Source organism: Bacillus sp. ISL-41, assembly GCF_018613235.1.
Classification (GTDB): domain Bacteria; phylum Bacillota; class Bacilli; order Bacillales; family Cytobacillaceae; genus Mesobacillus.
This window is the reverse complement of the sequence record NZ_JAGGQP010000003.1, coordinates 115,344-230,686: the sequence shown is the minus strand read 5'-3', so window position 1 is coordinate 230,686 and position 115,343 is coordinate 115,344. Positions and strand designations below refer to the sequence as shown.

Below are 115,343 nucleotides of genomic sequence, written 5' to 3'. Positions count from 1 at the left end.
GCTGATAAAGGGAAGAGTAGTAATTAGTTGATAAACATAATGAAAGGTCTGAGACCATTGAAACATATATTTAATGAAAAAAGATGGAAATGGTATGATTTCCAACAGAAAGATGAGGAGAAGATAAAGGAGCTTATCTCACAAAGTCCCGCTAGACGAGAATGGTTAGAAAATATAAAAGACCGCAAAGCAAATCTCCTTGACCTGAATACCGAGACTAAGGGAGATGAGTACATTTGGGGCTCTCTTATTTATCAGCAGGATATCGAGGAGAAAGGAGAGAAAAACATTTTTCATTTTTACATCTGCGAAGACTTCTTTATAACGGTGGATTTTGACTTTTCCATACTTGATGTTAGTGATATTGGTGTTCACAAACAGATGGAACAGGCCGAAAATGCGGTTGAAGGCTTTTTCATTCTCCTGGGTAAAATTTTAGCGAGCTATTTGCAAAAGATCGATGCCTATGAAGAACGACTTCATGAATTATTATGGGAAATGAAGGAACAGAACAACCTTGAAATCCTCGAGAGAATCTATGAAAATCGCCATGAGCTTCTGATATGGAAAAATCTAGTTATTCCGATTGTTGAGTTAAAATTCATCGCAGAAGAGGCATATGGAAAAGGCGTCCACGAACAGGCAGAATTCAACCGCGTTGAAACCCGTGTAGAGCGCATCAGGATGTTATTGACAGAATACCAGGAGGCAATCGATACAATGATCAGATTAGAAGAAGTCGTCTCGACCCATCGCGGAAATGAAATCTTTAAGACCCTGACTGTCATAACAATCCTGTTTACGCCAGTAACAGCTTGGGGAGCGGTGTGGGGAATGAACTTCAAGTTCATGCCGGAGCTTGAATGGAAATTCGGCTATGTATTTGCCGGTGTGTTAATATTCGCTACAACAGCAGGCCTATACTATTATTTGAAGAAAAAAGGCTGGATTGGAGATATCCTGAAAGTGAAAAAGAAGAACAGATTCTTTGGATGACGTTCGATAAACTGCTTCCTAGTGTTTAGAAAAATAAAAGCATGGACAGAAAAATCGCCCGGAGAGCGGGCGATTCTTTTATTCAGCCAATTTTACAAGCATATGTGCAAGAGCATGCTGTTGTTCTTTTGTGCCAACCTTCCAAAGCTCCTGCAGCAGCTGCTCCTCTTTGTTTCGCGGTGTGACATTATCAGAAAGGTAATCGGCAACCTTTTCCGCCGTTTTCGCAAGCTGCTCTTCATCAAGCCCCGCTGTTTTGCCAAGCTTGATCCGTTTGCTTAAATAAGTCCTGAACTCATTGAAATCCCCAAGGATCTCATCCGCCTGCTGCGTATCCATCCGTTCCAGGGTCTCATCCACCTTGCTAGTATCGACTTCGCCATCTTTATGAATCATATGGTCTTTTTCCATGTAAAAAACCTCCTTGTGAAAGATATATATTAAATACCCTGATGGCCGAATCTAGTAAACCTGGAGGAGCACATTCAGAACTAGATAAAAAAGGGAAAATACTAGAGATAAATTTTTCCTGGCGCGAATATCTGATGAGGGGTGATACTTTGGGGCTCTTTTCGCTTATGATAAAGTAATTTTCACTAATCTTAATAGACATCAAAAAGAAAAAATTCCAGGTGCCGAATTTTTTTTGTTTTGTAATTCATTTTTTGTTGAAAAGAGCTTTAATCAAAAAAGGTGCGGGCCGCTGGGCCTGCACCTTTTTTGAGTCCGACATACGGACGATGGGAGGAGTAATTCTGTTGTTGCTATTCAATTTGCGCTCTGGGGTAAATCGATTTTAAATGTATCGATTTAAGACCAGCGTGCCTTGAGACAGCAGCGCGAATCTTCCTCCGCTTGCATAGCCAATGACGTATTCCGAAGTCGCCGTAAAGTCTTTCAACTTAACCAGTCCCTTCATAACCAGTATTGGCGTTGCTCATATCCTGCGGACTTACTTAGAGGAGTGTCCTGCTCAAGCTATTCAAAAAATTGCGGTCCATCGATGTTAAGTCCATCGATTCAAGACCAGCGTTCCTTGAGATAGCAACGCAAATCTTCCTCCGGGTGCTAAGCCAATGACGTATTCCGAAGTCGCCGTAAAGTTTTGCACTTTAACCAGTCCCTTCTAGGTTTTGTATTGGCCTTGCACTATACATATACCCGCGTGAAATCACAGAAAACTTAATAAACTCAATTAAAAGTTGGCATTAAATCCAATAATAGGAAGATTAGATTTGTTTTTGTTCCTTCAGAAGATCGCGGATTTCTTTTAAAAGCTCTTCTTTTACATCAGGAACAGGAGCTGCAGGCTTGGCCGCTTCTTTTTTTCGATAGTGGTTGATGATTCTCACAAAGATGAAAATGGCAAAGGCGGTGATGAAAAAGTTGACGACGGCCTGAAGAAACGAACCATATGCTATTACTTTGTATTTAAGATCAGAAAAGTCAGCGCCAAAAGTAGCCAGTCCTACAATCGGCATGATAATGTCATCGACAAGCGATGAAACGATTTTTCCAAATGCGGCCCCGATAATGACTCCGACAGCGAGATCCAGCACATTGCCTTTAAAGGCGAATTTCTTGAATTCATTCCACATCCTAATGTTCCCCCTAAGGTTTATATCTCTTATATTCTGCGAGATTGTGAGGCAAAAAGCAATAGGGCCTGCTCCCATCAGGGGAGCAGGCCCGAGTTTTACTGAATCAACCTCATTTTCAACGCTTTGACGGCTGCATCGGTCCGGTTTTTCGCATCGAGTTTTTGGATGATGGCTGAAATATAGTCACGCACAGTGTAGGAACTGAGGTGGAGTGCGTCAGCAGCTTCATTGATGGAAGCACCTTCGGCAATCAGCTTGAGCACCTCTCGTTCACGGATAGTCAGTACGGCACGCTGGACGCCGAAAAGCTGGACGGCATCCTCATAGTACTGGTTCAACAATTCACCGCCATATTGTCCGAATTTGATAAGAGCGGTCAGGGTCTGGTTGTTGACGGTAAATGATTTGTGTTCTCCGCGGTCAAGCAGTGCAAGACCAATCAGTTTATTTTCAGCAGGCACATAGATTGGCAGGACAACCAATGATTTCAGGCAATAATCATGGACGTATTTTACAGGCAAAATTTCAGCTGCATCTTCGATAAAAATTGGTTTGGAATGGCTGAACTGCTTCAAGTATTTCGTAAGCAGCGGAAATTCGGCAATACTCTCCTTGATGTGCTGCACAGAGCCTGTATTGACGTTATAGGCATGAACGCCGACTCCGCTGTGCTCCCCGGGGGAATAGATGAACAGGGCGCAGCGTGAAAATGGCAGGTAATCAACCAAGCCCTGGGTAATCATTTTAACAGCTTCCGAAGCGCTTTGGGAACGGATCAGCCGCTGCTGGAACAGAAGGGTAGCATCCTTCCACTCAAGTTCACTTTCCAGGTGATTCAGCTTCATTTGTTTCAGATACATTTTTCGAAAAGTTTCCTTTTGCGCCTCTGTCACAGTCTCCGCTTTATCTTTCACGCAGATTAACAGTGTTTCCGTCAGGCATGGTACCGTGATAATTTGAGGATGTTCCTCTCCTGGTGACAACAATCTGGAAAGCGCCACTGACAGGTCTGATGCATGCTCAGCTTGAAGCCCCTCGCATATGGTGACCAGCTGTTCATTTACCAAAAGGTCATCGGCGCAAACGATTTTGTTTACTTTGCATTGGGATTTTTCATTGCGGATGACCGCAAGCCAGTTACTAGGAACTGCACGCAGGCTCAACATCATCTTCAGCCATTTATCATCCTGGTATTCCAGCTGCTGCGTCCGCAGGACCTTGTCGAGAATTCTCGTAAAAAAGACCTGTACCGCCTGGTGCTCGAGGAATCCAGCATTCCTTTTCTTTAAGACTTTATGAAATAAGTTCTCAACTGCGCTGATCAGAAAGATGGCGTCAAAATCATCGACGAATTCAGGGTGGCGTTTTTGCCACCTTAGGACTAATAACTGGATGAAATCATTTGAAGATTCAAAAGTGGTCCGTGAAAGGTTGTTGAAGCCATAGACAATCATGCTCTCAAATTCAGATACAAGATTATTTTGCCAGGCTTTCATGTCCTTCTTTAAATGTAGCCATTCTTTAAGAAACGGTTTCTCGCATTCTTTTAAAAGAAATAAACCTCTAATGGCCAAATCCTCAATCTTATGTTCCATCAGGCAACCTCACTCTCAAATTCTGGTAAAATAACATTCGTTTAAAAATTCAGAATTATGTCCGTCGCTTCTTTATACCCCGACACTTAACGGGGTTACCACGTTGTTAACGATTTTTTTCGGAGTTGTAGGCTTGATTTTTCGGGGATATGTTATTAACAAGAATTAATTTTGAATTTTAAAAATATTTTAATGGAGGTGGCTTCCTTGAACGGAGCTGTCGTAATGGAAAGCAAGACGAATAAGAAGGTTTTTTGGGGTGCGCTGGCAGCTGGACTTCTTGCGCTTGGAATCTTACTGGTGTCGTTCGGTGTATCAGGTGTAGCATATGCAGTCCCGATTGCGGGTGTAGGAGATTTTTATGTTGAGTTCGATAAGCTTGAAGGTGAAGGCTACAAGTTCTACCCAAAACTTGGTGAAACGAGCAGTTCAGACGCCGCGCCACAAGGTACAAATATCATTAAAACCCTGACTATCGACAATCTGCAATTATACAAGGATTTTCAGGTTGGCGGAGACTGGATCCGCGTTAAAATCCAGGCATCGAAACCTGTACAGATTTCAGGACTTCAGCATGATGCTGGCTTGATTGAAGCAAATGCCAAGTTCCAAAACCTTGTGCTAGAAGAAAATAACAGCACGGACTGGACAAAGCAATTCCAGCAAACATCGAGCACCATTATCCTGGAAAATGCCAAATTGAAGACTCATTACTTATTCCAGGAAACGATCAATATGGCTGGCATGAAATTGACGGTGGAAAAAATCGATAAGAAATAATCGAGGTGACAGGCATGGTTTTTAAAAAATGGAGGCACACGAGGCCTTTTTTTGGAGCAATTTTGACCGTGTTAAGCGGACTGATGATTTTATGGGTACCATTGAATCTTTATCTAAGCACCTTTCTTCCAGGATCGGTAGCCGTCATCGGCTTGTTGTTTGGCGGCCTGATCACACTGATGGGACTGATGTCCTTCTTTTTGCCGAGTGCCTCTAAAGCGCTGGGCATCATCGTCATCTTTTTATCCATACTATCGGTCATCGGCGCTCTGGGCGGCTTCCTTTTTGGAACGATATTCGGTATCATCGGCGGGGCCTTGCTGACAGCATGGCGGATGGTGCCTGCGGAAGAGTCGGCAGGAGCACCTGTCGCGAATGCCGCTGCGCAGCCAGCCAAAACGGGATAAAGGGGAGAAGAAATGAAGAATCGTATATTTTTAGTAGTGATGTGCCTTCAGCTAGCTACATTGTCCTTCTTCCCTTTTATTGAAAAAACGAATGCAGCAGGCACTGATGCAGAGGGATTTATAATCCAGGCTGACCGAGTTGTTGGCGAAAATATGAAAGCGATGATTATCGTCGGCGAGACCTCCGGCTCAAGTGCCAGGCCAATGCTGCGGATCACCTACGACTCAGCAAAGATTTACGGCATGAGGCTGACAAAACAGTTCAAGACTTCGGGAGGGACGGTTAGCCTCACAATGAAAGCAAGCGGCCCTGTTCATATTAAAGGGATGCAGGTCGATGCCAGCGCCATTTCATTCCAGGGAGCATGCGTGCACGCGGCAAAAATCATTCCGAATGCGGCTCTTGAAGGCGTGACGATGGTCGCCCATTCCATGAATGCAGCAAACAGCAGCCTCGACCAGTTAAAACTCCAAACAGTAAATGGTGATGGCGAAGTACAGAAGCCAGGCAAATTGGAAATTTTACAGGAGCTTGGGGCAATGCCTTTTGGACAGATGAAGAAGGAAATCGAGAAAATCACCAGCGGCCAGCTTCCGCTAACTTGCGAAGGTGCTACTGAGGATGAAGTGGAGGAAATGATAGGGGGGGTTACCGAGCCAGTCGATGACTTGCTTGATGAAGTAACGGATCCGCTTGATGAAACAATCGGGAAAGTGACGGACCCGATTGATGGATTAATCGGCAAAGTGACGGATCCACTTGATGACACAATTGGCAAAGTGACCGATCCCCTCAAGGATACAATCGGAAAGGTGACAGACCCGATAAAAGGGGTGAGCGATCCACTGAAAGACACAGTTGATAAGGTAGTAACTCCTGTTGAAGAGACAGTCGGCAAAGTGACCGAACCTGTAAATGAGATCGCCAAGGATACGACGGACACGGCAAAAAAAGTGACAGAGCCTGTGGCTGAGCCGGTGAAGGAGACCGTGGATGAAACAGCCAAAACAGCGTGCGAAAAGCTGGAGGAGGCAAATGGCGAGATCACAAAAGAGCTGGCCCTGGAATTGATCGATAAGGCGCTGGCCGAAAACAAAATGCTAGATGAATTATGCCCGACAGACGCAACGTTGACAGATCAGCTTGAAAAATGGACAGAAGGGCTTCTCGATTCTCTCGGACTTCTGTCACTTCTCGGATTGAAGCCAAGCGAGGAAGAACAGCTGAAGAAGATGAGGGAGGCTATTTTAAAAGAGCCTGATGGTTCTATAATTGATTTCTAACTTTTACACACAGCAAAGGCAGAGGATGGCTCCTCTGCCTTTTTAATATTTTATTGCGAATGACTTATAGGTTTCGGTTTTTTCTGTTTCGTTCACTTCAATATGGTCAACAGTGGAGAAAGGATTGCCCCTCCGTACTTCATCGATGAACTTTTCAAGGTCAGGTCTTGAACCAGAAGCAAGGATTTCAACGCCGCCCTCTTGCAGGTTCTTCACCCAGCCAGTAATGCCAAACTGGATCGCCTTCATTTGAGTATAATACCGATACCCCACACCCTGAACCTCACCCGTCACAATAATTTGTAATTGGATCAAGACGTCGCCCCCAGATAAACAAATAGGTTAACAATATATCTAATGTTATATGTAATGATTGCTTGGTAACTTCATTATAGCACAGTGATATCTGGTGCATAAGGGAAAAGGAAGTTTATATTTTGGTTAATGTAGTTTCGAAACGAACTAGCAGGCAGCAGAAACTGGGCAAGTAAGGAGAAGGGGTGGACATGGTGGCAGAGTTAATTCTGGACTAAAACAGGTTTGGTTGCTAAAGCAGAAAAGCTGTCAAGAAAACGAAGGAATTAAGACAGGTTTGAGTACGAAAGCAGAAAAGCTGTCAAAATAACGCCTGAATTAAGACAGGTTTGAGGAGGTTAGAGTAAAAGTTGTCAGAAGTAAAGCCAAGTTCGGACGGGTTGGAGAGGAAAAGAGCAAGAACTGTCAGGAGCAGGTCTCACTTCTGTAATTGAGATTTCCCGAACACGTAAAAAAACAGCCGAACAGAGTGAAATGTCCGGCTGTTTGCTTATACATTTCCAATCTTACAAAGCCCAGTCTCCATTGCGGAACACTGGCTCAGCAGATCCATCTGCTGTGATGCCGTCGATGTCCATTTTATCGGAACCGATCATGAAGTCTACGTGCGTGATGCTTTCGTTCAGGCCGTTTTCAGCCAGTTCTTCTGAAGACATCGTCTTGCCGCCTTCTACGCAGAATGCGTAAGCACTTCCGATTGCGAAGTGGTTTGACGCGTTTTCATCAAACAATGTGTTGAAGAATAATACATTTGATTGAGAAATCGGCGAGTTGAATGGTACAAGGGCAACCTCACCAAGATAGTGTGAACCTTCATCAGTCGCCACGAGCTGCTTCAGGATTTCTTCGCCTTCTTCTGCTTCAACGCCGACGATTTTTCCATTTTCAAAAGTGAGCTTAAAGTTGTCGATGATGTTTCCCCCGTAGCTAAGCGGCTTAGTGCTTGAAACATACCCGTTCACGCCAGTTTTCAACGGAACTGAGAAGACTTCTTCAGTCGGCATATTTGCCATGAACTCGTGTCCTTGCTCGTTCACGCTGCCAGCGCCAACCCAAATGTGCTTCTCAGGAAGCTCGACTGTCAGGTCTGTACCTGGTGCTTTATAGTGAAGCTTCTTGTAACGCTTGCTGTTCAGGTAATCAACCTTTTTATGAAGAGAAGCATCATGATCTTTCCATGCAGCAACCGGATCTTGTGTATCCACACGGACTGCTTTGAAAATTGCATCCCAAAGCTTCTGCACAGCTGTTTCCGCAGTTTCCTCAGGGAACACCATTTTTGCCCATCCTTCAGAAGGAGCGGCAATGACTGTCCAGCTTACTTTATCGGACTGTATGTATTTACGGTATTTTGAAAGTGCGGTACCAGCGGCTTTTTGGAAGTTGGCGATGCGCTCAGACTTCACACCTTTCAATAAGTCAGGACTAGAAGAAACGATTGACATGAAAGCAGCGCCGTTCTCTGCAAGGTCTTCTACTTCGCGTGCGCGCCATTCAGGATATTCCGCAAACGCCTCATCTGGTGCAAGGTCGTACTTCGTCCTGTTCACAACATCATCATTCCAGTTTACTACAACATTTTTAGCGCCGGCTTCGTACGCTTTTTTCACAACAAGACGGACAAACTCTGCAGAGTCAATCGTTGTATTGATGACAAGCGTTTGGTCCTTCTGGATGTTAACGCCAACCTTGACAGCAAGGTCCGCATATTTTTCTAAATTGGTTTGAAAGTCACTCATTTATTTCGCTCCTTTTCTGAATCTTCTTTTACATTGTAACTATTTTATAGGAAAAAAGAAACTTAAGTCATTCGACTTAACTAGACATTATAGCGCCGGAAATGGACGCTCTTTACCTGTCTAAAATTGCTAGCCTATCAAACTAGCATCAAGGCAGCAGCGTAGGGTAAAATAGAGCGGTATAAAAAGGGGTATAGGAGGTTACTAAGAGATGAAATTTGATGTAGTTTTATTGCGGTTATCAGCGATCTATGCTTTCATTGGGGCATTCCTCGGTTCGCATATGGCTGGTGCCGGCAGTTATGCCATCCGCCCGGTCCATGCACATATACTGGTTGTTGGCTGGCTTAGTCTGTTTGCTTTCTCAAGTTACTACCGTTCTTATGTCGTGCCCAGAACTTCAAAACTAGCATTATTTCATGTCTGGACAGCAATCATTGGGAGCTTCGGCTTGACTCTGGGCATGTGGCTTTATAACGTGAAACCATTCCCGCTGCCAGAAACTTTCACCATGGTGTTTTATATCGTCGGCGGATCAACTTTGCTTCTCAGCTTCCTGCTATTTGTGTTCATGACCTTTAAATATAGCGAGGCAAAGGTGAAATAATAAATAAAAATCCATGCAGAATCCGCTTCTGCATGGATTTTTTATGTGTTTGGAATTTTTAATAGACTTCATCATACTATGTTTGTACTTTCTAATTAATATATTGGCTAAAATCCAAATATATCGACCACTTTTTGCGATATATCAGCGAAAATCCAAATATATCGACCACATTTTGAAATATATCGACCAACTTACTAATTCATTCATACTAAAATCCGTATTTCAATTTAATAATTTCGCTCAAACACCGGCAGCCTTCTTACTGTCATACATCCGGAACATCACCCAGAACAGTACCGCGCTCAAAATGGCGAGAATGCTGAGGATGGTGAACGTCCAGCCGTAACCGATCCAGACAGTGAGCGGGATGCTGATCGGTGCAATCGTCCTGCCTATCGTATATCGCAATGAAGCGGCGGCAAAATACTGGCCGCGCATTTGTTCAGGTGCCAGGTTGGAAATGAAGGTTTGCTGCAGCCCGGCTGTCATCAGCTCAGCCAACGTGAACACAGCCATTGCTGCAATTAAGCCCCAAATCCAATTTGTCGCACCGAACATCAAAATCGCCACAGCATAAATGAGCGAAGACAATACAAACACGTTTCGTTCGCGGAAACGGGTCACCCATCTTGTTACAACGACAGTAAAGAGGGCTACCAGCAAGCCATTTTCAGAAAGAATCAATCCGAAAGCCTGCTCGCCATTGACGGTGAATACCTTGCTGCCAAGTTCAAGCACGGTTTGATTATGCACTGTATCCTTTGTGTAAACAGGGAATAGCAAATCAAGCTGCATGAATGTTTGCGCCGCTAAAATCCCTGCGATAATGAACATGAGAAAAACCTTATCCTGGATAATGACCTTGTAATCAGCGATCTGCTCTTTAAGGAAGTCATACCATTTCCCATTTTCCGCACGTGCCTGCCTTGCTGAAGCAGGTACTGTTTCACGCGTCCATTTTGCGAGGACTAGCGCAAGCAGGATGGAGATGATTGCGACCGCTATCATCAATTCAAACCGGTACTTGACATAAAAAATGGCTCCGAGAATCGGGCCGACAACAACAGCAATATTGATCTGCGTATAAAAAATCGCGAATACACTGCTGCGGTCTTTTTCAGGGACCACGTCCGCAACCATCGCCTGGCTGGCCGGCCAGTAAATAGAGCCGAACATCCCGACGAGCGTAAAGCAGATGAACCCGAGCAGCGGCGAGGTGAACCATGGTGAAACCGCATAGGCAAAAACAAGAAAGGCAATTCCCTGGCCAAAAGCTGAAATCACCATCATCCGTTTGCGCCCGAACCGGTCGGCGGTATACCCGCCCATCAAATTGGCGAATACCGAAAAGACCTGGGATAAGACGAGCAGGAAGCCCGCGTTGCCCTTCCCGAAACTTTCCGCAAAATAAATCGTTAAAAACGGGAAAAACATCCAAAATGTTATATTCATTAAAGCCTCGCCAAACAAGCGAATCTTCAAGTTTCGATCCCAATCCCTAATCCTCATGATGTTACTCCTTTTATCTAAAAGCTGTTTTCGCATTGAGTGTTGCTTTTCGTACATATACTAAAATCTCGCTAAAAAAGGTGTCGGGGCTCTTTCCGAGGAGACCTCTGAATCAAGATTGCTTTAGTACTCGTAAAAACCAGATGCCGGTTTTTACTTTTGGTTGAGAGAGCAACAAGGTTTGCGAAAAGAGCCTATATCTTTGAATGACAACCAACGAATATCATACTACTCCCAAGGAATTTTTTACAAGTTTAATCTTCAATAGTTTGCGTTTAACATGCTATCGATTAAAAAAAGCGGCACGAGGGCCGCTTTAGGTATTACTATAGAGTTTTAATCTTTATCTTCCATTGCTGCCTTCAGCAAGTCTCCGAGGCTGGTGCCGAAGTTTTCCTGGGATGGCGAGTATTTTTCCTTCAGCTTGCGTTCCTCACGCTTGGATACGCCTTTATTCTTTCTATCCTCTGCCTTTTCAACGACATTGCAGCGGCGGCACTGGAAGTAGGCGCCTGCCTTGCCGTTGTGGATTTCCATTCGTTTATGGCACTGAGGACAGCGTCTTTGTGAAAGCTTTGGATCCTTATGCTTGCGGAAGCCGCACTCGGGGCTTGAGCAGACAAGGATGCGTCCTTCCTTTGTCTTGCGTTCCTTCATGAATTCACCGCACTCAGGACATTTCGAGCCTGTCAGGTTATGGGCGCGGTAGGTTTTATCGCTCGTCTTGATTTCGGAAACAAGGCGCGCCGTCTGTTCACGGATCCGTTTCTTGAACGCCTTCGGATCGCCTTTTCCGCGGGCGATTTCTTCAAGCTCCTTTTCCCATTTTGCCGTCAGTTCAGGAGAAGTCAGTTCATCATTCACCAGGTCGATGAGTTGCTTGCCTTTTTTCGTTGGATACAGGCGGCCGTTCTGTCTTTCCACGACCTCTGACGATATGATACGCTCAATGATCTCCGCACGCGTTGCCGGAGTGCCGAGCCCGAATTTCTCCATTTTTGCCAGGATATCCGATTCTGACAATCGAAGCGGCGGTTCGGTCATTTTTTTATTCATGCTAATCTGGCCAACTGAGTAGCTCTTGCCTTTTTCAAGATGGCCCAAAGATTGTGTACCTGCATCATCCTCGTCTTTCCCGAGTACCTTTTTAAAGCCGATTTCCATGATGTTCGTTTCCCGAGCTGACAGTGATTCCCCTTCGACATCGAAATTAGCATGGATTACTTCATACTGATAAGCCGGGTAAAATAAAGCCAGGAATCGGCGGACGATCAAATCATACAGCTTCCGTTCATCCGGTGATAAATCGGCAAGGTGAAGCCGCTCCTCTGTCGGAATGATCGCATGGTGGTCGGTTACTTTTTCATTATTGAATACCCGGCGCGCCTGAACTTTTCCTTTTTGGGCAAGGGCAGGCTTCGCTTCGTCACGATAGCCGGACATGATTCCCTGCAGGCGGTCCGCCATTGTCGCTTCCATATCGGTCGTCAAATAGCGCGAGTCCGTACGCGGATAGGTGACGAGCTTATGCTGTTCATACAATCCCTGCAGGACATTGGATGTTTTCTTTGCCGAAAAGCCAAAACGCTTATTGGCGTCACGCTGCAGTTCCGTCAGGTCATAAGGAAGCGGCTGAGGTTCTGATTTTTGTTTGCGGTCCAGCGATTGCAGCAAAGCCTTCTTATTGGTTAGCTTCTTTTGAATTTGTTCTGCTTTTTCCTTTGAAAATATCCGTTTTTCGCCATTATGCTCCCATTCAGCATTCAAAGAGCCGACCTTCGCCTGGAGTGTCCAGTATTCCTTAGGCACGAACTTATTGATTTCATCCTCGCGCTCCAGAACCATGGCGAGTGTTGGTGTCTGGACACGGCCAGCAGATAAAGGGTCCTTGAATTTCGTTGTCAATGCCCTTGAAACATTCAAACCAATCAGCCAGTCAGCCTCTGCACGGCAGACAGCAGATTCATACAAATCCTCATACTGCTTGCCAGGCTTGAGGTTTTTAAAACCGTCCTTGATGGCGCGGTCCGTCTGTGAGGAAATCCACAATCGCTTGATTGGTTTCTTCCAGTTGATGCGCTGGAGAATCCACCTGGCGACCAGCTCACCCTCACGACCGGCGTCGGTTGCGATAATGAATTCACCGACATCCTTGCGTTCAGCAAGGTGTTCAATGGCTTTGTATTGGTGGCTCGTCTGCTTGATCACCTTCAATCCCATTTTATCCGGGATGATCGGCAGCTCCTCAAGCTTCCAAACCTTATATTTTGGGTCGTAATTCTCAGGCATTTTCAATTCAATCAAATGGCCGAGCGCCCAGGTGACGATATATTGATTTCCTTCGAAATAGCTTTTATGACTTTTATTGCAGCCAAGTACACGCGCGAGTTCACGGGCAACACTTGGTTTTTCTGCAAGTACTAATGATTTCATGATTGCTCCTTTCAAAACACAACAATTTTACGTATGCTTTACTTAGTATAAATGAAATAGGAGATTTTTTGTAATGGGGGAGACCATGAGCGACTATATTAAAGAAATCCGCGCACTTATTGGCAGCAGGCCTCTCATTCTGGTCGGTTCCGCTGTGCTTGTTTTCAATAGGGAATATGAAGTATTGCTGCAGCTAAGGACTGATACAGGCAGGTGGGGAATTCCGGGAGGGGCGATGGAGCCTGGAGAAAGCTTTCAGGAAACGGCACGCAGGGAATTACTCGAGGAAACAGGTCTGCATTTAAAAAGGCTGAAATTTTTAGAAATGGTTGCCGGGGAAGAATACTATTTCCGATATCCTAATGGCGATGAGATATATAATGCGATCGCTTTGTATGCCTGCGAGTATTGGGAAGGCGAGCTGAAGATGAATGATGGGGAGAGCAAGGACCTGCGCTTTTTCCCGTTAAACAGCCTGCCTTCGTTAACAGAAAGGCAAAAGCTGATTATAAACAAAATAAAAGACAGCGGATTCTTGCCTGAATTCAGGCATATCAATCTTAATGTTATTATGGAGTGTGCCGAGGTGCTGGAGCTGCAGAGAAAATCATACAAAATAGAAGCAGATCTAATCGGCACAGATGAAATCCCGCCGTTAAAGGAAACATTCGAGCAGCTTCAGGATTGTGGAGAAACCTTCATTGGCTATTATATGGAAGGCAGGCTTGCTGGGGCGCTCTCTTTTAAGAAAGAAGGGAAAGTTATCGATATCCATCGGATGATGGTTCACCCTGACTTTTTCCGCAGAGGTATTGCCAAAAAGCTGATTTTTCAATTAGAACAGATTGGATACTCAGAGATGCTCGTTTCAACAGGTGCAGACAACAAGCCGGCAACAAAGCTTTATGAAAAACTAGGCTTCAAGCGGCAGAATGACTCAGTTGTAGGCAACGGACTTGTACTTGCCCATTTTAAAAAACGACAAGGTTAATTCAAAGCATGAAGAAGGGCCTGGCACTCTGCCTGGCCCTTAACCTTTTATTCTTTAATATAAACCGCAGTACCTGTAGCGATGCACATCATCATGCCTTCCCGCAATGTTTCAAAATCGAGGTCGACACCAATTATGGCGTTTGCACCCAGGCGGCGGGCTTTATCTTCCATTTCTCGAATCGCAATTTCGCGGCCCTCGGCAAGCTTGTTCTCATAGGCCGAACTTCTGCCGCCAATCACATCGGTAACACTTGCAAGGAAGTCGCGCACGACATTGGCTCCCATAATTGCTTCCCCAGAAACTATCCCTAGATATTTCTCAATTTCCCTGTCCTGCAAAGTCGAAGTTGTAGTTACGATCATATTATTTCCTCCTCCAAATCTTGTTTTTCTGTTAAAAAACTGTGAATAACTACTTATACGATTCCCTCTGGAAAAAGTTTCAATAAAAAAAGAACCCGGCTATTATTTGCCAGGTCCAGCCATTATTTATGCTTCGTCTTCCTCTACACGGTTTTTGAACGCCTCCTGGACGACTAGGAATTCCTCATCTTCCTGCGCCTCTGTTTCAGGACGCTTTGGTTTTAAGGCGCCTGAGGGCAGGTCTCCTGGATGGCCTTTTTTCTTGTGGTTGAACCCTTTGCCTCTGCTCATTCATGAACCCTCCTTTCTTGTTCAATCTAGTTTTTCCTGTTGGAACCTGAAATATAAGAAATCAGCTGCATATGATTGTATAGATACAAATTTAAATAAAGGAGGGCGGCTGCAATGGAGGAAAAATTGTACGCTGAGGATTTGGTTGAATGTCCGACTGTTTTTTGTGCGAACCGGGATGACCAGGCCCCGCTTTTTACAGCTGATGCATTGATCAATGGTGACATAAAGAAGATTAACCTTGAGGATTATCGGGGAAAGTGGGTCATCTTATTTTTCTACCCAAGTAATTTTACCTTTGTTTGACCGACAGAGCTGGCGGCGGTCGCCGCTGTATACCCTTATATAAAAGCGCTGGGTGCTGAATTGCTGGCAATCAGCACTGACAGTGTTTATTCACACAAGGCTTTTAAAGAGACTTCTCCTTCTTTGAAAAATGTTACGTATCCAATGGTAAGCGACAGGACGCAGGTAATCAGCCGTGCATATAGAATCCTGGATGAAACAACAGGGGCCTGCTTCAGGACTTCAGTTTTCATCGACCCCGGTGGCATTATCAGAGCGAAGCTTACTTATCCCGGAAATGTCGGCCGCAACCTTCCTGAGCACGTAAGGATGCTGCAGGCTTTCGAGTATGCAAAACAAACAGGAAAAGGTGTGCCGGCGAACTGGGTGCCGGGCCAGCAAGGAGTCAGTACAGACCCATCAAATATAGGAAATATTTAATGCGTGCAGGTCCTGATAATCAGGGCCTGTTTTTATGTCAAGCTCCAGCGCTTGTCGGGACTGACCAAGGCGATACGTTATTCTTGTTTGTCTGTGACCAGCATCACAATTGATGGATAAAAATGTCACAATTTCTCAACAAAAATCTTCGATATCACTCACAAAGTTTTTTTAAAATAGAATTGAGATTATGTTAAAAAATTCACAAACAATAAATAAGGAGGTATCAAAGATGGATGAGGTCCTGATATTAAGCCGGATCCAGTTTGCTGTGACTGTTTTTTATCATTTTTTATTTGTCCCATTAACGATTGGTTTAGTCATTCTCGTTGCCATCATGGAGACAAAGTATGCACGCACCCTGGACCAGACATATAAGCGAATGGCGGATTATTGGGGAAAACTGTTCGCGATCAACTTTGTGCTTGGTGTGATTACCGGCATTACGATGGAATTTCAGTTTGGCACGAACTGTTCAGAATACTCGAAGTATATGGGCGATATTTTCGGGTCGCCGCTCGCGATTGAAGCTCTGGTCGCCTTTTTCCTTGAATCCACCTTCATGGGCATCTGGCTGTTCGGAAAGGATAAGTTTACACCAAAACTGCGGGCATTTTCGATCTGGATGGTCGCTCTCGGTACGAATATTTCCGCTCTCTGGATCATTACTGCCAATGGCTTCATGCAAAACCCGGTCGGCTATGTCCTTAACAATGGCCGAGTCGAATTGAACAGCTTCCGGGAGCTCGTCACTAATCCTTATGCCTGGTATATGTTTGTACACACTGTTGTAAGTGCCTATATTGTGGGGGCGTTTTTCATGATGGCCATCAGTGCTTACCACCTGCTCAGGAAAAACGAAACGGCATTTTATAAAAAGTCATTCAAGTACGGTCTTGCCATGGCCTTGTTTTCTGCGACTCTCACACCAATCATCGGGCACCAGTCCGGTGTTTTCGCTGCTAAAATGCAGCCGGCAAAAGGAGCGGCTATGGAGGCAGTCTGGGAGACACAAAAGGACATGCCATTCCATCTTATCCAGATTCCCGATCAGGAAAACGAGCGCAATGCTTTTGAGGCAATCAGCATTCCGAAATTGGGTAGCTTCTTCTACACCAACTCCTTTGATGGGAAAGTCACTGGTTTGAAAGACATTCCCAAGGATGAACGGCCTAACGTGGAACTGGTCTTTTACGCGTTCAGGGTAATGGTCGCTCTAGGAGTCTTTTTCCTGGCTGTTTCCTGGTACGGCTTGTACCTTTATCGGAAAAACAAACTGGAGAACTCACCAAAATACTTGAAACTGGTCCTATATTCTGTACTGCTGCCGTATCTGGCGATTAATGCCGGCTGGATGGTAGCAGAGGCGGGACGACAGCCATGGGTTGTGTACGGATTGATGAAGACATCTGAGGGTGTGTCGCCAATCGCGTTGTCCCAGGTGATCTTCTCCTTGGCAGCTCTCGTCATTTTTTACACAGTTTTATTGATAGCAGATGTCTATTTGATCATCAAGTATGCGAAAAAAGGTCCGGAATCAGAGGTTAAATATGGCCTTGGAGGAGGCGTGAAACATGTCTCATGATACACTTGCAATCATTTGGTTTGGTTTGTGGGGATTGATTTGGACGGTTTATTTTATCCTCGATGGATACACCCTTGGGACCGGGATGCTGTTCCCGTTCATCGCTAAAAACCGCCAGGAGCGTAACCAGCTCCAGGAGGCGGTCGGACCTTTCTGGGGCGGGAATGAGGTCTGGCTGATAACAGCTGGAGGAGCGACATTTGCGGCCTTCCCGGCTGTCTACGCGGACATGTTCAGCTTTTTGTATACGCCGTTGTTCCTGGTGCTGATTGCTTTGTTCATTCGGGCCATCGGACTTGAATTCATGCATAAGGACGACAACCCGCTATGGCAGGCAGCGTGTAAATGGGGCTTCTTCACCGGCAGCTTTTTGATCGCCTTCTTATTCGGTGTCACCTTCGCCAATCTGTACCGTGGATTATTGATCGGTGCCAATGGCTATGAAGGCAATTTGTTCAGCTTGTTGAATGGTTATGGCATTTTGGGAGGATTGCTGTTTGTCTCATTGTTCCTTCTGTCTGGTTCATTATGGATTCAGCTGAAGACAGCAGGGCAAACCGCAGTCCGAGCATACAAAATATCACGGATAATGGCTGGCATGGCTCCGGCGATGCTGTCGCTGTTCTTTCTGGCGACAGTGAACAGGACGCCATTGCTGGATAATTACTCACAGCAACCGATCCTCTGGACTGTGCCGGTAATCGCACTGGCTGCGATGCTCGCGGCAGTCTACTTTATTTTTAAAAAGAAAATCGGCTATGCCTTTACCGCTGTCTGCTTGACGATTTTCACAAAAATGGCCTTCGGCTTCGTAGGGATGTTCCCGAACATGCTGCCATCAAGAATAGACAATGCCTACAGCGTGACACTTTTTGATGCTGCAGGCAGCAAGCTCAACCTGACCATTATGTTCGTCGTTGCAGTCATTTTCGTGCCAATTATCATTGCCTACCAGTCCTGGAGCTACACACTTTTCAAGGATAAAATATTAAAGGAAAGCGCAAAGGGATATCAATAAGGAAAGGCGTCTGGGTGACCAGACGCTTATTAATTATGTGGAACGGGTTGCCAGCGGGGAGAGTTTCAAGATGGCAAATAAGAAGTGGATAATAGACATTTCCAGAGCCTCGAGATCTTATAATGTCTATTGGAAAGGATTTAAATAGACATTTCAGGCAAGGAGCAGCCTCGAAATGTCTAATAAAAGAGGTTTAATGGACATTTCAGGTAAGGAAAGGCTACGAAATGTCTATTAGCTATTCTCCCCGGGTTTAATACGAATTGACCTGCTTAAATAATAGAGACCTACCAGCACAATGATAGGTCTCAAAATACAAATTAATACTCTGTGGTGGTCGGTTTAAGCTTGGGTCTGTCCAATGCTTTTCCCTTGTTTGCTTTAATCGGATTTTCTGTCATGAGATAGCCGGCATAAGCTTTGTTCCATTTTTTGATTGCCAGATAAGATAGTAAGGCTGTAATCGCAAGTATACCAGAGATGATTGGCCAAAATGCTGCAGAAACATAACCCCCATCGTACGCTAATCCAATTGGCGAGAAGACGACATACAAGATTGCAACAAGCGCCAGCAGGACAACAGATACAGGCAACGAATATTTCCATGGTACCATGTCGACTGCTGCCTCGGAGCGGAAAGTATATGGCTTTGCTGTTGGTTTCCACAATCCGATAGCGATCATGATTGCCACTTCAACGACAAACAAGATTGCGTAAATGTGGATAAAATGAATTGGTACAGCAAAATCGAACAGATGCTGCGTACCCCAAACGAGCATATAGTAAGTGATTACATGGAAGATGATTACGACTTTGGCTGCAAGTGCTGGTACTCTTTTTGTGAAAATCCCGACAAGCAAGATGACGATGATTGGTATATTGAAAAAGCCTGTGAACCTTCTGATTAAATCCCATAATCCTTCCGGTGCGTTCATCAGCAGCGGGGCGATACATAGGGAAACAACTGCGAGAAGTGTACCGGCGATTTTGCTGATAGAAATCAATTTTTGATCATCTGCTTCAGGGTTGAAGCGTGCTTTATAAATATCAAGTGCGAACATCGTTGCTGCACTGTTTAATAATGAGTTGAATGAACTTAATACTGCGCCAAGCAGGACAGCCAGGAAGAAGCCGGACATCCAGGTTGGCAATACATCAGAAATCAACGCTGGATAAGCCAGGTCTACTGACTTCAGTCCATCTCCGTACATATGGAAGGCAATGACCCCGGGAATCATCATCGTCAGCGGCACTAGCAGTTTATAGAATCCGGAAATCAAAACGCCTTTTTGGCCTTCTGCCAGGTTTTTTGCCCCAAGTGTACGCTGGATGACATATTGGTTTGAAGCCCAGTAGAATAAGTTAGCAAAAATCATCCCGGTAAAAATGGTGCCGAATGGAACGGAATCCTGCTTTGTTCCAATCGAGTTCATTTTTTCAGGGTTCGTGGTTGCGATTTGCTTCATCCCATCTCCGATATTGCCATCGCCAAGTGCAATCAGGCCCAGTATTGGGACAAGAAGGCCAATGATAATCAGGCCAATCCCATTCAATGTATCTGAAATCGCAACAGCCTTGAGTCCGCCGAAAATCGCATAGATGGCACCGATAATCCCAATGAGCCAGATGACAATCCAGACAGATGCTTCATAAGAGATGCCGAACAGCTCAGGAAAGTTGAAAAGCTGCAATACGGCAAGCGCTCCTGAATAGAGCATTGAAGGCGCGGTAACAAGAATGTATCCAAGCATAAACAGAAGAACACTGTACTGTCGGACACCTTCATCATATCGCTTGCTCAGAAATTCCGGCAGTGTTGTGAAATTGCCGCGAAGATACTTTGGCAGCAAATAGATGGCCATGATGATGATGGCAAAAGCAGCTGTCACTTCCCATGCCATGTTGGAAAGATTGGTACGGTAGGCTTGTCCATTCAGCCCGACCAATTGTTCTGCCGAAAGATTCGTGAGAAGAAGGGAACCGGCAATGAATCCGCCTGTCAAACCGCGGCCGGCAAGGAAATATCCAGCTGAATCGCTGACTTCTCCTTTCGTCTTTACATATGAATACCATGCGACCAGCCCCATGAAAAAGGCGGCAGTAATAAGAGTAAATCCTATACCCCCAAAAATCATCTTGTCGACACCCCTTGATGTGTAATTATTTTACATACTAAATAACCTGCTTGCTAACTCTTTAAACCTTTAGCGTGATAAAATAATCTCTTTTACCAAATTTTAAAATTAGAAAAAAATGGATTAAAATAATATAATGATAGTAGAAATACTAAAATTGGAGTACTGGAGTGGTTCAGGTGGATTTTTCCATGGTGGTGTCGGAGGATCGAATCAAGCGTGCATATAAGGACGGAGAGTTTGAAAACTTGCCTGGTTTCGGCAAGCCTTTGAATCTGGAAGATATGTCAGCTGTGCCAGAGGATCTGAGAATGGCCTACAAGATGCTGAAAAATGCCGGATTCTCTCCGGAAGAACAGAGGCTCAGGCAGGAAGTGATGTCCATCGAGGACCTGATTCGCAACTGTGAAAATCCTGATGAGAAAAACAAACTGAACCAGGAACTTAGTCAGAAGCTTCTAAGGTACAATAAAATCATGTCCAGCCGGGGAGCTAAAACAAATTCCTCCCTGTTTAAAAATTACGAGCGGAAGATTGAAAAGAAATTACTATAAAAAAGGGGCCAGGCGGAGAAATCCAGCCTGGCCCTTTTGTTATTAGGCGTCTGTGTCCGTTGAAATGGACAAGACGCTTAGGCGCCTAGTGATTTAATTTTTTCAGCAGCGGTTGCTGTTTGGCTGACATAAGCAGCGATTGTCTGATTATCGTCGTTCAAAGTTTCAATTGTTGCGTTCATTTCTTCCAGGCCTGCTGTTGCCTGTTCGATGATGGCCGCAAGTTCACGTGTTGAGGCTTCGACATCGCCTGTCTGGTTTTTAACATCACTGACAGTCAATTCAAATTGGCTGAATTGGTTCGTCAGTTCACGAAGGGTGCTGCTGACTTCTGTGAAGAAACCGGAAACCTCTCCGACTGCGGAACGGCTCTCTGCCAGCTTTTCGCTGCTGTCGTTCATTTTTTCCAGAGCGGCTGAGTTTGTTTCATTAACAGAAGTAAGGTTTTCGGTAATCTGGATTGCTGTTTCTTTCGTCATTTCCGCCAGCTTGCGGATTTCGTTGGCAACAACCGAGAAGCCTTTGCCTGCCTCACCGGCGCGAGCAGCTTCAATCGATGCATTGAGCGCAAGCAGATTCGTTTGCTCTGTTATGTTGCGGATGTTGACGATGAATCCGTTCGTTTCCTCTATCTTCTTCGTGAGCATGGAGAATGTCTGGCTGAGTTCGGAGATTGAAGCAGCCAGCTCTTTCATGTCGCCCTGGAGCTCGGTGAGTTTCACGGAGCCGCTCTCGGATGCTTTAGCAGCCTGCAAAGTATTGTCAGAGAGCAGGACGGACATATCGGACATTTCATCCATTCTTTGCTTTGTCAGTTCTGCATTTTCGGAAATTTGGTTGATCTGTTCCGTCTGAACCTGGCTTCCGGCAGAAATTTCATTTACAGCGATTTTCATTTCTGTTTGCGAAGACAGATGGGTCTGGATTTGTTCATTAATCTTACCAAGGCTTTCAGTAACGACAAGAAGTTCACCATGGAGCAAAGCGCTGTGCTGTTCTTTACGGACCTTTTCGTTTTCAGAATCAGCAAGGAAGGTCTCCAACGATTTAAAGGCATTCCTGTTCAAGCGGATCAAGACGAACAGCACGACGCCAATCAAAATATAACAAAGTAAAATCGCCGTGAAGGTGCTGCTTAAAAAATCCTGGTTTTCTGTCGCCAGCATGGTATTCATTACAACTGCAACAAGGCCGAGGGTGAATCCGGTAACAAAGATTTTTATATCAAAATGGATGGCTGAAAAGACCGCCAGGAACAGCAGGACGAGCAAAAATGCACCGTTGCCTCCAAACATTCCGATATAAAAGAAGTGATGGATGAAGATCGCAGCAAAAGCGGCATAAGGGAACAAGGACTCCTTCTTAAGCCATAGCTGGAATATCAGGAAAAACAAGACGAAAAATACTAATTCACTTACATAAACCGCTGTTTTTAAAAATATTTCTTTTTCGATAATGGTGTATGCTGCGGTCGCAATCAAGGATACCGAATAAGTGCTGAGCATCAAGATGTTCTTCTTTTTCGTATCCTGCCTGCGGAGATTTTGAATAGCCTCCACGTAAAAGCCTCCTTAGATGTTCTTAGTTCTTTCTTATACTATATCGGCATAAGAAATATGAATCTTTATTGTTCATGAAAAAATTATTTTTACAGGCCATCACTTAAGATTTTTTGAAATATGTCGAAATAAAAAGAGATATTATGACAGTTTAAGAGCTTAAGACAGAAATAGAAGTAAAGCAGACAGGGGAGTCGTACATGGATAAGTCGTCGATCATTGGTGTCATATTAGCGATCATTGCGGTAGGAGTCGGGATGGTGTTCAAAGGCGTAAGTGTGACCGCCCTTGCTAATCCAGCAGCGATCTTAATCATAATAGTGGGTACTGTCGCAGCGGTAACAATTGCCTTTCCTGCAAAAGAGTTGAAGAAAGTGCCCAAACTTTTCAAGATTTTATTCAAAGAACAGGAAAGTGCTGATTTACCATCACTGATCCGTTTATTTTCAGAATGGGCGCAGCTGGCACGGAAAGAGGGTTTGCTTGCACTTGAAGCGAAAACAAGTGAAATTGATGATGAATTTCTCAAGAATGGCCTTTCACTTGCGGTAGACGGCCAGAGCGCTGATTATATCAGGGATGTTTTAACAGAAGAAGTGGAAGCGATGGAAGAACGCCACCTTTCAGGAGCGGCTATTTTTACCCAGGCTGGCACATATGCCCCGACACTAGGTGTTCTTGGAGCGGTAGTTGGTTTGATTGCGGCGCTGAGTCATATGGACAATACGGAAGAGTTAGGTAAAGCGATCAGTGCGGCTTTCGTTGCGACATTATTGGGGATTTTCACTGGTTATGTTTTATGGCATCCATTCGCCAATAAGTTGAAGAGGAAATCAAAGCAAGAGGCTCAAGTAAAATACATGATGATAGAAGGAATCCTCTCAATCCTAGAAGGGGAAGCACCCAGAGTGATTGAACAAAAACTTGCTTCTTATTTGCCTGCAGGCGAACGGAAACTGATCCTTGAGGAAAGCGGCGTGGCGAAGGATGAGTAGGAAAAGGAAGAAAAAGCATCACGAAGAGCATATGGACGAGTCCTGGCTGATTCCGTATGCGGATTTGCTCACCCTCCTTCTGGCACTATTCATCGTTTTGTTTGCGATGAGCTCGGTTGATGCCGTCAAATTCCAGCAGCTGTCAAAGGCATTCAATGATGTATTCGCCGGGGGGACAGGGGTATTCGAGTTCCAGAGTCCGATGCCTGAAGGTCAGATGGAATCGCCGGACGTGCGCAAGGAAGATGTAGAAAAGAATGATCAGGATGAAATCGCCAAGGATCAAATGGAGCTTCTGGCCATCCAGCAGAAGGTCAACTCTTATATTAAAGAGAAAAGGCTGACAGATAAATTGGATACGAAGCTGACAGATGAGGGACTGCTGCTGACGATCCGTGACAATGTCCTGTTTGAATCGGGACGGGCAGAGGTCCGTACTACCGACATAAATATCGCCAACGAAATCGCGGACTTGCTGGTCATGGAGCCTCCACGCAATATCATTATCAGTGGTCACACGGATAATGTACCAATCAGGACAGCCAGATATGAATCGAACTGGGAACTCAGCGTCATGCGTGCTGTCGAATTCATGAAGATCATTTTGAAAAATGAACAGCTTGACCCGCGCTGGTTCAGCGCCAAGGGTTTCGGTGAGTTCCAGCCAGTCGCCACGAATGACACAGCAGAAGGCAAAGCAAGAAACAGACGGGTAGAAATTTTAATCCTTCCGCGGACAAGCAATAATCCGGGACAATAAGACGAAGAACCGCTGCCATGTTACTTGGCGGCGGTTTTTATTTTTCAAAAGGTATTTTCATAAATTTGGATATTTGCTATGATTTAGGAATCCAAATTTACGAGGTAAAAAGAGATGAATAAACTTAATAACTATTATCGGCAATTCCACCCGATTGTCTGGGTGCTGCTGAGCGGGACTGTTCTCGCAAGGGGTTCAGCGTTTGCCACACTGCCGTTCCTTGCTATCTACCTTTCAAGGAATCTTGATTTGCACCCTGTATTGATCGGGATCACGATTGGTATCAGTCCGTTATCAGGTGTAATTGGCGGCTTTCTGGGCGGCCACTTATCAGACAGATACGGCCGCAAGCCAGTCATGATAGGTTCCTTGTTTTCAATGTCGCTAGTTTATTTTGGCTTCATGGTTGCTGATACACCAGGCTGGTTCATTATCCTTAATGCATTGAATGGTTTGAGCGGGTCATTTTTCGAACCAACCGGCCAGGCGCTGATTGCCGACCTGACGGAGAAAAGCAAGCGGATGAGAGCATTCTCTCTGAGGTATACGGCTATCAATATTGGAGCTTCGGTCGGACCCTTGCTGGGGGCCTATCTCGCAGTGGTTTCAGCAAAATCGGCTTTCATGGTAACAGGAATCATGTATTTCATATATGTTTTGATTCTGGCGCTGATGATGAAAAAATACAATCTGGGAAATCCGGCAGGCGGAGGAGCCTCTAAAGTCACGATTGCCAGCTCCCTGAAGATCATTGGCAAAGATAAGGCGTTAAGGTATTTAATATTAGGAACCATCATCATTAATTTTGGATATTCACAAATGGAGTCGAATGTTCCTCAATATCTTGAGTCTTCGATTGCGAACGGAGTATTCGTTTATTCCGTGATGTTGTCCATCAATGCGATCATGGTCGTGTTGCTGCAGATGCCGATCAGCCACTTTGCAGAAAAATTCAAGACGATGCAGGTGATGATGGCAGGAGCAGTCTTCCTGTCGGCGGGCATGCTGGCATTTGGGTTTGTAACAGGTTGGTATACAGGCATATTGGCAATTGTCTTCATCACAATAGGGGAAATCTTGATTTTCCCCTCAAGCAGTTATCTTGTCGATCAGCTCGCAACAGATGAACTTCGGGGAACCTATTTCGGAGCAGCACAGTTCCGGAGAATCGGCCATTTCCTTGGTCCGATTGCGGGAGGTTACTTATTGAATGAAGCAGGAGGAACCGTTTTATTCTCGTTCATCGCCCTGGCAGTCCTCGGAAGTATCATCTTTTTCATTCAGGGGAACAAGATTTTTGTGAAAGCAGCAACAGTCTTTAAGGGATGATAAAAAGCAAGATTCCTTGTGGAATCTTGCTTTTTTGTGGTGCAGATTAGCCTGAATTCAGGAATTATTGCCTTGAAAAATTAAGTTGAAAGGGTAGTTTTTATAGTGGAAAAAGTTTTTATAGCGACTTTTTCAATTATATAGCGATTTTCCCGGTAATATAGCGAATTTTTTATTTATATAGCGAAAAATTCTTTTATTTAGCGAAATGGTAATTACCTGTCTTATTTACCATCTTTCTGTAAAAAAGCCGATATCATTACTCGGCTTCCTGTTCTGGTGTATCCGGCTGGCACATTTTATCGATACCGACACCGATCACGAGCATCATCGCAATCGGAATGGAGAAGTTTAAAATATGAACGATGGTCATGTCCAAGTCCTCCCTTAACCTTAATAAAGTTTGCATATTAATAACATTATATTGTATTTGTCACAAAATAGACACAATTACTTTTGACTATTCTGAAAACTTCACGAATTTAACGAGATAACTCCTGTTTTCACTGTAAATCTCGTTTTTAACTTCAACGATTCCCAACAAATATTTCAAGGTTTCATCACATTTATTTGCTAGTTTTAAAAAGAGAATAATGCCGGGAGGAGGCAGCTGTATGTGGAGGCTGAAAAAGCTATTTACAATCAATTTCTTTTTGCTTCTTTTGCTCATCCCTATTAGTGCCTTTGCTGAAGAGTTCAAAGTGGAGGACGGCGAATCGATCCAGAGAGCTGTACAAGATGCCGAGAGTGGGGATACCATCCTTGTCTCTCCTGGAGTATATAAAGAAAGTCTGCTGATCAATAAGGAAGTCTCGTTAAAAGGTGAAGAAGGGACCATCATTGATGGCGGCGGAAAAGGGAATGTCATCACCATCACAGCCTCAAATGTGGTTCTTGAAGGACTCACGATCCAGAATAGCGGTACTGGTCAGGAAGACAGCGGAATCTACATTAAAAAAGCCCATCACAATGTCATCAATAACAATACATTGAAAAATGTCCATAATGGAATTTATATAGCGAACAGCAATGAAAACAAGCTGCTTGGTAATAGTATTGCAAGCAATGAATCTCATTTCTCTGAGCGTGGGAACGGAATCCATATGTTTAAGGGAGGCGGCCATTTGCTGAAAGAGAATGAGATTGCCAAGGTTCAGGATGGAATATATTTTGATTTTACGAAAGGCATCAAGCTGCAAGGTAATCACATTAGTGAATCCCGCTATGGCATGCATTTTATGTTCAGCGAAGGCATACTGGCGGAAAGAAACCATGTGGAAAAAAATGTGACCGGCCTCATGGTGATGGACTCAGCACGCATTGATTTTATTGAAAACAAGGTGACCGACCACTTTCACTTCCGCGGCTATGGAATCCTGATTTATGAAACAAAAGATGTCCTCGTTGAGGGCAATGAAATTCTTCGGAACAGCACAGGACTGTCCCTGGAATATGGGGTCGATACCTTGATCAACAGAAATCAGATTGCCGCCAATCAAGTTGGCCTTGAATTCATGGGCAAGAATGAAAATAACACTTTTTCCGAAAACAATTTTATCGGAAATGTCGTCCAATCAAAGATTTCTGGGGAAGATATGAGGCTCGATGATGGAGTGAAGGGTAATTACTGGGATGATTACAGCAGTTTTGACCTTTCAGGTGATGGTGTGGGAGAAGAAGCATACAAGGCAGGGTCACTATACGATCGCCTTTTGGGCAAACAGCCTTACTGGCAATTCTTTTTTGAAAGTCCATCGATCAAGCTGTGGACCAAGGCGGAAGCTTTGTTTCCTTCGTTTGGATCGGCAGATGTGTATGATTCCCGCCCGCTGATCGAACCAGTTACCATGCTACAGGAAACCGAACAGAACAGTATAGACCGGAGAATCCCCGGAATTATAGGGATACTGTTTATTTTGTTCTCGATACTTGTCATTGTGAAAGGAAGGAAACTGCGATGAACAAAAAGCTTGGAGTTTTATTGATAATGTCGGCAGCGGTAATATCGGGCTGCAATAACAGCACGATGGAACCAGAGGAAATCAACCCGGAGATTGATGTATGCGAAGTGTGCAATATGGGTCTTGCCCATGAGCACTATGCTACCGAGGTCGTCACTGCTGACGGTGAAGTGTATAAATTCGATGATATAGGATGTATGGATGAATTCATGGAGATGGAGGCACATCTCAAGGAAGAAAATGCTGCAAAACAATATGTGCGTGATGTAGACACAGGGGAATGGGTCGAGCTTGAAAAAGCCTTCCATGCGTACCACCCTGAGTTCTGGACGCCAATGGCGAATGGTGTTGTCAGTTTCAAGGATAAACAGGGCGCTGAAGACTATGTTAATGAACAGGGAATGGGCGAAGTGCTGGATTATGAGACATTAAAGAAACATGAGTGGAGTTGGGAGCAATGAGGTACATCGCGAGGCAGCAAATGACCTTGATGATGAGAAGCCATTGGCTTGCCGGCTTTGGCTTATTGTTCTCATCCCTGGCTGTGATGGTCGCATTTCTTGGCAACACCGGCGGGACTGGGTTTGATGGTTTTAACCGGATGACGGCCAGTTTGCTGAATATCAACTTACTGCTGATTCCCTTGCTGTCTTTACTGATCGGCAGTCTGTTCCTGTCAGGTGAAAAGGAAGACCGTGGGCTGATGCTGCTGCTGACATATCCGATTTCGCCGTGGGCAGTTATCCTTGGGAAGTATGCAGGACTATTCGTTTCCGTCTGGTCCGTTTTGACGTTTGGATATGGTGCAGCCTTGCTCGTCATCTTCTTCGCTGGCGGAGGAGTCTCTGTTTCCTTGCTGATATTATTTTATCTGTATTCAATCATGTTGGCGGCTATCTTTCTGTCGCTGGCAATGATGATTGGCATAATCGCCAATACGCGATTCCAGGCACTGGGGATAAGTCTGATTGTCTGGGCTTTCCTTGTGCTTTTCTATGAATTTATCATTATGGGATTAAGCATGTTCATGATGAAGCAGTGGCTGCTGCCAATGCTGACTGTGTCCATCTTTCTGAATCCGGTGGAGTTGATCCGTGTCCAGTCAATTTTGTCGCTGGACGGAGCATCAGTATTCGGGCCGCGCCTATATGACCTAACTATCTGGGCAGATGGATGGATTGGGAAAACGTTGTTTGTACTTGCCGTTTTGCTCTGGACGGTACTGCCTGTCCTATACACAGTGTACAGGACGAAACGGGGGGTTAGTGATGAATAGCAGCGAATGGATCAGGATTGAAGGACTGGCAAAACATTATAGTGAGACGAAAAAGATTACCGACATTTACTTGACCATCAACAAGCCTGAAGTCTTTGCGTTATGCGGCGGAAATGGAGCGGGTAAAAGTACGTTGATCAAAATGCTTACAGGGATGATGAAACCAACTGCCGGAAAAATTCTGATGGAAGGTAAGGTAATCGACCCGCAAAAACAAGAATTCAAAAAACTATTTTCATATATGCCGGATGAAATGCTCTTTCCCCGCCAGCTGACAGGTTTGGAGGTTTTGACCTTTTTTGCGAGGTTAAGAGGAATAAGTGATGAAAAAGTTATGGAAGCTCTTAACCAGGTTGGTTTATTTGAAGTACGGAATTTGCAGATTAAACAATATTCTAAAGGAATGCAGCAACGTCTTTCACTGGCGCAGGCGCTGTTGCCGGATGTTCCTCTTAGAGTCCTCGATGAACCTACCAATGGACTGGATCCATTGTGGGTGTTCCGCTTCAAGGAAATTATCCTGGAAGAGAAAAAACAGGGCAGGACGATTCTTTTTACTACTCACATCCTTAGTCTCGTTGAGGAATTGGCAGACAGGGCTGCGTTCATGCAGGAGGGGCGGCTGCAGTATTGTGATTCAGTAACATCACTTGTAGAAAATAACGGTGTCTATACGCCGCTTGAAAAAGTATTCTTTCATTAATTTATGAAAATCTTTTATACAATGAGAAAAATCCCGGTGCTGATTTCTGCACCGGGGTTTTATTTAAAATGCTTTTTGTGGCCTTTCGAGGTTCCACAAACTTAATGGCCGCTTTCCTCTTCACTTTCGCTATCCATATCATTGTCTTGATCCTGATCCATGCTATCGCCATTCATCTTCATTTTTTTCATATAGCGTTCGTTAGCGATTTGGTCGATTTGCTCCCATGTTGCCGTAGCGGGATTCTTGTCGCCGTTTTCTGAAATGAATTTCTCAGCGCTTTCATTGTCCTTGAAAAAAGCATAGCCATATTTCATGGGTGTTTTCAGATCTGCTTTTACAGGGATCGAGGAACCAGCATCAATCCACTCAGATGTGATGTAATCACGTACCCACTTTTCTTCAATTTCCACATCATCACGCCGTGTGATATTCAACAGACATCCCGAGTCGTCAAAGAATACATAATCTCCGTCTTTCGTTTTGGCCTGAGCTGTGAAAACACCCATTGGGTCAGCTTCCTCGTATACCTTCATATTACAGAAAGCACAAACATCATCGGCACCGGGTTCATGAGGGCCATCACCATGATCATCATCCTCGTGTTTCACTTCTGTTGCCGCAGTCTCCTGACCGTCTTTCTGCTCGTTTTCAGCTACTTCATCTCCGCAGGCAGAAACAATTATCATTAAAAAGAATGCTATCATGACAGCAAATAATTTCTTCATTTAATTCTCCTCCTTTGATCGATTTTAATCCTATCAAGGAGTTGTGATTAAAATGCGAAAAATCAATGAGGAAAACGTGAGAAGCTCACTGTTTTTATGACTATTTTGTGACAATGATTCCAACTTCGTATTATGGTTTGCCAGATCGCAGTAGCTAACGACTAATTATGTAATTTATAAGTTCAAAAAGGACTTCATATCCTGTTATGTTCGTGAAGCACAAATCAATGTGAAAATAGATGGTCTAAAGAGCGAGCTACCATTGTAATTTATATTAAAGCTTTACTATTTATCCTTTTTATTCATGCTTTTAAACTTTATGAAATCCAGATAGTAAGCAAAGTCTTCCTTGCTGATTCCATTTTTTATTGCCTCATCAACGAGTCCAGCCCATTCCTCATCAACAGGCATTACTTGCTGTCCCATCAAATACTCAACCGTGGTATCAAGATTGTCCGCCAGTCTGGAAAGCACCTGTAGAGAGGGGTTTCCCTGGATTCCCCTTTCGATGTAACTGAGATAGGATTTGGAAACATTCGCTTTTTCTGAGAGTTCGCTAATAGAATACTTTTTTCCAAGCCTTAAGCTTTTAATTTTCTCGCCTACGGTCATATGGGAATCTCCTTTAATCAACTATTAATTCATTATAACGAACAAAACAGTTCTTTTAAAAATACAAGAAACTGAGATAAACGGAGTATTTTCTTAAAAAAGAACGATTTTTGTTCTTTTTTAAGAAAATTAGCCATATTTTAGACTTTTTCAAAATTGGTACAAATGAACTATACTTCAATGGAATAATACAGCAAGTCACTTAAAAAAGGGGGCTGGATGGCAATGTACAGAAAAAATTGTGATCGATGCAATCGTCCTTCGTTTAGCAGCAGCGAGGTTGGAGAGTGGCTGTGCCCGATTTGCGGAAATGATTTAACAAGGTATCCTTTCTTTAATGCCATCACTCTTGATAAAGTGGCCATTTTATCAAACTGGAAAAAGCAAAGGTACAAAAAATCTACCCGCCCATAAGTTTATGGGGGTAAATAAATAAAAAGAGTTCAACAATTAAAGATATTATTTGACAAAATACATTGTTTAAATGGTTGCAATTTTCAGAAAAATACTATTTCTAGCTATGATTTTGTAATTGTTTGGAAGAAAAAAGAAAAAAACCTTTTAATGCTGGCGACAAATAGTTACATGTTAAATATATAGAACAAGGTACAATGACATTGGGAGTTCAGAAGTGAGTAAAAAGATACAGAAAAAGGCAAACTTGTTGAAAAACTAGGACGCAAAGTCACGGATCTAAGGTGCAATCTACTATGATGGCCGGACTGCCTGGAATACTAACTGTATTTTGGGGGGAAGAACTTGATTAAAGAGCAGGTAGTTTTCGAAGAACTGGATACAGAATGGATGCAGCTTATAATGGAAGCATTAGAAATGGGAATTAACAAAGAAGAAATCAGGGAATTTTTAATGAAGACAAAAAATAGCTAAGTGAATTATACATAGACAGTATGAGTGAGATCGAGCAGCTCTTATGGAGGTGCTTTTTATTTTTTGCATGAAAAAGGACAGCCATTAAAGCTGTCCTTAAAATTATTTATTGTTGAGTCTCCATTTATTGAATTCCAGGAAATCACGAAATTGGTCCTTTGTGATTCCTGAATCCATCGCCTCTTTTACAAGATTGACCCAGTCTGAATCCATGTTCTCTTTATCGGGCTGCTCATGAATGAGATGGTCCACCGGCACATTCAGTACTCCAGCTATCTTTTCTAGGAATTGGATTGAAGGATTTGTTTGGAGATTTCGCTCCAGGGAACTCAAATATGATTTGGCCACGCCAGCTTGTTCGGCCAATTCGGATAGGGACATTCTTTTCTCTTGTCGAAGTTTTTTGACGCGTTCACCGATCAATGTTATCCACACCTTATCAATTTATAGTTATATCATAACAAATCTGATAAAATAGTTCCATATTGAGAACAACTTATAGAACAATTATAACCAAACGCAAAGTATTTTTGGTCTGCTTTTTTAAAAAACATATTGGGAAAAAACTCGTTGCTTTTATATCGGCCATTACAGTGAACAGTTGTACTTCATTTTTCGAAGATTTTTTGAAAAGGCTCTGTTAAAGCTGAATTTGTTACTACATCCTGTTGATTGTAGTGGAAGGTGCAAGGATTGCTGCGGGATTAGCGAGTCATGGGAGACCCCACAGGCGCTTGAAGGGCCGAGGAGGATCCCAGACTGCCCGCGGAAAGCGAAGCGACTGGAACGGAAATCAACAGCTATATTAACAGAGCCTATGAAAACGATAAAACACAGTTGTCCATTGTATTCAAACTGGCCTAAAAAAGGTAAAATGGTAACAATCAGACAAGGTACGGTGATGTGTTATGCAGAAAAAGTATTTATTGATCTATGAAGAAATTTCGAAACAGATCCAGGAAGGAGCTTATCCTCCTAAAACGATCTTGCCTTCTGAAAATGAATTTGCAGATATGTATCAAACCTCCAGGGAAACCATCCGCAAAGCACTGAATCTGCTTGCTCAAAATGGATTCATCCAAAAAATCCGCGGCAAAGGTTCACTGGTGCTGGATTTGAAAAGACATCAGTTTCCGATAACCGGATTGATCAGCTTTAAAGAACTGGCGGAGAACATGGGCGGAAAAGCGAAAACTTCTGTGGAAGAATTCACTCTCGAGCTGGCTGGCCGGGAAATTGCCAGGGAATTGAATGTTGCCGATGATGAAAAAGTTTGGAAGGTAAAAAGAGTCCGGCATATTGATGAAGAACGTGTGATTCTCGATAAGGATTATCTCGTAGAAAGACATGTGCCAGGACTGTCGCGCGAGAAATGCGAAAACTCGATTTTTGAGTACATTGAAGTTCAGCTTGAGAAGAAAATCAGCTTTGCGAAGAAAGAATTCACGGTGGAGGAACCCAGCGAGGAGGACCGGAAGCTTCTTGATATGGAAGGATTCCAGGCAATCGTCATCGTGAAAAACTATATTTATTTTGATGATGCCACCCTGTTCCAATATACAGAATCAAGACACCGTCCCGACAAGTTCCGGTTCGTTGATTTTGCCAGACGGATGGATACCCAGACTCTATGAAAAAAAGAAGCTGCCATTGATGCCGGATTAACCAGGCAATCAAATGGCAGCTTTATTTTTTAGTAAGAATATAGAGACGTGCCCTGCTCCATGCATTCTTCTGATTAATGTTTCGGGTACTTCCCGACAAGATGGATGGCGCTAATGATTCTTTTATTGATCCAGGTTCTGTTTTCCTGGGTGTTAAGCTGTTCATAGACCATCTTCCGTCCGTCTTCTGTAGTGACATAGTGACTTGGAAGAGTGTTCAGACTGATGGCGATGATATCGTTCCGGCACTTCTGGCAATTGCAGAAAGTTTGGTAATCCGGGCTCATCATCAGCACATTGACAAGAGTCGAAACGACCTCTTCCATTACATTGACATAACTAAATTTCATGGTGCCTCTCTCCCTATTGATGTCCTAAGTTAAATTATAGTTGAATAACGGAAATATAAAATCTTTTTTTTATCTTTGCTATAAGATAGGTCTAATTACACTGAAATATATAAAAAAGTGGAAATTAAGCTGGATGTTTCATAGTTGGAGGACAGGGAATTTTAGATAGTGGAGAATTTTTTAAAAGGAGATGTTGAAGCTATGGGTAAAAAAATTGCCTGTGTCATAACAGATTTATTTGAAGATGTAGAATATCTGGAGCCTTCACGAGCTTTTACCGAAGCAGGGCATGAGGTTGTAACAATCGAAAAAGAAAAAGGGAAGACCGTAACAGGCAAGCAGGGCAAAGCCGAGGTAAAGATTGACGAGAGCATCGACAACGTCAAGCCTGAAGATTTCGATGCATTATTTATTCCTGGCGGCTTCTCTCCGGACCAGCTGCGCGAGGATGAGCGATTCGTGGAATTCGCCAAGTACTTCATGGATGAGAAGAAGCCAGTCTTCGCGATCTGCCATGGACCGCAGCTGCTGTTGACAGCTAAAACACTCGAAGGCAGAGGCGCGACAGGCTACAAGTCCATCCGCGTTGACATGGAATATGCCGGAGCAAAATACATGGACAAAGAAGTCGTCGTCTGCTGCAATCAGCTCGTGACAAGCAGGGAGCCGAAGGATATCCCGGCGTTCAATCGAGAAGCACTAAAAGTGTTGGAATAATATTGGTGAGGAACCCTTTTGCTTAGGCAGGAGGGTTTTTTAATGTGTGTGGAAACTGGAAAAAACCTGTGGAATTTCTAATTCGCTATAAAAACGAAAAAGTCGCTATAAAATTTAAATTATCGCTATAAAAAATTTTGCAGAGATTTGTTTATGATGTAATACCAAGAAAGCATGATTTAATTCAGTAAACTAAGGCCATTTTCATTTTACACTTCGGTAAACTGGTTCATTTTGCGAAATTATACGTATAAGATAATATAGAAGATGAAATGAATCAGGGAGATGAAGGAATGATTGTTTTAAAATCAGCACGTGAGATTGAAAATATGAAGGCAGCGGGCAAGCTGCTCGCTTCCGTGCATAAAGAATTGCGCAAACTCATCAAGCCGGGTATAACCACTTGGGAAATCGACCAGTTTGTTGAGGATTACTTGAAAAAGCATGGAGCCACTCCTCAGCAGAAGGGTTACCGTAACTATCAATATGCAACGTGCGCCAGCATCAATGATGAGGTTTGCCATGGCTTTCCTCGAAGAGAGGCGTTGAACGATGGAGATATCGTCACGATCGACATGGTCGTCAACTTGAATGGCGCCCTCGCTGATTCAGCCTGGAGCTATGCAGTCGGCAATATCAGCGAACAATCGCAAAGGCTGCTGGAGGTAACAAAAGAGGCATTATATCGCGGCATTGCTGCATCCGTACCAGGCAATCGGGTCGGCGATATCGGCCATGCGATCCAGTCATATGTGGAAGGTGAAGGCTTTTCTGTTGTGCGCGAATTCATCGGCCATGGCATAGGCTCTGTGATCCATGAAAAGCCTGATATTCCGCACTATGGCATTCCAGGCAAGGGGCCGAGGCTCAAGGAAGGCATGGTGTTCACGATTGAGCCGATGGTCAATATCGGTGAGTGGAAAACAAAGATGGACGATAATGGCTGGACAGCAAGAACAGTGGACGGAAAGCTGTCTGCCCAGTATGAGCATACCATTGCAATTACGAAGGACGGTCCTGTCATTTTGACAGAACAGGATTAACCAACTGCATCGGACTGAATCGAAGTTTTGCCCGGTCATTTTAACAGAAACAGGATTAACTATTTCATCGGGCTGAACCAAGTTTGGCCCGATTATTTTATTCGATATGAAAAAAATTTTCATCACTTGTAAATAATGATGAAAATTATTTGGTAAAATAAAATGGTCAGAAAAGGGGGCGGAAATATGGCCAGTGAACTGAATGGACAAAATGTCATCGTTAAAATAAATGCGATCTACTCATCTCTTTCTTCAAAGGAGAAAATGGTCGCAGATTATATATTAAATAATACTCAGGAAATCATCCATCTATCGATCACCGAATTTGCGGAGCAAGCCTCTGTTGCCGAAGCAACGATTTTCCGCTTTTGCAAAAGGCTTGGATTCAGAGGGTACCAGGCTTTCAAAATTGCCCTTGCTAGTGAACTTGTGGAACCGATCAAGAATATCCATGAAGAAATAAAGGAAGAAGATGAGGTCGTAACCCTTGCGCAAAAAGTTTTCGCAGGGCATATCGAAGCAATGAAAGAAACGCTGAATCTATTGGATGCTAACGTGCTTGAAAGCATAATCGGTGTTCTTGGTAAAGCTTCGAGAATCGATTTTTACGGATCAGGAGGGTCATCGGCCATTGCGCTTGATGCCTACCATAAATTTCTCCGGACAGGCATTCATTGCAATGCCCACAGTGATGGCCACCAGCAAATTATTTCCGCAGCGCTGCTCGGGCCCGGGCAGGCGGCGATCGGCATTTCGCATAGCGGCAGTAATAAAGATGTCATAGAAGCAGTGAAGATTGCAAAAGCTAACGGGGCGGCGACCATCGCGATCACAGGCCATTACAAGTCGCCTTTGTCGAAAGAAGCGGATTATGTACTGTATACCACATCACGAGAAACGCTTTTCAGGTCAGAAGCTTTGGCGTCAAGACTGGTTCAGTTGAGCCTGATTGACGTACTTCATGTCGCTGTATCTGTCCGCAGGCAGGAACAAACTCTAGGCAATCTGCAAAAAATTAGGGAAGCGATATCGATTAAGAGATATTAATGGTGAAAAATATTTTCATAAAATAGATATACATATGAAAAAATATTTGATACTATCAAATTATAACGAAGCTCTTTTCGGAATAACAGAGACTTGTCTGGAAATTCATTCGAAAAAAGAGCCTGACAAAAAGGAGTGCATCGCAGTGAAACTAGGAATGGTTGGACTTGGAAAAATGGGTTATAACTTGGTATTGAATTTAATGGAAAATGGCCATGAGGTTGTGGCGAATGATATAAATGAGGAAGCAATGCAGAACATCAAAGCAGAGGGTGCAGAAATTGCTGCTGATTATAAGACAATGGCAGACATGCTGCCAAAGCCGCGTGTTATCTGGCTGATGATTCCTGCAGGGGAATTGATCGACCAGGTGATCGAGAAGTTCACACCATACTTAGAGGAAGGCGATATCCTTATCGATGGAGGGAACTCAAACTATAAGGATACGTTAAGACGTGCTGAAAAGCTTTCTGCTTCAGGAATCCAGTTTATGGACGTAGGAACAAGCGGCGGAATGGAAGGCGCGCGCAATGGTGCCTGCACAATGATCGGCGGCGACGCAGAAGTTTTTGCCCATGTTGAACCAATCTTCAAGGACATTTCGATTGAAAAAGGCTACCTTTACACTGGAAAGGTCGGAAGCGGCCACTTCCTGAAAATGGTGCATAACGGAATCGAGTACGGAATGATGCAGGCAATCGCTGAAGGCTTTGAGATTCTTGAAAAAAGCCCATTCGATTACGACTATAAGGAAGTTTCACGTGTATGGAACCATGGTTCCGTCATCCGCAGCTGGCTGATGGAATTAATGGAAAACGCATTCGATAAAGAACCTAAGCTTGAAAGCATCAAAGGTGTCATGCATTCATCAGGCGAAGGAAAGTGGACGGTAGAAACTGCACTCGATCTTCAAACCGCTGCGCCGGTCATCGCACTGTCATTAATGATGAGATATCGCTCTCTGGAAGAAGATACTTTTACAGGAAAAGTGGTTGCCGCGCTAAGAAATGAGTTTGGCGGTCATGCGGTTGAAAGAAAAGAAAATTAATAACTAGGTTCTCCTCTATTTGAGGGGAACCTTTTTATGTTCATAAAATTATCCTTTTTATCAAGATGGCTACGTTGCTTTTTCCGTTATAGTGGAAGGGAATACTGGAAATGGGGGCGCAGACTGTGAAAACAAAGTGGTATTTCTTCTTTCTGACAACGATAGCCATTTCGGCTCTTTTATATGCTTTTCTTGGAATCAGGGGAGATAAGCCGGCAGAAGTTGGCGTCCTGATGATCGGCGAAAACCGCTATGAGAAATTCACTGGGCTGGAATCGGGATTGAAGGATCTGGGATATAGCGCCAAAGAAGTCCATTTTACGGTGAAAAATGCACATGACGATGAAGAGCTGATTGACAAGCAAATTGATCAGCTTCTAAAAGAAAATCCCGACCTGATCGTTACGCTCGGTGGAATTGAAACCCTTAGGCTAAAGGAAAAAATGGATGAGGCCAATATCGAGATTTCGGTTGTTTTTGCAGGACTTGCGGCACCGAAGGAACTTGGTTTGATCAAAGATTACAAGTCACCAGGAGGCCTTTTTACAGGAATTAATAACTATCATGCCAGTATCTCTGGCAAGCGTCTCGAGATGCTTACTTCACTGGTGCCCGCTATTGGCAGGGTGCATGTGATATATGACAGCAAGATTGATGTTAGCAAATTGAGCCTCGAAGAAACGAAGAGTGCAGCCAGGGAATTGGGTGTGGACATCGCGCCATGCGATGCTTCAAAACAATGTCTGGATACTCTATGGAAAACAGTGGGTGAAGGAGAGGCGATCCTTGTTCTTCCCAGTTTCAGGATTGAATCTCTGACAGAGGAGATTGTGAAGCTGACGGAGGAGAAAAAAATCCCGGCTATGGGATTGTATGATTTTGAAGCAGAGAAAGGGCTGCTGGCAAGCTACGGATCCAGCTTTTATTCCCAGGGCTACCAGGCTTCAAGGTTCGTCAGCCTGATACTTCAGGGTAACAAGCCGGGGGAGTTGCCTGTCGAACTGCCAGATGGGATTCGTTTTGTTGTCAACCAGCAGACGAAGGACGCGCTTGGAGTCTCCATTAATCAGGATTTGCTGCATATCGCCGAACTGATCCATCCTGAAGTTCAAGGAGGCAGGAAGCGATGAGAGTTTTGATTGATTTCATGCACTCGCAGACGATTCGCAACAAGGTCCTTGTTTTCGGAGTAGTGATGTCGACGATTCCGCTGCTGCTGATCAGTTTATATTACTATTCTTTTGTAAAAGCGGATTTGGAAACAAGAATCGTGGAAAAACAGCATCTGGTGCTCGAGAATCTGTCCCGTGAAATCGAGTATGAATTCAGCCAGACCTTTCAGAGGATCCATGTCCTTGCATCTCTTAATCTTTTAGATGAAAAACAAAGCGCATTATATGAGCTCCTGCAGCAAAGCGAATCAATCGAGGAGGTCATCATTGTGGATGGTCATGGCTTTGTAGAAAAAAGGGTGTCCCGCTACGAACTCAATATTACAGGGAATAACGAGCGCTGGTTCACGGATGATATGTGGTTCCAGCTGCAAACTCGCGACAGGGTGTATGGCCAGGTGGAGTTCAACCAGTATGGCCAGCCTGTCATGAAACTAGCGATTCCTTTTTACGAAGATGAGTCGAAAAAAGCAATTGGAGTCGTTGTCCAGCTGCAGAAGATCATCGGGAAAATCTCCTCGATGCGGCAGGATCATTCCTCATATATTTATTTAGTAGATGATAAAGACCGCGTTATTGCCCATCAGGATTACAGCAAGCTCTGGCAAAAACAGACATCTGGCAGCCAGGACGAGATTGGTGTAACGGCAGAAATTGCAGACTTAAACTGGGTGCTGGTGATGGAGCAGCCGAAAACAACAGCTTTTGCCCCAATCAACAGGATGCTGCAAAGCGGCATAGGCGCAGTCGCCTTGGTGATTTTAACTGTGAGCTTAATCAGCGTCTGGGCAGGGCTTTATTTTACAAGGCCAATAGTTTCAATTGACAGGGAAATGAACAATTTGAAGAAAGGCCGCAAAATCGAACCGGTGAAAATGAAACGGACCGATGAGCTGGGAAAGCTTGCTGATTCCTTCAATGATATGAGCAAGGAGTTGCTTGAAAAGTCAAGGCTGCTCGAGCAGGAGAAGGAAAGGCTTGATGTGGTTGTCAACGGGATTGGTGCCGGGCTGGCACTTGTGACAAAAGAATACCGGATCACCTGGATGAACCCGATTTTAAAAGGATGGCTGAAGGAGGACCGGTTGACGCTGCCTTGTTATGCTGTGATTGGCGGTGAGAATACGCCTTGCCTGAATTGTCCGATTACCTGTCCGGACCTTGATAAAATCGCCGACGAAGTCATGAAGTTCAAGGACGGCACAAATGGCGAGCGGATTTTCAGGCACAGAGTATTTCCGCTAAACCACGCGATCGAAGAAGAGGGAGAGTTCCTCGTCGTGCTCGAGGACATCACCGAGCAAAAACAAATGGAAGAAACGATGATCCAGACAGATAAACTGAGCGCGCTCGGGATCATGGCTTCGAGCTTCGCGCATGAGGTCAATAACCCGCTGGCGACGATCAATGTCTACGCAGAAGATTTGATTGACAGAATCCAGGGTGGTGACGAGGACCTGGATGAAAAGGAAATGGAGCATTATCTTCGTAAAATCAAGGAAAATACCGAGCGCTGCAAACGGATTACCGGAAACCTGCTTAATTTTTCCCGGAAGAATGATTGGACAGATGACCGGATTCGTGTGAAAGAAATCATTGAAAATAGTGTCAGCCTGGTTGAGCACCAGCTGAAAAAGCAGCGGATCCAGCTTGAAATTCATGTTGATGAAGGGCTGCCGGCTGTTAATGGTGACGGGCTTAAGCTGATGCAGGTCATCGTCAACCTGATCAATAACGCGGTTGATGCGATGGAAAGCGAAGGAAAACTGATTGTTTCCGCGTCATTCAGCAGCCAGGAAGCAGTTTCAATAAAAGTGACCGACAGCGGCCACGGAATTCCCGCCGAAGCAATGGATAAACTATTTGACCCATTCTTTACGACAAAGCCAGTCGGAAAAGGAACCGGACTTGGTTTGTCAGTATGCTACGGCATCATCCAGCAATTCGGCGGAAGCATCACCATTGACAGTAAACCATCAGAAGGAACGACGGTAGAAATCCAGCTGCCTGCAGGCCGTTCGATGAAGGCAGTACGGGATGTGGAGAATCAGCCAATAGAGATGGTTTATAATATCGGCAGTCGTGAAGAATCAGAAGTGGACCACAGTAACAGCAGTCGTGTATCAGAAGTAAGAACAGCAGTGGGGCGCGAAGAGAACGGCGAGCCGCCGGAACAAGAAACAATGGAGGTGGGCTGTGATGCCAGCAACAAGATTGCTAGTCGTTGACGATGAACAGGATTTGCTTGAGCTTTTGGTGAGGAGGCTGAAGCGTAAGGGATTTGACGTGGACAGCGCAGGCAAGGCAGAGGATGCCCTTGAACTTGTGGAAAAGAACGAATATGACATCGGTGTTTATGACATCCGCCTGCCAGGTATGGATGGCATCGAGCTGTTAAAAGAAACCAAGAAGGTCCAGCCTGATATCGAAGTTCTGATCCTGACAGGGCATGGGACGATCGATACCGCGATTGAAGCGATGAAGGTGGGCGCCTTCGATTATATCACCAAGCCTTATAATCTATCAGAATTGGAATTGACGATTGGCAAGGCTGCAGAAAATAAGGCGCTCAAAGAGAAGAATGCTTCGATGAAAAAGATCATCGCCCAGCATAATGAGTTCAACATCATCGGTGACAGTGGAAATTTTAAAGAAGTGCTTGAGATGACGCGGCGGATTGCCGACAGTGATGTGCCTGTCCTGATTGAGGGCGAAAGCGGCACCGGGAAGGAGTTGTTCGCGAAGGCCCTTCATTACTGGAGCAGCCGTGCTGATGAACCATTTGTGCCGGTGAACTCCGGTGCGCTCCCTGAGCATCTGTTGGAAAGTGAATTGTTCGGGCATGCCCGCGGTGCTTTTACCGGAGCGAGCCAGGACAAGAAAGGCCTTGTTGAAGCGGCAAAGGGCGGCACGCTGTTTTTGGATGAACTTGGCGAAATGCCGCTGGCACTTCAGGTAAAATTGCTGCGCTTCCTGGAAACGGGAGAATTCCGCCGGGTCGGCGACGTCAGGGAAAGGCATGTTACTGTCCGCGTCGTCGCAGCCACGAACCGCGACATGGAAAAAGAAGTCGCTGAAGGGCGTTTCCGCGAAGATTTGTATTACCGGTTGAATGTTGTGAAGCTGACGATTCCGCCGCTGCGAGAACGGAAGGGTGATTTGCCTGCGCTGATTGACCATTTCATCGGGAGAACGAAAGACCCGTCAAAGCGGCTATCGGAGGAAGCCCTGGCCGCGCTTGAAGAGTACGATTTTCCGGGCAATGTCCGCGAGCTCAGCCATCTGATCGAACGCGGCGTACTTCTATCGAAAGGAAGCATGATCCAAGGTGATGACTTGCTTTTGCCTCAGTCTGTAAAAACAAAGGCTAAGACAGAAGTTCAGCTATCTCCGCTTTGCTCATTGGAAGAAGTCGAAAAAGTGCACATCGAAAACGCGTTGAAACAGATGAAATGGAACAAAACAAAGGCTGCGGACGTGCTGGGGATCAGCGTGCGGAATCTTTATCGGAAGATTGATCAGTATGGGTTGAAAGAGTAGCTTGAGGTGGGCGGCGAACTGGAAAAAAACGCGTGGAATTTCCAGTTCGCTATAATATTTTTATTTTCGCTATAAAAAAGAAAAAATCGCTATAAAAATAAAAATTTCGCTATAAAAAGGAAAAAATCGCTATAAAAACTAAAATTTCGCTATAAAACTTTTAATGACCTGGTAAAAGGGATCTGAAGAATGAAAAGAGAATTATTATAGAGGAAAAATAAAAGGGAGTGATGTGCTTGATTGAAAAAAAACGGGATTTTCCAAGAGAAATTATTGTTTTGAAGACAATATTAAGGAGGTTCTCCTTAAATCCACAGCTGCAATCAGAACTTGAGAGCAAATTATCCAGAAAATTAGCAGGCTACAAAGGTGAAAAGGAACTAGACTACCATTTATCGCAATTTGACCACACAGGGTTCTATATTTTACATGATTTAAGGATCCCACATAATAATACCTACTTCCAGATTGATTCTCTCCTAATATCAAACACCTTCATTCTTGTCATTGACTCAAAAAATTACGTTGGCACTTTGGATTTCAATCCTGAATTCAATTATTTGCTTCAAACGTTGAATGGAATCGAAAGAGTTTACCCGGACCCGATCCTGCAAACAAGAACCCAGGCTTCGCAACTAAAATCCTTCCTAATAAAGAACCATTTTTCTCCACCCACAATCGAATATCTGGTTTCCATCAGTAATTCACAGGCTATCATCAGAAATCCAGGGAACAGCCAGGAGGTAAGAATGAGAGTTTTTAAGACTCCAGCTGTTGCCTATAAAATTCAGTCCTTTGATGACAAATATCATAACCAGGTTTTATCAACAAAAGAAATCAAAAAAATCACCAAGCTTTTATTGAAAAGTCATGAACCGTATATTCCGGATATTCTTTCAATGAACTTACCAATGGATCAAATCCACAAAGGAGTTCAATGTCCGGAATGCAGACGGATAGGCATGGAAAAGATTCATGGAAACTGGATTTGCAAAAAATGCGGACATTTATCAAAAGATGCTCATATTGATGCGCTTAGAGACTTCTTTATCATTTATGGTCCTGCTATTACGAGCAGACAATTCAGCGATTTCCTCAACATCCCCTCTATACACCAAGCCAAAAGGCTGCTTTCATCAATGGAACTGGATAGCATCGGCACTAAAAAAGGCAGAGTCTACAAACCTGGCAAAAGTTTTCCGTTATGGGATTAAGCGTCCAATCCCCATCCATGCCATTTCCACACACCATGCCAAAATGTCACATGCCAAAATTGCAGGACCATGCCAAAATGTCACATAACCAGTGGAGGAGATCGAGCCAAAAATTCGATCTCCTCCGTTTTTTCTCGTTCACAAAAGTGTCACGATTCCCCCGCGCCTTACTCCCGCAGGCACTCCACCATGCCGTAATCCCAAAAATCCACCATGCCAAAAAAGTTGGCACGCAGCTTGCATTATAAATAAGCAAAGAAAAAATTTTAAAAAAGGAAGTGGCATTATGCTATCCAATATCGGGATTCCTGGTTTGATTTTAATCCTCACTCTTGCGCTGATCATCTTCGGTCCGAAAAAGCTGCCTGAAATCGGCAGGGCGTTCGGACAGACGCTGAAGGAATTCAAGAAATCGACTCGAGAGCTGACAAATGATATTACCGATGATATCGCGGATGACATCAAGGAAATCAAAAAAGAAATCTAAACGCATAAAAAGAGGTGATTGGAAATGGGTCTTTTTTCAAATGAGAAAAAGGTAGATTACGATAAAATCGTCGACAAGATGCTTCCAGATGCTAAGAAGGAAATGGATGAATCACAGTATGATACAGAGCTTGGCCTGAACATGGCGCGCGATGCCAGAAAGGTCATCAACGGCAAACTGAAAATTGAAGACTTCCATAAAGTCTATTCTTCATCACTGACAAAGGAATTCGGCAACTACTACGCTTCAGCTGATGGACCTGATATCAGGAAGGGTGACGGTCCGAAATGGGCGATGGTCATCGACCTGAAGAAATGCGTCGGGTGCGATACTTGTACGGTCAGCTGCAAGGCTGAGAATAGGACGCCGCCGGGAATTTCCTACAATGTCGTCATGGAATCACTTGAAGGAGAATTCCCGAACATCAAGGCCGTCAACCTGCCAAGGCCGTGCATGCAGTGTGACAAACCGGCTTGTGCCCAGGTTTGTCCAACAAGAGCGACTTATAAAATGGAAAACGGAATTGTCGCAATCGACAATGACCGCTGCATCGGCTGCCGTTACTGCATCGTTGCCTGCCCTTATGGCGCGCGCTCCTTCGATTTCGGCGAAAGCTATGAACAGGAAATGCAAGGTGCGAATGATGTAACAAGCCCTGAATACGGCGTGGAACGCGGCACTCGTGAAAAAGGCAAGACGCCGATCGGCACAGTCCGTAAATGCAGCTTCTGCTTCCACCGCCTGCAAAGAGGCGAAGAGCCGGCATGCGTGGAAACGTGCATTGGCGATGCCCGCTTCTTCGGTGACATCAGCGATCCGAACAGTGTGGTATCGAAGCTTGCTGCAAGTCCAAGAGCATTCCGGCTGAAGGAAGAGCTTGGAACACATCCGAATGTCATTTATCTAAGATAGGAGGGACTGGCGATGGCCAATCTTGCTGTTGATTTAAAAGAGAAAAGCACGTCAAAATCAAAAATCAATGTGACCGTATCGAAAGCTTTTAAAATATGGATTTCAGCCCTAACTGTTGCCTTTTTGATCGGCGGTTACTTTATCGTAGAGCGCTTCATCACCGGACTGGCGGCTACGAATCTATCAAGTATCACCCCGTGGGGAGCATGGATCGCTTTTTACATCTTCTTCGTTGGTTTGAGTGCGGGATCGTTCCTGCTATCAACCTTGATCTACGTCTTCGGAATGGAAGAGTACGAGAGAGTCGGTAAGGCGGCGCTTTTCACCGCGATTGTCTGTATGATCGTCGCGCTGACCTTCGTCCTGATGGACCTTGGACGTCCGGAGCGCATGCTCAATGCGATCATCTACTGGAATGTCACTTCACCCCTTGCCTGGGAAGTCCACTTTTATTTAGTCTATATCGGACTTCTGGCAGTTGAGCTTTACATCGCGATGAGGGAAGACCTCGTCCGCGCTGCAAAAACGAATTCATTAAAAGGCTTTGTCGCAAAATTGATTACGTTCAAAAACGCAACCATTAATGCAGCTACGAAAAAGCGTGACCATATGTGGATGAAAATCCTCGGCACCATCGGGATTCCGCTGGCCATCCTCGGGGTACACGGAGGAACAGGAACCATTTTCGCTGTTGTAAAAGCAAGACCAGCATGGCATACAGCTCTTTTCCCGATCATCTTCGTCGTATCAGCAATGGTTTCGGGAACGGCTCTTCTTTTAGCCATGTATATCATCAAGAAAAAAGTGCAGAAACAGCCGATTGACCAGGGAATGGTTGTATCACTGGCAAAGCTGATGGTCGGCTTCCTGATCATCGACCTTGGCCTTCAATTCTATGAATATCTGATTGGCTGGTACGGCCTTGAGGCAGAACACCTTGACACGCTGGCAACGATGATGGCCAGTGAAAAAGCATGGTCTTTCTGGATAGTGCAAATGCTCATGGGAGCAGTCATACCGATCACCATTGTTTTCTGGAAAAAAACAAGCCAGAACGTCAATGCGCTGCTTGCAGCCGCAGTACTGATTGTTATCGGGATCATCGGCGTCCGCTTCAACATTGTTCTGCCGCCGCTTGTGGTGCCTGTGTTCCACGAACTGCCATGGGGCAATTACGTGCCAACGATCAAGGAATGGATGGTCAGCGTCGGCGTCGTCGCGATGGGGCTATTAATATACTCATTTGGCGAGCTGCTGCTGCCAATCGAAGAAACTTCTGACGAGGTGAGCCATAATGGAAAATAAACCAATGAAACGACGCGGGTTTTTAAAAGCGCTCGGAACGCTTGGAGCAGTCGCATTCGTCGGACCGGCATTCGTCGGGCCAATCAAGCAGGTCATGGGCGATGTCTGGATCGATTCACCGCACGGAACCGGCACGGATTATCAGGATTACACAGCCGAAAACGTCATTTTCACGTCATGCCAGCAGTGTAATGCTACATGTACGATCAAAACCTATATCACAGCCGGAGCGGCAGGCGGGGCGTACTCCTCCATCGTCCGCAAGATTGCCGGAAACCAGTACAGCCCGATCAATATGGTGCAAATCGGCCATATCAATTACGATACACCGGTATCGCAGGCGGTTAAAGGAACCGGGGATGTTGCTAAAATGGGTCGCGGACTCCGGGGCGGACGCACTTGCTTGAAAGGGCAGGCCGGAATCCAGACAAACTATGACACATTCAGGATCCAAAAGCCATTGAAGCGTGTAGGCGAACGCGGCAGCGGCGTCTGGAAAACGGTCAGCTGGGAAGAGGCCTACAAGGAAATCCTCGAGGGCAGCAAGGACCTTCGTACACCTGGGTTAAAAGAAATGTGGAAATACGTACCCGAAGCAGCGGTTATGGGTGACTGGGATAAAGTGAAGGCTGGCGAAATGACCAAAGCTGATTTCGATAAAAAATACAAGGATGTCCTGATTGATACAAATCATCCGGACCTTGGGCCAAAGGCAAACCAGATTGCCGTCATGGCAGGACACAGACGTGAATTCATCGAGCGTCTTGCAGCCAGCAGCCTAGGTACGGCCAACTACTATGACCACGGCGGCTATTGCGGAATCACAAGTGTTATGGGAAATGTCCGCTCACATGATTCTGAAAAAGCGAAGAAGCGGATGATTCCAGATTATGACAATGCGGAAATGGTCATCGTATGGGGAACAAACCCGATGGTAGCGAACCGTGGGCCAACCACATTCGCACCACAAATCACAAATGCAATCGACCGGGGCATGAAAATGGTCGTCATCGATCCGCGTTTCAGCAAGACAGCAGAAAAAGCGCATGTCTGGGTTCCGGTAAAACCGGGCGGGGACGGTGCGCTTGCGATGGGAATGTGCCGCTGGATCATCGAAAACAACCGACATGACGATATTTACCTTCGCAACCCGAACCAGGAAGCAGCGAATGAGGATGGCGAAACAACCTGGAGCGATGCCTCTTTCCTTGTCAATGTCGGCGAAAAGAAGCGTCCGTTCGTCCGTGCACAGGACCTTGGAATCGGCGGCGAGGAGTTTGTGGTCATCGAAAATGGCAAGCCAGTTTCACATGCCAAGGCAAGAAACGGCGAGCTTGATGTTGATACAACAATAAATGGCATTAAAGTAAAATCTGTCTTCCGGATTTTTAAAGACAGGGTTATGGAAAAATCGATCGAAGAATACGCGAAGCAGGCAGATGTGCCAGTCGACCAGATTGTCCAGATTGCCCGTGAATTCACATCCCATGGGAAAAAGGTCGGCATCCATTCTTACCGCGGACCGGCGATGCATACGAATGGCTACTATAGCGTACGCGCCATCAATATGCTGAACCACCTTGTCGGCAACCACGACTGGAAGGGCGGCGACACTGTCCTGGGAGCCAAGTACAAAGCAACCGAAGGACGATACGATCTTGCGACAGTACCGAATGCGAACAAAGGCTGGGGCATCCCGGTCACAAGACATAAAGTACCTTATGAAAAAACATCATTATTTGAAAAAGATGGCTATCCGGCAAAACGCCCGTGGTATCCATTTGGCAATAAACTGATCCATGATGTCCTTCCAAGTTCTGCTGAAGGCTATCCATACAAAATCAGGGCATTGCTCATCAACAGGACTTCACCTGTCATGTCTGCTCCAAGATCGGAAATGCAGGCAAAATTCATCAGGGATCCTAAGGTCGTGGAACTAGTCGTTGCTTCAGATGTGGTCATCGGCGAGACATCAAAATATGCAGACTTTATTTTACCGGACCTTGCGTACCTGGAAAGCTGGAACGCGGAAGATATCTTCCCGATCCTGAAGCATAAATTCGCCGGCGTCATCCAGCCGGTAACGAGAGTTGTACCTGACGCAAGGCCAACGGAACAAGTTTATATCGATTTACTAAAAGGTTTGGGCCTCCCAGGGGTCGGGGACAATGCATTGGCTGATGGATCTGCAATACACACACCAGAAGATTATTACTTAAAACGAATTGCGAATATCGCCTTTGACGGCAAGAAGCCGGTCAAGGACGCAAACGCTGAAGAGCTGGCGATTTTTGAAAAAGCAAGGCAAAAAGCGCTCGGCAAATATTTTGACATCCAGAAGCTAAAAAATGCCGTTAAACCGGATGAATGGAAGAAAGTTGTCTATGTATTGAATCGTGGCGGCCGCTTTGAGGCAGCAGGCGATGAATATATCGGCAACAAGCTCAAGTATCAATGGGCAAAACAGGTTTATTTTTACGATGAAAAAGCAGCAGGCTTCAAGAGTGCCTACACAGGCAAATTCTTTGAAGGTGTGCCGGTAGCAGAGGAAATCAAGACTTACGATGGCGAAGTTTACAAGCCAAACAAACCGCTGCAGTTCATCAACTGGAAATCAAGAAATATGGCAACGCACCGTACTGAAGGAAATGCCTGGCTCCGTGAAGTGAAGCCGGAAAACTATCTGTGGATCAACCCGATCGACGCGAAGAAAAAAGGCATCAAAACGGATGATGAAATCTACATTTCATCCAATAACTCAAAAGTTAAAGGCCGCGCGCTCGTTACACCGGGCATCAAGCCAGGCGTCGTTGGAGCGAACTTCAGTTTCGGCCATGATGCTTATGGCTCAAAAGCAGTCAAGGTTGACGGCAAAACAATCGAGCCAGCCGGCAAATACGGTCATACTGGCTATGAATTCAATAAACCGCTCCATGAAGAATCTGGCTACGCCAAACCGCGCGGACTGGGCTTCTCAGTCAATGCCTTATCAGACCGTGATGGCAGCTACTTCGAAGGCTATCTCGCAGACTTGCTGATCGGCGGCCCGGCCCAGCAGGACGTATTCGTGGACGTGGAAAAAGCGTAAAACAACATCGGGGGATGCCTGATGGGCACCCCTGAAATCTTGTTGAAAATGAAGGTGGAGACAATGATGGAAGAACGATATGGAAAGCTGGCGATTGCGAATATCATGACAAGCATCTGGCTGGGAGACTGGGACACCTACGAAGAATTCATGAAAGATGTCCCTGAAGGAATGCGGAAGGAGCTGTCATTTCACTCCTTATACAACCGGGATGAAGTGCAGCTCTGGTATGACAATCACTTTTTCATACCGGGAGATCATTTTGTCTCCCCTTACTTTTCATCTTATACGAAAAATAATGAAGATGAAGAAGCCCGCAGGCATGAATTGCTTTGCCTGATCGGCCTTTATGAAAAAACAGCCTTTTACTTCCCGCTGGAACAAGATCGGCTGCCAGACCATTTTGGCAGCATGACCGCGTTCATGAGTTCAATTTTACAGGGGGAAATCAAAGCCCTCCAGGAAGGTGACCGTAATCAACTGCAGCAGCTTGAAGAAATAGAGGAAGAGATGCTGGAAAGATTCATCAAGCCGGTCCTGAAACCATTGCTCGAGAACGCGGATGCAAAAATCAACCATCCATTCTTTAAAGAGTTCCTCAGCTTTTACACTGAAATGATGAGTGAAGACTGGGTGGAAGCAGCTTAAATGAAGAAACGGTCCTTAAAATGGGACCGTTTCATTTTGTTTATTTATTATGTTTAAACATATCGATGAACGCATGATAAAATTCTATACCCTGATAAAAAATAAAGCTCACCGCAGTCAGGGAAAAGAAACCAATCATCAGGAATCGAAACCACATATTCATTCCTCCTTGATTTTTTTTGGTCAAAAAATCAAAGAGTTCTGATCACGTAATTCGACTGGAAAAAGACTGCCGTAAGAAATAAAAATAAGCCTGAAATCTTATTTATTCGGAAAGTTTTTAACGTGATATATGCCGTTATTGTGATAAGGGATAAAGTGAATAGGACGAATGGGAATTTCTTATCATTCGAATCGGGACCGGGGATATCTTCCTGAACTTGATCTAAGGGCAGTATGATTTTCGACTGGCTGTAGTCGTCAGCATGGATTTTCTCAGCAGGAATCGTTCCATGGCTGAGCAAGAATAAGAAAAACAGGCAAAGTGAAGAAATTGTCAGCTTTTTAACGGTTCCTCACTCCCTTGAAGATTAGTAACCCTATCGTATAACAATATATGCATAGTGAAAACAAATAAGTTTTGACATTTTTCGAGCCATAAAAAAACAGGCACCTTATTTCAGTGCCTGCTGCAATTACTGCTTTCTTAAATTTCCGAGCTCTTCAGCGATCGCCTGCATTTCATTCGGACTGAAGTTATTTTTTCTCATGATCATATCATAGATTTCTTTTAACTCTTCGTACATATCACCGTCAAAGTGTGTTGATTTAATCGCGCCAAGGTTCATGAACTTCAATTTTTCCTTGATTTTTTCAATCATGAAGTCAACGTTTTCAGGGGAATTTTTAGTTAAGTCCACTCCGTTCATCCTTTCAATGTTTGTACAACCATCTTTCCACGTTCGTTTAAAAAAGTCAATTAGAAATCCGGCGCCATAAAGACGCCGGATTCTCTTAGGCATTGTACGTTTTTGCTTCGTTCTTTTCTTCCTTAATAGCATTCAGGATTTTCCTTGTTTCAACTACGACCACGCCCGACAAACCGAGCAGCCCGATCAGGTTCGGAAAGGCCATCAGCCCGTTCATTACATCGGCTATGCCCCATACGATTTCAAGCTGGGAGATTGCTCCAATGAATACAGCTGCGACAAACGCGATTCGATAGTAAAACACTACATTTTTGCTGAACAGATACGAGAAGCATTTTTCCCCGTAATAGGACCAGCCGATGATTGTCGATGATGCGAAAAATAGCAATCCAACTGCCACTATGACGGAGCCTGTCTGGCCAAGGAACTTGCCGAAGGTCGCTGAAGTAAGGTCGGCTGCAGTCGTATCACCTGTATACAGGCCGCCCATGACAATGGTAATTCCCGTGATTGAACAGATGACGATGGTATCAATGAATACCTGGGTCATCGATACAAGTGCCTGCCGTCCGGGCAGGTCCGTCTTGGCTGCCGCGGCAGCAATCGGTGCAGACCCAAGTCCTGCTTCATTGGAGAAAACGCCGCGGGCTACACCCATGCGGATTACTGTACCAAGTGCACCGCCGGCAACAGCCTCGCCTGTGAAGGCATCTGTAAAAATAAGTGCAACTGCCGCTGGTACGAGGTCAAAGTTCATGATCATCACAACGAGACCAGCAAGAAGGTAAAATGCTGCCATGACTGGCACAAATAAAGCAGTGACTTTTCCAATGCTCTTAATTCCGCCAATGAGGGCAAGTGCCGTAAAAATTGTCAATACAAGTCCCGTAACCCAGGCGGGCACTGAGAATGTAGATTGTACGACGCTTGCAACCGAATTTGATTGAACGAGATTGCCAATCCCGAAGGCCGCAATCGCGCCAAACAGCGCAAATAAAACACCAAGCCATTTTTGGCCAAGGCCACGTTCAAGATAATACATCGGTCCGCCGGACATCTCGCCATCCTTGTCCTCAACCCTGTATTTAACAGCTAAGACAGCTTCAGCGTATTTCGTCGCCATTCCAAAAAATGCCGTTACCCACATCCAGAACACTGCACCAGGTCCGCCTGTGAAAATTGCCGTAGCGACACCTGCGATATTACCGGTACCGACAGTTGCAGCCAGTGCGGTCATCAAAGCCTGGAAATGGGAAATATCACCTTCTGATTTTTTGTCCTGTTTCTTAGTAAATGCCAGCTTGAGTGAGTATGGCAGCAGCCTCATTTGCAAGAAGCCAATGCGGAAGGTCAGGTAGATTCCTGTCCCAACAAGCAGGATCAATAGAGGCGGTCCCCAAACCCAGCCACTTATTTTTCCAATCCATTCTTCAAATGTCATGATGCTCCCCCTTAGAAATTATATTCAGAAAATGTTCTTCAACAAGAATATTCTGATAATTAGTAGTAAGTCAAGCAATATCCATTAGGTAAAACTTAGGAGGGTAAGTGGAATTATACGTGAGTAGTTGTCGCAAAAGGGTTTTTCCTTATTTAAAATATTATTCAACTTTTAATAATTTATAGAGTTTTAATGCCGATTGAGGTATCGATATTTATAAAAAGTTGCAATATTTTTCTCAACACTTGCATGAAGTGATGGCAATCGTGGAAAATGTTAGGTAGGAGGCAGGCAAGCTGAAGCCTGCAAAATGAGAAGGAAGACTCTAGGAGGAGAAAACATGGGCAGTTCGAAAAAGTTTTGGATGGGCATGGTTTTAGGCGCGTTGGCCGGGGGAGCGGTTACTTTATTGGAAAAATCGACCCGGCAGGCTGTGAAAGAGGATTTCAGCAAGGTTTCCAGCGGTGTAGCATACGTGGTCAAAAATCCAAATGAATTCATTGATGACCTTAGGGAGACAGCGAATAAAGTGCGGACAACAGTGGAACAAGTAACAGAGGACGTGGCTTTTATCACTGAAAAAGTCGAAGAAATAAAGGATGTACCGCCTCAGGTTACGGAATTGGTCAAAGACACGAAAGAAACACTGAGGAAGATTGCGGCATCTGGTCAAACACAGCAGCATATAGATGAAAAAGAGTGATGATTGACAAGCCCCTGGCAGGACAAGGAAAGCATAAATGAGGTGAATCAATGGTTGATATATCATTTTTCAGGCATATGTGGCAGAGGATACAGGAGGACGATGTTCCGGCACTTGCCGCGCAGCTTGCATATTTCTTTTTGCTCTCCTTGTTTCCGCTGTTAATCTTCTTGGTCACATTGGTCCCTTATCTGCCAATTTCAGAATTGGATATTCTCGGTTTTTTTGATGATTATGCTCCAGGTGAGTCGATGGATCTGATCAAGAACAGCCTGGAGGATATCATGAAAAAAGACGGCAAATTGCTGAGCTTTGGATTGCTGGCGACAATTTGGTCAGCCTCGAACGGGATCAATGCAGTTGTCAGGGCATTTAACCGTGCGTACCGAGTTGAGGAAACAAGGTCGTTCATCGTAAGCAGGTTAATGGCGATCTTTTTGACATTTGCTATGATCTTTGTCTTTTTGGTTGCATTGATCCTGCCGGTGTTCGGCAAGGAAATTGGCAGCTGGCTTTTCGCGAATTTCGGGCTGAAGGAAGAATTCCTTTACGTTTGGAATATGCTTCGATGGGTGATCAGTATTTTGATTTTATTCATTGTTTTTCTAGGCCTGTACTGGATTGCACCGAACAAGAAGCTCACCTGTGTAAGCGGCATACCGGGATCGATATTCGCAACCGGTGGGTGGGTGCTCGTATCGCTCGGATTCTCTTACTATGTCAGCAACTTCGCTTCCTACACTGCTACTTACGGCAGCATCGGAGCAATTATCGTTCTGATGATCTGGCTTTATTTGTCTGCATACATCATCATCATCGGCGGAGAAATCAATGCCTATTACAGTGAAAAGAAAGCAGGCTGCTAACGCCATTATTTATCCTGAAATTACCTCAGGTAACGGCTGCTGTTTTAGCAGAAGATACTGTAGAGGCTTGCTCCTCACTTCTTATAATAAGTAAAGTCCGTGGCACTTAGATTAGTGTCCAGCACCAGCGCCTAGCCCCTCGAGACGTTTGTCTAGCTGCGGCTCCTAACTCCTCGAGATGCTTCGGTCCTGCCAATGAAGTCAAAGAACGACTTCATTGGCAGGCCCTCCAGCGCTTGTCGGAGTTGGGCAGTCGCCTCCGCATTTCGAATTCGGACCGCCCAATGAAGTCAAAGTGCGACTTCACAGGTCGGCCCTCCAACGCTTGTCGGGGCTGTACAAGGCGCTTGCGCTATTCTAATAATAGGGGGAATTCAGGATGGCAAAGAAGACGAAAAAAGACGGAAGCACGAAGCAGAAGGGCAAAAGCAACCACAGCCAAAAAACATCCGGTTCAGCTAACGGATCAAACGGATATCACTAATGAACAAGCGCCCCCAATCGGAGGGCGCTTTTCTGTTGTAGAAATACTTAATATAGGGAGATGACGGACAGATATGAGTGGAAGCTGAGGAAAAGTGTCCGTCATCAAGGCGATGACGGACAGAGATGAGGTGGGAGCAGAGACAAAGTGTCCGTCATCAAGGCGATGACGGACAGAAATGAGTGGGAGCAGAGACAAAGTGTCCGTCATCAAGGCGATGACGGACAGAAATGAGTGGAAGCAGAGACAAAGTGTCCGTCATCAAGGCGATGACGGACAGAAATGAGTGGCAGCAGAGACAAAGTGTCCGTCATCAAGGCGATGACGGACAGAAATGGGTGGAAGCAAAGGAAAAGTGTCCGTCATCAAGTACTTGACTGAATCCAGAGGAATAAAAAACTCCCGCTGGATATTCCCAGCGGGAGCAATATTCATTTCAATAGCCTTAGGCTATTTAAAATAACTAAAATCGTGCTGCCTTCGTGTCCAATGACGCCGTATGGCAGGTCGAGAAGCTGCAGGAAGTTGGAGGCGATAAGCACCATGATTACGAGAATCGAAAAAACGATGTTTTGTTTGACGATCCGGTTCATCCGGCGGGACAGGTTGATGGCTTCGGCGATCTTTGGAAGATCGTTTTTCATCAGCACGACGTCTGCTGTTTCCAAGGCGACATCGGATCCTTCGCCCATGGCGATTCCCACATTCGCAGTTGCGAGTGCCGGGGCATCGTTTATGCCATCTCCGACCATGGCAACCTGGCCATATTGTTCTTTCAATTTCTTCAATTCCTGTACCTTTGTTTCAGGCAGGCATTCAGCAATATACCCTTCCACATGGCTTTCGGCAGCGATGGCCTTACCTGTGTTTTGGCTGTCGCCTGTGAGCATGACGGTGTATATGCCTTCTGACTTCAAAAGGTCGATCGCCTGTTTCGTTTCTTCACGGACAACGTCTTTCAAAGCAATCAAGCCTGCCAGCTGACCATTCCGTTCGATAAAAACGATCGTCTTTCCTTGTGCTGCTAGCTTTACCGCTGCTCCGCCAGAAAATGCTTCAGCAGCGGACCTTCCGATAAAGTCGGCTTTTCCGATTTTCCAATCCTCATTTTCAAAGTGAGCCTTCACGCCCCAGCCTGATACATCCTCGATGCTTTCTGGGTGAACAAGCGCCTTGCCAAGCTTATCCTTTGAGTGTTTCACGATTGCGTTGGCCAAAGGGTGGTTGGAGTGGCTTTCAATCGATGCTGCTTTGAGAAGCACTTCATCAGGATTCAGTCCCTCAGCTACAATCACATCCGTCACTTCCGGCTTGCCCTTCGTCAGTGTTCCTGTTTTATCAAAAGCAATGGCCTTGAGATGGCTAAGGTTCTCAAGGTGGACGCCGCCTTTGAACAATATTCCGTGCTTCGCGCCATTCGAAATCGCCGACAAAGTAGCAGGCATGATCGAGGCAACTAGTGCACATGGTGAAGCGACGACAAGCAGGATCATCGCACGGTAAAATGTCTCCGTCCAGCTCCAGCCCAGCAGGTAATGCGGAACGAACATCATGAGCACAACCACTGCCAGAACAACTTTCACGTAAGTGCCCTCAAAACGTTCGATGAACAGCTGGGAAGGCGACTTTTCACTTTGCGCGTTCTGGACAAGCTGGATAATTTTTTGGAACAATGTTTCGTCGTTTCGTTTTGTGATTTCAACGGTAAGTGAACCGGTCAAGTTGACCGTACCGGCAAAAACATCGTCGCCGGAATCCTTTGAAACCGGAATCGATTCCCCGGTGATGGCAGCCTGGTCAATCGTCGTCTGCCCCCTGGCAACTTTTCCGTCAGATGGAATTCTTTCACCTGGTTTCACCAAGATTAAATCGCCAATTTCAAGTTCCGAAACATGCACTCTTTCCTCAACGCCATCAGTAATCCTCAATGCTTCCTCGGGCTGCAGTTCCATCAAAGAGGAAATTTCCTTATGGCTTTTGTTCATCGTATACGTTTCAAGCGCTCCGCTCATCGCAAAAATGAAAATCAAAATCGCGCCTTCTGTCCAGTAACCAATGATGGCCGAGCCGACCGCAGCAAAGATCATCAACATCTCGACGTTCAATTCTTTGTCTTCGATCGTGGCTTCAATACCTTCCTTCGCTTTAGCAAATCCTCCGATTACATAGGCCAGGATAAAAGCGATGACAGCTGCCGTCTGTGAATCACCCTTGCTTAAAATCCAGCCTAAAACGATCAGGATTCCGCTGATACCGGCGGCGATCAGTTCTGCGTGAGGCTGTGCTTTTTTCAAGAAGCTTACTTCAGGAACCGAGTTTCTCTTTGTTAATGCATTAGCTTCCTGTGCCATCCTTTTCTCCTCCTTTAAATCTCTAAATGATACTAATAATCACAATCATTACCCTTAAAAAACACGAAAGCTGCCACCAAGTTGGTGACAGCGAAAATCCGAGTCAAAAAATACATATTGTGTTCACTATTATGTTACCATACAATATATGCTTTTTGAAAGAATAATGCGTCTGTCTAAGGAGATAGTTTAATGACAACAAAAGACTTTTTTACCCATCCGCTTGGAATTGCTGTTTCGGCTGTCGGTGCGACTTTCCTATGGGGAAGTGCGTTTCCGTTCATAAAGCTGAGTTATAACAGCCTTGATATCAGGCCGGAAGAGATGGGTGAGCAAATGCTGTTCGCAGGATACCGTTTCCTGCTTGCCGGGCTGCTGATCCTGATCATGTTCCTCCTTTTGAAAAGGAATATGAAATTCAGGCCGGAAACGACCAAGTCTCTTCTGAAAATTGGCCTGTTCCAGACGTTTTTACAATATGTCCTGTTTTATATCGGACTCAGTTATTCTACCGGAATCCAGGGATCGATCATTGCCGGTACAACTTCGTTTTTCCAGATCCTGCTAGCTCATTTCCTGTACCCTGATGACAGGATGAGCCGTTTGAAGGTTGCTGGATTGATGGTTGGATTCACCGGTGCTATCTTCGCCAACTGGCCAAATGGTGCTTACGAAATCAGTTTTGGGATCGGTGAAATTCTGCTCATGGGTGCGATGATGGCTGGTGCATACGGAAATATTCTTGCCAAACAGGGAAGCGGGAAAATGGAGGTTATTTATTTAACAGCTTACCAGATGATTTTGGGGTCTCTTGGTTTGATTGCGATCGGCGCATTTTCAGTAGGACTTGCTCCATTCGATTTCGACCTTAAGTCTGGTTTGATGCTCCTCTATCTTGCGTTCCTATCAGCAGCGGGCTTTATTTTATGGAACAATGTCATGAAGTACAACCAGGTCGGGAAAGTGTCATTGTACCTGTTCCTAGTACCGGTCTTCGGGGTAATATTGTCAGCAGTTCTGCTTGCTGAACCAATACATTACTTTGTCATTGCCGGATTAATATTTGTGGTCGTCGGAATCGTTCTTGTCAACCGGCCCGCGCGAAAAAGAAACAGCCTCCCTGCGAAATAGGGAGGCTGTTTTGCATTGTTTTTTAGAAATCGAACATGGAGCCTGTGCTTTTTGGTTTAAGATAAGAAAGAAAAATTTTCACTTCAAGAATTGTCTAGCTCCAGCGCCTAGCCCCTCGAGTCGCTTGTCTAGCTGCGGCTCCTAACTCCTCGAGACGCTTGTCTAGTGTCGCCTCCTAGAAACTCCGAAACTTCAACTCCGCCGGCAGAAGCAAAAAGCGCTTCTTTGTCGGAGTCTCCAGTTTCTTCGTTTCTGGACAGTCGGCTATACTTTTCGTTTTCGATCTGCCCAATGAAGTCAAAGAACGACTTCACTGTTCGGCCCTCCAGCGCTTGTCGGGGCTGAACAAGGCGCTTGCGCTTTTCTAATTACACAGAGTTTGCCTGTTGTCTCGGACTATCATGCCGAACCGCCACAAGGGCAATGAAAATCAACAGCAGCATCGTGCTGATCACATAAAAGAAGCTGATGCCTTTCAGCCACTGTATCGCAAGTCCCCCAATGAACGGACCGCTTATGCTGCCAAAGCTGAAAAAGATCCCGCACATTAAATTGCCTGCGGGAAGCAGCTGTTTCGGCAGCAAATCTGCCATATAGCTGATGCCGAGAGAGAAAGTGGAACCTACCACCGTTCCCGCTATAAAGAAGCAAATAAGCAGACCAACTGTTGAATTCTCCAGCAAGCCAGCGGCGGTAAAGCTGATGAAACCGGCTAACGTGACGACGATCAACACATTCCTTCGGCCGAGTTTATCGCTCAATATGCCTAACGGCAGCTGGGAAAGGATCCCGCCGATTGCAAATGCCGGAAGCAGGAGTGCTACCGCATCAACGCCGATGCCAGATCTCATGGCGTAGACAGGGAAGTTGCCATTTAGACTGGCTTCCAAAAATCCATAGCCAAATGGAGGCAGGAATGCGACCCAGGCGTACTTAAATACTTTTCGAAACCTTTTCATGGTCCCAAAGAATGAACTGCTGTCAGTATCATGTTCGGGACGCTCGTTATTCAGCAGCCAGACGGTGAGCCAGGCGGCCAAGCTAATGGCAGACGATATAATGAATGGAAGGGCCGTGTTTATTTTTACAAAACCCGTCATCAATGGACCAGCAGCGAATCCTAGCCCAAAGAACAAACCGTAGAGCGAGATATTCCTTCCAAGCCTGTCTTTAGGCGAAAAAGAAGTAATCCAAGTCTGTGTTGCGAAATGAAGCATGTGATCGCCAATTCCAATTGCCAGCCTCAACAAAAACCAGAACCAGAATGATTTCCATAATGGAAACAGCGCAAGTGAGATAGCTACGGTAAAGCCGCCGATGAGAATGATGGGTTTGTATCCAAATCGGCGGAGCGGGGCCTCCATCAATGGCGAGGCAATCAATATTCCCAGATACAAGCCTGTGGCATGAAAGCCATTCATCGAGGATGACACGCCATCCTGCTCAAAAATAATTGCAATCAATGGAAGCAGCATTCCCTGTGAAAAACCTGAAATCGCAACAATGCTGACCAAAATCCAGAAACGAAGCTTAATACTTATATTCATATGATAAAATCTCCCTGAGTACTTAATACTCTTTAGATGTTAACGATATAAAATTTTATGTGCAACGGTTTTTGTTTTTAATTACGGAAAAAATAGTGTAATCTCATGGTAATAGTCAAATATAACTAGTTATCATAGGGAGAGAGTGACATGGAATTCAAAATGAAACCGGATGTTGGTTTTTTTACAGAAGCAGGCTTTGGCAGACTTGATGTGGCTGGTGATGATCAGTATGGTTTCAGGCCTTACCAGCTGCTCGTCTCATCAGTGGCGGTGTGCAGCGGCGGTGTCCTTCGCAAGGTACTCGAAAAAATGAGGATGGACATCAAGGATATCCATATCCAGGCTGATGCTGAACGTGTCGAGGAGGAAGCGAACAGGGTGAGCAAGATTACGGTCCATTTCCGCATTGCCGGCAACAATCTCGATGAAAAGAAAATAGAGAAGGCAATGGCTTTGACGAGAAAAAACTGCTCAATGGTTCAATCTGTAGTTGGCAGCATTGAGGTTGAGGAAACGTTTGAAATCGTTCAATAATACGCCAAAAATGCAAGTTACACCATTAATACAATATGCTATAATGAGTATTGGATTTTGTCTGTATTAATATAATAGAAACAATGAACTCTGTTCCGGGAGGACAGGGTTCTTTTTTCGCTGTATTGAACAAAATTCCAAAGAGCGATCCTATGTTTCATTCATGGATTCTGTTCAAATTAACAGTTAGATAAGAAGGAGAATATGTAATGGTTTTTGTATATCGCACTCTATTTTACATCATCGGGTTAAGCATTCTGTCTTTTGGAGTATCGATGACCATTAAAGCTGGATTGGGAACGGGCGCATGGGATGCACTTAATGTCGGCTTATCAAAAACTGTGGGACTTACACCTGGCAGCTGGGTTGTGATTGTTGGTATTGTCATGATTTTCGTCAATGCAGCTCTAGTAAAAAGACGACCGGATGTGGCTGCAATCATCACTCTGCTCATCACCGGTGTGCTGATTGACTTCTGGCTTCTGCGTGTGTTTGATGATCTGGTTGTAACCGGCTATGTAAAACAATTTGCCATCTTTCTATTAGGGATGGTCGCGCTAAGCTTTGGGCTGGCAGTATATCTGCAGCCGAAGTTCCCGTTGATACCAATAGACAATTTCATGATGGCGTTAAGGGAACGGTTTGGTCTTAACCTGATGGTAGCCAAAACGCTTGGTGAAGTATTTGCCTTGTCCGCTGCATTCATTTTCAAAGGACCCATCGGAATCGGTACATTGATTGTAACGTTCGCAATTGGCCCGCTGATCCAATTGTTCTACCCTTACTGTGAAAAACTTTATAATAAGCTGCTCACATCTGCACGATAATTTTTTGAGGCTCTGTCATGGACAGGGCCTTTCATTATGCCTGTATATCCACAAACTTTCCGAAAGCAGCCTAAACTTTGGATAAAGTTAATGAACTCCGAAAACACTATAAACAAACTTATAAGTTTCCTGTAGTGAAAGGAGAAAACAACACCAATGAAAAAAGCAGCAGCTATCCTTGTTATGACGATTGTTTTCATGATGTCCATTTTAGCGCCTGGGTTTGCTGAGGAAGGGAAAGGTAAAAAGACTCCGCAGCCTAAGCAGGCGGAAAAGGCCAAGTATACAATTCCGAATTCAGTTATGAATATCACAAAGGATAACACCTATCCGAACCCGACGGAGGATTTGCCTTTCCTTCAGCCAAGCGAGCTGACGAAGAATCTATTGAAAACGTCAAAAGTGAAGATTGAGAATCCTGATTTGATCCGGATGCTGAATGAAACTTCCATTAACAGCACTCCTTTTGCAATTGGATATCGCGCGATTGTTTATCTTGGGGAGTGGCCGTTGAATTATGTGTCGGCTGAAACTTCGCCGAACTGGGAGTTCCAGAAAATCAATACGAACTACTATGATAATCGCGGCGGGAATTCTATTTATCAAATCCATTATGTACAGGAACAGCAAAAGGTTGTGAAGGGCGGCTTGACCGCGAAAATCAAGAACGCTGAAGATGTGCAGAAGATGATGCTTTTAAAAGCAGCGAAGAAAACAGGATTGCCGCTTGCGTTTGAAACTATTGTCGGCGCCGGTACGAAAAAAGATCATATCTATAATATCCAGCCTAAGCGCCTCGGTTACCTTTATGCTTATGCCCCGGCAATCAATGAAAAGGGAAAGGTGACATATGGCGAGGTCTATTTAATGCTAAAAGGGAGCAAGAAATTCATCGTCGTCAAAAATGTTGTTTCCCAGGGGATTGGAGCATGGATCCCGGTACAGGATCATGTCAGCTTTGGTTTTGTTTCCAGTGAAAGACCAAGATAAATATCAAACAAGAGGCCTTATTCCTTTAAAAGGAGTAAGGTTCTTTTTTCTTGTTTGTAATAGGAAGATGTAAAATTTACACTTCGAGAATTGTCCAGCTCCAGCGCCTAGCCCCTCGAGTCGCTTGTCCTGCTGCGGCTCCTAACTCCTCGAGACGCTTCGGTCCTGCCAATGAAGTCAAAGAAGACTTCACTGGCCAGCCCTCCAGCGCTTTTCGGGGCTGATCAAGGCGCTTCCGCTTTTTGTTTAGTAATTTTTTCCTCTTGACAAAAGGTAGATATATCCTGTTTAACGGTTGTCCGAGCCGGGAAATAGATAGACATAACCAAATAAAACACTAAATATTAAAGGAGGAAATATATAATGGCTGACAACATCCTTGATAACAACCAAAACTCAATGGGCAACACATCGAATTCATACAATATGAACAACAACATGTACTCTTCTTCAACAGAAAATGCTTCATATGATACAACAACTGGAACTACAACATATGCAAGCACAACTTCAGGGGATTCGTATTCGAACAACAATTCAATGGGTGGCTACTCTAGCAGCTACGGAGTAAACAGCTCAAGTAGCTCTAGCTCATCAAACGGCAAGCTGATGAAGGGTGTGCTAATCGGCGCTGCAATTGGCGGTGCGATGGCAATGCTTGATTCGAACACTCGTACAAAGGTGAAGGATAAGGCAGTAAATGCCAAAGACACATCAATGAATGTGATCAGCGAAGTCAAAAACAATCCTACTGATGTAAAGGATCAAATGATGAGCAGCTTCAAGGAAGCTTCCAGCATTCTAAAGGAAGCGATCAGTGATGCTCAAAACCTTTACCAGCGCCTGAATGATGATGTATTCAGCAAGATGGGTGACGCTAAATCCATTTCTGGAGATGCGGTCTCTACTGTGATGAACGCGAAAGATGACTTGAAGGACGTTGGCTCAAAAGTGAAGGAGGCTGGTTCTGTCGCAATGGACAACCCAGTGGTTAACTCTGCATCTGAATCAAGCTCTTCAAACTCCGGTTCAGGTACAAACGGCGCAGCTGACGCATATGCTACAGGCATGGAAAGCAAGCCGTCTGATACAACAGGTTTAGGAAATACTTCAAATTCCTTCACTGTAACGCCGGAAAACCAGAAGAACGATAACAACCGATAATTGTATGTTAGGAAACCAGTCCTGAATTCCAGGACTGGTTTTTAATTGTCTCTTCTCCCATATATTTGTTTGTTTCTATATTTCGAAAAGGGGTAGTTATAAGTACAAGCAGAAATTTGGGAGGTCACAGCCAATGGACAAGGAATTTAAACCACGCTCGAACAAGTGTGATTATGATAGAGAAACAGCAACAGGTAAAATCGCGATGGCGGCTTCGGCTCATCCAATCGCAACGAATGCCGGGGAGAAAATCCTTCGTGAAGGCGGTAATGCGATTGATGCGGCTATCGCCATTCAGTTCGGACTGAATGTCGGGGAACCGATGATGACTGGAATCGGCGGCAGCGGCTTTTTTATGGTCTATCATGCCGAAAGCAAGACAACGAAAATCTTTGATGGCCATACAAGGGCACCGAAAGCGGCACACCCGGAGCTTTTTTTGGATGAAAAAGGTGAAGTCATCCCATTTAAAAAAAGGTCAACACATGCCACAGGAGTGGGTGTTCCTGGAATCCTGAAAGCAATGGAAGCGGCAAGAAAGGAATATGGGACAAAGCCGCTGGCTGAATTGATCGAGCCTGCTGCCCAGGCAGCTGAAGAAGGTGTGGAAGTAAACTGGGTGATGGAAGAAATCCTTAACACCTTTGATTATCGCCTTGGCGAGCATGCGAAGGAACTGTTTCAGCCCGGAGGCAAATCCCTTAAAGAAGGGGATGTCTACCAGAAGGAGCATCTTGCGAAAACATTCCGCATCCTCCAGCGTGATGGCATCGAAGCCTTCTATGAAGGCGAGATTGGGGAAGCACTTATCTCGACCCTAAAAGAACTTGGCGGGATCATGGAAATGTCTGATCTCAGAGATTATGAAATCTCGATTGATGAACCTGTCTGGGGAACCTACCGAGATTATAAGATAGCTTCGTCCAATATGCCTAGTGCCGGCGGAACAACGATGCTGCAAATTCTAAAATTGCTTGAAGGCTTTGATCTCAGTAAGTATAACGCAAAATCGTGGGAAAAATACTATCTGTTTACTGAAGCAATGAGGATTGCTTTTTCAGATAAAATCGCTTTTTCAGGAGACCCAGATTTTGGAGGTATCCCGTTAGAAGGGTTGCTTAGTGACGAGTATCTTGCAGACCGCCGCAAGCTAATTGATTTCGAACGAAGAAATGACGCAGTCGACTTTGGCAACCCATGGGCTTATACGGATGGGGACGAAATAAACGTGATTCGCCAGCCGTTCGAGCCTGAAAAGGAGAGAAGCGAAACGACCCATTTCACCGTCATCGATAAATGGGGCAATATTGTTGCCTGCACATCTACGGTAGAGCATCCATTTGGTTCTGGAATCATGGTTAAAGAACATGGATTTGTATTAAACAACGAATTGACTGATTTTGATGCGGTCCCGGGCGGCTTGAATGAGATTCAGCCAGGCAAACGTCCGGTAAGCTGCAAGACGCCAACCATTGTTTTTAAGGACGAAGAACCGGTATTGACGCTTGGCTCTCCAGGAGGTCCAACGATCATTGGCTCCGTATTCCAGACACTAGTCAATGTTCTTGATTTTGGAATGGACCTTAAAGATGCTATTGAAGAGCCAAGAATTTTCAATAGTACCGGCCCGCTCGTTGGCTGGGAATCTGGAATCAGCATGGAGGCGAAAGGTGAGATGGAATCGCGGGGCTTCGAGTTCGCCGATGGACCATTCCCGCTCGGCAATGTCCAGGCGATCAAGATTGATCGTGAAAAAGGGCTGATCTATGGAGCGGCTGATTCTAGCCGGGAAGGAAAGGCTACTGGGATTGATGAATAGTTGAAACGAAAGCAGGCTGTTAATTCAGCCTGCTTCTTCTATTTATCAACATTATCCAGAGTATTGGTCTTCGAATCTGATTTTTTTATGACAGAAATGCGGCCGTCCGTTTCGAGTACAACGGCTTCCACTTGTTCCATTGAATTGATGCCGCTGGAACGCGCAGCCTGGAGAATTTCAACCTCCAACACACGCTCTTTGACGATATTTTCTTTTAAATAATTACCTTGATAAAAAATCAACTTGGGATCTGACTTAATAAGCTTCTTGAACACGTCTGAACGGATGGAAAGCCATGCCACCGAATACTGAAGGGCAATTAAGATGAAGAAGGCAGAGATTCCTTCAGCGAGGGCTACATTTTTATTCAACAAAATAGTTGCCAAAGTTGAACCAAGAGCCACGGTTACTATCAAGTCGAAAGCATTCATCTTGGATAACGTTCTTTTTCCCGATATCCGCAGTATAAATACGAGTGCGGCATAAGCAAGTATTCCGACAATCAAGGTTCTCCAAACCGCATCCCATGAATTAAAGAACATTTTATCACCTCATATATGTTTTTTCCTAAATAAGCCGGGGCAAACATATGGGAAAGGGGGAATACTATCCAATAGATCGGATAAGCCTTATTTCAATGGGGTGTTAACTATTAGCCGTCATATTGCACAATCGCCCATTTTTAGGTAGGATGTTAAGGGTAGTGAAAGGAGCGAGAATTTTGGGTAATCCGATAAATGATAAAAATACGCAGGTCGTATTTCTGAAGCAGCGTCTGGATATGTTTGCAGAGTTGCTAGAAGCAATTGATCCAGAGGAAGCGGACCTGGAGGATATCGACCGCATGATCCAGATCGTTGAAGAAATGGACGCAAAATGCCGCGAGTTCAAGCATCGCGATTTGTAAGAGGCCTTAAGCAGGGTCTCTTATTTAATTTCAGTTATTTTTTCTTGTCCAGCTTCAACGCTTGTCGGGGTTGACCAGGCGCTTGCGCTTTTCAATGTCCAGCTCCAGCGCCTAGCCAGTTTTCATCCCTGAGTTATCTTCTTCGAGTATCTTGCGAGAAGCGTTAGCTTTGAGCAGGTCGATCGTTTCGGTCCGCCCAATGAAGTCAAAGAGCGACTTCAATGGTCGGCCCTCCAACGCTTGTCGGGGCTGACCAAGGCGCTTGCGCTTTTCTATGTCCAGCTCCAGCGCCTAGCCCCTCGAGACGCTTCGGTCCTGCCAATGAAGTCAAAGAACGACTTCACTGTCAGGCCCTCCAGCGCTTGTCGGGGCTGACCAAGGCGCTTTCGCTTTTCTTTTTGTAAACGATTCCACTTTCTATCTTTAAATACAAAGATGATAGGAGTATAATGAAATCGGAGAAATTGTTATCAAATTTTCACATATAAAGAGACAGCAAACAAGGGGAGAGGGGTAGTCAGATGAATATCGAAAAGTTTCAGGAAAGCATGTACCAGCTGATTGTTGAAACATCCACGAACCTGCCTAAGGATGTGCGCAGGGCAATCAAAGCAGCGGCGGAGCGCGAAAACGCGGGTACCCGTTCAGCGATGAGCCTTGATACGATTACTAATAACATTAAAATGGCCGATGACAATGTATCGCCAATCTGCCAGGATACTGGCCTGCCAACCTTCAAAATCAAAACGCCGGTTGGGGCGAACCAGCTTGAAATGAAAAAAGCGATTTACAACGCGATTGCGCAGGCAACAAAGGATGGGAAGCTTCGTCCCAATTCTGTTGATTCGCTGACTGGGGAAAACAGCGGGGACAACCTTGGCGGCGGCACTCCTGTCATCAAGTTCGAGCAATGGGAAAATGACTATATTGACGCCCGCCTGATTCTTAAGGGCGGCGGCTGTGAAAATAAAAATATCCAGTACAGTCTGCCAGCTGAGCTTGAGGGACTTGGACGGGCAGGTCGTGACCTTGACGGTATCCGCAAGTGCATCATGCATTCTGTTTACCAGGCACAGGGACAGGGCTGCAGCGCCGGCTTCATCGGTGTTGGCATCGGTGGCGACCGTTCTTCCGGGTATGACCTTGCGAAAGAGCAGCTGTTCCGTACGGTAGACGATGTGAATCCGCATCCTGACCTTCGAGATCTTGAAGAATATGTAATAGAAAATGCGAACAAGCTTGGAATCGGCACAATGGGATTTGGCGGCGAAACGACGCTTCTTGGCTGCAAAATCGGTGTCATGAACCGTATTCCTGCTAGCTTCTACGTATCAGTTGCCTATAACTGCTGGGCATATCGACGCCTTGGTGTTGCCGTAAATCCTGAAACAGGGGAAATCCAGGAATGGATGTATCAGGAAGGTGAGAAGATTGACTTCGCACAGGCTGCAGCCCAGGAAATTGCGGCAGCTGTTGAAGCACCGGCAGAAGAGAATGTTGTCACACTTACCGCACCAATTACTGAAGAGCAAATCCGCGGGCTAAAAGTGGGAGATGTCGTGAAAATTAATGGCATGATGTACACCGGACGCGACGCGATCCATAAGTATCTGTCAGACCATGATTCACCAGTGGATTTGAATGGCCACATCATCTACCATTGCGGCCCGGTTATGCTGAAGGACGAAGAAGGAAACTGGCACGTGAAGGCTGCCGGCCCGACGACAAGCATCCGCGAGGAGCCTTATCAGGGCGATATCATGAAGAAGTTCGGCATCCGCGCTGTTATCGGTAAAGGCGGAATGGGTGCGAAGACGTTGGCTGCCTTGAAGGAGCATGGTGGTGTTTACCTGAATGCCATCGGCGGAGCTGCCCAGTATTATGCTGACTGCATCAAGTCAGTAGAGGGCGTTGACCTGATGAACTTTGGTATTCCTGAAGCAATGTGGCACCTGAACGTCGAAGGTTTTACGGCCGTCGTCACGATGGACTCACACGGGAACAGCCTGCACGAGGATGTTGAGAAATCATCCCTTGAAAAATTGGCACAGTTCGCAGATCGAGTTTACAAATAAAACTAAACGGAAGGAGACTCGCTTTTTGAGAGTCTCCTTTTATATTGTCTATCTGCGGCTCATGACTCCTCGAGACGATTGTAAAAGTTGGACAGTAGCCTACGCTTTTCTATTTCTTCTGTTTTGCCAGCTGGTCGCGGTCCACATTTCCTGGAGGGCTTTCCAGCCACTCATTTTCGATTTGTATATTTCCCCCATCTTCAGCGAAATTCGCTGTCTCCATCAGGAATCTTGCGTAGGTCGACCCCAGATCATGCCGCGGGCTTACTGCCATAGAATCCCCAAAGTTACGCACCTTTGCGGAAGACAGATTTGAAATATGAAAGAGCATCAGTTTATCAGAGTACGGAGCCTCAGTAGAATCGGTAATCATAAACTGGCTTGGAATCGAAACAGGCAAGTCTTCTTTATACATGATTTGGGATAGTGTGTTGTGCTGTTTGATATTGATTTTTTTTCCTCGTAAAAAATAATTCCTTACTTCTTCATTCTTAGCCACCTGGCTGAATCCCATGACAAGGATCGTTTTGATTGCATTGACCTGTATGTTCAGGAATAAATGGGTTATTTCCATTGCTGAAAGAGGTCTTTTATCGCCAAAATAGCCATTAAAAAAGCTTTGTTTTTCAACAATAGATGTCTCTTTAGGTATCGGGATGTATGGCGGCCTGACATGCAATCCCTTACTTAGCATCATTTCAGTTACCTTATTTGAAAGATTAAGCGTAGAAATATGGATATTCGTGATTGAATGGCGCAGGTCCATCTTCGAGAAACCAGGCAGAGCGACGCTGTAATAGAGCGCCCCATATTTGACCATCATATCAAGATAGTTCAGGTAAAAACTATCTGAAAACAGCCTTGGAGCCTGTTCGTTCACGTCCGCTCCTGAAAATCCATTTGGTATTGCCATTCCTTCGGTTTTAAATAGTTCTTTCAATTCCGAGAGGATCTTCTTGCTCAATTGATCCGCTGATAAAAGGCAGTCCTTAATCTCCTCGTCTTCCACATTCAATAGAAAATGTCGGAACATGCAGGCAGCCATTGAGTTAGCCATGTATATATTCCAAAGGTTGCCGACTTCACCAGATGTCCAATTGATTTTTTGTTCTTCTGACATAGCTTTCTCCTTAGTGTTTTGTATGTTTTTACTATTCGCCATTTAATTAGAGATATACTTATAAGAATTTTTTTGACAAGCTGACGAACACTAAGGAAAAACATCAATGGAGGATCATCATGAAAAAGATAGTTAAAATTTTGCTTGCTACAGCGATGCTGCTGTTGATTACCTTGCCAGCGACTACAGGGGCGGAGGAAAACTCAAACTCACCATTGCACTGGGGTTTCAAGAAGGGCCGCAACGGAAGGCAGGCAGATGCCGGCAGGATGTTTGAAGTCATCCTTGAAGACCATGGAGCAGTCTACAAAGGCGACAAAAATTCAATGGATATATATTTAACCTTCGATAATGGATATGAAAATGGCTATACCGAAAAAATTCTTGATATTCTAAAGGAAGAAAAGGTGCCGGCTGCTTTTTTTGTGACAGGGCATTATCTAGAGAGTGCACCCGAGCTTGTTGCCCGAATGGCCAATGAAGGCCATATCATTGGAAATCATTCATGGCACCACCCTGATATGACGAAGATCAGTGATGAGAAAATTAAAAAGGAACTGGAAATGGTCAGGGCTGAAACGGAAACAATTACTGGGAAAAAGCATATGGCGTATTTGCGTCCGCCGCGCGGAATTTTCAGCGAAAAGACGATGGCAGTCGCGAAGGAAGCCGGCTACACCCATGTTTTCTGGTCGCTCGCCTTCGTTGACTGGAATACCGACCAGCAAAAAGGCGCTCAATACTCTTATGATAAAATCATGACGCAGATCCACCCGGGCGCAGTCCTGCTGCTGCATACGGTATCAAAGGACAATGCCGATGCCCTTGGAAAAGTAATCAGGGATTTAAAAGAACAAGGCTATAAATTTAAAAGCCTGGATGATCTGATGCTAAGTAAGGGCGGGATGAAGGATCCGATGTTATATTAGAAAGTTTGTTTGTCCCGGCACTTTTTCAGGTGCCGGGATTATTGAAATTGGAAAAAGTTCTTGATAATTTCCAATTCGCTATAAAAATGGATTTTTCGCTATAAAAATTTTATTTTCGCTATAAAAATGAAATTATCGCTATAATATCTTATTTTTCGCTATAAAAAAGATTTTTTCGCTATAAAAATAACAGGCACCCATTTTCTTATCAAAATTTTAAACAAACAGATACAGTTTCCTTTTTAAAAAATCCCATTTCTTCGTAAAAAACCTGCGAAAATGCTATAATACGGGGAAAATACTTAAGGGCGGTTAGTATATGTGGGAAGAAAAGGTCTCATTTTCAGGACCATATGATTTTGATCTTGCTTTAAGCAGGCTGGCGCTTGATCCTTTGCATTGTGTTGATATCGAAAAGCGGCTTGTTAAGGTTCCGCTTTCTTTTAACAATAAAAAAATCGTTGCAGAAGTCATCGGAACTGGGACTCTGGAAAACCCAGAATTCCTCATCCGTGCGGACAACGAAAAAGAAAAGACGCTCGAGCGACTGTCCGAAATTTTTCAATGGGATGTGAAATTGATCCAGATTCATGAGCATTTCCAGACGACCGAGTTAAAAAACTTGTTCAATGAACATTACGGCACTCCGCTCGTCCTGGAATTTGACCCGTTCTCGAGTTTGCTCAAGAGCATTATCCATCAACAGGTCAACCTTAAATTCGCTTTTACTTTAACTGAAAGGTTCGTGAAATCTTTCGGCGATGAGCTGGATGGCGTTTGGTTTTATCCGTCCCCTGAAAAAGTGGCGCAGCTTTCGGTTGAACAGCTGCGTGAATTACAATTCAGTGGACGGAAGGCAGAGTATGTAATCGGAATCGCCGAACTGGCAGCATCCGGTCAGCTTGATTTTGAAAAAATGAAATCGAAATCTGATGCAGAAGTGGCACAGGAATTGATCAAAATTCGCGGCGTCGGTCCATGGACAGTTGAGAACTTCCTTATGTTCGCGCTCGGGCGGCCGAACCTGTTCCCGATGGGGGACATTGGCATCCAAAATGCCCTGAAGAAATACTTCAATCTAGATGAAAAGCCGACTCCAGCACAGATGGAAAAGTATAAAGAACCATGGAATCCTTATTTAAGCTATGCTTCGCTCTATTTATGGAGAAGCATTGAATAATTGGAGTGAAGTTTTATGAAAAAAGAGCAGCAAATAAAAGAAGATAAACGCACCAATAAAGGTCAATATTTAAAAGAGGATCAGCAGACCAAAAATAATCAGCACAACAAGAAAGGTCCGCAAGACAAAGCCCAGCACAAAATAGGAACGCAAAGTAAAGGCCAGCATAAAAATGGAACGCAAAGTAAAGGCCAATATAAGAAAATGGGCCAGCAAACGAACAAAGAGCAGCAGACAGCGAAACTGGAGCTGAAACAAACCTTTCCGCTGACGATCAAGCGTCTTGGCATCAATGGAGAAGGCGTAGGCTATTTCAAGCGCCAGGTCGTGTTTGTGCCCGGTGCCCTGCCGGGTGAGGAAATTGTCGCGGAGGCGACAAAGGTGCACCCAAAGTTTGCTGAGGCGAAAATCAAGAAAATCCGCAAACAATCAGAGCATCGGATCAAGCCGCTATGTCCGGTCTATGATCAGTGCGGAGGATGCCAGCTGCAGCATTTGCGCTATGACCAGCAGCTCAATGAAAAGCGTGATATTGTCATCCAGGCTTTGGAGCGCCATACAAAGCTGAAAATCGATGACCTGGATATCCGCCCGACGATTGGTATGGAGAATCCATGGGGTTACAGGAACAAGAGCCAGTTCCAGGTAGGCGAAAAGGACGGAAAAGTGCTTGCCGGCCTATATGGCCTGAACTCCCACAACCTGATCAACATCGAGCAGTGTGCAGTACAGCATCCGGCAACGATCAAAGCTACAGAGGTTGTAAAAGGGATTCTGCAGGATTTGAAAATTCCGATTTACAATGAGAAAAAGCACAAAGGACTCGTGCGTACAATCGTTGCGAGAACCGGAGTGCAGACCGGAGAGCTCCAAATTGTCCTGATCACGACCAAGAAAGAGCTGCCGAAAAAGGATATCATCATCCAGGAAATCCAAAAGCGTCTTCCTGAGGTTAACTCGATTATCCAAAACGTCAATGGGGAAAAAACTTCGGTCATTTTCGGAAACGAAACTGCAACTCTGGAAGGCAGCGATTTTATCCAGGAGACCCTGGGCGACCTGCAGTTCGAACTGTCAGCTCGTACATTCTTCCAACTGAATCCAGAACAGACTGTCAAACTCTACAATGAAGCGAAAGCAGCAGCCATGCTGACTGGTAAGGAAAAGCTTGTGGATGCCTATTGCGGGGTTGGAACGATTGGTTTGTGGATGGCCAATCAGGCTGGCGAGGTCCGTGGAATGGATGTCATTCCGGAATCGATAGAAGATGCAAAGAAAAATGCCATTAAGCATGAAGTGAATCATGCCAGGTTCTATATGGGCAAAGCAGAAGAACTGCTTCCGAAATGGCTGAAGGAAGGCTGGCGTCCAGATTTGATCGTCGTCGATCCGCCACGTACAGGCTGCGATGACGAATTCCTGAAGACCGTCCTGAAAATCCAGCCGAAAACCTTTGTGTATGTCTCTTGCAATCCTTCAACGCTTGCAAAGGATATCACGACACTGAGCTCAAAATATAAAGTTGAATACATCAAGCCAGTCGATATGTTCCCGCACACTTCACAGATTGAGAGTGTCACGAGACTAGTGCTGAAATAATGAAAGCGCCGGCCCGTATCTAGGGCTGGCGCTTTATCGTATATTTGATAAACCCTTATTTATAAAGTTGTTGATGATTTCTGCCATCTCCCCAGGTGTTTTATCCATTCCGTTTTCCACCCAATTTTTTATCACATAAATACTTCCGCTGACAACAAAAATATTGATATATTCAAATGTTTCTCGGTCAAACTGGCTGTCGGAAATCCAGTTTTTGAAGATGAATTCCTGGGTGATCATCATCCCTTTTTTCTGGAAGTGGATATCACTATTTTCGCTTAGGAGTGTCTGGCATACATCACTTTTCTTGGCAATATACTCAAGAATCTTCTCTGTCATCTTTAAAGCTTCTTCTTCTTTGGAAAAGTTATATTGGTTAAGTGTTGATACCATTTCTTCAATGAATTCTTCTTCAATTGCATTCAGCAGGTCATATTGACTGGAGTAATGAGAATAGAATGTGGAGCGGTTGATGTCTGCCTCTTCACAGATTTCTTTGATCGTGATGTTTGAAATGGGCTTATTTTTCAATAATTCCATCAGGCTTTCTTTTAAAACCATCCTGGTATACTTTTTTCGTCGGTCCATCCCTAACACCCTTCCTTTATCTGTAAAATAGTGACTTAACCAACATAAAGTAGTTTTCTGTTGCGAATTAAACGTAATGTACTCAACTGTTTGTTGAATAGACAACACGGTGTTTATATAATGATAAAGTGAAATGGCAAAAGACTCAAGTGAGGTTGAAGAATGATAAGCATTGCTGAAAAAATCATCAAACACAAGAAAGCTGTTGTAATCGCGTTTGTATTATTTGCGTTAATTTCGACGGTGGCGCAATTTTTTGTGTCGGTCAATTATAATATGGTGGATTATCTGCCTGAAGATGCCCAGTCAACAAGGGCAATGGAAATCATGGAAAAGGAGTTTACTGCTGAGGTACCAGATACGAGGGTGATGGTAAGGGATATATCCTTGCAGGAAGCACTCAGCCTTAAAGAAGAATTGTCAGCCATTGATGGTGTTGGTGACGTCATCTGGCTTGATGATGTGGTGGATTTGAAGACACCTCTTGAAATAGCAGACAAAGAGACAGTCGAAAATTACTATAAAGATGGAAACGCTCTGTTCTCGATCAGTGTGCGTTCTGGTGATGAGGTTCCAATCACCGAGGCGATTTATGACTTGATTGGGGAAGACGGAGCGATTGCCGGAGAAGCTATCAATACGGCATCATCGCAAACAATGGCTGGAACAGAATCGATGTACGCAGCGATTTTGCTCGTTCCGATCATTATCTTTATTCTCGTCATCTCAACCACATCGTGGATTGAGCCTTTATTCTTCCTGACGGCAATCGGGGTTTCGGTCCTGATCAACTTGGGAACGAACATTTTTATCGGCGAGGTTTCCTTCGTTACCCAGTCGGTCGCTCCAATCCTGCAGCTGGCCGTTTCACTGGATTACGCGGTATTCCTGCTTCACAGTTTCTCTGATTACCGGAAGAAAACCAGTAACCCGGAAGAGGCTATGCAGTTGGCGATGAAAAAGTCATTCCCCGCGATCACTGCCAGTGCGGCGACAACATTTTTTGGATTTATCGCCTTGACATTCATGCAGTTTGAAATTGGCTCAGATCTTGGGATCAATCTGGTAAAAGGAATTGTTTTGAGTTTCATCAGTGTCATGGTGTTTTTACCGGCACTCACTTTACTTTTCTATAAATGGATGGACAAAACGCAGCATAGAAGTTTTGTTCCAAGCTTTACTGGGATTGGAAATTTTGTGGTCAAACTTAAGATACCAAGCTTGCTGCTTGTTTTTGCGATTCTCGTTCCAAGCTTTTTGGCGCAAAGCAATACGGCATTTACTTACGGCCTTGGCGAACAGCCGGAAACAACACGAGCGGGCAGTGATTTTATCGAGATAAAAGAAGCGTTTGGAGAAACGACTCCGATTGTTCTTTTGGTTCCTAAAGGAGATCCAGCGAAGGAAGCAGAGTTAGTCCAGGAGCTGGAGGATATGGATTACGTTACAAGCGTTATTGCTTATGTTAATATGGTTGGCTCGGTCATTCCGCCTGAATACTTGGATGAATCCATCACCAACGAATTCTATTCGGAAAATTACAGTCGGATCATCATCAATACGAATCAGGGGACAGAAGGGGATATTCCTTTTTCGATTGTCCAGAAGGTAGAATCAGCAGCTGCAGAATATTATGGTGATCAGGCAATGAGCCTGGGAGAAAGCGTAACACTGTATGATATCAAGAATGTCGTCAACAAGGATAATATTGTCGTAAACGTGTTGACGGTCGTTACGATTGCTATTGTCCTGTTGGCAACCTTTAAGTCGATCTCGATTCCTCTGGTACTGCTGATCACGATCCAATCAGCCGTCTGGATCAACCTGTCGATTCCGTATTTTACAAGTTCATCGCTAGTGTTTGTCGGATATTTGATCATCAGTACGGTCCAGCTGGCGGCAACAGTCGACTACGCAATTTTGCTGACAGAAGCCTACCAGCATAATCGCCAGGTAATGTCCGCGAAAAAAGCAATCGTGAAAACATTGGATGAAAAAACGTTCTCCATCTCCATATCTGCAGCGATTTTATCGAGTGTCGGATTTATTTTATGGCTGACGTCTTCCAACCCAATTGTTGGATCCATCGGCCTGTTATTAGGAAGGGGCGCATTGCTTGCGTTCGTGATGGTCGTATTCTTCTTGCCGGCTATGCTGCTCGTATTCGATAAATTGATTAAAAAGACGACCTATAAAGCAAATTTTTACGAGGAGAAATGATGATGAGAACAAATAAATTACTTCCTGCTGCTCTCGCAACGGTGATCATCTTGCCTTCATTTCTTAGTAATGGAGTGGCGGCAGAAACCGGAGGGAAAATCACTTCCAAGGACGAAGTCGTATACGCGACGCTAAAATCCAATGGAGACCTTGATGATATTTATGTCGTCAATACTTTGGAGGTAGCGAAGGCCGGAGAAATTCTCGATTATGGGATGTACAGCAGCGTTAAGAACCTGACTGACCTATCCGCCCTTGAGCAGAATGGGCAGGCTGTCCAGATAGATGCCCCTGAAGGAAAGTTTTATTATCAGGGAAACATGGAAGACAATACAGAGCTGCCATGGGATATTGAGATTTCCTATTTGCTGGATGGGCGAAAGGTAGAAGCATCCGAACTTGCTGGAAAAGAAGGTAACTTGGAAATAAAGATCAATACTGCTTCCAATGAAAAAGCAGACAGTATTTACTTTGAGAATTACCTTCTGCAAGTTTCCCTGCAACTCTCGAATAGCTATCAAAATATAGAAGCGGATGGCGGCATGGTTGCAAATGCCGGAAAAAACAAGCAAATTACCTTTACTGTCATGCCAGGCCAGGAGGAAGAGTTCAGTGTCGAAGCAGACGTGGATGATTTTGAATTCACCGGTGTCGATATTGCAGCCGTTCCGTCGACCCTGCCGATCGACACTTCGGAAATGGAGAGCATGACCGATGACATGTCGACACTATCAGATGCAATCAGTGATTTGAATAATGGCGTTGGCGATTTGAAAAAAGGTGTTTCGGATCTAAATAATGGCGCAGCAACCCTGCGTGATGGTTCGGCAAAATATAAGAACGGCATGAGCGAACTGAATGGCTCATCCTCACAAATCGTCAGTGCATCGAGTTCCATTGGCGAGGCATTGAAGCAAATCAGCACGTCACTTTCCGGGGATTCAGCTCAAATGGATGTGACGAGCTTGAATGAACTGCCAGCGGTCCTGACTCAATTAGCCAGCGGGATGAATCAGGCTGCCGATGGACTGACAGCTTTGCGTGAAAACTACGCAATGGGGTACGGCGCACTTGATGGAGCGATTAAAAGCATCCCGGCTCATCAGATATCTGAGGAAGAAATAAAAGCATTATACAGCAGCGGCGCGGATGCGAATGTTGTCAACAAACTGGTTGAATCCTATTCTGCTGCCCAGAAAGTCAAAGGTACTTATTCACAGGTGCAGGAAGCATTCGCAGCTGTTGACCCTACACTGAAGCAGGTTAGCGGGTCGGTAACCGAAATGAGTGCAGGACTGACAGCGATAGCCGATGAACTGTCTTCATCCCTTAAGGACATGGATATGAGCGGCCTGGAACAGCTGCAAAAGGGCCTTGTTGAGTTGTCCGCTAATTACGGCGAATTCCATTCCGGCCTTGTTGGTTATACAGGAGGAGTGAGCAAGCTTGCAGCTTCCTATAACCAGCTGCATTCAGGTGTTGCCGGTCTGGCGGATGGCACAGGACAATTGAATAAGGGAGTCGGCGAGCTCCACAATGGAACAAGTGAGCTGCATAAGGAAACGAAAGACCTGCCTGAGCAAATGCAGCAGGAAATCGATGAAATGATCAAGGAGTATGACAAATCAGACTTCGAGCCAGTTTCTTTTGTGTCTCCGAAGAACGAGAACATCACTTCCGTACAATTCGTCATCAAAACAGAAGCTATTGAAAAAGAAGAACAAGAAGAGAAACAAACAAAGCCTGAGAAAAAGAAAGGGTTTTGGGATCTTTTAATGGATTTATTTTAATCGATCAAGGGCAGTTCAGGGGGCTAGATTATTGGCTTCCGGGCTGCCTTTTTACTGATGCCCTTTGGATAAACTGGTTTTAACAAATGTCCATTGGATAAACATGGTTTTAAACAGCACAAAAGGGTAAAATTCAATTGTGAAGGCAAAATAACTATGTTAGCGTAAAAAGAAAAGAGCTGCATAAATTGAGGAGGAATCACAATGATCAGCGATAAGTTGGTTAATGGTTTGGTCGAACAAATGAATTATGAATTTTATTCTGCTCATGCGTACATGGCAATGGCTGCGTATTGCTCGGCGGAAAATTTAGATGGTTTTGCGAATTTCTTTTTAGTACAAGCTGAAGAAGAACGCTTCCATGCGATGAAATTTTACAATTTCATCAATGATATGGGCGAGCGCGTGACATTCGACGGCTTCCATGCCCCATCAAACGAGTTCGAGTCTGTTCTTGATGTTTTTGAGAAAGGCATGGCACATGAGAAGGAAGTGACGCGCCGTATTTACAATCTTGCGGACATCGCACTTGATGAGCGCGAACATGCGACAATGACATTCCTAAAATGGTTCATTGAAGAGCAGGTTGAAGAAGAAGCCTTATTCGACAGCCTGATCCAGAAACTGCGCCGGATTGACCAGGACAGCAACGCATTCTTCATGCTCGAAAACGAACTCGCACAGCGTTCATTCACTGCACCAGAGTGAAAATAAAGCGGTATAGCAGGATTCCAGGCCGGAATCCTGTTTTTTATTTATTGAAAAAACAAACGAATTATGGCCGGAAGGAGAAATGAGTACTATTTTGAGGACAAATTACCGTAAATAGAGAGTGTAGTCCTGGTCGGGCGAATATATTCCCGGTTGGAACAGTTTTATTCCCGGTTGCAGAGAATATATTTCGGGTTGCAGAATTATCATCCCACTGATCGTTTTAGGACATTTGAAAAAATGTTATCGCACTAGTTTTTCCAATTCCATCCAAACGGTGCGAAACCTTTTTTCGCCTGATTAATAGGGTATAGGGATAATAAGAGAATCTTACAACAAGGAGGATTTTATGAAGAAACTACTTATATCTTTAGCAGCGGCTGGAATCCTTGCTGGATGCAGTGCTGATGATAGTGAAATCGGCCAGGAGGGTCCGCCAGAAACGGAAGTGAAGACGGATGAGGATCCGGTGACTACGGATTACCTGCAAGAAAGGTTCTATGAAGGAATGGATTATGATGCTTACGCTGTTGAAGTCCAGTCCTGGGTTGATAAAGGACAGGCGACAATCGCTGATACTGTAGAGCCTGAAGGGCAAAAGAATGTTTCTGCAGATATTATCCAAGTAGCGGATGGATTCCTGGCAGTCGCCAATGACGGCAAAGAAGTCACTTTTATAAAACCTTTCGCTTCACCTGAGGAAGCGAAGGAATATTTGAATGAAAATTTATAAAAAGCAAGCCCGCTGACTAATCGTTTAGCGGGCTTTCGCTTGTGGTATACGTCCATTAAAGCCAGTTCGGTCATTATCGGCTCACTTTGTATACCCTTCTAAATTAATCTGGAAGGCGGGAAGCAGCACTTTAAAGCCGAATTACAAAGGAAGGAAAAAAGGCAAACCGGTTAGTTTGTTTCTCTTTTTAAAAAAGGAGGGAATGTAATGAAGGTAATCGTAATTGGAGCCCATAGCAGCGTCGGAGAGTTTGTTGTCAGTAAGCTGATGGAAAATGGGTATACATCCTGCGCAGTCGTCAGCGATGAGAATCAAATCGATCTGCTTAAGAAAAGAGGAGCTACAGAAGTAGTTCTTTATGAAGAAAGAATCCTGCCGACTTTATTCCACGGATATGATGCTGCCATTTATCTTACTGGCATCAATCCAAAGGCTAAAACTGGCCGGACTGTAATGGTTGACCATGAGTCGGTCATTGAGACTGTGAAGGAAGCAGAGAAGCAGGGCGTCAAGCGTTTTGTGATGATGAGCGCCATCATGGCCAATGAAGCGGCAGGAGATGACAGCCGGGAAATTGGCGCGAAAGAGATGCCCGATGAGCTGCTGCGGCAATCAAATTTGACATATACCATCGTGCAGCCGGGAGCTTTTACAGATAAACCCGGTAAAGGGAAAGTATCTGCAGCTGAAACACTGGATTCGAATGAGCTTGAAATTTCACACGAGGACATTGCAGAGGTACTGGTCATGTCTCTCGAAAACGAGGCCGCTTTTAACAAGACTTTCGAAGTGGCAGAAGGAGATACAGTCATAGCAAAAGCTTTATCTTCATTATAGGAAAGGAGGATTTCGGATGGGCTTGACGGACTATCTAGTGATTGGCTTGTTTATTTTCATAGCTTTGATTATCCTGGTGCCGGTCCTTCTATTTATCTATTTATATATTAAAGACGATAACCAGCAGCAGCATTCAATTTTAAGGAATTTCCCCGTGCTTGGAAAGGTTCGTTATTTTACAGAGCATATCGGTCCGGAACTAAGACAGTATTTGTTTAACGCTGACAATGAAGGGAAGCCTTTTTCACGCAAGGAATACCAGGATGTCGTCAAGGCGGGTAAATACAAGGAAAGATTAATAGGTTTCGGTTCATTGAAGGATTTTGAGGCTGAAGGCTTTTATATAAGAAATACACTTTTTCCTAAATTGACGAATGAAATGAAGGTCGATAACGCGGAAAAAATTAAAACAAGAGTTTACAAGATTGATGGGGAGGGCCTTTTTACAAGAAAAGAACATAGCGAGGAAAAGCTGGCTGCCCCTTATTATTTGCAGGATGATGATGCAGTAGTGCTTGGCGAGCACAGCTGCCGCTATCCATTCCGTGTAAAAGGCCAGGTAGGACAGTCTGCGATGAGCTATGGGGCACTTGGGGAAAAAGCAATCCAGGCGATGTCCAAAGGCCTCGGACTTGCAGGCGGAACGTGGATGAATTCAGGTGAAGGCGGGATGTCTGAACATCACCTCGCCGGAAATCCGGATATCATGATGCAAATCGGGCCGGATTTATTTGGAGTCCGCAAGCCGAACGGCGAGTTTTCGTGGGAAGAATTCAAGAAGAAAAGTGAAATGCCGCAGGTTAAAGCTTTTGAAATCAAGCTTGCCCAGGGAGCGAAAACACGCGGAGGCCATGTTGAAGGAGAAAAGGTAACTGAAGAAATAGCAAAAATCCGCCTTGTTGAAGTCGGAAAGACAATCAACAGTCCAAATAGATTCTATGAGTTCAGCGATGTCCCTTCCATGTTTGATTGGATTGAGGAATTGCGTTCGGTTGGCGGAAAGCCGGTTGGAATCAAGATTGTCGTCGGTGATATGGATGCGCTTGAAAACATGATTTCCTACATGAAGGAAAGCGGGAAAGGCCCTGACTTCATCACGGTTGACGGCGGTGAAGGCGGTACGGGTGCAACCTACCAGGAGCTGGCGGACACGGTTGGCCTTCCTATCAACTCAGCGCTTCCTGTAGTGGATGAAATGCTTCGCCAATATGGAATCAGAGACAGAGTGAAGCTGATTGCATCAGGAAAACTGATCACTCCTGATAAAATCGCCATCGCCCTGACTATGGGAGCGGACCTTGTGAATATTGCCCGAGGAATGATGATCAGTGTCGGCTGCATCATGGCACAGGTATGCCACTCAAATACATGCCCGGCAGGTGTTGCTACTACAGATAAAAAGCTGCAGGATGGGCTGGTTGTAGAAGAAAAAATGTACCGGGTTGCCAACTATATCATTTCACTGCGTGAAGGTCTGTACAATCTAGCAGCGGCTGCTGGAATTGACAGCCCGACACAATTCGAAAGGAAGCACATTGTTCATAAGGACGAACTCGGACGTGTATCACCGGTAGAAGATTTGATCATCGCCGCAAGGAGGGCTCAGTTACAAAAGGAAAGCAAGGTCAACTAGAATCATGGCAGCCAGTCCAAATGCGGGCTGGCTTTCCTGCTTTTAAAATTTTCTTATCAGCCAAATTGTGAAATAATAGAGTATCATGCTATCTATAGGGGGTTACTTGCTTGGCGGGTAAAACAACTTTGATTGCCGGCGCGACCGGTTTGATTGGAAAAGAACTTTTGCAGTTTTTATTAAATGCGAATGAATACGATAAAGTTGTTGCGATTGTAAGAAGACCGATTGGGATAGAGCATCCTAAGCTGGATGAGAGAATCGTCGATTTTGATCACCTGGAACAATACAAAGAGGCTTTTTCTGTTGATGATGTCTTCTGCACCCTGGGGACGACGATCAAGAAGGCGAAAACCAAGGAAGCGATGTGGAAAATAGATGTCGATTATCCAGTGGCGATTGCCAGATTGGCCAGTTCACAGGGAGCGAAGAAATTTTTGCTTGTCAGCTCGATGAATGCCGATCCTGAATCCCCAATCTTCTATCCGAAAATGAAAGGGAAGCTTGAAGAAGAAATCAAGCAAATTCCTTTTGAAACAACAGCAATCTTCCGTCCATCATTGTTATTGGGAGAGCGGGATGAATTTAGGCTTGGTGAGAGTGCGGCAGCCGCTATTTTTACAAAAGTGCCTTTTCTCTTTAAGGGGCCACTCAAAAAATTCAAAGCCATCGAAGGCAGGACAGTAGCGTCAGCCATGTATCAAGCGGCCCAGAAGGATGCGCCCGGACTTACCGTATATCCTTCTGAAAAAATCCATGAAATGGGCCGATAATCAATCAGAGCTAATGAGGTAGAGATCATGTTTAATATACTTATAATCCTGACTGTGATTGTATTTGCAGTCTACGCTGTCCTCAATTACTATCCGGATTTTGGCGGTAAGCATACGAAAAAAAGAAAATCCATATACGCGAGGTCTCCGCAATATGTGAACGGCAAGTTTGCCAACCAGGTGGAAACTTCATGGGATACAAGCTTCAGCTCGATGATTTCAATGATGAAGGACTTTTTAAAAGGAAGTCCGGAGAGAAGGCCGGAAGCACCACTTCCAATGGCAAGTTATGTACCTGGACCAAAAAAAGATGCAGCAGCGAGAGTCACCTGGTTTGGTCACTCCGCCTTCCTGCTGGAGATTGAAGGCAAAACTCTTTTATTCGATCCGATGTTCGGAAAAGCGCCCACTCCTTTCCCGGTGAGAAATCAGCGGTACAGCAGGGAGCTGCCTTTTAAGATAGGAGAACTTCCGGTTGTAGATGCGGTTGTGCTTTCACACGACCATTACGACCATCTCGATTATGGTTCGATCATGAAGCTAAAGGACAAGGTGAAGAACTTTATCGCTCCACTGGGAGTAGGGGCGCATTTACAGCGATGGGGAATCTCTCCAGAAATCATTCAGGAGCATGACTGGTGGGATGAATTCACCTTCGAAGGACTACAGCTTGCCTGTACCCCTGCACGCCATTTTTCTGGCCGAGGTCTTACTGACAGGAATGCCACGCTTTGGTGCTCCTGGGTCATCAAAGGCCGGGAGACTAACATCTTTTACAGCGGCGATGGCGGTTACGGTCCGCACTTTAAAGAAATCGGCGAAAAATACGGCCTATTCGATTTAACCCTGATGGAATGCGGCCAGTATGACGCTCGCTGGGCGGCGATCCATATGCTGCCTGAAGAGACAGTTCAGGCACACCAGGATGTAAGGGGGAAGCTGCTCGTTCCGGTGCATTGGGGAGCCTTTACCCTGTCGCTTCATGCATGGCATGATCCGGTCGAGAGGGCAGTCCGGGCGGCGGCAGAAGCAGGAGTTGATATCGCCGTTCCGAGGATAGGGGAGACTTTTACGGTAAATCACGTTGATTATCCAACATCAGCCTGGTGGCGTATGATTGAAGATTCTAAAACCAAGAAATGACAGAGCAGGGCTATCTTCATAAAAAGAGGCAAAACGTGCGGCGCTCTTCAAAGGAACCTCTGGAACAGGTGTGATGGTTTCTTGACTTTTCTTGGCTTTCCTGCTGAACCAGCTTCGCTTTTCAGCACTAATGGCTACAGCCATCATTGCCGGACTGAGCTTTGCAACACTGATCACCTTGCTGTTGATCCCGGCCGTTTACCGTATCTTCACAAGATCAGGCAATTACCAGGCACCATCCTCCGGTAGCTAATGCCAGTGGCAGCATGCCGCCGACTGTTGTCAGTGTTGTCATCAAAATTGGGCGAATACGGTTTTTGCCTGCTTCGACAAGTGCTTCCTGGACGGTATAGCCTTCGTTTCGCAACTGATTCGTGCGGTCGATCAATAAAATCGCGTTATTTAAAACAATCCCGATCAGCATGATGATGCCCATTCCGGACATGATGCTTAATTCCTGCTGTGTCAGGAATAATCCAAGAATGACGCCGACGATGGTCATTGGAATGACCGACATTACAATCAGCGGGTGGCCCAGGTGGTTGAACTGGACGGCCATGACCAGGTAGACAAGGAAGATGGAAATCGCCAGGATCAGAACCATATCCTGAACCATTTCCTGCTGCTGCTCAAGATCTCCTGCAGGTGCGATGCTGTAGCCTTCTGGTACATCATATTTGTCCATCAGCTTTTGGACTTCACGGTTGATAGTGCCAAGGTCTTTACCTTCAATATCTGCCGAAATCGAGATATATCGTTCGCCATCCTTGTGCGAGATTTCGTTTGGATTTTCGACACTCTCCAGTGAGATGAACTCAGAGAGCTTTTTCTCACCTGAAGGAGTTGGGACTTTCAGGTCAAGCAAAGCGGATTTGGTTGTCATCTCTTCATCCCACTTCACGTTTAACGGAACGTTTTCCTGATTGATTTTTAGTTCACCCACAGGCATCTGTAAAAAGGCCTGTTCGATGAATTGTTTGATTTGCGGCTGGGACAATCCCGCTTTTTCAATTTCAGACTCATTCAGTTGGACGACTTGTTCAACAGATGTCCTTTCAATTGAATTTTCGACCGCAACAATTCCTTCAATAGACTTTAGCTCTTCAATAAATCCATCAGCGATTGTGTTGAGTTCGTCAAAGCTTTCACCTGAGATATTGATTTGAACAGGGGACCCGCCGCCTCCAGACATGGCTGCTAGCATGTTTCCATTATCCATTACATAGTTTGATTCAACATCTTTAATTCCGTCTAATGCTTTATTCATTTCGGTTACGATTTCCTGTTTTTCTTCCAGGCTGAGCCCCGGTTCGACGGTCACCAAAAGTTCAGCATAACGGTTCATCATGTCCGGCATGATGGTCATTGGAATCTTTGTCACCAGCATCAGGGATCCAATGAGCATCAGGAAGAACAGGCCGATGACAGCAAAGCTGTGGCGCTTTTTCTTGATGGTCCAGGAAATCATATTGCTGTACCCTCGTACAAGCCGGCTTTCCTTGCTGTTCTTTTCTTTCTTTTTCAGCTTCAGGAACTTCTCGGATAAAGAAGGAATCAGAGTGAAAGAAACAATTACAGAGCTAATGAGAGTGATGGCGACGACAACGGAAAGGATGATCATGAAAGATCCCATCTCACCGCCAAGCAGGCCGATTGGTGCGAAAACGGCAATTGTCGTCAGCATCGAAGCCAGAACGGCTGTGGCTACTTCCTGGGTTCCTTTAATGACTGCCTCAAGACTCTTTAAACCTTGCTCCTTCTTCCGGTAAATGGATTCGAGAATAACGATGGATGAATCGACCATCATTCCGATTCCAAGTCCGAGACCGATCAGGGTCAGCATATTGAAGCTGTAACCAAAAACCCACATAGAAGCAAAAGTGAGCAGCACCGATGTTGGAATCGATAGTCCGACGATTAATGTAGCGCGGATATTTCTTAAGAACAGCATCAGGATGGCAACGGCAATAGCAGCACCAATCAGGATATTGCTCGTCACTCCATCAATTGAATCCTTGACATAATCCGCCTGGGCGACCATTTCATTTAATTCGACGCCGCTGACCAAGCCTTCCTCGCGAATTTGTTTGATTTCTTCACGCACAGCTTCCTCCATCTCGATTTGAGTGGCATCGGCTACTCTGCCTACCTGGACAAAAATGAAATCCTTGGAGCCATTTTTCCAGACGAATGAGGAACTTGCCAGTGGCTGTAGTTTTACGTCCGCAATCTGTGATAATTTAATATAACCGTTCGCTGCCGGGATTTGCAGGTTTTTAACATTCTCAACCGATTCTAGCTGTGTATTCCATCGAAGGGAAGGAGAGTTTGTTTCGTTGCTCAGTTGGCCTAATGTTGCTTCATTGTTTGCCTGCTGGATTGCCCCTATCACCTGTGCTGCATCCAGCCCATTATTAAAAAGTTCGTCACGCTTTAGTTCAACTGTCACTTCTTTTTCAACGGTGCCTGACAGCGAGACATCATGTACTTCAGGGAGAGCTTCCAGTCTCGGTTCCAGGATGTTCTTAGCGAAGGCGGTCATCTTCTCCATGTCAGTGCCAGAAACATCCATGAAAAAGTCGTAAGCCTGGCTAGTGCCAAATTGTCCGGTCATCACGTCTTTGACACCGCTTATATCGGAGGTAGTGGAATTCACCACTGACTCGACTTCCTTGAATACTTCCTCACCGCGCCCCCGTTCAATCGTCAGCTGCATGGAACTTTTCCCGATATTGCTGCTGGAAAGCACTTCCTCTACACCTTCAATTCCGAGGATCTTTTTTTCAAGCGGAGCAGTGATGGATCTTTCGACTTCAATCGCTGGCATCTCCCCAGCATAGATTTCTACATAAGCACCATCCATTTTAATCGATGGAAAGAGCTCCTTATCCAGCTTTAAAACTGAAAAGCTGCCAATCAATAAAACTAATACAACCATTAAACTGACTAAAATCTTTCTTTGAACAATAAACCTTAATAAACTCATAAAATCCTCCCAATATTATCGTGAAATAGGAATGTAAAAATTTTCTATTTTATGCACCCAAAGACAGAGCATACACACTTTTATAGGAAAATATAACTATAATTTTGTAAATTTATAATTACACTTCCTTAAAAATACCTGATTAAGTATGCGGAGCCGAGTGAAAAATAGATTTTTTTTAAGTTCCTTTTAGATACTTCCATTTTATCCCTTGATGTAGAGTCCCATAATGAGCCAGAGACAGATTTTAATATAGGGCTGAAGGCTGAGAAGAAATAGGCTGCAAAAAGGAGAATAAATAACGTCCATAGAAAAATAAGAGGTGAGTTCAAATGTTCAGTCAGTCTCCTTATGAATGCAAACTGGAATGGGGAAGGCGCGGGGTGAGAGATGCAGCGGAGCGTGGAGACATAATCATCATTGTTGATGTACTTAGCTTTTCGTCCACCATTGTCGCTGCATTGAGTGCAGGAGCAATAATTTTTCCCTATCCACCAAATCTCGACGGGAAAAAATACGCAAGCAGCATTGGGGCAAAGTATATACTTGGCAGGGCAGAAGCAACAAGGACGGGTTTTCCCACCTTATCGCCGGTTACATTTAATGAGGAGCATCGGAACGAGCGTTATGTTTTAACTTCTCTTAATGGTGCATATTGTTCGTGGACTGCTTCCAGGGTGCCGGCGTTATTGATTGGGTCATTTCTCAATGCTTCAGCAGCTGTTCTAGCCGATAAGCTGCAGCAGGAAACAGGGGCAGATATTACAGTCGTACCTTGCGGGGAAATGTGGAATGATGCTCGTGAAAATGAAGATCGGCTCAGGCCGTCGATTGAGGATTATTTAGGAGCCGGTGCAATCCTTGCAGAACTTGGCGGCAGGAAATCCCCGGAAGCTGAGGTATGCTCAGGAGCTTATAAAAGTTCGGAATCTCGATTAAAGGGATTGGTTTGGGATTCAGGCAGCGGACGTGAATTGCGCGAGAGAGGTTTTGAGGAAGATGTCTACTATTGCAGTCAATTAAATCTTACGGACATCGTGCCCGTTTTAAAAAAAGGAAGGTTTATCATATATAAATAGAAAGTGCCTGGCTTGAAGCCGGGCACTTTCAAACAGAACCTATGTTAATTTTTTTATATTAAAGTTATCCTCCAGCAATGCCCAGTTTTGCGGGAATGGATAGCCGAGTACCCAGTAGCTGACACCGCGAAGGTTGTACTGTTTGATCAGGTCAAACTTTGCCTGGGCACTTCGGGCGTCTTCGAACCATACTTCGTGTTGCCGGCCCTGTTCATCGGTATAGCGGAAATATGGTGAGGCGGCCACTGTGTCATACTGGATCGCAGCTCCATATTTGATGGCGCGGCTGACTGCTTCCTGCGGACTGTATGTTTCAGCTTCCTGGCCCTGAACATGCGGGATGACCCAGTCCCTGGCATATAGCTGAAAGCCCATTAGAATCTTATTCCTTGGAATCGCAGTAACCGCATAATCAAGCACTCTGCGAATTTCATTCAAAGGTGAAACAGCCTGAGGTGAACCATAGCGGTATCCCCATTCATAGGTCATTAATACAACGAAATCTGCTATCCTGCCGTGTGCGGGATAATCATGCGCTTCATACAATAATCCTTTCTGGTCTGCCCTGACTTTCGGTGCAAGGGAAGTTGAAACGAAATAGCCTTCTTTATGAAGAGCATCAACAGCTTCCTGAAGAAATGTGTTATAAAGCTCTCGGTCGGCAGGAAGGACATTTTCAAAGTCAATGTTAAGGCCGCGATAACCTTTTTCCCGCATGACGGAAAGGATATTGTTAAGGAGGGTGCCGCGATTTGCTTCACTGGACAGTACTTCATGGGCAATATTTTCTCCCGCTTCTGTGGCTGTAAAGTTAGTGATCGACATCATTGGCAATGCGCCTTGTGCCAGGCCTGTCTGGATGGCTTCGGTATCATCTTTCATATAAAGGACAAGCGATCCCTCAGGCTGGATAACATAAGCGAACGGAGCGATATAGGTCATCAGATCGGCAACTTCGCCGACTAGCTCAATGGCCTTTTCGTCGGAATGGTAGGTGAAGGCATTGGATTCAATCGTTGGTTTAGGTTTTGGAATGACGAGGATCGTCCCTGGATACAGCAGATTCGGATTTTGGATTTGATTGGCCTTGATGATTGCCTGTACGGTTACACCATAACGCTGGGATATTTGCCATAGGGTTTCGCCGCGTTGAATGGTGTGGCGGGCTGCGGGTATGCGGAGAACGGTTCCAGGGTAGATCAGAGCAGGGTTGGTTATGGCGTTGGCCCGGATGATGGCATCTACGGTCGTTCCGTAACGCTGGGCAATTGACCACAATGCCTCACCATATTGAACGGAATGGAAAGCATCATAAGATGGAATGAGCAATGCCTGGCCCACGGCCAATTGGTTTGGATTTTCCAGGCCATTTATTTCGCTGATTTGTGTTACGCTGACCTGATATCTGCTTGAAATCTGCCACAGAGCTTCCCCTCTTTGCACAACATGAATGATCATAATGAACCCCCTCAGGAAAAAGTCCTACAATATGCTATGAGCAAAAAAGGCATTATATGTTGAGGGAGGAACGTTTATTAATCTCTTCATTAGATTTTGATAAATAACAGCCAGGTTCGGACAAATCGCGGTTTAAGCTTAGATCGATATCTGCAGAGGGACTCCAACTTTGAGGCATAACAAAACGCATGGACACCTTGTCCATGCGTTTTCATCTATCTTAAACTAATTTTTCAAGGTTGACGCGCTTGTGAATCGCAAGCATGACAGGAATACCTGCAGCCATTACAGTAAATTCACCTGCTGCCGTTGTCAGCCATGTGAACCAGAATGGAAATTGGAATGCTAGATTCAGTTCAATCGCAATCAGGAACATTGTGAATGTGAAGACCAGTGTGTTCACAATCATGCGGCCGATGATATTTTTAATATATTTGGCTGTGAAAATCGTGATTAGCAAGGATATTACAGACTGGCCCACTCCAAAGACGAGGTCATATGCGATCATTGGCGAGAAGAGCAGGTTTGTTAAAAATACACCCAATACAATTCCGAAAAAATATTTCTTATTGAAAACGATCAAGTGGTTGAACATTTCCGACACTCTGAACTGCACATTGGTGAAGCCAAATGGCTGGATTACGGCAGAAACGGCAATGTATAAAGCAGCCAGAATCCCGTTCCGGACAATCGTTCTAGTATTCATTTATCATCTCTCCTAGTTTTTTTACGTGGGATGGTTACGAACCACGTTATTTAAAAGCCAATTTAATATTATATAGGATAAAAGACCTTCTCACAATATAATTTTCTTAGAATAATAGATGACCAACAATGAATACCTCAGTTTAAAGTATCTTTATTTTAAAATAAATCTAAGGATTGTTATAATTTAATGATAGTTACTTAAGCTCGTTAGATTATGGGGGTTATGAAAATGTTCAAAAGAGATGTCAAGAAACATTGGACAGTTCAATATGAGGAAAGAGGGATGCCGCATGTCCAGGCAGGACTTGTGCTGAATCCTCAAAACTGGAGGGAATTGGACCCCTTCATTTTAATGGCGGAGGACTGGTTTAAGCGCGGGACTTTTTCCGATCACCCGCATCGAGGCTTCCAGACCATCACGTATATCATTGATGGCAGGCTGGAGCACATTGACAACCATGGCGGCCACAGCATCCTGGAGTCTGGGGACATCCAGTACATGAACGCTGGCAGCGGTGCGCGGCATGCTGAAGAGGCAGTGGACAATGACATAGCGCATACACTGCAGCTCTGGCTGAACCTTCCTAAGGATTTAAAAGGGACAACCACTTCTTACCAAAACGTTTATTCCGAACACGCTCCTTTAGTCCAGTTCGAAGGCGGTACTTTAATGGTGTACTCAGGGGAAACTGCAGGAGTGAAAGGGCCCCTCCAACCATTGGTACCTTTTACCCTATCAGAAATTCAGCTTGCCGAGGGAGCGGAGTTCGCATACGAATTGCCTGAAGGACATAATGCGTTCCTTTATGTGCTGTCAGGTGACATCCAAGCAGGCTCAAGCCAAACAAACCTCAAAAAGTCTTCCGCAGCGACACTGACTTTCAAAGAGGAAGGCGAGGGTACAAGCGAACTAATGCTCAAAGCGAACCAGCGCTCAAGGGTGCTGGTGTACTCCGGTAAGCCAATCAAAGAGGAAGTGGTTGCCTACGGACCATTCGTGATGAATTCGATGGAGGAGATCCGCCAGGCTTACCGTGATTATCAGGAAGGGAAATTCGGCGAGGCGGCTGAATAACCTAAACTTTTTAAAACTTTCTATTTATTTTTCTCTGTCGAAAAAGTAAGATAAAGGTAGAATTAAAATCCGATAATGGCAAACCCAGGGAAATCTGGGGACGCAAAACTACAGGGGCTAAAGTCATCGACCATGCCAGCCAGTTGCCGAAGATTCACATAGCTTATGTATGTGCTGCTCTTCGGACAGCACTTTTTTTGTCGATTTTAATTCCAATATGGTAAAAAGTGGAGGTATTGGAATGAAGAAGATTTTAGCATCAACAATTTTAACAGGAATGCTGGCTTTTGGAACAGGAGTCTCTGCTGATGAGATAGTCGAAACGGTAGATCCGGGTACGACTCCTGACGAGTTTTTATTTACGTTTGATCAATTGTTTGAGGAATTGAAGCTTCTTGTAACCTTCGATGATGAACAAGAAGCCCAGCTTTTGCTTGAATTCGCAAACGAGAGATTGGCTGAAGCCACAGCGATGTCAGCTGAAGAAAAAGCAGAATTCGTTCAAGCAGCCTTTGAGGAATACTTAGCGGCACTTGAGGAAGCGCAAGAGAAGGTAACAGAAGTCATTGTAGAAGATAAGGCTGATGCTGAAGGGGAAGAACATTTGACTGAAGAGCTGGAAGAAGTATCTGAAGTTAAAGATGAGTTGACTGAAGAACTTGAGGATGAACTGAAGGAAGAGGTTGAAGAAGCAACAGAACAAGCAAAAATCGTTGCTAATGTAGTGAGAGATTTGGATCAGGAAATGGTAACCCAGCTGCGTGAACAGGAGTTGGGATATGGCCAAATCGCCCAAATCTTCTGGCTGGCAGAAGCAGCTGGTAAAACAGTAGAGGAAATCACTGCTTTATATACAGAAGAAAAAATCGGATTCGGCCAGGCAGCCAAGCAGTTAGGTGTCCACCCTTCGGAGATGAAAGGTCTCGCATCAGGCAAAAAACAGGAATCTGAAGAAGAAAAAGATGAAGATACACAAACTGATGAAAACACCGATGCGTCCGAAGAAGAGAGCAGCACAGAAGACGCCGAACAGCAAGTGGAGGAAACTGAAGCTGTAATTGAAAATGAAAGTGATGAGACAGCCACTGAAAATTCCACTGTCGAGCAGGTAAGTGTTGCTTCAGCACAAAGTATTGCAAAAGCTGAAAAGAAGTCTGAAGAGAAGCAAGCTATAGCATCGAAAAAAGCCGAAGAAAAACAACCAGAGAAAGAAAAGAAAGCAGAATCCAAGCAAAAAGAGGCAGCCGAAAAAGCTGAAGAGCAACAAAAGGAAACTGCCGAAAAAGCTGAAGAGCAACAAAAAGAAGCTGCTAAAAAAGCTGAAGAAAAAAAGCGTGAAGAAGCCAAGAAAAATAAAGAAAAACAAGAAGATGAAGCCAACGAAGATGATGATGAGCAGGACGATGACGGTGATGAAAAGGGAAACAAGGAAAAAGGCAAAAATAACGGTAAGTAAAAGTTAAATGCTAGAAATCACCTGCCAGTTTGATTCCAATCAATTGACGGAATGCGCACTGTCATGTATCATAATTGTATACATTTGAATAGTTTCTCCTAAAGGGGAGTAGCTTTCACAACAGAGTCGTCATTACGGAGAATCACTCCCGGCTTTGTTGGCAACGATAGTTGTTAGCAAGACCTTTGCCATATTTGGTGAAGGTCTTTATTTGTTTTCAGACCTTCACCTGAGCGGGTGAAGGTCTTTTTATGGGTAACCATATAAGATCAGGAAAAAGGGTTTTCCACAAGCATGTGCAAGAGCAAGGAATGTAGAAACATTTTATAAATCTTCTATAGATATAAAGAGGCATTTTCCTAACGATAAACATAAATTTAAGTATTGGAGTGTGGATGTTGTGAAGAAATTAAAGACTAGTTTTAATGAGCTAGTCAAAAAGAACAAGGAAGAATTGTTAGCAGACCAAAAGCGGATCGAGATAATTGAGAAGCGGCTTGATGACAAATACACCAATCCAAAATAGTTAATAGACGGAGGAACAGGATGTTATTAAGGAAGTATATGTCTTTGATGGGAGTGGGCTCCGCCCAGATTGACCTGATTTTGGAGAAGGATGTTTTAATCCCTGGGGAGTCAGTGAATGGAAAATTCTTGATCAAGGGCGGAACGGTTGACCAGGACCTGCAGTTGATTGAGTGTGCTCTTGTCATGGTTAACCTGAAGTCGGAAGCTGAAAAAATACTGGATACTGTAACAATTGATGTGCCGTTAAGGATCCAGCCGAATGGGGATGATGATGTGCCGTTCACCTTCCTGCTGCCAGATGATGTTCCTCCTTCAAATAAGGATATTTCTTATCATTTTAAAACCAAGCTTGTTTTTAAGCAGGGAACAGAAAGCTGGGATGAAGATATGATCAAGGTGGTAAAAGGGAATCAGTGAGTATGAAAAAACCTTTTTCACCTTTTAGGGAAATAGAGAAGGGAGCAATAGAATGAATCAATATGGACACTTGGCAAACAGTGTTGTTTATTCAATCCGAGGATCAAAAACAGCTTTAGTTCATAAAGATTCATCACTAAAGCTGGTTGGAGAAGGGAGAAGTGCTTTCGCTTTCAGAATCAAAGGAACGGATCTTGTTTTAAAGGTTTTTTTTCCGCAGTTTGAGAAGGTTGCAGCAGAAGAAGCGGGGATTTATAAGGAGCTTGCTGGAAATCCATTTTTCCCTGCTCTTCATGAATCGGGAAGTAATTATCTGGTAATGGATTATGTCCGGGGGATGACACTCTATCAATGCTTGGTAAATGGCATGCCGATTGCCGCGGGCCACATTGAGGAAGTCGATCAAGCCCTTAAGCTTGCAAGAGAGAAGGGATTGAACCCATCCGACATACATTTACGGAACATTATCATCACTCCAGATGATGAAGTCAAGCTTATAGATGTGGCTCGATTCAGGCAGACAAAGCGATGTTCTCAGTGGGAGGACTTAAAAAAGGCCTTTTATAAATTTTACAGGCATGACCGCTTTCCAAAAAAAATGCCAGAACCTGCTATGAATATAATTGCTTTTATTTATAAAAAAGGACTGCTGCCATCTATTAATTAATGCATGGCTGCAGTTCTCTTTTAATTTTTGACAAGCAGATGACTTGAAAAAGTTTATGGAAGCAAGCCGTTTTGGGAAACAGCTTACATAATTCCTGACGGAGTGCGGGAGAAGGCGAAAAAAGCTGGCTTACTCGTCCAGCAAAACAAAATCGGGGATGTCCCATAAGTCCAAAAACTTGTCCTGCATTCTGAACCTGCGTTATGATTGTTTATAACAGTGCATTTTGGAGATAAATCGTAGAAGCATATATATATCAAATTGTCATTGAACACATGGAGGAATCTAAATGACCACAGAACTGCAAGCATTAGGAGAAGCAATTGTCAGCAGGAAGCATGAAATCGCTAAGGCTGTTCACGAAGATAGGTATTCTGAAGCAGTTTTAACGGAAGCACAGAAATATGACCTTGGAAAAATTGAACAGCAGATTCTTGAGATCCGAGCAAACTTCATTGAAATTTTCGGCCAGGCATTGATTGAACATGAAGACCAGGAGAAGGTTTTTGGGGAAATTACAAACTGGGGAAAAGAAACCGGAGAGTATATCTACAAACTCGGTGCATCACTAGATGAAGCACTAAAAGATACAAGCTATTACCGAGAGCATATCTGGAAAGCAATCAAAGAAGAAGCGAAGGATATGTCCGCTTCTGCCATCTTTGGTGTATTAGATATAATTGATCCATTAATGGACCATGCTATATACAGCTTCAGCCTTACGTTTGTCGACGCGCACCAAAAAAGCCTTGAAAATGCGAAAACAGCATTGCTGGAACTGTCAGTGCCAGTCGTTCCATTGATGCCTGGAGTCGGTGTATTGCCACTTGTCGGGAACGTTGATACTGAAAGGGCCCAGCTATTGATGGAAGAAACTTTGGAACAGGCTGTAAAACTCAAGCTTACTCACCTCATCTTTGATGTATCAGGGGTAATGATTGTCGATACGATGGTTGCTGACCAGCTGTTCAAGGTCATTAACGCCCTGTCACTAGTTGGGGTAAAGACAATCATGACTGGCATCCGTCCAGAGGTTGCTCATACAATGGTAACCCTTGGTCTCAATCTTGAGGGCATTATGGTAAAATCAAATCTTCATCAGGCATTCAAGGAGATCCAGACTCTGCCAAATGCATAGATTTGAAAAAGCTGCTCAGGCAGCTTTTTTTTACGGTCAGAATTAAGAGGATTTATCTTTCAAAAAGAGAATTTAAAAGGATGACTTTCTTATTAATACTGGAGGCAAAACTATGGCTGAGCTGATTTTACGTACTGTTGAAAAAAGAGATATTCAAGATCTATACCATCTAATGACTCAATACATTGTCGAATTTTACAAGAAACCCAAGCCTGATGAAGCTGAACTGATTCATTTAATTCAACATGTAATGGAACATCCCGACTCAGGTTTGCAGTTTGTGGCTGAAAAAGAGGGGAAGCTTTTGGGGTTTGCCACACTATATTTTACATTTAGTACCCTGCAGGTAAAAAGGGCAGCCATTCTGAATGACTTATTCGTTGCAGACGACGCAAGAGGGCAGAAAGTAGGCGAGCAGCTATTTGAAAAATGCCTCTCTTATATCAGGGAGAATGAGTTTGCCTATATGACATGGGAAACGGCAAAGGATAATTTTGTTGCCCAAAGCCTTTACAATAAAATGGGTGGAAGACAATCAGACTGGATGGTTTATGAAATAGATTAGATTTCTACTGTCTGCATCGGTAAGCTGCACGCCGCGAGTCGAATCTCGTGTATTTTGCAAGGTTAACACCTATACTATAGTGTGAAATAACCAACTGGAGGGATCCAACATGCAAATTGAAATGTGGACTGACTTTGCTTGACCGTTCTGCTATATTGGCAAAAGGCGTCTGGATGACGCTATTAAACAGATTGACCACCCGATTGAAGTGACGTATCGATGCTTTGAACTTGATCCGAACATGAAACGGGATATCGATTATAATATGTATGAAGCTCTTTCAAAAAAATATGGGATGAGCATTGCCCAGGCGAAAGCAAGCACGCAAAACATGGTGCAGATGGCGAAGGAATCCGGCCTGGAATATAATATCGACACACTCATCTTGACCAATACATTTGATGCTCACCGTTTGACGATGTTTGCGAAAAAGCATGGGCTGATGGCAGAGATGACCGAAAGAATATTGCGAGCTTATTTTACCGATTCTAAGCACATTGGGAATCATGGAACATTGACAGAATTGGCTGTTGAAGTGGGGCTGGACCGTGAAGCAGTAGAGAAAATGCTTGCCAGCGATGAAATGGCCGAGGAAGTCCGTGCAGATGAAAGTACTGGCCAGCAGTACGGCATCACAGGTGTACCATTCTTCCTGATCAATAAAAAGTATGCGATTACCGGTGCACAGCCGACTGATGTGATTGTCCAGTCACTGAAGAAAGTCATTGCCGAAAATGAAATCACCGTCTTGAGCGGTGATGACGGAATGATTTGTGATGACGATGGGTGTGAAATTCCTAATAAAAAGAACTAGTCCTGGGACTAGTTCTTTTTTGTCTTTATATAAACTCCACGATTTCCTCTACCGATATGCGGGTTGTAGGATGTCCTGGCACAGCAGCCTTTCCGATAGGCAGGAGAAGGACTGGCATATAGCGCTCATCAATGTTGAATTTTTCGATGAATTGCTGCTTGTTGAACCCGCCCATTGGAACAGTATCATAACCCCGGGCTCTGGCAATCAGCATGATCTGCATGGAAATAAGGCCAGCATCAAAAGACGCGATGTTCTCCCTCATACCGATGGGTGCTGCAGGGTATAATTTATTGGTATTCTCAATCATTCTGTTCATTGTTGTTTCGTCCATATATCCAGCTTCAAATGAACTTCGGTATACTTTTTCGCCATTACGGTACATTTCTCTGTCAGCTAGGACAGCAATAACGGCAGAAGAAGTTTCGACCTGCTCCTGATTATTGGCAACCATTCTCAGTTCTGTTTTTGTTTCCTCGTCCTGGATGACGAGGAACTTCCATGGCTGAAGATTGCTTGAAGATGGTGCAAGGGCAGCTTCTTTTAAAATATCTAAAATCTCTTCCCGTGAAATCTTGAACTCAGGATTATATTTTCTGACAGAACGCCGTTCACTTATGACACTGGACAGGCTTGTCTCAGATGTATTCATTATAAATTCCTCCAAAGTGTAGTTACTTTTAGTAAGCAGTATTTAGGTTACTATTAGTAAGTGATGAAGTCAAACAGAATGACCGGAATCTGTCATTCCAATAACTGACTAGGGGAATTTGAGGGGGAGTCACAAATTAAGGGTGCCCGTTTTCACGGGACACCCTCACTTAGTCTTTTCAGACAGTAATTCATACCATTCTACCGTTTCTTTCGAACTCTTGCTATTGATAAATATCTTGTCATGATCCGTTTCTATAAATAAATAAGGCTGCGAATCTTTGTGGATAAAGAGCAGGCTGCTCCCGTAATCCATTACTTTGAAATGGCCCTTTGCCAACGTTGCAAGTCCGAACCCATTTTCTTTCCATGTGACTTCGGGCATTTCCTCTAGAAGATCCACATGACGAATTTCTGCGTATTCCCATTCTTCACCGTACATGCCTGTGATTTCAAATGAATCATCATATACCTTAAGTTCAAAGTCCTGATACCCTAAAAAGTAAAGGCTTACCACAAACCCAATCGTTCCAATAGCGAGAAGGCTGCTGAAGATATAGCTTCGCTTTCGCTTCTCCCTGACTTCATATTTGGACAGGTAAACCAGACCGCCGAGTAAGAATAACATCATGAAGCCAAACTGGACTTCCAGCGAATATGGAAAAGAGGTGAAACTTAATGGGAGCAAAATGGCGATTCCCGCTGCCGTGGCGAGCATCAGCTTCCCGACCCTTTGTGGATAGCCATTCATGATTAATTGCTGTTGCTCCTCCTTCGGTTTGCCATTGAAATTGGATATCAGCCAGTACCACTCCTTTTTCACAATCGCCCAGCCGAAGAACAGGAACAGAAGGACCATAAAAAGCTGGATCCCAATAAATAAAGTCATCAAAAACACCCCCAGAATAATTCCTTTCCTTATAATACGGATTGCCTGGAATACAAGTTTCACATACGGACAAAAATTAGGTAATGGAGATGAAAAGTGTCCGTCATTAAATTAATAAGCAGCAACACCTATTTACCAACTCACTTAATGCCAAAGATAAAAGCTGCCAGTTTCAACGGGCAGCTTTTACAGTTTTACGAGCTTACGCTTTGCTCGGTTTCCGCGGAGGCTCTTAGATTGCGTGACCTCATGAAAAAGATCGTGGTCATCGCGATCGACAATGCACCGAACATGACACTCATATTCTGGAGGCCGACTGCGTCTAGCAGGAATCCGGTCATTAACAGGACAACCTGGAAGAAGACGCGGTCCATCATATTCCGGAACGAGAAGAAACGGCCATGAAAGTCTTTTGGCACTCTTGTCTGGAAGATGGTAGCAGCTGTCGGGAAGAAGCAGCCTACAGAAAAGCCGAACAACAGGAACGCAATGATCGTCAGGACTGGCTGGTTGGCGAAATAGAGCATCAGCTGGGAGAAGCCGATCAGCATTGAGCTGGCAAACAGAATTTTATATGGTGAAAACATATAACTTATTTTTTTGATCAAAAATGCACCGCTCATGAAGGCGAGACCTTCTGCGGTATAAATCCACCCTTTGATGGCAGTACTGTCCTGAAGTTCACTGATATTGATGACGACCAGGTTGAAACCTCCCAGGAAAATGAGCGGAATCAGGGTTAAAATCAAGGTCATCATCACAATCGGCAGCTTGACGATGACAGGAAAAACGTCTTTAAAGCCTTGTTTTTGTCCGCCTATTTTATCGGAAGTGGTTTTCTTGTTTTCATCAATCTGCAAAAACCAGGTCAGTCCGAACAGGACGATGTAGGCAGCCATCGAAAGGAGATACACAGCGTCTAAAGGAATGGCCACAAGCAAAATTCCTGCAGCGGCAGTCCCGATTATACGGGATAAGGTTGATACATTCATATGGACTCCATTCAGCTGCAATAAGTCCTTATCACTAACAACAAGCGGGATTGCAGCCTGGAGTGCCGGAAAGTAGAAAGCGGCAGAAATTTGCAATAACACGAGGAACACAAGCATCCACCATACTGAACTGGTTTGAAGGGCAATCAGCATGAAAACGACACTTATTATTCGTACGAAGCCTGATATCAGCATGACCGTCTTTTTGCTGTATTGGTCGGTCAACCTTCCTGCTAGTGGTCCAACAGCAATGCCGGCCAGTAATCCCGCAGCCAGCAGAAGCGATTTTAAAAAGTCAGAAGGAATTTGTTCCTGCATAAACTCAAGATTTCCTATGATTCCAAGCCATAATCCTAACCCGGCAATAAACTCGCCGGTCAATAAAATCCAGACATTCTTATTTTTCCACATACTGATAGTGCCTCTCGGTTTCTAATGGATTTTTTTATATGTTCAATTATCTGATATTAGTGAAACTTCGTAAAGCTAAATATTTTTAATAATGTATTCTCATAACGTTAACTTGATGAAAAAAGATACGGGACTGAGAAGTTTATACCATTTAAAATAACTATTTCCATTCTTTTGTACGAGTTTTCCTTTCGTAAAACAGGGAAATGTAAAGGGATATGAAAAAGGAGGTGCTTTTGCTCAGACCGCTGGAAATATTCATACATACAAGTTAAATAGAAGTGGGAGTGGGAAATTTGAAAAAGTACATAAAGAGGATGGCAGCAGCAGGATTAATTGTTGCTATACTTTCTTTTGGGCAGACAGAAGCTCAGGCAGCAAGCGTTGGAATGGGGTCAGTTGGGTCAGATGTTACATATGTGCAGTCTATTTTGAAAAAGCTAGGGTACTTTAATACGGCGACAACTGGCTATTATGGGCCAATCACTACTGAAGCAGTGAAGCAGCTTCAAAGGGACTTTGGCCTCGAACCGATTGGAGGGGTTGGTCCGAAGACGGCCAGTCTGATTCAGGAGATTGAGACGATGGCTCATGTGGTATATGGGGAATCCCGGGGTGAGAATTACCAGGGACAAGTTGCAGTGGCTGCGGTGATTTTGAACAGAGTAGAATCTAATGATTTTCCTGATAGCGTCCATGATGTCGTTTTTCAAAGGAATGCTTTTACAGCGGTAAATGATGGCCAGTACAATCTTCAGCCGAATGATACAGCTTATCATGCAGTAAAGGACGCAATGCTCGGATGGGATCCTTCCCATGGCTCCGTTTATTACTACAATCCAAAGCATGCGACTGATCAATGGATTTTTACAAGGACAGTGACCAAACAAATAGGCAATCACCACTTTGCGTATTAAAGAGTACTACCTGCACCGGTTTCTTAGAAACCGGTGCTTTTTATGCATTTCGCGGTAAAAAAAGGAACAAACTATCTTTTAAACTAGGCACTTTTCACAACAGATGCCTTATAGCCCGAATTTGGGAAAAGATGCTTATAAATGATGTGTCAAGCCTATAAAAAAGGAGTGTAAAGTTTGAATATAGATATAGACCAGCTTGCTGCTAGCCTGCCTGATTTCAGCACTCATGAGGAAGCAAGCGAATGGTTCACTAACAGGTTTGGAGGCCAATTTATCCAAAAAGAAGAAGATATTTCTGAAGGAAAGCGAGTGTACTTTTACCACATAGTAAAAAATCGTGTTGCTTATGATCAGTATATGGCATCGTTGATGGATGATGGGAAGATAAAGTTTAACAGCATGGAACCTTTTGAAAGCTATTCGACAGTCGAAATCAGCGAGGACGGCGATGTGAGTATTTCAATTTAGGAGGAATTAGGATGGAAAAAAAGGACAATCATTTCAAGTTAAGTTATGAATCCGACGGGAAAATGGATAAGAAGAAAAACAAGGAGAAGAAGAAGAACAAGAGTGCAAACTTTTTTAACATAACGCCAGACAGTGAATAATGGCAGCGAAGGAGTGCAAAATGGCAGAAGAACGGATTGAAAGGGCTGCAGAAAATGATTTGCCTGTCATCGGCGGCATGTTTGCGGAATGCAAAGAGTACCTTGAATCGAGAGGCATTCTGCAATGGGATGAGCAATATCCCAACCATGAATATTTCGAAAATGCGATGCAGGGTGAAGAGTTGTTCGTATTGAAAAAAGGAGAAGGCACAATAGGCGTGATGGTCCTCGATGAGTGGCAAGCTCCAGAATGGGAGAATGCAAATTGGTCAGGAACAAAAGGTAAGCCATTGATTCTCCATTCGTTTTGTATCGATCCCTCTGCCCAGGGGGGAGGGTATGGCAGCAAGATGCTGCAGTTTGCCGAGGACTTTGCGAATGATCACGGCTATGGTGCACTTCGGCTGGATACGTATTCCGGAAACGAAGGTGCGGTCCGCTTTTATGAAAAAAGGGGCTATAAAATTACCGGAAAAGTAATGATGAATGGAAAGCCTGAAGGACATGAGTTATATGTTTGTTTTGAGAAATTGTTCTAAAAAGATAAAACCCTGTCTTCAAAAGAAATGGAGTCAGGGTTTCTTCTTTTTATAGTTTTACCATGACTTCAGTACCATCATGAAGCCTCACATCGACCAGTATAATTCCTTTATGATTGCCCAGTTCACGGATGACTTCCTTCATCAGCTGCTTGTTTAGTATAGTATCGAAAACTGCGGCGGGAACCTGTTTATGTTCAGAATCCTGATTCGCCCATTTGTGCATCTGGTTTTTGAATTTTTCAGATGCAAGTATGGAACTGGCAGCTTTTAAGACTGTGTAAGGAACAGGGAGGGAGAATGCGATCTTGTTAGAAGTTTTTATTTTTATTTTCATCATGTGTTTTACTCAATGACGACTTTAACTGTATCGCCGTTTGCTGATTGGATGTCAACGATGTTGCCGTCCAGCTCATTTTCAATTGCATCGATCAGCATGTTGATATCGAGATCCTTGACGTATTGCTGGGATTGAGGGATGCTTGCAGCGATGCTGTGTCCAGCTTTCAGAAGGGCTTTTACGAGCTTGATAGGCACATTGACGTTTACATTGTCATTTTCCTTGGATACAACACGGATTTTTAGTGTTTTATCTAAGTATTTACTTTGTTTTGTAGGTAAGGCATAGGTTTCTTTATCCTTGAGCACGGCAATCAGCTGGGCACCTTTTTCGGAATCGATTTTTCCTTCTTGTACCATCGTTAAAATCCTTGAAATTTCTTCACTCATCAATATTCCTCCTATTCACCTTTTAAAAGTTTAATTGCATCTTCTGGAGATATTTCCCCCTTCTCCAGCATCGCTATGATTTTCTTCTCATCCAGCTCATTTTTCTTTTGAGTGTCATATCCAAGGGCAGTGATAATATCGTTAAGCTTTCCCCGGACAGTCGGGTAGGAAATTCCAAGCTCTTTTTCCACTTCTTTAATATTTCCGCGGGAAACAAGGAAGATTTCGACGAAATGGAGCTGTTCCTTTGTTAAAGAAGCAAGTTTTGAAAGTTCAAATTCATTTTCAATGGTTGTATCACAATGATTGCATTTCAGCTTTGTGATTTTAAGGGTTTGGCTGCAAACAGGGCAATTTGTTAGTACAGGATATGCCATGACTGCCTCCTTTCAGTGTTATTAAATATATAATATACATCGTAATTAAAAATGTAAATATTAAATAAAAAAATAATTAATTAATTTAATTTAATTATTAAATATTTAAAAATAAATTAAAAACCTGTCCAAATCAGAACAGGTTTTTTAGTGGTTAATTAATTTAAAAAGTATTGAGATGTGGATAACTCTATTAAGTTTTCATAATCCAACTCCAGCGCCTAGCCCATCAAGTCGCTTCGGTCCGCCCAATGAAGTCAAAGAACGAATTCACCGGTCGGCCCTCCAGCGCTTGTCGGGGCAGAACGAGGCGCTTGCGCTTTTTGTTCCTTTAATTGCGCGGATCGACATAATCTGGGTAATCTGTAATAATGCCATCCACCTTCATATCAATCAGGAATTGGGCTGCTTCAGGGCTTCGGACTGTCCAGGATTGGATTTCCATTCCAAGGCTGTGAACTTTATCGACAAGTTCCTTTGAAACCAGTCCATAACTTGGGTTGAACAAGTCAGCGTACTTGGCGAATTCCTGAAGGGCGGCATCCGTTGTATGGAGACTTGAATAGGTTAAGACACCAATCGGTACTTTTGGCAGCAATGCATCTATCTTTTTCATGGAGTCAAAGTTAAAAGATTGGATAATAATCTTGTCATTTTGCGGCTTATCCAGGTTTCTTTCCTTTAATTCCTGCGCTACTTCTTCTTCGATTCCAGGGTAGAGCTGGGGTGCTTTCAATTCAATTAATATGCCAATTTTTCCGTGATAGCGGTCGAGTATTTCTTCGAAGGTAGGAATCTTTTCACCTGCAAATTGCTCCCCTTTGAAGCTCCCGGCATCAAGGGTGCGCAGTTCTTCCAGTGTCAGCTCACCAACTTTGCCAGTGCCATCTGTTGTCCGATCTACAGTAGTGTCATGAATGATTACGAGTTTGCCATCCTTGCTGCGCTGAACATCGATTTCAATGTAGTCAGCCTTCATTTCCAGTCCCTTATCAAATGCGGCGATTGTGTTTTCTGGTGCATAACCTGCAGCCCCGCGGTGGGCGACAGTATCGAACTGCCTCAATTCACCAGTAGTAGGTTCAGCAGCAAAGACCTGCTGGAAAGGACTAAGCATGACGGTTAAGGCAACTCCGGTTCCGATTAATGTTTTTTTCATTTCTCCATCTCCTCTGCATAATGTATGTAACAAAGATAGATTAACGGAGAAATGTTTAGTGTCTGTGTCGCCTCTGTATAAAAAGAGTAATGGAATGATAAAATTATTCAGTTATATTTGCTTAGTTTTATTTACATTTGGATGAGTAATTTCTGCCTATATTTCAATCCTCATGAATTTGCTGACATCTTTGAATCCCAGCTTTTCGTATAATCGAATGGCCTTCTCGTTAAATGAAAATACATTCAGACGGACATCATCATAGCCAAGGTGCTTGAATTCCACCAGGCTTTGTTCAATCAGCGATTTTGCGACACCATTCTGCCGGTACTCTTTTTTTACATAAACATCACTGATCCATCCGATTTCCTTATGCGTGAACCAATCCAGGCTTTGGTCCACCAGTACCCAGCCAATCAATGAATCCTGAGTTCTAGCAACGAGAAAATATGCTCCGTGGTCCAGAGAATTTTCATAGGATGCTGTCATCTCTTCTTTGTTATTATCAGCCTGAATTCCTGTAGCCTCTGCTCTATTAACACCCGCCATGCTGAAAATCTCCTGCAATTCGAGTTCGGTAGCTTTGCCGTATTCTACTTCCATTTCATCACCTGTATTATTGGAATATTTAAACTAAACTTAATTTTACGAGTTTAAAAGGTATATATCCATAGTTAACTATAGTAAAATTTTTATACATCAATTTAAGTTTAAATCGTGAAATGAGGTCTGGTTATGAAAGTACTAATATCCGGCTTTGAGCCGTTTGGAAAAATGAAGATCAATCCTACAGAAGAAATGTTGCTGGAAGCAGAGAAGTTTGAAATTGAGAATGTGGAAATCTCAACAATCCTGTTACCGGTTAATTATGATGAATGTGCAGAAGTCTTGATTAAAAAGATCGACGATACCAAGCCGGATGTTGTGATTTCCTGTGGACTGGCAGCAGGCAGGACGGCGATTACTCCAGAGCGAATCGGAATTAATGTGAAGGATACAGGTTCCGGGGACCCTTATCCGGATAATAAAGGCATGATTCCAACGGATGAAATGATTGATGAGGAGGGCCCCGACGGCTTGTTCTCTGCCTTGCCCAACCGTCTGATTGAAAAGAACCTCAAGGCAGTGAACATTCCTGCTGCGGTGTCGAACAGTGCCGGTACATTTATATGCAATAACACCTTATACGCTGTTCTAAATCATATCCGGAAAAATAATCTGCCAATCAAGGCCGGGTTTATCCATTTTCCTGCATCGACAAAAATGTCCGCCCTCAATCCAGCCCTGGCTTCATTGCCCCAGGAAACAATGACTCAAGCACTTAAGGTCATTATTGAAACTTGTGCCAACGATGGAGTATAAAAACTACCATTGGAAAGTTGGGGGGAAAAGATGAATTTTGAAATCTCACCGCTTGGAGACATGGCGATACAGATATCGTTTGGAATGACAATAGATGAAGCAACGAACGGTCGAATCCGCCGATTTATCAACAAGCTGGAAAATACAAAAATTGAAGGCCTTATTGAATGGGTGCCTGCCTACACGACAATAACGATTTATTATCAACCGGATTTGATAGACTTCGAGACTCTCATAACGGAGTTGGAACGGATCAATCATTCTCCAGCAAAAATGGGACATATTTGTCCGATAGTCTTTGAAATCCCTGTATGCTATGAAGGGGAGCTGGGGCCGGACCGGGCTTTTGTCGCTGAGTATCATAGTATGACCGAGCAGGAAGTCATCAATCTCCACGCAAACAGGGAATATCTGATTTATATGATGGGGTTCATGCCTGGGTTTCCGTATCTGGGAGGCTTGCCTGAAAAGCTGGCTGTACCAAGGCTTGAGACGCCAAGGCAAAACGTGCTGCCTGGTGCTGTCGGTATTGGCGGGAATCAGACAGGTATCTATCCAGCTGACGTCCCTTCAGGCTGGAGGATCATTGGCACCACTCCAGTAACCCTGTTTTCTCCGGAGAAGGAGGAGCCGTTCCTATTAAGATCCAGTCATTATATTAAATTCGTGCCAATCAGTGAGGAGCAATTTTTAACGATAAAACAAATGGGCGATGCATACGAGATAAACAGGTTTGAAAAGAGGTGAGGTAAGTGTTATCTGTGGATCTTAACTGTGATTTAGGTGAAAGCTACGGAATATTTAAAATTGGAAACGACAGTGAAGTGTTAAAGCATATCACTTCAGCCAATATCGCCTGCGGCTATCATGCTGGCGACCATAATGTCATGGTGAAAACGGTAAAAATGGCAATAGCACACGATGTGGGAATTGGTGCGCATCCTGGCTTTCCAGACCTGCATGGCTTCGGCAGGAGGGAAATGAAGATGAGTGCAGAGGAAATTTACAATCTGACCATTTACCAGATTGGCGCTCTTTCGGCACTAGCCAAGGCTTGCGGCACTAAAGTCATTCATGTGAAGCCTCACGGTGCGCTGTATAATATGGCTGCAAAAGATAAAGAAATTGCGGATGCTGTTGCCAGTGCAGTCGCCGATGTCGACCCTTCTCTTATTTTATTCGGCCTAGCAGGCAGTTCACTTGTGAAAGCGGGGAAGGAAAGAGGCCTGCAGGTGGCGGAGGAAGTGTTTGCTGACCGAACATATCAGCAGGATGGCTCGTTGACTCCGCGTACACAGTCAAACGCGATGATATATGATTCTGATTTAGCAATCAGCAGAGTAATCCGGATGATACGTGAAGGAAAAGTTGAAAGTGTTGACGGGCCAGACATTGAGATGAAGGCAGATACAATTTGTATCCATGGTGATGAACCACAGGCACTGCATTTTGCGGTGAAATTGAAGGCTGCTTTAATGGAAGAAGGAATCAAAGTCGGAAGAGGCTGGGATGCAAAATGACAAAACCTCTGTTTAAAGTCCTTAAGGCAGGCCTGCAGACAACCGTCCAGGATATAGGGAGAACAGGCTATCAGCAATATGGCATCACCACATCAGGTGCAATGGATTCCTATTCCATGCAAATGGCGAATCTGCTTGTCGGCAACCCGATTGGTGAAGCTGGACTGGAAGCTGCCGTGCTTGGCCCGAGGCTTGAAGCATTGACTGATGCATCCATCGCCATCTGCGGGGGTGATCTTGAGCCGATGGTGAACAGCAGCAAAGTACCAATGTGGAAAAGCTTTGTTTTAAAAAATGGAGATATCCTTTCGTTTGGTGCTGCTAAAAGTGGCGCAAGAGCTTACATAAGTTTTGCCGGTGGCATCGATGTTCCACTTGTATTAGGCAGCAAATCCACGTTTATCAATGGAAAGCTTGGCGGTTTTAAAGGCCGTGCATTGGAGTCGGGAGATCTAGTACACGGAAACCCTTTTGTCAGGAGAAACCGATTTTTACATAGTAGCCTGGTTCCTGAGTATGCAAGCGAAATGGATATTCGGGTGATCATCGGTCCTCACCAGGATAAATTTTCACAAACTGAAAAGGATCGATTCTTATCAAGTGAATACACCCTAACGTCACAATCGAACAGAATGGGATATCGGCTTGAAGGACCACAGCTGGAAACAATCGGCGGATCTGACATCATATCCGATGCCATCCCACTCGGCGGGATACAGGTTCCGGCTAACGGGCAGCCGATCATCCTGCTGTCAGAACGGCAAACAACTGGCGGATATGCCAGGATAGCTACTGTCATCTCTGTTGATATTCCGCTGCTTGCCCAGGCGAGGCCTGGAACAAAGATCCGCTTTAAAGAAATCACGGTAGGAGAAGCGCAAGAACAGTACCTGAAACAGAAAAAACTATTTAAGTTCCTGTCTGTTTAAAAATCCCTGTGGCTGCAGGGATTTTTTTGTTTCGGTTGAAAATTCCATCAAGATAATAAGAGTATGGTATAAAAAATTTTCTCCCGGTTATAACTGATAAAATCAGTATTTTTGGGGAGAGAGAAGCATGTATTTATTATTGGTCATAGCAGTATGGATTTTTTTCGCTTATAAATTTATAGATTGGTCGCAATGGAAAAAGCAATACTCGACGATTTTATTTTTCATGGTGGTGAACCTGCTCTACAACACTCTTTATTATAATCACACTTTATGGGCATTCCGCGGAATCACAGCTGACTGGCTGAACCATTCTATCATCAATATTGCATTCACTTTTTTTATCTGCCCGGTCGGATTGATCATTTACCTCCAGCGTTTTCCTGAAACAAGGGGGAACCAGCTGATCTATGTCGGTGTATGGGTAGGCTTTTATACGATCATAGAGGCTTTATTTGCTCACAGGGGAATGTATGTTTATGATAATGGCTGGAACAGCTGGCATAACATTTGGCTTAATTTAATTTTGTTTGTGGTCTTGTGGATACACTATCGGAAACCGGTAATTGCATGGATCCTATCAATCCCGCTTGCAGTTATTTTCTATTTATTATTTCCGTTTCCGTTGGATAGCCTAAAGTAAAAGAGGTGGCTTAACTTGTTGATACAGAATGTATTGTCAGCGCCGGTATTTCTGGTTCTGCTTTTTCTGACCTATATCGCCATGTGGATGTATATCACAAGGCATGAAGTCAGGCGGGAAAATAAAAATAAACAGTAAACAGGTGTAATTTTAGCAGACTATGAAAACAGCGAAAAAGGAATAAATAGCAAGCATTCATGAAACATCAAAAAATCAGGTTCCCATATGAAAGGCAAAAAACACGGTGGAAAAGCTTCCACCGTGTTTTTTAAAATCCAACCTCTTCAGATGCTTTAACAAATTGATCTTCAGGCTTCTTTTTCACAACGAAAATGAAAGTGTAGGCAATCAGCAGTCCGACCAGGAACACGACCGAAAATCCATAAATGAAATGGTAGCTGGTGTAGGAGGCGAGCAGTCCTAGTCCGGCAGAACCCAGAGCCATTCCAAGGTCCATGGAGGAGAAGTACATCGCATTTGCTGTTCCTTGTTTCTCCTTTGGTACCGCGCTTACCGCAAGTGCCTGAAGGGTCGGTGCTACTGTCCCATATGCCAACCCGTAAAAAACGGCAGCGATTAAAAGTGTCATGGTATTTTGAGTGACGGCCAAAAGTGTCAGTCCAATAATCCCTGAAATCACGGCAGGGTAGATGATGAATTTATGACCGTAACTATCGTACATTTTTCCGGAAATGGGTCTGATAATGACCATTACAACTGTTAGGACCAGAAAGAATAATGAGACTGTTGCCCCAAGGTTTGCTTCTTTTCCTAATTCCCGCAGGAAGCTTACTACTCCGCCAAGCGTGATGGAGAAGAACGCTGTCAGGATTGCCGGTGTAAAGGCATGGCGATCAAAGGCATGCTCCCTGAAATGGCCTTTCTTGGCTTTCGCCATTTCTTGAGCTGGCTTGCGCGGGCTTTTTATAAACAAGTTCAAAAACAAGGTGAGCAGAGTCAAGCTTACCGAAATCATGATCAGGATGTTAAAAGGAAATCCCTCCAGCAAAGCGAGCGCCAGCATCGGCCCAAGACTTGTCCCTACACTGGTGGCCATACCGTAATAGCCGATTCCCTCACCAAGTCGATGGGCTGGGATGATATTGGTTGCCATTGTCGAGAAAATCGTCGTAATGATCCCAAAACCTGCACCATGGATCACTCTAAGCAGAAGCAATAGCAGCACGGAATCTTGACCAAAGCTCAAGGCTACAGAAACGGCTATAAAGCCGAGGGAAATCAGGCTTAATTTCTTATTGTCCAGTTTCTTCATCAAGGAAGGTACAAAAGGACGAGTCGCGATGGCTGATACCATAAAGACAGTTGTCATCAAGCCGCCTTGTGCAGGATTGTTTTTAATATCAGTAATGAAAGCGGGGAAGCCGGCAGTCAAAAGCTGCAGGCAAAGGAAAAATAAAAAAGCCATTATTACAATGGCCGTAAATTGTGCTGTCCACAACTTGGATGTTTTGTTCATTTATATTGCCTTCTTTCTAGTTGTTTTCCTCCAGAAGTCCATCGATGTTGTCTTCCATTGTGAGTAAAACCTCTCTGAACATTGCGAGCCTTTCCTCATCTATTCCATTTGTGATCATGATGAAAATTCCCTCAAGGTAAGGTGTCACTTCCTCCACAAGATTTGCGCCTTTCGGAGTGATCTTAACCAAAAAGGAACGGCGATCGAGAGGGTTGGCGAGCCTTTCAACATTTTCCTGCTTTACAAGGAGGTCCAGGATTTTCGTCAAAGTTGCCTGGTCTTTATCCGACCGGATCGATAGTTCTTTTTGTGAAATCCCATTACACTCGTTCAGAGTGCGCAAAACACTCCACTGTTCCGTCGTAATACGATAAGGCTTTAAGTAATAGTTAATGATCCGTGTTAGCTTCTTGCTCAAACGAACAGATGCTGAGCCAATTGCTTTATCCATAGACAATTCCATAGGTACGTCCTCCTCATCTCCTGATTAAATTCTAGCACCGAAAATATTTAGCGTAAATATAATTCGTATACAAACTATTATTTGCTAAAAAAATACCTGGAATCAACCAGGTACCTTTAATCAATAACTCTTGCGACCGCATTGCCGCAGTTTTTGCATTTTCCTTCGAGCACTACACTGTCCTGGAAGCCCTTAATTACATATTTTTCAATTTGCACGGTGTCCCTGCAATGTCCGCAAAAAACATTCCTGACGAGCATCTGACGGACTTCGGCAGGAATCATTAGCCATTTTTTATTGGCATCAAAAGAACCTGTTTCAACCGGTTTTTGAGGGCTGTGGGAATTTGCTTTGTCCAGTCTCTGTATGACCTCGTGAATCCTTTCTGGAACTGGCTTGAAATTCTCATGCTCCAGCCATTCAATCAGGATGTCGATCAGTTCCTTGCTGCCTCTCTCTTCAATGAGATCGAGCAGATCCATTTTTAATTCTGGATGCTGCCCAAGGATGAAATCTACATATTCATATCTCTCAAACTCAGCAGCCAGAGCGAACTCAGTGTAAATACTTTCTGCCAGTTCATCCTTAATGAAGTCCCAGCCTTTGTCTGTATACATTAGAAGCGAGAGCTTATCGTCTGTTGTCAGGTAGCCATTAGCAAGCACCCATTCAACCTTCTCCATGACCTCCTTTTGTTTAATGTCCGCAAAAGCACCGTACACAGACGAATGATGAAGGTCAGCTGTATAGACTCTTTTGTCTTTTGAGCCTGCGAGAATCTTTCCAAGGAGGCCCTTCCCGCCGTACATGATAATTTCGTTTGCAGCGAGCAATATTGTGGTGAGTTCATCTTCGCTTAATGGATTCTTCGTATTATTTTTGTTCATTTTAAAAAACTCCAATCAGTTAGAACGTTAGATGTATTATTACACCATACTGCAAATTAGTCCATGCAGTTTAAATGAGGAATGTATAAATCCCAAAAATTTATTGCATTCTAAAATTTTAAAACGTAAAATTAACTTAGAACATATGAATATATTAGAAGGTGATTACTAGTGGATTATATAAAGAAAACGATGGACGTAAATCTGGAACAGCAAAAATTGATTTCAAGTCCATTGCGAGTAAAAATCATTTATTTGCTTGCAATGAATGCAATGACGGCAAAGCAGGTTGCGGATGAACTGGGAAAGTCAGCAGGGAGCGTTCATTACCACATTCAGCAGCTGTACAATGGCGGAATTCTAGAGCTGGAGGAAACGAAGGAAAACAGAGGAATCATCGAAAAATATTATCGCTCAAAGGCGACCCATTTTAACTTAAAGACGGAAGAGGAGAAGCCGGTCACAGAGCGAGTAATGAGTCAGGGGACATATATTAGTTTAACCGAACAGGACAGGAAGGAACTGCAGGATGATATCGATTTGCTTTTTTTGAAATATGTTAAAAAATCTGCAGAGAAAAGCGATCAGGATAAAGTTTCATATGAAATTAATTTCTCCTTGAAAAAGGAAGTGGAGGAGGAGAGTTAAAGTGGAAAGTGCAATTAAGAAAAACCTTGTCTTGTTCCTGGTTGGGAAGGTTACATCTGTTCTTGGATCATCGATTTATGCATTTGCAATCGGCCTGTATATCCTTGCGAAAACAGGATCCAGCCTTAATTTTGCACTCACGCTTGTGCTCAGCATGCTGCCGAGGGTTTTGCTTGCTCCGGTTGCCGGTACATTGAGCGACCGTCTGGACCGCAAGAAAATCATCATCTTCTCGAACTTTGCGAGTGCTTTTTGGCTTGGCACCATACTGGGGGCCTTCCTGTTTTTTACAAATGAGATCTGGATTTTATATGTCGCAACGACCGGATTGAGCATCATCAGCACTTTTTATTCCATCGCCGTTACCTCATCGATTTACAACATGGTCGGGCCTGATCATCTGCAAAGAGCGATGTCATTGAACCAGGCAGCCATTTCCCTTTCTGCCATCCTGGGCCCGGTTCTTGGCGGCGTATTCTTTGGCCTGATCCAGATACATCTCTTTATGGCATTGAACATACTGACTTATCTCATCTCAGCTTTTGCAAGCATCCTCATAGAATACAACCTATTTTCAAAGAAAACACAGGAAAAGAAAACAACTAAAATAGGAGAAGACTTGAAACAGGGGATTTCCTATATCAAAGCCCAACCATTTCTCCTCCATCTTGTCATCCTGAGTGTCTGGTTGAACTTTTGGTTTGCAGTGTTCCCTGTGGCAATGCCTTACTTGGTTTTGACAGTCAGGGAAATGTCCTCGATCCAGCTTGGGATTATTGAAGGAGCATTCTCCGTCGGCATGATGGTCATGGCACTCTTTTTGTCAGCGCGAAAGGAAATCAGAAGGAAGGAGTTATCCATCACAGGGGGGATGGTGCTGCTTTCAGCGGCCTTGATGATGATTGGACTTCCAGCTCTGCCAGGCTTTGCGGACTTGCCAAATGCAGCCGTCTTCGGGTTTATAATCAGCATCGTCCTGATTCTCTCTGCTTCAATCATGTTTATCAACACACCTGTAAGCGTCCTTTTGCAAAAAAGCACCCCTGACGAGTATCGAGGAAGGGTCATGGCCCTCCTAGAAACCGGTTCAAGTGCCATGACCCCTGCAGGGTTTATCCTGTTTGGATTCCTGCTTGAAAAATTGCCCGTGTGGCTGCTGCTGGGGGTATGTGGAATCAGCTTGTTCGCAGTCGTTTTCTACCTGTACCGTGAAAAAGTGTTCCTCAAACTTCTGCGGGAACAAGACCAGCCCAAAGCGGCATCGATCTAAATCTTTTATAACTGAATGATGATTTCACAGTGTTTCAAATCGTTTGATTTTGTCTAATTTAAAGCAGTTATTCGGAATATCTCCGCTTATGAATTCTCATAGCTACACGAAGAATGATAAAAGCCAAAAATAAAAGGATGGGCGGGGGCGCTCATCCTTTTACCATTCCTTAGGCTCGTAATTCAAGTCACTGAAAAGCTGCCTTTTTTCTTTCTTATTCAAGTCACGCCATTGACCAATTGGCAGGTTCCCGAGATGGATGTTCATGATCCTGATGCGCTGCAGCCTGACAACTTGATAGCCAAGAGTTTCGCACATGCGTCGGATCTGTCTGTTCAATCCTTGTGTAAGGATGATATTGAACTCGTATTTTGATAGTTGGACCACTTTGGCGGGAAGTGTTTTTGTACCAAGGATCCTCACGCCTTCTGACATCGCCTTGACGAATTCCGGCGTAATCGGCTTGTCTACTGAGACAATATATTCCTTTTCATGCTTGTTTTCAGCTCGGAGAATTTCATTGACGATGTCTCCGTCATTTGTAAGAAGAATTAGGCCTTCGGAATCCTTATCAAGCCGTCCAATGTTGAAAATCCTTAGCGGATGATTGACAAGGTCGATGATATTCCCCTTCACATGCCTTTCAGTCGTGGAGGTGATTCCAACCGGTTTATTCAAAGCAATATATACATAATTTTGCGCCACCCTGATTTCTTCGCCATTTAGCTTGACGACATCACCGGGCTCAACCTGGCTGCCGATTTGCGCCACTTTTCCGTTGATTGTCACGCGGCCTTCCTCAACGAGACGGTCAGCTCCGCGTCTCGACGTTTTTCCTGTTTCGCTGATAAATTTATTGATACGCAGGGTAATCCCATCCTTAAATATGAAGTATATATTTAAGGATATTCCACTGCAGATTTATTTTCAAGCTTTCGGGCAGTACGGAATAAAAACGGCAAGAAGTAAGCGATTCAGGCTCAAATTATATTACAATGGAAAAAATGTTTGGACATGGAGGAGTTATATTGGTAGACGTCTTGACAGAAATAGAAATTAAATCCCCGGCTGAGAGGGTTTCAGAATATGCTGCGAATCCTGACAACGCTCCTGAATGGTATGTGAATATTGACAGTGCTGAATGGCTTACAGAGAAGCCGTAGAATCTTGGTTCAAAGATTGCGTTCAAGGCAAAATTCCTTGGCCGCGAACTTGCTTATATTTATGAAATCGTCGAGTATGTCCCGGGAATGAAAATGGTGATGCAAACCTCCGAAGGGCCATTTCCGATGAAGACTACATACATATGGAAAGCAATAGATTCAAAAACAACACGGATGACTCTGAGAAACCAGGGGAAGCCGGCAGGATTCTCAAAGCTAATTTCACCTTTCATGGCTTCAATGATGAAAAAAGCAAATATGAAGGACCTAAGAAAACTGAAAGAAATAATAGAAGGGTAAAGAAAAGCATCAAAGAAGGGAATGGCTTCTTTGATGCTTTTTTACTGTCCCTTGCATACCTTACTAAAAAACAAAAGGTGTGTTCGGGGATGAATGACGAACGGTTAGAAAAGATTTCACTTCCAAAGGATGCAGGGCCGCATGGGGATTCCAATATTGAATGGTGGTACTTTTTCGCTTTTCTGAATGGAGACAGGGGCGGCCGGTATGCGGTGATGGCATCATTTTTCCGCGTAGGCGAACTTGAGATTGGCAAAGGGCATTATATCATCCATACTTTGATCGACCTGAACAGGAAAAAACGCTATAATTTTTCAAGTTTTGATTCAAAGGTGAAGCTAGCGATGCTAGCCATATATCTGCCTTTCTACCTTTTGCTCCATCCGACAGACAAGAGAATCTGGAGACTCTACAAAAAGTTGCTTAAGGGCGATATACCTCCTCCGCATACATTACTTAAGGTTGCGAGAATAAATCCGGATCCCCCTGAATTGATCTATGGGAGACATCAGCTTAACTTCAAAGGGGAAGATGCCCTTGGTTTTGATGTGCTTTTAAAGGAGGGAAATTCAGAAGTCGAGCTTGGATTCATACCAATGAAGCCTGCCGCACTCATAGGCGGTGATGGAAAGCCGGATGATTTGTACTATTACTCTACAACGAGAAATTCTGTGAATGGAAGAATAAAGACAGATTCAATAACGGAAAATGTAAGCGGCACTGGCTGGTTTGATCATCAATGGGGACGTGATTACTCTTTAGTAAAAGGATCTGGCTGGGACTGGTTTGGGATACAGCTTAGCGATGGGCGTGAACTGCTGCTTAATCAAATGTCCTCCGGTCAGCCAATGGCAAATGTGATTGAAGAGGACGGAAGTATCCGTTTTACTAGAAATATAACTTTCCAAAAAATAAAGCATTGGAAAAGCCTGAGAACAAATGCCAGGTATCCAGTAGAATGGGAGATCCGCATTCCTGAATTCGGAATTGAACTTCATGTGGAAGCAGAATTCCCAAACCAGGAAATGCTCATCATCGGCCCAATACAGGCTATTTGGGAAGGAACATGTAAAGTAATCGGCAGGGAGAGGCTGGCTGTTGGAAAAAGCAGGCCACTGTCCGGAAAAGGTTTCATGGAACTTGTAGGATATGCAAATTGAAAAATGGGAACCTTGCTGCGATTGGCAAGGTTTTTGTTTTACTGTCGATAAATCAAGCCAAGTTCGTTAAGAAAAGTGAAATTTGATCGGAAATATAGCCAAAAATCGCTCGGAAAAGACTATATAGGATTAAACCTACCCCAAATGGTCTAAATAAGTAAGGAAAGAGTTGGTAACTAAGGGGCTGGGAAGTTTTGGTGAAAAAAGTTGTTTTACAAATAAGGGAAAGTATATGGCTGAAGCCGGTTATTTATAGTGTACTGGCATTCCTGCTGGCATTAGCTGTAATTTACATCGATCATAACGAATTGGCTCATGGAATAGTCCCTTCGTTTTTGCTGACGAATGTAGAATTGGCACAGACGATTTTAGGTTCGATTTCTGGTGCTTTGCTAACGATGACGACGA

116 protein-coding genes, 1 pseudogene and 3 riboswitches (1 of these 120 only partly in view) are annotated in these 115,343 nt (G+C 44.3%); of the genes and pseudogenes, 79 read left to right on the top strand and 38 right to left on the bottom strand.

Annotation, left to right across the window (positions count from 1 at the left end):
* Positions 1-57: 57 nt before the first annotated feature.
* Complete coding sequence (locus J7I80_RS01810) at positions 58-996, top strand: magnesium transporter CorA family protein (protein ID WP_214735711.1); 939 nt, start codon at positions 58-60, stop codon at positions 994-996.
* 78 nt (positions 997-1,074) lie between these two features.
* On the opposite strand, the gene J7I80_RS01805 is transcribed toward J7I80_RS01810, so the two are convergent.
* The 3 genes from J7I80_RS01805 to J7I80_RS01795 form a co-directional block, all read right to left on the bottom strand.
* Positions 1,075-1,407: a DUF3243 domain-containing protein gene (locus J7I80_RS01805; protein ID WP_214735710.1), complete on the bottom strand. Its 333-nt coding sequence runs from the start codon at positions 1,405-1,407 to the stop codon at positions 1,075-1,077.
* Positions 1,408-2,225: 818 nt separating this feature from the next.
* The gene (gene mscL / locus J7I80_RS01800) at positions 2,226-2,594 is read right to left on the bottom strand and encodes a large-conductance mechanosensitive channel protein MscL (RefSeq protein WP_214735709.1); all 369 of its coding nucleotides are present in this window, start codon (positions 2,592-2,594) and stop codon (positions 2,226-2,228) included.
* A gap of 98 nt (positions 2,595-2,692) precedes the next feature.
* On the bottom strand, positions 2,693-4,192 hold the full coding sequence (locus tag J7I80_RS01795) for a response regulator transcription factor (protein ID WP_214735708.1): 1,500 nt from the start codon (positions 4,190-4,192) through the stop codon (positions 2,693-2,695).
* A 207-nt stretch (positions 4,193-4,399) separates the two neighbouring features.
* Here J7I80_RS01795 and J7I80_RS01790 point away from each other — a divergent pair, with 207 nt between their 5' ends.
* The 3 genes from J7I80_RS01790 to J7I80_RS01780 are packed head-to-tail and all read left to right on the top strand — an operon-like array spanning position 4,400 to position 6,663.
* On the top strand, positions 4,400-4,972 hold the full coding sequence (locus J7I80_RS01790) for a DUF6230 family protein (protein ID WP_214735707.1): 573 nt from the start codon (positions 4,400-4,402) through the stop codon (positions 4,970-4,972).
* A gap of 14 nt (positions 4,973-4,986) precedes the next feature.
* Entirely contained in the window at positions 4,987-5,379 is a 393-nt protein-coding gene (locus J7I80_RS01785) for a DUF6114 domain-containing protein (protein ID WP_214735706.1), read from the top strand.
* A 12-nt stretch (positions 5,380-5,391) separates the two neighbouring features.
* Positions 5,392-6,663: a hypothetical protein gene (locus J7I80_RS01780; protein WP_214735705.1), complete on the top strand. Its 1,272-nt coding sequence runs from the start codon at positions 5,392-5,394 to the stop codon at positions 6,661-6,663.
* Positions 6,664-6,705: 42 nt separating this feature from the next.
* On the opposite strand, the gene J7I80_RS01775 is transcribed toward J7I80_RS01780, so the two are convergent.
* Complete coding sequence (locus tag J7I80_RS01775; RefSeq protein ID WP_192469644.1) at positions 6,706-6,978, bottom strand: acylphosphatase; 273 nt, start codon at positions 6,976-6,978, stop codon at positions 6,706-6,708.
* 506 nt (positions 6,979-7,484) lie between these two features.
* On the bottom strand, positions 7,485-8,717 hold the full coding sequence (locus J7I80_RS01770) for an aminopeptidase (protein ID WP_214735704.1): 1,233 nt from the start codon (positions 8,715-8,717) through the stop codon (positions 7,485-7,487).
* A 211-nt stretch (positions 8,718-8,928) separates the two neighbouring features.
* Between J7I80_RS01770 and J7I80_RS01765 the strand changes: the two genes are divergently transcribed.
* Positions 8,929-9,324 carry a hypothetical protein gene (locus J7I80_RS01765; RefSeq protein WP_214735703.1) on the top strand — a complete coding sequence of 132 codons (396 nt, stop codon included), beginning with the start codon at positions 8,929-8,931 and terminating at the stop codon, positions 9,322-9,324.
* A 243-nt stretch (positions 9,325-9,567) separates the two neighbouring features.
* On the opposite strand, the gene J7I80_RS01760 is transcribed toward J7I80_RS01765, so the two are convergent.
* Both J7I80_RS01760 and J7I80_RS01755 read right to left on the bottom strand, forming a co-directional pair.
* A complete protein-coding gene (locus J7I80_RS01760; protein ID WP_214735702.1) occupies positions 9,568-10,836 on the bottom strand; it encodes an MDR family MFS transporter in 1,269 nt (422 codons plus the stop codon).
* Between the two features lie 336 nt (positions 10,837-11,172).
* Positions 11,173-13,269, bottom strand: a complete 2,097-nt coding sequence (locus J7I80_RS01755; protein WP_214735701.1) for a DNA topoisomerase III — start codon at positions 13,267-13,269, stop codon at positions 11,173-11,175.
* A gap of 85 nt (positions 13,270-13,354) precedes the next feature.
* Between J7I80_RS01755 and J7I80_RS01750 the strand changes: the two are divergent.
* A pseudogene (locus J7I80_RS01750) lies at positions 13,355-13,786 on the top strand (NUDIX hydrolase); the annotation flags it as partial.
* A gap of 54 nt (positions 13,787-13,840) precedes the next feature.
* Positions 13,841-14,260, top strand: a complete 420-nt coding sequence (locus J7I80_RS01745) for a GNAT family N-acetyltransferase (protein WP_214735749.1) — start codon at positions 13,841-13,843, stop codon at positions 14,258-14,260.
* A gap of 47 nt (positions 14,261-14,307) precedes the next feature.
* Here J7I80_RS01745 and J7I80_RS01740 read toward each other — a convergent pair whose 3' ends face one another.
* A complete protein-coding gene (locus J7I80_RS01740; RefSeq protein WP_214735700.1) occupies positions 14,308-14,625 on the bottom strand; it encodes a YbjQ family protein in 318 nt (105 codons plus the stop codon).
* A 126-nt stretch (positions 14,626-14,751) separates the two neighbouring features.
* Entirely contained in the window at positions 14,752-14,916 is a 165-nt protein-coding gene (locus tag J7I80_RS01735) for a hypothetical protein (RefSeq protein WP_214735699.1), read from the bottom strand.
* A gap of 114 nt (positions 14,917-15,030) precedes the next feature.
* Here J7I80_RS01735 and J7I80_RS01725 point away from each other — a divergent pair, with 114 nt between their 5' ends.
* From J7I80_RS01725 to cydB, 3 genes are all read left to right on the top strand, one after another.
* Positions 15,031-15,642 carry a peroxiredoxin gene (locus tag J7I80_RS01725; RefSeq protein WP_251027529.1) on the top strand — a complete coding sequence of 204 codons (612 nt, stop codon included), beginning with the start codon at positions 15,031-15,033 and terminating at the stop codon, positions 15,640-15,642.
* 232 nt (positions 15,643-15,874) lie between these two features.
* Positions 15,875-17,227 carry a cytochrome ubiquinol oxidase subunit I gene (locus J7I80_RS01720; protein ID WP_214735697.1) on the top strand — a complete coding sequence of 451 codons (1,353 nt, stop codon included), beginning with the start codon at positions 15,875-15,877 and terminating at the stop codon, positions 17,225-17,227.
* A complete protein-coding gene (gene cydB / locus J7I80_RS01715) occupies positions 17,217-18,245 on the top strand; it encodes a cytochrome d ubiquinol oxidase subunit II (RefSeq protein ID WP_214735696.1) in 1,029 nt (342 codons plus the stop codon). The genes J7I80_RS01720 and cydB overlap by 11 nt, the downstream gene beginning before the upstream one ends.
* Before the next feature lie 320 nt (positions 18,246-18,565).
* On the opposite strand, the gene J7I80_RS01710 is transcribed toward cydB, so the two are convergent.
* Complete coding sequence (locus J7I80_RS01710) at positions 18,566-20,380, bottom strand: solute:sodium symporter family transporter (RefSeq protein ID WP_214735695.1); 1,815 nt, start codon at positions 20,378-20,380, stop codon at positions 18,566-18,568.
* 191 nt (positions 20,381-20,571) lie between these two features.
* Here J7I80_RS01710 and J7I80_RS01705 point away from each other — a divergent pair, with 191 nt between their 5' ends.
* Positions 20,572-20,934 carry a DnaJ family domain-containing protein gene (locus J7I80_RS01705; protein ID WP_251027528.1) on the top strand — a complete coding sequence of 121 codons (363 nt, stop codon included), beginning with the start codon at positions 20,572-20,574 and terminating at the stop codon, positions 20,932-20,934.
* Between the two features lie 77 nt (positions 20,935-21,011).
* Here J7I80_RS01705 and J7I80_RS23705 read toward each other — a convergent pair whose 3' ends face one another.
* Entirely contained in the window at positions 21,012-21,716 is a 705-nt protein-coding gene (locus J7I80_RS23705; RefSeq protein ID WP_251027539.1) for a methyl-accepting chemotaxis protein, read from the bottom strand.
* Between the two features lie 977 nt (positions 21,717-22,693).
* Between J7I80_RS23705 and motA the strand changes: the two genes are divergently transcribed.
* The 7 genes from motA (at position 22,694) to J7I80_RS01665 (ending at position 29,517) form a co-directional block, all read left to right on the top strand.
* A complete protein-coding gene (gene motA, locus J7I80_RS01695) occupies positions 22,694-23,488 on the top strand; it encodes a flagellar motor stator protein MotA (RefSeq protein ID WP_214735692.1) in 795 nt (264 codons plus the stop codon).
* Positions 23,481-24,248, top strand: a complete 768-nt coding sequence (gene motB, locus J7I80_RS01690; protein WP_214735691.1) for a flagellar motor protein MotB — start codon at positions 23,481-23,483, stop codon at positions 24,246-24,248. The genes motA and motB overlap by 8 nt, the downstream gene beginning before the upstream one ends.
* A 114-nt stretch (positions 24,249-24,362) precedes the next feature.
* On the top strand, positions 24,363-25,577 hold the full coding sequence (locus J7I80_RS01685) for an MDR family MFS transporter (protein ID WP_214735690.1): 1,215 nt from the start codon (positions 24,363-24,365) through the stop codon (positions 25,575-25,577).
* A gap of 614 nt (positions 25,578-26,191) precedes the next feature.
* Positions 26,192-27,538, top strand: a complete 1,347-nt coding sequence (gene nosD, locus J7I80_RS01680; RefSeq protein WP_214735689.1) for a nitrous oxide reductase family maturation protein NosD — start codon at positions 26,192-26,194, stop codon at positions 27,536-27,538.
* Positions 27,535-27,999 (top strand): nitrous oxide reductase accessory protein NosL, encoded by a 465-nt coding sequence (locus tag J7I80_RS01675; protein ID WP_214735688.1) that lies wholly within the window; start codon positions 27,535-27,537, stop codon positions 27,997-27,999. Before nosD ends, J7I80_RS01675 begins: the two co-directional genes overlap by 4 nt.
* Positions 27,996-28,814 carry an ABC transporter permease gene (locus J7I80_RS01670; RefSeq protein ID WP_214735687.1) on the top strand — a complete coding sequence of 273 codons (819 nt, stop codon included), beginning with the start codon at positions 27,996-27,998 and terminating at the stop codon, positions 28,812-28,814. Before J7I80_RS01675 ends, J7I80_RS01670 begins: the two co-directional genes overlap by 4 nt.
* The gene (locus tag J7I80_RS01665) at positions 28,807-29,517 is read left to right on the top strand and encodes an ABC transporter ATP-binding protein (RefSeq protein ID WP_214735686.1); all 711 of its coding nucleotides are present in this window, start codon (positions 28,807-28,809) and stop codon (positions 29,515-29,517) included. The genes J7I80_RS01670 and J7I80_RS01665 overlap by 8 nt, the downstream gene beginning before the upstream one ends.
* A 101-nt stretch (positions 29,518-29,618) precedes the next feature.
* Here J7I80_RS01665 and J7I80_RS01660 read toward each other — a convergent pair whose 3' ends face one another.
* On the bottom strand, positions 29,619-30,245 hold the full coding sequence (locus J7I80_RS01660) for a nitrous oxide reductase accessory protein NosL (protein ID WP_214735685.1): 627 nt from the start codon (positions 30,243-30,245) through the stop codon (positions 29,619-29,621).
* Positions 30,246-30,530: 285 nt separating this feature from the next.
* Complete coding sequence (locus J7I80_RS01655; RefSeq protein ID WP_214735684.1) at positions 30,531-30,857, bottom strand: helix-turn-helix domain-containing protein; 327 nt, start codon at positions 30,855-30,857, stop codon at positions 30,531-30,533.
* A gap of 225 nt (positions 30,858-31,082) precedes the next feature.
* On the opposite strand from J7I80_RS01655, the gene J7I80_RS01650 reads away from it, so the two are divergent.
* Entirely contained in the window at positions 31,083-31,271 is a 189-nt protein-coding gene (locus J7I80_RS01650) for a hypothetical protein (protein WP_214735683.1), read from the top strand.
* Between the two features lie 230 nt (positions 31,272-31,501).
* Positions 31,502-31,587: riboswitch (cyclic di-GMP riboswitch) on the top strand.
* A gap of 29 nt (positions 31,588-31,616) precedes the next feature.
* Positions 31,617-31,745: an anti-repressor SinI family protein gene (locus J7I80_RS01645; RefSeq protein WP_192469621.1), complete on the top strand. Its 129-nt coding sequence runs from the start codon at positions 31,617-31,619 to the stop codon at positions 31,743-31,745.
* A gap of 102 nt (positions 31,746-31,847) precedes the next feature.
* On the opposite strand, the gene J7I80_RS01640 is transcribed toward J7I80_RS01645, so the two are convergent.
* Complete coding sequence (locus J7I80_RS01640; protein ID WP_214735682.1) at positions 31,848-32,168, bottom strand: helix-turn-helix domain-containing protein; 321 nt, start codon at positions 32,166-32,168, stop codon at positions 31,848-31,850.
* Positions 32,169-32,653: 485 nt separating this feature from the next.
* On the opposite strand from J7I80_RS01640, the gene treR reads away from it, so the two are divergent.
* On the top strand, positions 32,654-33,379 hold the full coding sequence (treR, locus tag J7I80_RS01635; RefSeq protein ID WP_214735681.1) for a trehalose operon repressor: 726 nt from the start codon (positions 32,654-32,656) through the stop codon (positions 33,377-33,379).
* Between the two features lie 104 nt (positions 33,380-33,483).
* Here the strand turns inward: treR and J7I80_RS01630 are convergent, their stop codons facing one another.
* The gene (locus tag J7I80_RS01630) at positions 33,484-33,759 is read right to left on the bottom strand and encodes a late competence development ComFB family protein (RefSeq protein WP_041967705.1); all 276 of its coding nucleotides are present in this window, start codon (positions 33,757-33,759) and stop codon (positions 33,484-33,486) included.
* 201 nt (positions 33,760-33,960) lie between these two features.
* On the opposite strand from J7I80_RS01630, the gene J7I80_RS01625 reads away from it, so the two are divergent.
* The 13 genes from J7I80_RS01625 (at position 33,961) to J7I80_RS01565 (ending at position 49,980) form a co-directional block, all read left to right on the top strand.
* Complete coding sequence (locus J7I80_RS01625; RefSeq protein ID WP_214735680.1) at positions 33,961-34,476, top strand: type 1 glutamine amidotransferase domain-containing protein; 516 nt, start codon at positions 33,961-33,963, stop codon at positions 34,474-34,476.
* 293 nt (positions 34,477-34,769) lie between these two features.
* Positions 34,770-35,519, top strand: coding sequence for a type I methionyl aminopeptidase (gene map / locus J7I80_RS01620; RefSeq protein ID WP_214735679.1), 750 nt, complete (start codon positions 34,770-34,772; stop codon positions 35,517-35,519).
* Between the two features lie 186 nt (positions 35,520-35,705).
* Positions 35,706-36,566: a MurR/RpiR family transcriptional regulator gene (locus J7I80_RS01615; protein ID WP_214735678.1), complete on the top strand. Its 861-nt coding sequence runs from the start codon at positions 35,706-35,708 to the stop codon at positions 36,564-36,566.
* Positions 36,567-36,711: 145 nt separating this feature from the next.
* Positions 36,712-37,614, top strand: coding sequence for a phosphogluconate dehydrogenase (NAD(+)-dependent, decarboxylating) (gene gnd, locus J7I80_RS01610; RefSeq protein WP_214735677.1), 903 nt, complete (start codon positions 36,712-36,714; stop codon positions 37,612-37,614).
* A 125-nt stretch (positions 37,615-37,739) separates the two neighbouring features.
* Positions 37,740-38,744 carry an ABC transporter substrate-binding protein gene (locus J7I80_RS01605; protein ID WP_214735676.1) on the top strand — a complete coding sequence of 335 codons (1,005 nt, stop codon included), beginning with the start codon at positions 37,740-37,742 and terminating at the stop codon, positions 38,742-38,744.
* Positions 38,741-41,014, top strand: coding sequence for an ATP-binding protein (locus J7I80_RS01600; RefSeq protein WP_214735675.1), 2,274 nt, complete (start codon positions 38,741-38,743; stop codon positions 41,012-41,014). Before J7I80_RS01605 ends, J7I80_RS01600 begins: the two co-directional genes overlap by 4 nt.
* Positions 40,986-42,326 (top strand): sigma-54-dependent transcriptional regulator, encoded by a 1,341-nt coding sequence (locus J7I80_RS01595; protein ID WP_251027527.1) that lies wholly within the window; start codon positions 40,986-40,988, stop codon positions 42,324-42,326. The genes J7I80_RS01600 and J7I80_RS01595 overlap by 29 nt, the downstream gene beginning before the upstream one ends.
* A gap of 236 nt (positions 42,327-42,562) precedes the next feature.
* Positions 42,563-43,540, top strand: coding sequence for an NERD domain-containing protein (locus J7I80_RS01590; RefSeq protein WP_214735673.1), 978 nt, complete (start codon positions 42,563-42,565; stop codon positions 43,538-43,540).
* Between the two features lie 286 nt (positions 43,541-43,826).
* Positions 43,827-44,027 carry a twin-arginine translocase TatA/TatE family subunit gene (tatA, locus tag J7I80_RS01585; RefSeq protein WP_214735672.1) on the top strand — a complete coding sequence of 67 codons (201 nt, stop codon included), beginning with the start codon at positions 43,827-43,829 and terminating at the stop codon, positions 44,025-44,027.
* Between the two features lie 24 nt (positions 44,028-44,051).
* Complete coding sequence (locus J7I80_RS01580) at positions 44,052-44,939, top strand: 4Fe-4S dicluster domain-containing protein (RefSeq protein WP_214735671.1); 888 nt, start codon at positions 44,052-44,054, stop codon at positions 44,937-44,939.
* A 12-nt stretch (positions 44,940-44,951) separates the two neighbouring features.
* Entirely contained in the window at positions 44,952-46,244 is a 1,293-nt protein-coding gene (gene nrfD, locus J7I80_RS01575) for an NrfD/PsrC family molybdoenzyme membrane anchor subunit (RefSeq protein WP_214735670.1), read from the top strand.
* The gene (locus J7I80_RS01570; RefSeq protein ID WP_214735669.1) at positions 46,234-49,332 is read left to right on the top strand and encodes a molybdopterin-dependent oxidoreductase; all 3,099 of its coding nucleotides are present in this window, start codon (positions 46,234-46,236) and stop codon (positions 49,330-49,332) included. The genes nrfD and J7I80_RS01570 overlap by 11 nt, the downstream gene beginning before the upstream one ends.
* Before the next feature lie 21 nt (positions 49,333-49,353).
* A complete protein-coding gene (locus tag J7I80_RS01565) occupies positions 49,354-49,980 on the top strand; it encodes a molecular chaperone TorD family protein (RefSeq protein ID WP_214735668.1) in 627 nt (208 codons plus the stop codon).
* A 635-nt stretch (positions 49,981-50,615) separates the two neighbouring features.
* Here J7I80_RS01565 and J7I80_RS01560 read toward each other — a convergent pair.
* Both J7I80_RS01560 and J7I80_RS01555 read right to left on the bottom strand, forming a co-directional pair.
* On the bottom strand, positions 50,616-50,840 hold the full coding sequence (locus J7I80_RS01560; RefSeq protein WP_214735667.1) for a DUF1128 domain-containing protein: 225 nt from the start codon (positions 50,838-50,840) through the stop codon (positions 50,616-50,618).
* A gap of 94 nt (positions 50,841-50,934) precedes the next feature.
* Positions 50,935-52,290 (bottom strand): alanine/glycine:cation symporter family protein, encoded by a 1,356-nt coding sequence (locus tag J7I80_RS01555; RefSeq protein WP_214735666.1) that lies wholly within the window; start codon positions 52,288-52,290, stop codon positions 50,935-50,937.
* Positions 52,291-52,630: 340 nt separating this feature from the next.
* On the opposite strand from J7I80_RS01555, the gene J7I80_RS01550 reads away from it, so the two are divergent.
* The 3 genes from J7I80_RS01550 (at position 52,631) to J7I80_RS01540 (ending at position 54,720) form a co-directional block, all read left to right on the top strand.
* On the top strand, positions 52,631-52,993 hold the full coding sequence (locus J7I80_RS01550) for a YtxH domain-containing protein (RefSeq protein WP_214735665.1): 363 nt from the start codon (positions 52,631-52,633) through the stop codon (positions 52,991-52,993).
* Positions 52,994-53,043: 50 nt separating this feature from the next.
* Entirely contained in the window at positions 53,044-53,859 is an 816-nt protein-coding gene (locus tag J7I80_RS01545; protein ID WP_214735664.1) for a YihY/virulence factor BrkB family protein, read from the top strand.
* A gap of 714 nt (positions 53,860-54,573) precedes the next feature.
* Positions 54,574-54,720 (top strand): hypothetical protein, encoded by a 147-nt coding sequence (locus J7I80_RS01540; RefSeq protein ID WP_214735663.1) that lies wholly within the window; start codon positions 54,574-54,576, stop codon positions 54,718-54,720.
* Positions 54,721-54,774: 54 nt separating this feature from the next.
* Here the strand turns inward: J7I80_RS01540 and J7I80_RS01535 are convergent, their stop codons facing one another.
* Positions 54,775-56,694, bottom strand: coding sequence for a heavy metal translocating P-type ATPase (locus J7I80_RS01535; RefSeq protein ID WP_214735662.1), 1,920 nt, complete (start codon positions 56,692-56,694; stop codon positions 54,775-54,777).
* 192 nt (positions 56,695-56,886) lie between these two features.
* Between J7I80_RS01535 and J7I80_RS01530 the strand changes: the two genes are divergently transcribed.
* Positions 56,887-57,825 carry a DMT family transporter gene (locus tag J7I80_RS01530; protein ID WP_214735661.1) on the top strand — a complete coding sequence of 313 codons (939 nt, stop codon included), beginning with the start codon at positions 56,887-56,889 and terminating at the stop codon, positions 57,823-57,825.
* Positions 57,826-57,953: 128 nt separating this feature from the next.
* Here the strand turns inward: J7I80_RS01530 and J7I80_RS01525 are convergent, their stop codons facing one another.
* Entirely contained in the window at positions 57,954-58,139 is a 186-nt protein-coding gene (locus J7I80_RS01525; RefSeq protein WP_214735660.1) for a hypothetical protein, read from the bottom strand.
* A gap of 54 nt (positions 58,140-58,193) precedes the next feature.
* Positions 58,194-59,372, bottom strand: a complete 1,179-nt coding sequence (locus J7I80_RS01520) for an MFS transporter (protein WP_214735659.1) — start codon at positions 59,370-59,372, stop codon at positions 58,194-58,196.
* Between the two features lie 150 nt (positions 59,373-59,522).
* Here J7I80_RS01520 and J7I80_RS01515 point away from each other — a divergent pair, with 150 nt between their 5' ends.
* The 5 genes from J7I80_RS01515 to ggt all read left to right on the top strand — a co-directional run bounded on the left by J7I80_RS01515 (position 59,523) and on the right by ggt (position 64,709).
* Positions 59,523-59,909: an OsmC family protein gene (locus tag J7I80_RS01515; protein ID WP_214735658.1), complete on the top strand. Its 387-nt coding sequence runs from the start codon at positions 59,523-59,525 to the stop codon at positions 59,907-59,909.
* 209 nt (positions 59,910-60,118) lie between these two features.
* Positions 60,119-60,736 (top strand): YczE/YyaS/YitT family protein, encoded by a 618-nt coding sequence (locus J7I80_RS01510; protein WP_214735657.1) that lies wholly within the window; start codon positions 60,119-60,121, stop codon positions 60,734-60,736.
* 156 nt (positions 60,737-60,892) lie between these two features.
* On the top strand, positions 60,893-61,726 hold the full coding sequence (locus J7I80_RS01505) for a YfkD famly protein (RefSeq protein WP_214735656.1): 834 nt from the start codon (positions 60,893-60,895) through the stop codon (positions 61,724-61,726).
* Between the two features lie 363 nt (positions 61,727-62,089).
* Positions 62,090-62,890 carry a YtxH domain-containing protein gene (locus tag J7I80_RS01500; protein ID WP_214735655.1) on the top strand — a complete coding sequence of 267 codons (801 nt, stop codon included), beginning with the start codon at positions 62,090-62,092 and terminating at the stop codon, positions 62,888-62,890.
* Between the two features lie 133 nt (positions 62,891-63,023).
* Positions 63,024-64,709 (top strand): gamma-glutamyltransferase, encoded by a 1,686-nt coding sequence (gene ggt / locus J7I80_RS01495; RefSeq protein WP_214735654.1) that lies wholly within the window; start codon positions 63,024-63,026, stop codon positions 64,707-64,709.
* Positions 64,710-64,747: 38 nt separating this feature from the next.
* On the opposite strand, the gene J7I80_RS01490 is transcribed toward ggt, so the two are convergent.
* Positions 64,748-65,251, bottom strand: coding sequence for a DUF421 domain-containing protein (locus J7I80_RS01490; protein WP_214735653.1), 504 nt, complete (start codon positions 65,249-65,251; stop codon positions 64,748-64,750).
* Between the two features lie 179 nt (positions 65,252-65,430).
* On the opposite strand from J7I80_RS01490, the gene J7I80_RS01485 reads away from it, so the two are divergent.
* The gene (locus tag J7I80_RS01485; RefSeq protein ID WP_214735652.1) at positions 65,431-65,616 is read left to right on the top strand and encodes an SE1561 family protein; all 186 of its coding nucleotides are present in this window, start codon (positions 65,431-65,433) and stop codon (positions 65,614-65,616) included.
* Positions 65,617-66,137: 521 nt separating this feature from the next.
* Complete coding sequence (locus tag J7I80_RS01480) at positions 66,138-67,691, top strand: fumarate hydratase (RefSeq protein WP_251027526.1); 1,554 nt, start codon at positions 66,138-66,140, stop codon at positions 67,689-67,691.
* A 109-nt stretch (positions 67,692-67,800) separates the two neighbouring features.
* On the opposite strand, the gene J7I80_RS01475 is transcribed toward J7I80_RS01480, so the two are convergent.
* Positions 67,801-68,811 carry a DUF3231 family protein gene (locus J7I80_RS01475; RefSeq protein ID WP_214735651.1) on the bottom strand — a complete coding sequence of 337 codons (1,011 nt, stop codon included), beginning with the start codon at positions 68,809-68,811 and terminating at the stop codon, positions 67,801-67,803.
* A 119-nt stretch (positions 68,812-68,930) separates the two neighbouring features.
* On the opposite strand from J7I80_RS01475, the gene pdaA reads away from it, so the two are divergent.
* From pdaA to rlmD, 3 genes are all read left to right on the top strand, one after another.
* Positions 68,931-69,740: a delta-lactam-biosynthetic de-N-acetylase gene (gene pdaA, locus J7I80_RS01470; RefSeq protein ID WP_214735650.1), complete on the top strand. Its 810-nt coding sequence runs from the start codon at positions 68,931-68,933 to the stop codon at positions 69,738-69,740.
* A gap of 319 nt (positions 69,741-70,059) precedes the next feature.
* Entirely contained in the window at positions 70,060-70,920 is an 861-nt protein-coding gene (locus J7I80_RS01465) for a DNA-3-methyladenine glycosylase family protein (RefSeq protein WP_214735649.1), read from the top strand.
* A 204-nt stretch (positions 70,921-71,124) separates the two neighbouring features.
* Positions 71,125-72,519 (top strand): 23S rRNA (uracil(1939)-C(5))-methyltransferase RlmD, encoded by a 1,395-nt coding sequence (gene rlmD / locus J7I80_RS01460; RefSeq protein WP_214735746.1) that lies wholly within the window; start codon positions 71,125-71,127, stop codon positions 72,517-72,519.
* 33 nt (positions 72,520-72,552) lie between these two features.
* Here rlmD and J7I80_RS01455 read toward each other — a convergent pair whose 3' ends face one another.
* A complete protein-coding gene (locus J7I80_RS01455; protein WP_214735648.1) occupies positions 72,553-73,107 on the bottom strand; it encodes a TetR/AcrR family transcriptional regulator in 555 nt (184 codons plus the stop codon).
* Positions 73,108-73,269: 162 nt separating this feature from the next.
* Here J7I80_RS01455 and J7I80_RS01450 point away from each other — a divergent pair, with 162 nt between their 5' ends.
* The 8 genes from J7I80_RS01450 (at position 73,270) to J7I80_RS01415 (ending at position 82,947) form a co-directional block, all read left to right on the top strand.
* Positions 73,270-75,327 (top strand): efflux RND transporter permease subunit, encoded by a 2,058-nt coding sequence (locus J7I80_RS01450; RefSeq protein ID WP_214735647.1) that lies wholly within the window; start codon positions 73,270-73,272, stop codon positions 75,325-75,327.
* 2 nt (positions 75,328-75,329) lie between these two features.
* Positions 75,330-77,117 (top strand): YhgE/Pip domain-containing protein, encoded by a 1,788-nt coding sequence (locus tag J7I80_RS01445; RefSeq protein ID WP_353050072.1) that lies wholly within the window; start codon positions 75,330-75,332, stop codon positions 77,115-77,117.
* 204 nt (positions 77,118-77,321) lie between these two features.
* Positions 77,322-77,825, top strand: coding sequence for a ferritin (locus J7I80_RS01440; protein WP_192469588.1), 504 nt, complete (start codon positions 77,322-77,324; stop codon positions 77,823-77,825).
* Positions 77,826-78,177: 352 nt separating this feature from the next.
* Positions 78,178-78,561, top strand: coding sequence for a hypothetical protein (locus tag J7I80_RS01435; RefSeq protein ID WP_214735645.1), 384 nt, complete (start codon positions 78,178-78,180; stop codon positions 78,559-78,561).
* A gap of 207 nt (positions 78,562-78,768) precedes the next feature.
* Positions 78,769-79,398 carry an NAD(P)H-binding protein gene (locus tag J7I80_RS01430; protein ID WP_214735644.1) on the top strand — a complete coding sequence of 210 codons (630 nt, stop codon included), beginning with the start codon at positions 78,769-78,771 and terminating at the stop codon, positions 79,396-79,398.
* A gap of 16 nt (positions 79,399-79,414) precedes the next feature.
* On the top strand, positions 79,415-81,031 hold the full coding sequence (locus J7I80_RS01425; protein WP_214735643.1) for an FMN-binding glutamate synthase family protein: 1,617 nt from the start codon (positions 79,415-79,417) through the stop codon (positions 81,029-81,031).
* Between the two features lie 110 nt (positions 81,032-81,141).
* The gene (locus tag J7I80_RS01420; protein ID WP_214735642.1) at positions 81,142-81,804 is read left to right on the top strand and encodes an oxidoreductase; all 663 of its coding nucleotides are present in this window, start codon (positions 81,142-81,144) and stop codon (positions 81,802-81,804) included.
* Between the two features lie 156 nt (positions 81,805-81,960).
* Positions 81,961-82,947: an MBL fold metallo-hydrolase gene (locus tag J7I80_RS01415; RefSeq protein WP_214735745.1), complete on the top strand. Its 987-nt coding sequence runs from the start codon at positions 81,961-81,963 to the stop codon at positions 82,945-82,947.
* A 217-nt stretch (positions 82,948-83,164) separates the two neighbouring features.
* Here the strand turns inward: J7I80_RS01415 and J7I80_RS01410 are convergent, their stop codons facing one another.
* On the bottom strand, positions 83,165-85,933 hold the full coding sequence (locus J7I80_RS01410; protein WP_214735641.1) for an efflux RND transporter permease subunit: 2,769 nt from the start codon (positions 85,931-85,933) through the stop codon (positions 83,165-83,167).
* 332 nt (positions 85,934-86,265) lie between these two features.
* Between J7I80_RS01410 and J7I80_RS01405 the strand changes: the two genes are divergently transcribed.
* Positions 86,266-87,012 carry a 2-phosphosulfolactate phosphatase gene (locus J7I80_RS01405; RefSeq protein ID WP_214735640.1) on the top strand — a complete coding sequence of 249 codons (747 nt, stop codon included), beginning with the start codon at positions 86,266-86,268 and terminating at the stop codon, positions 87,010-87,012.
* 39 nt (positions 87,013-87,051) lie between these two features.
* On the opposite strand, the gene J7I80_RS01400 is transcribed toward J7I80_RS01405, so the two are convergent.
* On the bottom strand, positions 87,052-88,470 hold the full coding sequence (locus tag J7I80_RS01400) for a glycoside hydrolase family 18 protein (RefSeq protein WP_214735639.1): 1,419 nt from the start codon (positions 88,468-88,470) through the stop codon (positions 87,052-87,054).
* 220 nt (positions 88,471-88,690) lie between these two features.
* Positions 88,691-89,176 (bottom strand): QueT transporter family protein, encoded by a 486-nt coding sequence (locus J7I80_RS01395; RefSeq protein WP_214735638.1) that lies wholly within the window; start codon positions 89,174-89,176, stop codon positions 88,691-88,693.
* 6 nt (positions 89,177-89,182) lie between these two features.
* Positions 89,183-89,227, bottom strand: a riboswitch (PreQ1 riboswitch).
* Between the two features lie 180 nt (positions 89,228-89,407).
* On the opposite strand from J7I80_RS01395, the gene J7I80_RS01390 reads away from it, so the two are divergent.
* The 8 genes from J7I80_RS01390 to J7I80_RS01355 all read left to right on the top strand — a co-directional run bounded on the left by J7I80_RS01390 (position 89,408) and on the right by J7I80_RS01355 (position 95,838).
* The gene (locus J7I80_RS01390) at positions 89,408-90,253 is read left to right on the top strand and encodes a pirin family protein (RefSeq protein ID WP_214735637.1); all 846 of its coding nucleotides are present in this window, start codon (positions 89,408-89,410) and stop codon (positions 90,251-90,253) included.
* A 67-nt stretch (positions 90,254-90,320) separates the two neighbouring features.
* Positions 90,321-90,404: riboswitch (cyclic di-GMP riboswitch) on the top strand.
* A gap of 90 nt (positions 90,405-90,494) precedes the next feature.
* The gene (locus J7I80_RS01385) at positions 90,495-91,709 is read left to right on the top strand and encodes a DUF5667 domain-containing protein (protein ID WP_214735636.1); all 1,215 of its coding nucleotides are present in this window, start codon (positions 90,495-90,497) and stop codon (positions 91,707-91,709) included.
* A gap of 400 nt (positions 91,710-92,109) precedes the next feature.
* Complete coding sequence (locus J7I80_RS01380; protein ID WP_214735635.1) at positions 92,110-92,235, top strand: FbpB family small basic protein; 126 nt, start codon at positions 92,110-92,112, stop codon at positions 92,233-92,235.
* Between the two features lie 20 nt (positions 92,236-92,255).
* Positions 92,256-92,654: a sporulation protein gene (locus J7I80_RS01375; RefSeq protein WP_214735634.1), complete on the top strand. Its 399-nt coding sequence runs from the start codon at positions 92,256-92,258 to the stop codon at positions 92,652-92,654.
* Positions 92,655-92,706: 52 nt separating this feature from the next.
* A complete protein-coding gene (locus J7I80_RS01370) occupies positions 92,707-93,321 on the top strand; it encodes a protein kinase family protein (protein WP_214735633.1) in 615 nt (204 codons plus the stop codon).
* 289 nt (positions 93,322-93,610) lie between these two features.
* Entirely contained in the window at positions 93,611-94,459 is an 849-nt protein-coding gene (locus J7I80_RS01365; RefSeq protein WP_214735632.1) for an STAS domain-containing protein, read from the top strand.
* Positions 94,460-94,571: 112 nt separating this feature from the next.
* Positions 94,572-95,024 (top strand): GNAT family N-acetyltransferase, encoded by a 453-nt coding sequence (locus J7I80_RS01360; RefSeq protein ID WP_214735631.1) that lies wholly within the window; start codon positions 94,572-94,574, stop codon positions 95,022-95,024.
* A gap of 154 nt (positions 95,025-95,178) precedes the next feature.
* Positions 95,179-95,838 carry a DsbA family oxidoreductase gene (locus J7I80_RS01355; RefSeq protein ID WP_353050075.1) on the top strand — a complete coding sequence of 220 codons (660 nt, stop codon included), beginning with the start codon at positions 95,179-95,181 and terminating at the stop codon, positions 95,836-95,838.
* 25 nt (positions 95,839-95,863) lie between these two features.
* On the opposite strand, the gene J7I80_RS01350 is transcribed toward J7I80_RS01355, so the two are convergent.
* The 3 genes from J7I80_RS01350 to J7I80_RS01340 all read right to left on the bottom strand — a co-directional run bounded on the left by J7I80_RS01350 (position 95,864) and on the right by J7I80_RS01340 (position 98,781).
* Positions 95,864-96,490, bottom strand: coding sequence for a nitroreductase family protein (locus J7I80_RS01350; RefSeq protein ID WP_214735629.1), 627 nt, complete (start codon positions 96,488-96,490; stop codon positions 95,864-95,866).
* Between the two features lie 165 nt (positions 96,491-96,655).
* A complete protein-coding gene (locus tag J7I80_RS01345; RefSeq protein ID WP_214735628.1) occupies positions 96,656-97,378 on the bottom strand; it encodes a DUF3784 domain-containing protein in 723 nt (240 codons plus the stop codon).
* Between the two features lie 194 nt (positions 97,379-97,572).
* Positions 97,573-98,781 carry an MFS transporter gene (locus J7I80_RS01340; RefSeq protein WP_214735627.1) on the bottom strand — a complete coding sequence of 403 codons (1,209 nt, stop codon included), beginning with the start codon at positions 98,779-98,781 and terminating at the stop codon, positions 97,573-97,575.
* A gap of 287 nt (positions 98,782-99,068) precedes the next feature.
* Here J7I80_RS01340 and J7I80_RS01335 point away from each other — a divergent pair, with 287 nt between their 5' ends.
* From J7I80_RS01335 to J7I80_RS01325, 4 genes are all read left to right on the top strand, one after another.
* Positions 99,069-99,698: a cell wall hydrolase gene (locus J7I80_RS01335; RefSeq protein WP_483297679.1), complete on the top strand. Its 630-nt coding sequence runs from the start codon at positions 99,069-99,071 to the stop codon at positions 99,696-99,698.
* Positions 99,699-99,875: 177 nt separating this feature from the next.
* A complete protein-coding gene (locus J7I80_RS01330) occupies positions 99,876-100,169 on the top strand; it encodes a hypothetical protein (protein ID WP_214735626.1) in 294 nt (97 codons plus the stop codon).
* An 11-nt stretch (positions 100,170-100,180) separates the two neighbouring features.
* Positions 100,181-100,309, top strand: a complete 129-nt coding sequence (locus J7I80_RS23425) for a hypothetical protein (RefSeq protein ID WP_285289107.1) — start codon at positions 100,181-100,183, stop codon at positions 100,307-100,309.
* Positions 100,310-100,329: 20 nt separating this feature from the next.
* The gene (locus J7I80_RS01325; protein WP_214735625.1) at positions 100,330-100,848 is read left to right on the top strand and encodes a GNAT family N-acetyltransferase; all 519 of its coding nucleotides are present in this window, start codon (positions 100,330-100,332) and stop codon (positions 100,846-100,848) included.
* Positions 100,849-100,897: 49 nt separating this feature from the next.
* Here the strand turns inward: J7I80_RS01325 and J7I80_RS01320 are convergent, their stop codons facing one another.
* The 5 genes from J7I80_RS01320 to J7I80_RS01300 form a co-directional block, all read right to left on the bottom strand.
* The gene (locus tag J7I80_RS01320) at positions 100,898-101,188 is read right to left on the bottom strand and encodes a hypothetical protein (RefSeq protein ID WP_214735624.1); all 291 of its coding nucleotides are present in this window, start codon (positions 101,186-101,188) and stop codon (positions 100,898-100,900) included.
* A 5-nt stretch (positions 101,189-101,193) separates the two neighbouring features.
* Entirely contained in the window at positions 101,194-101,577 is a 384-nt protein-coding gene (locus J7I80_RS01315) for an SHOCT-like domain-containing protein (protein WP_214735623.1), read from the bottom strand.
* 11 nt (positions 101,578-101,588) lie between these two features.
* The gene (locus J7I80_RS01310; protein ID WP_214735622.1) at positions 101,589-101,954 is read right to left on the bottom strand and encodes a DUF2089 domain-containing protein; all 366 of its coding nucleotides are present in this window, start codon (positions 101,952-101,954) and stop codon (positions 101,589-101,591) included.
* A gap of 331 nt (positions 101,955-102,285) precedes the next feature.
* Positions 102,286-103,113, bottom strand: coding sequence for a glycerophosphodiester phosphodiesterase (locus tag J7I80_RS01305; RefSeq protein WP_214735621.1), 828 nt, complete (start codon positions 103,111-103,113; stop codon positions 102,286-102,288).
* Positions 103,114-103,269: 156 nt separating this feature from the next.
* Positions 103,270-103,716 (bottom strand): GNAT family N-acetyltransferase, encoded by a 447-nt coding sequence (locus J7I80_RS01300; protein WP_214735620.1) that lies wholly within the window; start codon positions 103,714-103,716, stop codon positions 103,270-103,272.
* A 132-nt stretch (positions 103,717-103,848) separates the two neighbouring features.
* Here J7I80_RS01300 and J7I80_RS01295 point away from each other — a divergent pair, with 132 nt between their 5' ends.
* The 5 genes from J7I80_RS01295 to J7I80_RS01275 all read left to right on the top strand — a co-directional run bounded on the left by J7I80_RS01295 (position 103,849) and on the right by J7I80_RS01275 (position 107,567).
* Positions 103,849-104,475, top strand: a complete 627-nt coding sequence (locus tag J7I80_RS01295) for a pyroglutamyl-peptidase I (RefSeq protein WP_214735619.1) — start codon at positions 103,849-103,851, stop codon at positions 104,473-104,475.
* A 30-nt stretch (positions 104,476-104,505) separates the two neighbouring features.
* Positions 104,506-105,222, top strand: coding sequence for a 5-oxoprolinase subunit PxpB (gene pxpB / locus J7I80_RS01290; protein ID WP_214735618.1), 717 nt, complete (start codon positions 104,506-104,508; stop codon positions 105,220-105,222).
* 5 nt (positions 105,223-105,227) lie between these two features.
* Complete coding sequence (locus tag J7I80_RS01285; RefSeq protein ID WP_214735617.1) at positions 105,228-105,995, top strand: LamB/YcsF family protein; 768 nt, start codon at positions 105,228-105,230, stop codon at positions 105,993-105,995.
* Positions 105,992-106,924 carry a 5-oxoprolinase subunit C family protein gene (locus J7I80_RS01280; protein WP_214735616.1) on the top strand — a complete coding sequence of 311 codons (933 nt, stop codon included), beginning with the start codon at positions 105,992-105,994 and terminating at the stop codon, positions 106,922-106,924. Before J7I80_RS01285 ends, J7I80_RS01280 begins: the two co-directional genes overlap by 4 nt.
* A gap of 127 nt (positions 106,925-107,051) precedes the next feature.
* Positions 107,052-107,567, top strand: a complete 516-nt coding sequence (locus J7I80_RS01275) for a CBO0543 family protein (protein WP_214735615.1) — start codon at positions 107,052-107,054, stop codon at positions 107,565-107,567.
* 268 nt (positions 107,568-107,835) lie between these two features.
* On the opposite strand, the gene J7I80_RS01270 is transcribed toward J7I80_RS01275, so the two are convergent.
* The 3 genes from J7I80_RS01270 to J7I80_RS01260 form a co-directional block, all read right to left on the bottom strand.
* Positions 107,836-109,044 carry an MFS transporter gene (locus J7I80_RS01270; RefSeq protein WP_214735614.1) on the bottom strand — a complete coding sequence of 403 codons (1,209 nt, stop codon included), beginning with the start codon at positions 109,042-109,044 and terminating at the stop codon, positions 107,836-107,838.
* A gap of 16 nt (positions 109,045-109,060) precedes the next feature.
* The gene (locus J7I80_RS01265; protein ID WP_251027524.1) at positions 109,061-109,507 is read right to left on the bottom strand and encodes a MarR family winged helix-turn-helix transcriptional regulator; all 447 of its coding nucleotides are present in this window, start codon (positions 109,505-109,507) and stop codon (positions 109,061-109,063) included.
* Positions 109,508-109,623: 116 nt separating this feature from the next.
* Positions 109,624-110,394 carry an RQC-minor-1 family DNA-binding protein gene (locus J7I80_RS01260; RefSeq protein WP_214735613.1) on the bottom strand — a complete coding sequence of 257 codons (771 nt, stop codon included), beginning with the start codon at positions 110,392-110,394 and terminating at the stop codon, positions 109,624-109,626.
* Positions 110,395-110,565: 171 nt separating this feature from the next.
* On the opposite strand from J7I80_RS01260, the gene J7I80_RS01255 reads away from it, so the two are divergent.
* Positions 110,566-111,042: an ArsR/SmtB family transcription factor gene (locus J7I80_RS01255; RefSeq protein ID WP_353050071.1), complete on the top strand. Its 477-nt coding sequence runs from the start codon at positions 110,566-110,568 to the stop codon at positions 111,040-111,042.
* 1 nt (position 111,043) lies between these two features.
* Positions 111,044-112,312, top strand: a complete 1,269-nt coding sequence (locus J7I80_RS01250; protein ID WP_214735612.1) for an MFS transporter — start codon at positions 111,044-111,046, stop codon at positions 112,310-112,312.
* A 159-nt stretch (positions 112,313-112,471) separates the two neighbouring features.
* On the opposite strand, the gene rluF is transcribed toward J7I80_RS01250, so the two are convergent.
* A complete protein-coding gene (gene rluF, locus J7I80_RS01245) occupies positions 112,472-113,179 on the bottom strand; it encodes a 23S rRNA pseudouridine(2604) synthase RluF (protein WP_214735741.1) in 708 nt (235 codons plus the stop codon).
* 161 nt (positions 113,180-113,340) lie between these two features.
* On the opposite strand from rluF, the gene J7I80_RS23420 reads away from it, so the two are divergent.
* From J7I80_RS23420 to J7I80_RS01230, 3 genes are all read left to right on the top strand, one after another.
* Positions 113,341-113,475, top strand: coding sequence for an SRPBCC family protein (locus tag J7I80_RS23420; RefSeq protein ID WP_285289106.1), 135 nt, complete (start codon positions 113,341-113,343; stop codon positions 113,473-113,475).
* 143 nt (positions 113,476-113,618) lie between these two features.
* A complete protein-coding gene (locus J7I80_RS01235; protein WP_251027523.1) occupies positions 113,619-114,935 on the top strand; it encodes a lipocalin family protein in 1,317 nt (438 codons plus the stop codon).
* Positions 114,936-115,132: 197 nt separating this feature from the next.
* A protein-coding gene (locus J7I80_RS01230; protein WP_353050074.1) for a DUF2254 domain-containing protein crosses the window boundary here: on the top strand, positions 115,133-115,343 show its 5' end (the start). Its footprint extends 1,091 nt past the window's final position; 211 of the gene's 1,302 nt are visible here — the first part of the coding sequence; it begins with the start codon at positions 115,133-115,135; the stop codon falls past the right edge of the window.

Coding starts and splice junctions, on each gene's coding strand:
- J7I80_RS01385 (WP_214735636.1), top strand. CDS start 90,495: ATGAAGAAGATTTTAGCATCAACAATTTTAACAGGAATGCTGGCTTTT.
- J7I80_RS01260 (WP_214735613.1), bottom strand. CDS start 110,394: ATGAACAAAAATAATACGAAGAATCCATTAAGCGAAGATGAACTCACC.
- J7I80_RS01480 (WP_251027526.1), top strand. CDS start 66,138: ATGAATATCGAAAAGTTTCAGGAAAGCATGTACCAGCTGATTGTTGAA.
- J7I80_RS01350 (WP_214735629.1), bottom strand. CDS start 96,490: ATGAATACATCTGAGACAAGCCTGTCCAGTGTCATAAGTGAACGGCGT.
- ggt (WP_214735654.1), top strand. CDS start 63,024: ATGGACAAGGAATTTAAACCACGCTCGAACAAGTGTGATTATGATAGA.
- J7I80_RS23425 (WP_285289107.1), top strand. CDS start 100,181: ATGGAAAAAAAGGACAATCATTTCAAGTTAAGTTATGAATCCGACGGG.
- J7I80_RS01785 (WP_214735706.1), top strand. CDS start 4,987: ATGGTTTTTAAAAAATGGAGGCACACGAGGCCTTTTTTTGGAGCAATT.
- J7I80_RS01655 (WP_214735684.1), bottom strand. CDS start 30,857: ATGACCGTAGGCGAGAAAATTAAAAGCTTAAGGCTTGGAAAAAAGTAT.
- J7I80_RS01500 (WP_214735655.1), top strand. CDS start 62,090: ATGGCTGACAACATCCTTGATAACAACCAAAACTCAATGGGCAACACA.
- J7I80_RS01410 (WP_214735641.1), bottom strand. CDS start 85,933: ATGAGTTTATTAAGGTTTATTGTTCAAAGAAAGATTTTAGTCAGTTTA.
- J7I80_RS01555 (WP_214735666.1), bottom strand. CDS start 52,290: ATGACATTTGAAGAATGGATTGGAAAAATAAGTGGCTGGGTTTGGGGA.
- J7I80_RS01300 (WP_214735620.1), bottom strand. CDS start 103,716: ATGGAAGTAGAATACGGCAAAGCTACCGAACTCGAATTGCAGGAGATT.
- J7I80_RS01340 (WP_214735627.1), bottom strand. CDS start 98,781: ATGTGGAAAAATAAGAATGTCTGGATTTTATTGACCGGCGAGTTTATT.
- J7I80_RS01400 (WP_214735639.1), bottom strand. CDS start 88,470: ATGATCATTCATGTTGTGCAAAGAGGGGAAGCTCTGTGGCAGATTTCA.
- tatA (WP_214735672.1), top strand. CDS start 43,827: ATGCTATCCAATATCGGGATTCCTGGTTTGATTTTAATCCTCACTCTT.
- motB (WP_214735691.1), top strand. CDS start 23,481: ATGAGTAGGAAAAGGAAGAAAAAGCATCACGAAGAGCATATGGACGAG.
- J7I80_RS01625 (WP_214735680.1), top strand. CDS start 33,961: ATGGGTAAAAAAATTGCCTGTGTCATAACAGATTTATTTGAAGATGTA.
- J7I80_RS01755 (WP_214735701.1), bottom strand. CDS start 13,269: ATGAAATCATTAGTACTTGCAGAAAAACCAAGTGTTGCCCGTGAACTC.
- J7I80_RS01615 (WP_214735678.1), top strand. CDS start 35,706: ATGGCCAGTGAACTGAATGGACAAAATGTCATCGTTAAAATAAATGCG.
- J7I80_RS01320 (WP_214735624.1), bottom strand. CDS start 101,188: ATGATGAAAATAAAAATAAAAACTTCTAACAAGATCGCATTCTCCCTC.
- nosD (WP_214735689.1), top strand. CDS start 26,192: ATGTGGAGGCTGAAAAAGCTATTTACAATCAATTTCTTTTTGCTTCTT.
- J7I80_RS01275 (WP_214735615.1), top strand. CDS start 107,052: ATGTATTTATTATTGGTCATAGCAGTATGGATTTTTTTCGCTTATAAA.
- J7I80_RS01670 (WP_214735687.1), top strand. CDS start 27,996: ATGAGGTACATCGCGAGGCAGCAAATGACCTTGATGATGAGAAGCCAT.
- J7I80_RS01465 (WP_214735649.1), top strand. CDS start 70,060: ATGTGGGAAGAAAAGGTCTCATTTTCAGGACCATATGATTTTGATCTT.
- J7I80_RS01570 (WP_214735669.1), top strand. CDS start 46,234: ATGGAAAATAAACCAATGAAACGACGCGGGTTTTTAAAAGCGCTCGGA.
- J7I80_RS01395 (WP_214735638.1), bottom strand. CDS start 89,176: ATGAATACTAGAACGATTGTCCGGAACGGGATTCTGGCTGCTTTATAC.
- J7I80_RS01740 (WP_214735700.1), bottom strand. CDS start 14,625: ATGATCGTAACTACAACTTCGACTTTGCAGGACAGGGAAATTGAGAAA.
- J7I80_RS01600 (WP_214735675.1), top strand. CDS start 38,741: ATGAGAGTTTTGATTGATTTCATGCACTCGCAGACGATTCGCAACAAG.
- J7I80_RS01540 (WP_214735663.1), top strand. CDS start 54,574: ATGAGTGGAAGCAGAGACAAAGTGTCCGTCATCAAGGCGATGACGGAC.
- J7I80_RS01535 (WP_214735662.1), bottom strand. CDS start 56,694: ATGGCACAGGAAGCTAATGCATTAACAAAGAGAAACTCGGTTCCTGAA.
- J7I80_RS01405 (WP_214735640.1), top strand. CDS start 86,266: ATGTTCAGTCAGTCTCCTTATGAATGCAAACTGGAATGGGGAAGGCGC.
- J7I80_RS01475 (WP_214735651.1), bottom strand. CDS start 68,811: ATGTCAGAAGAACAAAAAATCAATTGGACATCTGGTGAAGTCGGCAAC.
- J7I80_RS01705 (WP_251027528.1), top strand. CDS start 20,572: ATGGTGGTGTCGGAGGATCGAATCAAGCGTGCATATAAGGACGGAGAG.
- pxpB (WP_214735618.1), top strand. CDS start 104,506: ATGAATTTTGAAATCTCACCGCTTGGAGACATGGCGATACAGATATCG.
- J7I80_RS01440 (WP_192469588.1), top strand. CDS start 77,322: ATGATCAGCGATAAGTTGGTTAATGGTTTGGTCGAACAAATGAATTAT.
- J7I80_RS01675 (WP_214735688.1), top strand. CDS start 27,535: ATGAACAAAAAGCTTGGAGTTTTATTGATAATGTCGGCAGCGGTAATA.
- J7I80_RS01365 (WP_214735632.1), top strand. CDS start 93,611: ATGACCACAGAACTGCAAGCATTAGGAGAAGCAATTGTCAGCAGGAAG.
- J7I80_RS01805 (WP_214735710.1), bottom strand. CDS start 1,407: ATGGAAAAAGACCATATGATTCATAAAGATGGCGAAGTCGATACTAGC.
- J7I80_RS01375 (WP_214735634.1), top strand. CDS start 92,256: ATGTTATTAAGGAAGTATATGTCTTTGATGGGAGTGGGCTCCGCCCAG.
- J7I80_RS01530 (WP_214735661.1), top strand. CDS start 56,887: ATGACAACAAAAGACTTTTTTACCCATCCGCTTGGAATTGCTGTTTCG.
- J7I80_RS01550 (WP_214735665.1), top strand. CDS start 52,631: ATGGGCAGTTCGAAAAAGTTTTGGATGGGCATGGTTTTAGGCGCGTTG.
- J7I80_RS01390 (WP_214735637.1), top strand. CDS start 89,408: ATGTTCAAAAGAGATGTCAAGAAACATTGGACAGTTCAATATGAGGAA.
- J7I80_RS01710 (WP_214735695.1), bottom strand. CDS start 20,380: ATGATTTTTGGGGGTATAGGATTTACTCTTATTACTGCCGCCTTTTTC.
- J7I80_RS01345 (WP_214735628.1), bottom strand. CDS start 97,378: ATGACTTTATTTATTGGGATCCAGCTTTTTATGGTCCTTCTGTTCCTG.
- J7I80_RS01505 (WP_214735656.1), top strand. CDS start 60,893: ATGAAAAAAGCAGCAGCTATCCTTGTTATGACGATTGTTTTCATGATG.
- J7I80_RS01280 (WP_214735616.1), top strand. CDS start 105,992: ATGACAAAACCTCTGTTTAAAGTCCTTAAGGCAGGCCTGCAGACAACC.
- J7I80_RS01515 (WP_214735658.1), top strand. CDS start 59,523: ATGGAATTCAAAATGAAACCGGATGTTGGTTTTTTTACAGAAGCAGGC.
- J7I80_RS01265 (WP_251027524.1), bottom strand. CDS start 109,507: ATGGAATTGTCTATGGATAAAGCAATTGGCTCAGCATCTGTTCGTTTG.
- rlmD (WP_214735746.1), top strand. CDS start 71,125: ATGGGCCAGCAAACGAACAAAGAGCAGCAGACAGCGAAACTGGAGCTG.
- J7I80_RS01270 (WP_214735614.1), bottom strand. CDS start 109,044: ATGAACAAAACATCCAAGTTGTGGACAGCACAATTTACGGCCATTGTA.
- J7I80_RS01425 (WP_214735643.1), top strand. CDS start 79,415: ATGGGCTTGACGGACTATCTAGTGATTGGCTTGTTTATTTTCATAGCT.
- J7I80_RS01765 (WP_214735703.1), top strand. CDS start 8,929: ATGAAATTTGATGTAGTTTTATTGCGGTTATCAGCGATCTATGCTTTC.
- cydB (WP_214735696.1), top strand. CDS start 17,217: ATGTCTCATGATACACTTGCAATCATTTGGTTTGGTTTGTGGGGATTG.
- J7I80_RS01430 (WP_214735644.1), top strand. CDS start 78,769: ATGAAGGTAATCGTAATTGGAGCCCATAGCAGCGTCGGAGAGTTTGTT.
- J7I80_RS01235 (WP_251027523.1), top strand. CDS start 113,619: ATGGAAAGCAATAGATTCAAAAACAACACGGATGACTCTGAGAAACCA.
- motA (WP_214735692.1), top strand. CDS start 22,694: ATGGATAAGTCGTCGATCATTGGTGTCATATTAGCGATCATTGCGGTA.
- J7I80_RS01665 (WP_214735686.1), top strand. CDS start 28,807: ATGAATAGCAGCGAATGGATCAGGATTGAAGGACTGGCAAAACATTAT.
- nrfD (WP_214735670.1), top strand. CDS start 44,952: ATGGCCAATCTTGCTGTTGATTTAAAAGAGAAAAGCACGTCAAAATCA.
- J7I80_RS01360 (WP_214735631.1), top strand. CDS start 94,572: ATGGCTGAGCTGATTTTACGTACTGTTGAAAAAAGAGATATTCAAGAT.
- J7I80_RS01305 (WP_214735621.1), bottom strand. CDS start 103,113: ATGAAAAAAACATTAATCGGAACCGGAGTTGCCTTAACCGTCATGCTT.
- J7I80_RS01685 (WP_214735690.1), top strand. CDS start 24,363: ATGAATAAACTTAATAACTATTATCGGCAATTCCACCCGATTGTCTGG.
- J7I80_RS01545 (WP_214735664.1), top strand. CDS start 53,044: ATGGTTGATATATCATTTTTCAGGCATATGTGGCAGAGGATACAGGAG.
- J7I80_RS01580 (WP_214735671.1), top strand. CDS start 44,052: ATGGGTCTTTTTTCAAATGAGAAAAAGGTAGATTACGATAAAATCGTC.
- J7I80_RS01735 (WP_214735699.1), bottom strand. CDS start 14,916: ATGAGCAGAGGCAAAGGGTTCAACCACAAGAAAAAAGGCCATCCAGGA.
- map (WP_214735679.1), top strand. CDS start 34,770: ATGATTGTTTTAAAATCAGCACGTGAGATTGAAAATATGAAGGCAGCG.
- J7I80_RS01720 (WP_214735697.1), top strand. CDS start 15,875: ATGGATGAGGTCCTGATATTAAGCCGGATCCAGTTTGCTGTGACTGTT.
- J7I80_RS01780 (WP_214735705.1), top strand. CDS start 5,392: ATGAAGAATCGTATATTTTTAGTAGTGATGTGCCTTCAGCTAGCTACA.
- J7I80_RS23705 (WP_251027539.1), bottom strand. CDS start 21,716: ATGTCCGTCCTGCTCTCTGACAATACTTTGCAGGCTGCTAAAGCATCC.
- J7I80_RS01565 (WP_214735668.1), top strand. CDS start 49,354: ATGGGCACCCCTGAAATCTTGTTGAAAATGAAGGTGGAGACAATGATG.
- J7I80_RS01745 (WP_214735749.1), top strand. CDS start 13,841: ATGGAGTGTGCCGAGGTGCTGGAGCTGCAGAGAAAATCATACAAAATA.
- J7I80_RS01795 (WP_214735708.1), bottom strand. CDS start 4,192: ATGGAACATAAGATTGAGGATTTGGCCATTAGAGGTTTATTTCTTTTA.
- pdaA (WP_214735650.1), top strand. CDS start 68,931: ATGAAAAAGATAGTTAAAATTTTGCTTGCTACAGCGATGCTGCTGTTG.
- J7I80_RS01295 (WP_214735619.1), top strand. CDS start 103,849: ATGAAAGTACTAATATCCGGCTTTGAGCCGTTTGGAAAAATGAAGATC.
- J7I80_RS01595 (WP_251027527.1), top strand. CDS start 40,986: ATGCCAGCAACAAGATTGCTAGTCGTTGACGATGAACAGGATTTGCTT.
- J7I80_RS01450 (WP_214735647.1), top strand. CDS start 73,270: ATGATAAGCATTGCTGAAAAAATCATCAAACACAAGAAAGCTGTTGTA.
- J7I80_RS01510 (WP_214735657.1), top strand. CDS start 60,119: ATGGTTTTTGTATATCGCACTCTATTTTACATCATCGGGTTAAGCATT.
- J7I80_RS01660 (WP_214735685.1), bottom strand. CDS start 30,245: ATGAAGAAATTATTTGCTGTCATGATAGCATTCTTTTTAATGATAATT.
- J7I80_RS01310 (WP_214735622.1), bottom strand. CDS start 101,954: ATGGCATATCCTGTACTAACAAATTGCCCTGTTTGCAGCCAAACCCTT.
- J7I80_RS01760 (WP_214735702.1), bottom strand. CDS start 10,836: ATGAGGATTAGGGATTGGGATCGAAACTTGAAGATTCGCTTGTTTGGC.
- J7I80_RS01770 (WP_214735704.1), bottom strand. CDS start 8,717: ATGAGTGACTTTCAAACCAATTTAGAAAAATATGCGGACCTTGCTGTC.
- treR (WP_214735681.1), top strand. CDS start 32,654: ATGCAGAAAAAGTATTTATTGATCTATGAAGAAATTTCGAAACAGATC.
- J7I80_RS01370 (WP_214735633.1), top strand. CDS start 92,707: ATGAATCAATATGGACACTTGGCAAACAGTGTTGTTTATTCAATCCGA.
- J7I80_RS01435 (WP_214735645.1), top strand. CDS start 78,178: ATGAAGAAACTACTTATATCTTTAGCAGCGGCTGGAATCCTTGCTGGA.
- J7I80_RS01490 (WP_214735653.1), bottom strand. CDS start 65,251: ATGTTCTTTAATTCATGGGATGCGGTTTGGAGAACCTTGATTGTCGGA.
- J7I80_RS01445 (WP_353050072.1), top strand. CDS start 75,330: ATGAGAACAAATAAATTACTTCCTGCTGCTCTCGCAACGGTGATCATC.
- J7I80_RS01520 (WP_214735659.1), bottom strand. CDS start 59,372: ATGAATATAAGTATTAAGCTTCGTTTCTGGATTTTGGTCAGCATTGTT.
- mscL (WP_214735709.1), bottom strand. CDS start 2,594: ATGTGGAATGAATTCAAGAAATTCGCCTTTAAAGGCAATGTGCTGGAT.
- J7I80_RS01325 (WP_214735625.1), top strand. CDS start 100,330: ATGGCAGAAGAACGGATTGAAAGGGCTGCAGAAAATGATTTGCCTGTC.
- J7I80_RS01315 (WP_214735623.1), bottom strand. CDS start 101,577: ATGAGTGAAGAAATTTCAAGGATTTTAACGATGGTACAAGAAGGAAAA.
- J7I80_RS01455 (WP_214735648.1), bottom strand. CDS start 73,107: ATGGACCGACGAAAAAAGTATACCAGGATGGTTTTAAAAGAAAGCCTG.
- J7I80_RS01650 (WP_214735683.1), top strand. CDS start 31,083: ATGTACAGAAAAAATTGTGATCGATGCAATCGTCCTTCGTTTAGCAGC.
- J7I80_RS01630 (WP_041967705.1), bottom strand. CDS start 33,759: ATGAAATTTAGTTATGTCAATGTAATGGAAGAGGTCGTTTCGACTCTT.